Origin of the sequence: Actinomadura sp. 6K520, from assembly GCF_004349245.1 — a bacterium.
Lineage (GTDB): Bacteria > Actinomycetota > Actinomycetes > Streptosporangiales > Streptosporangiaceae > Spirillospora.
This window is the reverse complement of sequence record NZ_SMLC01000005.1, coordinates 1-114090: the sequence shown is the minus strand read 5'-3', so window position 1 is coordinate 114090 and position 114090 is coordinate 1. Positions and strand designations below refer to the sequence as shown.

The following is a 114090-nucleotide window of genomic DNA, read 5'->3' as shown; positions in this document are numbered from 1 at the left end:
GGTGAGCCGGAAGCTGTCACCCTGGGTGACCACGACGTGAGCGTGATGGAGAAGACGGTCGACGGTGGCGGTGGCCAGGGTCTTGGGCATGATCTCGTCGAAGCCCGACGGGTGCAGGTTGCTGGAGACCGCCAGCGAGCGCCGTTCGTAGGCGGCGTCGACCAGACGGTAGAAGCCCTCGGCGGCGTCGGGTGAGACCGGCAGCAGCCCGATGTCGTCGATGATGACGAGGTCGGAGCGGATCAGGCGGGCCAGGGCGCGGGCGATGGAGTCGTCGACGCGGTGGCGGCGGACCAGGGCGCCCAGGTCTTCGATGGTGAACCAGGCGACACTCATGCCGGCCTCGACGGCGGCTTGGCCGAGGGCTTCGCAGAAGTGGGATTTGCCGGTGCCCGACGGGCCGCAGACGCACAGGTTCTCGCGTCGCCCGACCCATTCCAGGCCCTTGAGGGCGTCCTGGGTGGGGCGCGGGATGGAGGAGGCGGTCTCGTCCCAGTCGCCGAAGGTCTTGCCGGCGGGGAACCCGGCGCGTTTGCGGCGTGTGTTGAGGTTGGCGCGGTCGCGTCCGGCGGCTTCCTCGGCGAGCAGCACGCGGACGACTTCGGCGGGGTCCCAGCGTTGGGCTTTGGCGGTGGGCACCAGGTCGGGCAGGGCCCGGCGGATGTGCGGCAGCTTGAGTCGGCGGGTCAGCTCGATCGCCTCGGCGAGCGGGTCGCCGCCTGAGCCGGGGACGGGGCCTGCGACGGTGCGCAGCGGGGTGGCCATCAGATCGGTTCCTTGCTCGTCGTGGTGCCGGGGACGGAAGTGGGTTCAACACCGCTGGCGGCCAGGCGGCAGCCCAGCAGTCCGGCGTGATAGCGCAGGTCGTCCAGGACGGTGCCGGTGCCGGGGTGGTGGCGCAGCAGGTAGTCGATTGTCGTGGTCAGGGTGCGGTGCAGGTCCTGGGCCACCCATGTCCGCATGCTGAGCGGGGCCCAGTCCGGGCCTGGCCCGGGCCTCACCGGTCACCATCGGCAGCGTCGTCGATGGTCGGGAGGTCGACGGTGTCGCCGGTGATGTCGTCGGCGAGAGCGGGAGGGGCCGGTGCGGTGGTGCCGAAGGTGGCCCAGGCCGAGGTGCCAGGTTGCAGGCTGTGGTCCTCGCCGGGACGGGTGGGCTCGGCGTCGGCTTGGCGGGCCTGGTAGTCCAGGATCGACAGCAGGTCCTTCTCGGTGAACCGGCCGGTGATCGCGGCCGTCCCGAGGGCGCGGTCGACGGCAGCGGGCGAGTGCAGCTTGGACAGGGCGACGGCCTCGGCCATCTTGGCGGTGATCCGGCGGGTGCCCGCGGCGGCGGCCTCGACCAGCCAGGATGCCGCCCCGGGGCCGAGCATCAGGAATGCCGCCTCCTGCGCCGAGGTGGCCTTCGGGGTCCGCTCGGCGTCCTTGTCCTCGCGGGGCGGGTAGTGCGACTGGTCGACAACGGGGGTTCCGGCCGTCCCGCGGCGGTGCCGGGCTGCCTCTGCCGCGGTGCCGTCGGCGGCGACCGAGGTGACGATCAGCTCATCGCCATGGAACCGTGCCCAGACCCGGGTGTCGACCAGCCGGTGCGGCACCGAGTACCGCACTCCCTCGACCGAGATGGTGCAGTCCCAGTTCACCCGGCGGGTGGTGCCGAACGCCGCAGTGAACGGCGCCTTGGGCAGCGGGTGCAGCCGCTGGCGTTCCTCGGCCAGCAGCTCGACCGGCTTGCGCTTGGTCTCGCGGTGGACACGGCCGTTCACCTCCTCGCAGAAGACCCGGCAGGCCGCCTCCAACTGCGAGAACGTCCGATACTCGGCCAGCAGGTTCACCTCGGTCGGGACCAGGTCGGCCTTGGCGATCCGCACCGTCGCCTCCGATCCGCCCTTGGACTCCGGATCGGCCGGGACACACGTGCGGATGGTCATGCCATAGTGCTTGGCGACCTCGACGATCTCGGCGTTGCGGACCGCGATCCCCGCGACATGGCCGGTGGTGACGGTCTTCTCGTTGTCGGTCAGCGCATAAGCCGGCACCCCGCCGATCCTGCGCAGCGTCGCGTCCAGGCACGCGGTGATGGTCGGCAGCGTCTTGTCCCAGACCGGGATCACCACCCGGAACCGCGACCAGGCCAGCCACGCGCACCACAAGATGGTCTGCCGTCCGCCGATCAGCGGGCCCCAGCCCCAATCCCACTGCAGCCACAGGCCCGGCTCGACCGTCCAGGGCCGGTAAACGCGGTGGCGGCCGAGCCGGTACTGGGCCTTGGCCTCGGCCACCGTGCGGCGGGTGGTGCGCTCCCCGCCGGTGAAGCCCATCGCGACGATCCGCTTATGCACCACATCGGCGCGAATCCTCCCGCGGGAACGGACCACCAGCTCCTCGATCTTGGGCAGGTAGGCGTCGATCGCCCGCTCCCGGTGCCGCCGCTGCTCGGGCGCCTGCCCCGCAGCGCGCATCTTCACATACCGGGCCACCGTGTGGTGGTCGCACCCGGCCAACTCGGCCGCAGCACGGTAACTGCCCGTGAGGTCGTACGCCTCAAGGATCTCCATGATCTCCCTGCTGTTCTTCACCCGCTCGACTCTCGCCGACCGGGAACGATCACGATCAAGCGGGGAGATATCTGGCCGTCCCTGGGGAACTTCGTGGCCATCAGTGGGGCGGTATCTGGCCGCCTACGGGGAGCTTTCCACGGCCGCCGTCACCTGGTGCACGCGCCGTCTAATGCTGCGAGGTCCGAGTGGGATGGTGTACCGCCTGGTCTGGCCGGTGGCACCTGTGAGACGCCGCCTAAAGGCGAGCCGGATCGGCGATCGGGGGTCGCGTCGGACCTGGTTGGTGGTGGAAGTCGGCGTTCTCAGGGTGCCTGAGTAACGCGAAGTCGAATGCCGGTGATGCGCCTGCGTCGATGAAACGCACCGTCAGTAGTGGTCGGAGCGGTATCGGGATAGGCGGAGTTCGTAGCCGGTCGATTCGCCGGCTCCGGTGAGCGCTTGGCCGGTGCTCGTCGCGGCGGTCCAGATCCAGGCCTGCACGAACCGGATGGCCTCTCCGGCGGGCGCGGCGCCAATCGTTTCCTTTACGGCGAGCCGTAGTCGCTGCAGTTCTTCCACGCTTGCGGCTGCATGGTCGAGCGCTCGCTGGTGGCCATCCTGGCCGGTCGCTTCCGCCAGCTGGACGGCCGAGCGGAGGGGGTCCGGGTCGGCCGGTCGGCCGGTCTTTGGAGGCTCGGGCGGACGGCCTTTTCCGATGCCCTCGATCGCCTCGGTCAGGAGGGTCAACGCCTGGAGTTCGCTTGAGTCGCCGTTGCTCCAGATCTTGGTGAGGAGCGGCACAACCTGTCGCCAGGTGATGTGGGCCAGGCGCGCGTCGGTCGGCTTCGGTGGCGTCCATGTCATTTCAGGCGTGAGGTAGGTGAGGTCGATACTGCGGGCTGGGTGGTGGTGGCGGGCGAGTCGGAGGTAGGTCGGAATCTGCGCTGGGCGATGGCTGGACGCTGCGGCTTTGAGTTCGATGATCCAGAGCCGGTCGGCGAACAGCACGGCGTAGTCCGGTGCCGCACCGGCCTCCCCGTCGTGGCGCCGCGGTAGGTCGAATTCGTCGACGAACGAGGGAAGCGTCGCCCATTCCTCGGTGCCGAAAGAGAGTCCGTCCAACGCGAGCAGGAAGTCGCGTCCCCGGGGGGCTCGGGGCGTTGCGGCTGTTCCACCGTGGATAGGGGCCGTTGAGGATCAGCATGGTCAGGAGGCGTTGGTAGTATTCCTCCCGGCCGAGTTCGAGATCTCGCAGCAGCCGTAGGGCAGACTCACCGATCACCATGTCTCGAAGCTACGCCGCTGAGATCCCGCGAACACCTGGTCCAGACGGGTCTGGTTCAGCGTGACCGATACAGGTCGTCGAGATGCCGCCGGCCGGTCAACGTTTGGAGGCAGCGAGAACTGTCGCGTTGACGTCCAGGGAAGGGGCGGGCCTTGCCCGCTGGGAAGGGCGGGCAAGGCCCATTGGGGGTTCAGGTCAGCATTTGATCCAGTGTCCGGGGTTGGTTTCCATGATGCTGCTGGTGGTGAAGACGTTCCACAGGCCCAGGTTCTGATTGGAGCCGTTCGCGTAGGTGGTGCCCATCGAATGGTGGGCTCTTCCGGCGGTGGTGTGGGCGTAGTTCGACGCGGTCACGCACTCGGGGGTCTCCGTGGGAGGAGTGGTCGGCGGGGTGGTCCCGCCGTCGGTGATGGCCGTGACCATGTTCACGACCGCTCTCATCTGCGGGCCGGTTTTGAGGGGGTACTGGGCGGACTGGTAGCCCCACCAGTCCCAGCAGCCGCGAGGGTTGCTCGCCGCCGTCAGCGTGGCCTGCGGGTAGAGGACGATCATGTCGTTGGTGTCGGCGTACTCGTTGAGGTACGCCTTGTCCATGAAGGTGTCGCCGATGTTGCCGTAGTACTGGTAGCAGCCGTGCAGCGCGACCATCAGCTTGCAGGAACCCTGCTCGCAGGACTGCGGGATGTAGGCGAATCCTTCGTCGCCCATGCTGATGGCGGTGGCGTCGCCGCCGGGGACGTAGGCGTTCTGGTCGAACCGGATCAGTTGTCCGGTCAGGGACGAGGCGGCGGGCCGCAGGGTGCCGTACAGGTGGGTCAGCATGTCCCCCACGGCGTCGCCGCCGCAGTCGTTGATCCAGGGCGACTGGGTGACCGAGCAGGCGCCGGGGCCGATGGGGCTGATCCAGGCGTGCCCGGCGGGGGAGTCGTGCTCGTAGACGACGTCGGCGCCGAAGTCGCGGTAGTAGGTGGCGAGGTCGTCATTGACCGCCTGGGCGACGGTGGTGTCGGACGTGCCGTGGTACAGCCACACGGGGTCGCCCGACAGGTTGCCCACAGGGTCGACCGTGCCGGCCGCGGCGCGGTCGCGGGTCAGCTGTTCGAGTTGGGCGGGGGTCTTGCGGGGCAGGTAGGTCGCCATGCACGCGTTGAGCGCGGTGCTCAGGCTGTTCTGCGCGCAGTCGTAAGCGCCGGCGGAGAAGACGCCGGCCCCCTGGAAGAGCTTGGAGTAGGCGACGTGGAGTTGGTTCGCCATGAACCCGCCGGACGACACTCCGCTGACATGGGTGGAGCTGATGTCGTACTCGGCGAGCGGGGCGGGCGTCGGTTCCGGGACGGCGGCGTGGACGATGGACAGTGAGGTCGTTGCCAGGGTGGCGGCCATGAGCGCGGCCCAGATTCCCTGTTTTGTCCTCAGTCGCATCTGACCTCCTAGGACGGGGTGGTGCCGTCATCGTCCGGAGATTCGTGTGCCGTCCACCAGATCGAGCGCGAACACAATCACCTAGATCAACATGGAGAGCACGGCCACGGCCGCGGCGGACGGCCGTAACGGTGCAGGGCAGGGCGCGTCGCTGAGGGGTGGGGGTTTTCCGGGAGTTGGGGGTGAAACTGCCGGACGGTCGCCGGGGACGCCGTAGGCTGCTCGGGTGACTGAGAAGCTGTGGCAGATCGAACCGTCGGGGCCGCTGCGCGGGGACGTCACCGTGCGGGGGGCGAAGAACGCGGTCAGCAAGCACATGGTCGCGGCGATGCTGGGGGACGGGCCGAGCACCATCGGCAACGCGCCGGACGTCGGCGAGGTCGGGATCACGGCGGGCATGCTGGAGCACGTCGGCATGACGGTGGAGCGGTCCGACGGCGACGTGACGGTCGCGCCGGGGCCGGTGGCGGACCCGAGCGTCGGCAAGGCTTTCACCGGGCTGAACCGCATTCCGATCCTGATGCTGGGGCCGCTGCTGCACCGGGCGGGTGAGGCGTTCGTGCCGATGGTCGGCGGCGACCCGATCGGCAGGCGCCCGGTCGACTTCCACGTGGAGGCCCTCCGGGCGTTCGGGGCCGAGGTGACGCACGAGGCCGACGGGATCCACGCGCGGGCGTCGCGGCTCGTGGGGGCGCGGATCGAGCTCCCGTACCCGAGCGTCGGCGCCACCGAGACGGTGCTGCTGGCGGCCGTGCGGGCGCAGGGCAAGACCGTCATCCGGAACGCGGCCACCGAGCCGGAGATCATCGAGCTGGCGCTGTTCCTGCAGCGGATGGGGGCGCGGATCTCGTTCGCGCCGGACCGGCGGATCGTGGTGGAGGGCGTGGAACGCCTGAACGGCGCGTTGACGCGGCTGGAGGGCGACCGGATCGAGGCGTTCTCGTACCTGGTGGCGGGCCTGGTCACCCGGGGAGAGGTACGGGTGCACGGGTGCCCGCAGGACCGGCTCGTCACCGCGATCACCACGCTGACCCGGATGGGCGCCGAGTTCGAGATCACCGACGACTGGATCATGGCGTCGGCGCCGAGCGGGCTGCGGCCCGCGGCCGTGCAGACCGACACGCATCCCGGGTTCGCGACCGACTGGCAGACGCCCCTGATGGTGTTGTTCACCCAGGCGGAGGGCATGTCGGTGCTGCACGAGACGGTGTACGAGAACAGGCTCGCGTACGTGCCGGCGCTGCAGAGCATGGGCGCCGAGATCGAGGTCTACGACACGTGCCTCGGCGGCCCGGCGTGCCGCTACCACGACACGGCGGCGCTGCATTCGGCCGTCGTGCGGGGCGTGAGCAAGCTCCGCGGCGGTGACGTGACCATGCCCGACATCCGGGCCGGGTTCTCGGCGGTGCTCGCGGCGGCGGTGGCGGAAGGACCGTCCACCCTGCGGGGCGTCCACCACATCGAGCGCGGCTACCACCGGCCGGTGGAGCAGTTCCGCGCGCTGGGCCTGGCCCTGCGGGCGGGCTAGCGGCCGACGGTCGCGGTGGTGTCCGGCTAGGTGAACGTCATTGCGCCGCCGATCGGGAGGTCGCGCCAGAGCGGCGCCGTCTCGTCCAGGCGGCTCAGGACGCGGTCGACGATGGGCGCGTCCTCGGCCGGGATCGAACTGCGTTCGGCCCACGCGGCGTCCAGGCTCCGCCCGGCGGCGCCAGGCGAGGTCGCACAGGCCCGCGAGGTGCTCCGACCTGGCCATGTCGCCGCGGTCGGTCCTGCTGAGGGACGCCCCGCGCTTCTTCAGCCTGCGCTGCTCGCGGGCCCGCCTGCGCGGGTCGCCAGGCGTGTCGGAGACCGCCATGAACTCGCCCCCACCCGCCGCGGCCCGCCCGTAGACGCCGTACGACAGCCCCAGCTCCGCCTCCACCAGGTAGTGGACGAGTTCGTGCGGGATCTCGTCGTCGTACGCGGGCGCGGGGTCCATCCGGCGGGGCCCGTGACCGGGGAGGGTGACGACGGTCGCGTACCGGCGCTCACCCGTGCGTTCGGCCTTGACCTCCATGTCGTCGGGCCAGGGCGGAGACCTGCCAGCACGCATTCCAATTTCTCCTACTACCGCGGGCGTGACTCGGCGTGCGGCACGCTGGCGCGCACGGCCGTCAGCCTGAAGGACGCGGAGGATCCACCGCATCTGCTCGCAGTTTCGAACGAGCCGCCCATCCCTCGTCGGTGAGCGTGACCACGTACTCGATCACCGATCTGGTCTTGCCTGTACGGCCGGGAACAGGTACCTCCACGGTGATCTCCTTGAGCACCCTCGCGCGCCCGGCGCGGACGAGGGCCTTGAGCGTGTTCAGATGAACTCGTCCGGAGCCGCGGTTGCTCATGCGACCGTCGTCGCCGACACTCCGCAAGGCATCGGCCTGTGCCGTGGTGCGCACCTCCGAGTCGTCGTAGCGACGCTGCCGGGATCCTTTGCCGGCCTTGTACAGGTCGTAAGCCACCTGCGAGCTTTCCATGCCGGCAAGCGCTGCGATCTCGGTGACGGAATACGGGCTGACGGTGCCGGGGCGCCCCGGCCGGGCGGACGCCAACTCCCTCACCGTCTGGACGCGGACGCCGACTGCGCCGTAACGGATCGCCTCGATATGGCGAATGTGGGCCTCCTCGATCTGCGCGACCCGGATCGGCGTGACCGAACGGCCGAACTCCTCGCCGTACCTTTCCCGGACCCGGGTCACGTCCGCGACCGACTCCAGGGCGGTGTGGCCGTAAGCCTCCCGATGGACGAAGCCTCGGGTGCGGGCCACGCGTCGGGCGGCGCGGGCCTTCTTCATGCCGTCACCGCCCTCGCTGACCGGCTTGCAGGCGATCGCGAGGGCGACGTTGCGGCGCGCAGTACGGGCTGAGACCTCCAAGGTCACCTGCCTGATCAGGGAGACGGCTCTGATGAGCCTCTGCTCGGGGTCCCTGCAACCGCGAAGACCGTCAATCGCCGGCTTGGCGAGCTTGGCGGCGTAGGCGTCGATCTCCTCACGCGCGGCCTTGTCTCTGCCGGGCGTATCCCCGCGGCCGTCACGGTTCCCGAGCTTTTCCAGCCGTGTCAGTAGTCTGCGTACGTTCTTGTTCACTGCATGCTCCGGTCCAGCATGAAGGGGCCACGGCGCGATACTGCCTCTCGGGAGCCAGGTGGCGGGCTCGCTCTCCGACGGGAAGGCACCAGGTCCGCGAGAGCGCGATCTCGTGACGGCGCCTCCTAGAACGGTTCGGGGCCGGGTCCCAATCGAGGCCCGGCCCTCCCTCACGCGGTTGCGAGACCGTCCATCCCGCCGGTGGACGGCACACACCGCTCACGGCACCAGTGCGGACGGCTGTGCCGGACACAACTCGATGCCCGGGGGCGGCTTGGGTCCCCTCTTGTGTTCGAGCGAAGTGAAGATGTCAGGCACCCAGCTGCCATTCGGCAGCTTGTCCCATACGGACACCGCGTAGAGCGGACGGCCGTCACCGGGCATCGAGATGGACTCCCCGTCACGGATCTGGCAGACGACCTCGATCGTGTCGCCCTCGCGATAAGTCGCCCTCTTCTTGGCGTGCTCACTGGCCAGGTTGGGCTGTTGGTACGCGTACGTGATCCCGTTGGGCGCGTTGACGATCGTCGTCATACGGTGATGAGGAACGTGGCCGCCCTGGCCCATGAGGTGCGTCCACAGGGCGGGTCCGACCACGGTTACCAGCGGCCCGCCGAGGGCGCCGGCAAATCCGATCCAGGCGACTACGACCGCGGTGTTGTGTCGGCGTTCGCCCCGCCGGAAGCACATGTGCCGGCGCCAGAATCCACGCTGTGCGGGGAGCGTCGGCGGATCGGCGCATGAGTCATCGTCGGCGGGCTCCTGGTCGGGAGTCGGCTCGGTGAGCACCCCCGGGTCCGAGTGGGGACGCGACCGGGTGCCGTCGGCCGGGGACGTGGTGGACGCAGGTGCCTGCCGGGCACGATCGGGCAGTCGGGGAGGCGGTATGCGGCGCTCATGACGCTGGTTCGGACTCGTCGCCGAGCCGTGGCGGATAACCGGCCTGCGCTGGCTGCCGTGGCGATCGCCCTGGTTAGAGGGTGCTTCGAACTCTTCGTCTGTCATCTGGTTCCTTTGGGGAACTCAACTGAAAGATGCACCCGGTCGGAAGCTCCGGAGGTCGGGGGATCCGGTGAGCCGCATCTGCTGGATTGGTTGCGCCGAACGGACATGAGAATGATCTAGGTCCGTTCAGTCCGCTGCGACGCGAGGGGGTGGAGAGGTTAGCGCTTGACCCGCTCCCCGCCATAGGGATCATGCCGTCGCAGGGATCCGCCGCCGGGGCGGGTGGGGCGGCTCGCACTTAAGCTGTGCCCGCTTCTCCGCCAAGCTGCAGTTCCCATGGGAACAGATCTTACGGCTCTTCCGGGAGTGGCGGGACGGGTCTGTGCGACAACTCGCTGGCCAGTGGCATCCATAGTTGGTTCGCGTCGTGCACTGGATAGCCCGGGGACGCTTCGGGAAACTCAATGAGAACAGGTTCTATTATTCCGGGAAACTGGTATAGGCCAGTCAGCTGATCTGCAAGAATGGTTGGCATTCTCCTAAATCGGTGTACGGTTTGCTCGGGCGAGTCGGTGGGAGGGGCGGGGTCGCCGGCGGCGACTGTGCCCTCCATGGCATGACGGAGGTGTTGGTTGACAGTCTCTCGTGACTGCCCGGCCACGTCTGCGGCGAAGTTCGCATCTGCGGGAGCGGGCGCTGTCGGCTATCTCCGAAACCGGACATCACACCCTCTCTTGCCGGGCGCGACGACCGGCTGGGGGCAGGCCGCCGGGCTTCTGGCTCCTTGGACGAAGCGCTTGCGCCTCTCGATGGGGTGACACACGGGCCGGCGTTCCGCGCAGCTGGGCGGTGGGCCCATAACACCGGCAGTCAGTGTCCGCGCCGAGGAGCTTCCACGCCCAGAGAGCCCGTCAACCTCCGGGAGAGGTGAGGGGCGGGAGTAGCGGCGGGCGGTACGCCAGATCGATAAGTCAGCATTGAGGCCATTTTGGATGGATTTAAGGAACTTCTGTGCCTCACATTTTGGTCACCCCAAAGGAGGGGGGAGGGTGGCCAGGCCCGGCCACCATCGGCTGGAAAGGGAAAGAACGGGAGGTCTTGTGTACAAGGCACGCCACAGCGAACTTCTACAAGTTCGTGAGGATGGTGCTGAGGGATGGGGTCGTTATGCTGACTCATCCCGAACAAAAGGATCTTTGCCACGAAGTGGAATCTCGCATGAAGACGTGATTCGGACGAATGTCGACGATGTCCTGATCCCCCTTGACGCCATGGCTGCGTATCCATTCCCGCGAACGGGTCGCGTGCAGCGCCGCAAGCGCGCACTCTTGTACGGATGTCACGCCACGTCCTGTCAGAGGAACTCACCGCAACTACTTCGCCCCCCCATGCCTTGATCGGAATCCTCATGCGCACACCTGTGCTTGCCAGACGCCCCGATGACGGAGAACCACCGCCGATGCCCGCGGAAGTCCGCGCACTCGTCGCGTTGCACACCGGCATCGTCGTCCTGGCCGCGTCCGGATACCTGCTCGCGGGAGCCATCACCGGTTCCTGGGTGCCCAACCCGTGGCCGGCCGGGCTCATGACCCTCTACGTGACCGGGGGGATCGCCCTCGTAGGCCATTCGGTGTGGCGGGGGGTGACGGGACGAGCCGCCATCGACACCGAGTCGCTGGACGCCATCAAAAGTCGCTGCATCCAAGAAGCGGCCCAGCGTCCTGGTCCCGCGTCCGCAGTGGCGCTGCGCCCGGTCCTTCCCCATCCATGCACGAGTTGGGTGTACACCACCATCACGGCGCAACGGCTCGGGTCCCATTCCTCGGGGGCGGTCGACGTCTCCTTGCGGACGACGCCGGGCTGGGCACTCACACGCCGAACCGCGTGGCAACGCGGCCTCGTACTCGTCGGCGGTGCGGACGCTCACACGGGCCAGGTCACGGGCGGGAACGTGGGGACGATGGAGGACGGTTCCGCGTCGCCTGGAGCATTGAGCACCAGCCGGCGTGGCGGCCGGTAGGCGGCGAGTCGGCTGCCGCGCCGACGGCCACTGAACGTCCGCAGGTAAGGGAGGCGGAGGCGGCGCGGCTCTCCGCCAAAGCCATGGTTCACCTCCCTGGCGACGCTAACGCTTGGGACGCCCGCGCCGTCGAGCGGGATGCCGACACACCTCGCATCCGCACGGAAGGATCACGCGTCCGTTAACAGGCGGGAATACATAGACTCTGCCCCGGCACATCTGATGCCGGCCTGTTCGGCACAGCTCTGAGACTGCTGACCGAGCGCTGGGTTCGCCCTCGTCCGGTGCGGGCGCTTCAGGACCTGGGATCGTCATGGTTGCAAGAGTGCGGTTGTGGACGCGTCTGTAGGCAGGAACTCTACGGCTCAGAGATGCAGCGAGTGAGTGACTGTTTACAGGAGCCAGAGGTACATAGGGCTCGATGCTTCCCGAGGAGCCGGCAACCGAAGGTCGCCGGCTCGCTCTCCGTCGGCGTGGGGATGGCCGGAAGATACAAGACGGGACGCGGAGGCGGTGGGCACGCTGGAGTCATGAATCTGGATAAGGCATCTGACTTCATGGCCATGCACGCGCGGACGCTCGACCGGCGCCGGTTCGAGGCGCTGACCGGTCGCGGCGACCCGGGAGCGCTGCTCGCCGCGCTGAACGCCTACCGGAACGCCGACGGCGGCTACGGCCACGGACTCGAACCCGACCTGCGGTCGCGGACCAGCCAGCCGGGGCCCGCACTGCACGCCTTCGAGGTCTTCGCCGAACTCGCGCCCGCCACGGCGCCCGAGGCCGTCGCGCTCTGCGACTGGCTGGAGTCGGTGACGCTGCCGGACGGCGGGCTGCCGTTCGCGCTGCCGATCCCGGACCCGGCGGGCTGCGCGCCGTTCTGGACGGGCGCCGATCCGGCGGCGTCCTCGCTGCAGATCACCGCGGTGGTGGCGGCGATGGCGCACCGCGTCGCCGTCCACGACAAGGCGGTCGCCGCGCATCCCTGGCTCGACCGTGTCACCCGCTACTGCCTCGACGGCGTCCGGGCGAGGGACGAACTGCACGCCCTGGAGCTGGCGTTCGCGGTGTGGCTGGCGGACGCGGTCGAGGACACCGAGGTCCTGGCGCTGCTCGGCGCGCACATTCCGGAGAACGGCCTCGTCCATGTCGAAGGCGGGCTGGAGGACGAGATGATGCGGCCCCTCGACTTCGCGCCCTATCCCGGCCGTCCCGCCCGGGCGCTTCTCGCGCCGGAGGTCGTGGCGGAAGAACTCCGGCGCCTGGACGGGCAGCAGCAGGACGACGGCGGGTGGACGGTCGACTTCGCCAGCTACTCGCCCGCCGCGGAACTCGAATGGCGCGGGTACACGACCGTCAAGGCGGTCGCCATCCTGACCGCCGACACCGCGCGGTAGAACGCGGCGCGTCCGGGGAGCCGTGACATGCTCGAGACGCAGGTCACATCCGACCCGACGGAGGCTCCCGATGGACAACGGCCCTGGCCACACGGCGCTGACCCCCCTCGCGTTCCTCAGACGGTCGGCGGAGGTCTTCCCCGGCAAGACCGCCTACGCCTACGGGGACCGCCGTGCCACGTACGGGGAGTTCGCCGCCGAGACGACGAGGCTCGCCAACGCGCTGCGGGCGTCGGGGATCGGGCCGGGGGACCGGGTCGCCTACCTGGCGCCGAACGTCCCGGAACTGCTGGTGGCGCATTTCGCCGTGCCGCTCGCCGGGGCCGTGCTCGTCGCGGTCAATACCCGGCTGGCGGCGGAGGAGATCCGCTACATCCTCCACCATTCGGGGGCGAAGGCGCTGGTCGTGGACGCGGGCCTGCATCCGTCGGTGGCGCCGCTCGCGGACGCGCTGCCGCAGGTCGTCACGGTCCCGGCCGCCGGCGCCGACCCCGACCCGGCGGTCCGCGGCATCTCCTATGCCGAGCTGCTGGCGCGCGGCTCGGACGACCCGCGGGCCTGGGACGTGGACGACGAGAACGCCGCCATCTCGATCAACTACACGTCCGGCACCACGGGACGGCCGAAGGGCGTCGTCTACACGCACCGCGGGGCGTACCTGAACGCGCTCGGCGAGGTGACGCACTCGCGCCATACCCCGGACAGCGTCTACCTGTGGACGCTGCCCATGTTCCACTGCAACGGGTGGTGCACGCCGTGGGCGCTCGCCGCGATCAGCGGGACGCAGGTGTGCCTGCGCGCCGTCGTGGCGGGGGAGGTGTGGCGCCTCATCGACACCGAGGGCGTCACGCACCTCAACGCCGCGCCGACCGTGCTGGTGGCGATCGCGAACGCGGCCGAGGCGCATCCGCTGGAGCGGCCGCTGACCGTCACGACCGCGGGCGCGCCGCCGAGCCCCACGATCATCGGGCAGATGGAGGAGCTCGGGGCCGGCATCGTCCACGTGTACGGGCTCACGGAGACCTACGGGCCGTACTCGGTGTGCGAGGCGCAGCCCGGATGGCCGGCGCTGCCCCCGCCCGACCGGGCGCGGCTGCTGGCCCGGCAGGGCGTCGGCATGATCCAGACGGACGGGCTGCGCGTCGTCGACGACCAGATGAACGACGTCCCGGCGGACGGCGAGACGCTCGGCGAGATCGTCATGCGCGGCAACAACGTCATGAAGGGGTACCACCGGGACGAGGAGGCCACCGCGAAGGCGTTCCGGGGAGGGTGGTTCCACTCCGGCGACCTCGGCGTCCGCCACCCGGACGGCTACGTCGAACTGCGCGACCGGTCCAAGGACATCATCATCTCCGGCGGCGAGAACATCTCCACGGTGGAGGTGGAGCGTGCGATCGACTCGCATCCGGCGGTCCTGGAGGTCGCCGTCGTCGCGGTGCCGGACGAGAAGTGGGGTGAGCGCCCGAAGGCGTTCGTGGTGCTCCGCGACGGGCACGCCGCCACGGAGGCCGAGCTGGTCGGGCACGTCCGGGAGAGCCTCGCCCGGTTCAAGGCGCCCGACTCGGTGGAGTTCGTGGCCGAGCTGCCGAAGACGTCCACCGGCAAGATCCAGAAGTTCCAGCTCCGGGAGCGGGAGTGGGCCGGCCTGGGCCGCCGCGTGCAGGGCTGACGGCGCCGCGCGCCGACGACGCGAGAACGCCCGCCGCCCGGGGCCTCCGGCAGGTGAGGACCGGCCGTTCGGGGGAAGTGTTCCCTGGGCGGAGGCCGGGGTCCGGCCGCCGAGCGCGTGAGAAGGGAACGGGATGGCGCCCACCGGGAAGCCGACGGGGAACGTGCTGATCGTGGGGGCGGGCCCGACCGGGCTCCTGCTCGCGGGCGACCTGGCCGCGGCCGGGATCGGCTGCACGGTGCTGGAGCGCCGCGACGAGGAGACGAGCAACCTGACGCGGGCGTTCGCCGTGCACGCCCGCACGCTGGAGATGCTGGACGTGCGGGGCGTGGCGAACGAGCTCACCTCGACGGGCCGGCGGGTGGGGGCGATCCAGGTGCTGCGGACCACGAGCCTCGACCTGTCGCGGCTGCCGGGCCGGTTCCCGTACGTGCTGGTCACACCGCAGTACGAGATCGAACGCGTGCTGCGGGAACGGGCGGTGGCCGAGGGCGCGGAGATCGTGCACGGCGCCGAGGTCGTGGGGCTGCAGCAGGACGCGGCGGGCGTCGACGTCGAGGTGCGGATGCCGGGAGGTGACACGCGGACCCGCCGCGCGTCCTACGTCGTCGGGGCCGACGGGGTGCGCAGCACCGTCCGGCGCCTGCTGGGCCTTCCGTTCCCCGGCCGGGCGGCCGTCCGGTCGGTGATGCTCGCCGACGTCCGGCTGGCGGATCCGCCCCCCGACGTCCTGACGGTCAACGCGGTGGGCGACGCGTTCGCGTTCCTGGCGCCGTTCGGGGACGGCTGGTACCGGGCGATCGCCTGGAACCGGCGCCACCAGCCGCCCGACTCCGAGCCCGTCGACCTGGCCGAGCTGCGGGACGTGACACGCCGCGCCCTCGGCACCGACCACGGCATGCACGACCCGCGGTGGACGTCCCGGTTCCACAGCGACGAGCGGCAGGTGCCCAAGTACCGGGTGGGCCGGGTGTTCCTCGCGGGCGACGCCGCGCACGTCCACTCGCCGGTCGGCGGGCAGGGCATGAACACCGGCATCCAGGACGCCGCGAACCTCGGCTGGAAACTGGCGGCGCAGCTCCGGGGCTGGGCTCCGTCGTGGCTGCTCGACAGCTACCACGAGGAACGGCACCCGGTCGGGCGGCTCGTCGTGCGCGGCAGTGGCGCGGCGCTGCGGTTCGTCCTTGCCGAGCCGCTCTGGGCGCGGCGGGCCCGCGTCGCCGCCGCATGGGCGGCGACGCACACCCGGCCGGTGGCGCGGCGGCTGGCGGGCGCCGTCTCCGGCATCGACCTCGCCTACCCGTCGCCGCGCGGCTCCCATCGGCTGGCCGGGAAGCGCGCGCCGGACGTCCCGCTGGCGGGAAGCACGGGACGGCTCTACCGGCTGCTGGGCAATGGCCTCTTCGTGCTGGTGGTCGCGGCGAACGATCCGGCGGTGACCTACCTGGCGGCCAAGCGCTGGGCGGGCCGTGTGCACTGCGTCGTCGCCGGCGGCGCGACCCGCACGACCGCGCTGGTGCGGCCGGACGGGTACATCGCGTGGGCGACCGACGAGACGTCGCCCGACCGGCGGGCCGCGGCGATCCGCGACGCCCTGAACCAGTGGTGCGGGCCGCCCGCGGACAGGCACGCCCACGAACCGCGGCCGGCGGGCGGTGACCCTCTTCGCTGATCCTCGCCGGTCTTCACCGGGGGCCGCTCAGTAGCGGCGTTCCTCGCGGCCGTAGCCGAGTTCCTCGGCCACGTCGGCGACGTTCTCGTACTCGCGCTTGGGCAGCGTCCGCAGCTCCTCGACGGCGGTGTCGGGGGCGCCGCCCTCGGCGGCGTGCCGGATCAGCTCGTTCGGCCGCGCCGGGTACCGCACGCCCGTCAGCATCCGGGCGAGGGCGCTGCGTCCCTCGACGTCCTGCGCGGACATCCCGGGCGGGGAGCCCTCCCGGGCCGCGGCCGCCGCCGCGGTCGGGTCATCGGGGTCGTCGTCGGAGAAGGGCTCGGTCTCCACGAACTCCTGGGCGTGGGTGGGATGACCGCCGCTGACCATGCCCTGCGTCTCGCGCTCGATCTCCTCGTCCAGCTTCGCACCGTGCTTGTCGCTCTTGTCTGGCATCGTGTAGTTCGTCCTCCCTACGCGCCTACCGGACGGATCGTTCCCGGGCGGGCGTGCCCAAACATGCGGCCGATCTCGCGGCCGGGGGCGGTACGGTGTGGCGCATGCTGCCGCGGGAGGGCGTGAACGCCGTCAGGGTCGTGGTCTCCCTGCTGGTGGGCGGGGAGTACGCGGAACTGGAGACGCTGACCGAGGGACGCCGGCTCAGCGCGTCCGACATGGCCGCTGCGATCGAGGGGCGCGGGCTCGACCTGATCAGCCCGCCGGAGGACGCCTTCGGCGCCGTCGAGGTGACCGGCGTCGAGGAGGCCCCCGGCGGGCGGCGCGGCCTCCGCGTGACGTTCCCGCTGTGGACGGCGCAGGAGGGCCGCTCCGCCCTGAACCTGTACCTCACCCTGTCCGAGGTCATGGACGGCGTGTGGACGGTGGAACTGGACCGGATCGGCGCCCCCTGAGACCGGGCCGTCAGGGCTGCGACAGCCGCATCATCCGCAGGACGCGCCGGACCAGCGACTTCTGCTCGGCCGCCGCCGGGGTGTCCGCCTCCGGCGCCGCGTCCCCGTCGGCGGAGGTCCCCGGCGGGCCGGCGGGCCGCCGCTGCGGGTCGTCGGCCAGCTCGTAGTTGACCGGCAGCGACCGCAGGCCGCGCATCATCGGCGACGACCGCCACGGAAGCTGGTCGGCGGGCAGCGCGAGCCGCACCCCGGAGAACCGCTCGAACAGCCGCTCCACCGCGATCGTGGTGATGGTCGTGGCGAGGTCGCGGCCGAGGCACGCGTGCGGCCCCGCGCCCCACGCCAGGTGCGCGCGGGAGCTGTAGATGGAGTCGGGCGTCATGGTGCCGGTGAACGCGGGGTCCAGGTGGGCGGCGGCGGGCGACAGCATCACCGGGTCGCCGGCGGCGATCAGGAACCGGCCGACGCGCACGTCCGTCTTCGGCCACCGGAACGTCAGGTTCGCCATGGGCGGGCTGGTGATCGCGGCGCGGTTGACCGCCTCCGGCAGCATCCCGGCGGAGATGCTGTCGCGTACCCCGGTGTCCCCGGCGATCACCTCGGCGATCGTGTTGCAGATCAGCGTTCCCGTGTAGTCCCCGATCAGGCCGATCACCATGATCATTTCGCGGGTGAGCTCGTCGACGGTCAGGTCGGGCACCGCGGCGATCATGTAGGACGGCAGGTCCTCGCCGGGGGAGCCCAGCTTGGCCTGGCAGATGGCGGCGACCTCGGCGGTCAGCCGCCCGGCCGCCTCGGCGGCGTCCGGCCCGGCGTCCAGCATCCGCCACATGTCCATGATGATGTCGTCGCCGCGGCCGGGCTCGGCGCCGAGCAGCCTGCCGACGATCATCAGCGGCAGCGGCCGGGCGTACTGCGCCGACAGATCGGTCCATCCGGTGCGGCCGCCGCTCTCCGACAGCACGTTGATCAGCTCGTCGGCGTACCGCCGGATGGCGCGCTCCAGGTCCTTCGCCTGCGTCCGCGTGCGGTCCTGGAAGGGGCGCAGGCCCTCGCTCCAGGCGCCGCGGAGCCGGGTGAGCTCGGGGCCGTCGCGGAACACCGAGTTGTCGATCTCGAAGGCCGGCAGCAGCGGCCAGTCGGCGGGGACGCGGCCCTCCCGGCGCGCCCGCCAGGAGTCGAGCCGCTTGCTCCAGATGCCCCGCGTGTCGCGCAGGATGTCGAGTGTCTGCGGGTAGCCGATCACGAGCCACGCCGGCACGCCGAGGACGTCCACCGGAGCGACCGGTCCGTACTCGGCGCGGAGGCGCTCGTAGAAGAGGGCGGGACGGGACTCGTAGTCCCGGTTGACCAGCGGCTGGACGGCGAGCGATTCCAGCGGCGGGTGTGCGGGCGCGGTCTCTGCATGCGACGTCTGGGGCTCCACGCGCACAAACCTAGGAGAGATCGTTCCGCGGTGACCGGTCGATGGCGAAATATGCCCGGGGTGATCTTCCGGTGGGGCGGCATGGCCGGTCCCGGCCGTTTATGTGAGGCTGGGGGTGTCCCTACAAGAGCTGGAGGTCCGCATGGCCGACTCGTCAGGAGCGCCGGAGGACGGCGAGGACGACGTGAAGCGCAGGTTCCGGGAGGCCCTGGAGCGCAAGCGCGGAACGGCGGGCAAGAACGCCGGCTCGGCGGGCAGGAACGGCCCCAAGGTGCGCGGCACGCACGACCGTGCCGACCATCAGCGGCAGTTCCGCCGCAAGAGCGGCTGACGGGGCCGCCCCGGTCCGTGGCCCCCGCGCGGAAGCGCGGGGGTCGATCCGTGTCTCCCGGCCGGGGCCCCCGCCCGGCGCGTGCGCCCCTTTTCAGCCCTTGTACAGCTTCTTCGCGTAGTTCTCCTCGGAGTAGTACCGCTCCAGTTCCTCCACGTTCTCCTTCGCGTACCGGAGGTCGGCGACGATGCGGGCGTGCGAGGGCAGCGCGTCCGGCTCCCAGGTTTCCGGCTTCCACAGCTTGGAGCGCATGAGCGCCTTCGCGCAGTGGAAGAAGATCTGCTCGATCTCCACGACCAGCGCGAGCGACGGGCGGTGCCCGCTGACGACCATCTCGTCGAAGAACGGCGCGTCGCGGACGAGCCTCGCCCGCCCGTTGACGCGCAGCGTCTCGCCGCGGCCGGGGACGAAGAAGATCAGCCCGGCGTGCGGGTTGCTCAGGACGTTCAGGTAGCCGTCGGCGCGGCGGTTGCCCGGCCGGTCCGGGACGGCGATCGTCGTGTCGTCGATGACGTGGACGAACCCGGGCGGGTCGCCCTTGGGGGAGACGTCGCAGTTGCCGTCCGCGTCGCTGGTGGCGATCAGGCAGAACGGCGAGCGGGCGAGCCAGTCGCGGTCCCGGGCGTGCAGCGTCACGCGCTCCTTGTCGACCGCCCGCGGCAGCGGCGCGCCGAGGATCTCGCGCAGCTCCTCAGGAGAGGTGATCGTGGCGGACTCGGGGGCGAGCGTCATCGCCGCTCCTTCCGGGAGGGAACCGGAAGACCAGCCTAACCGGCGGCATTTCCCCCGGACGGCCGCGCCCCGGTGACTCCGGCCCGCCACCCGGGCGCCGACGACCGTGTTGCGGCCTCCCCACGAAGGCCACAACACGGTCACGGGCCGCCGCGCCGGGCGCCCGGCCCGCCCCGCGGGCGGGGCGGGACGCCCATGGGGAAGGGGCGGCGTCTCAGGAGGAGTACTCGTCGTCGTACTCGTCGGGGTAGGGCAGCCTGCTGCCCGCCGGCATGCCGCCCGAGCCGCGGTCCTTCGGCTCCTCCCACTCCTCCTGCCGGCCCAGGGCCGTCAGGTCCAGGAAGTAGTAGGCGCCGCCGACCTGCTCCGCGCCGCGGGCGAACATCGAGTAGGTGTGGTAGACGGTGTCGCCGTCCCGCAGGAAGCAGCTCGTGCCGGGCAGCTCCATCGGGCGGTCGCCCTCCGGCGGCAGGGGCCGGTAGTTGTACTCCTCCGGCGCCACCGACCCGTCGATCGTGACGTGGTAGTCGTAGTTGAAGTCGCTGCCGTACGAGGAGTACCAGGGGAACACCCAGCCCATCTCCGCCCGGAACGGCGCGATCTTCGACTGCGGGGCCCGCGAGACCGCCACGTAGGTGGTGTCGCGCTCGTTCAGGTGCCGCAGATGGCCGACCGAGATCTCGGCCAGCCCGGACGAGCAGCTCCGGCAGGGGCGGTCCCACCCGGGGTCCCACATCGTGTGCCCGAGGATGAGCTGGCGGCGGCCGTGGAACAGGTCGAGCAGGCTCGCCCCGCCGTCCGGGCCCTCGAAGACGTAGTCCTTCTCGACCCGCACCATCGGCAGGCGGCGCCGCTCCGCGTTCAGCGCGTCGCGGGCGCGGGTGAGCTCCTTCTCCTTGGCGAGCAGCCTCTTGCGCGCGGCCGTCCACTCCTCACGAGAGACGACTTCGGGGAGCGCCATGGGCATGTCCTCCGTCCGGAACGGTGTCTGTAGCGGTTCATCCGAGGCAGACTCGCGGGGCCGCGGAAACTCATCGGTCCCGCCGCCCCCGTTCCGGACGGGCGGTCAGCGCCGCGCGGCGTAGCGGCGGACTCCCGCCTCGTCGTGGGCGTCCAGGAAGCCCCTGTCGGCCAGGACGTCCAGGTGGGCCTCGATCTCCAGGACGGCCAGCATGCGGCTGAAGGCGTCCAGGTCGTCCAGGGCGCGCCGCCTGCGTGTCCACGGCAGGGCGGCGGCGACCTCGAAGGCGGTCGTGTGACCCGCCCGGACCTCCGCGGCGGCGGCGTCGAGCCGCTCGGCGTGATGCTCCAGCAACTGGTCGATGCGGGTGTGCACGCTCGGCGTCACCGGGCCGTGCGCGGGCAGCAGCAGCGTGTCGGGCATGTCCCGGACGAGCCGCAGCGACTCCAGGTAGCTGCGCAGCGGCTTGCGCTCCGGCTCGGTCTCCAGCCCGATCGACGGGGTGATGTGCGGCAGGACGTGGTCGCCGGCGAACAGCAGCCCCGCGGCGGCGTCCCGCAGGACGACGTGGCCGCGCGTGTGGCCCGGCGTGGCGAAGACGTCCAGCCCGCGGGCGGTGAGCCCGATGCGCTCCCCGTCGTCCAGCCAAGCGTCGGGGAGGGTGTGCGGGACGTCCCGATCGGACCGCTCGACGGGCAGGTTCGCGATCTCGTCGGCGAGGCCGTGCGCGCCGCAGCGGCGCAGCATCGCCACCTGCCGGGGGTGCAGGCCCCGGCTGACGTCGAACGCCTCGATCGAGGCCCGCTCGCCGCGCCCGATCCGCACCCGCGTCCCGAACGACTCGCGGAGCGCGAGGGCCTGCGAGTAGTGGTCCCAGTGCGCGTGCGTGACGAGGAACTGCGCGACGTCGTCCAGCCCGTGGCCGAGCGTGCGGAGGGCGCGCTCCAGGGTCGTCCGCGTGTCGTCCATCGCCCAGCCGGAGTCCACGACGACGAGGCCGGCGGGGTCCTCGATGACGTACACGTTGACCGCGTGCAGCGACGGGATCGGCAGCGGCAGGGGGATGCGGTGCACCCCCGGCGCCACGGAATGCGCGCCCGGTTCCGTCCAGTCGGACTGCTGTTGCACGGCCGGTGCCGTCACCGCGCGCCCCCCGTAGTCAGCTCGGCCGCCCGTCCCGGCGGTTTTCGAATCTCGTTCCAGTCGAACGTACTCGATGTCGTACGTCCCTTTGGTCCTGGGGTGGTGGGTCAGCCGTGCCGCGCGTCCCGGTCGGCGGTGCGGCGCGCCTCCCGCGCGGCCTCGCGGGCCTGCCGCGCCTCCTCCTCGGCACGGGCGCGGTTCTGCGCGGCGCGCTCGGCCCGGCGCACCGCCGCGTCGCGCCCGGCGACGGCCCGCTCCAGCTCGTGGCGCAGCCGCCCGACCTCGGCGGACGCCTCCTCGGCCGCGCGGCCCGCCGCCTCGGCCCGGTCCCGCCGTTCGGCGAGCTTGCGTTCCGCGGCCTCGGCGCGCCTGCGCAGCGTCTCCGCCCGCCGCGCCCGCGCCGCGCTCGTCCGCGTGACGTTCGACCGGGCCCGCCCCTTCGTCCTGCCGGGCTCCTCCTCAGCGGGCTCCCTGCCGGGCTTCTTCCGGGCGGGCGCCTTGGCGGGCTTCTTCGGGGCGGGCGCTTTGGCGCGCGGCTTCTCCTCGGCCTCCGGCTTGGCGCCTTGCCCTCCGTTCTGGGGCGCCATGGGGAACCCGGCGGGGACGAAGCCCGTGTGGCTGCGCGGCTGGGAGAGCCGCCCCTCGCGGACCTCGCCGGCGATGTCCGCGTCCACGGTGGCGGCCTGGAGCGTGTCCTCCACCTCGCGGAGGGCCTGCTCGCGCAGCGGGTTGCCCGCCTCGGCGGCGAGATCGGCCGCGGCCCGCACCAGTGAACCCACGAGCCGGGCGCGCCGCTGCTCCAGGTCCCCGAGCCCGCCGCCGGAGGCCCAGGCCGAGCGGATCTCGGCGCCGACGTCCAGCAGGCGTTCCAGGTCGCCCGTCGCCGAGCGGGCGAGGAGGTTCACCGCCCACGCCGACAGCGTCGGACGGCGCAGCTCCCCGATCCGCGCGGCCAGCGCCCGGTCGCCCGCGTCCTTCGCCTCCCGGGCCAGCCGCTTCCTGGTCGCCACGAACTCGGCCGGCGGGACGCCGTACAGGTCGCCGGCCGCGCTGGAGAAGTCCACGCCTGATCCCTACCCGCTCGGTCCCGGCCGGCTTCAGCGGGTGTCGAGGAACCGGTCCAGCACCCGGGTGCCGAACGCGAGCCCGTCGAGCGGGACCCGCTCGTCCACGCCGTGGAACATGCCGAGGTAGTCCAGGCCCGGCCCGAGCCGCAGCGGCGCGAAGCCGTAGCCGGCGATGCCGATCCGGTGGAACGCCTTGGCGTCGGTGCCGCCCGCCATCACGTACGGGACGGGGCGGGCGGCCGGGTCCTCGGCGCGGAGCGCGTCCGCGAGCGCCGCGAACGTCGGCCCGGCCGGGTCGGCGGCCGGCGCCTCCTCGTGGTTGAGGAACTCCCGGGTGACCTTCGGGCCGAGCAGCCGGTCGACGGTGGCGAGGAACTCCGCACCGGTCCCCGGCAGGTAGCGCCCGTCGACCTGCGCGGTCGCCGTGCCCGGTACGACGTTGACCTTGTAGCCGGCGTCGAGCCGGGTCGGGTTGGCCGTGTTGCGGATCGTCCCGGCGAACAGGCGGCCGGCGCCCCCGAGGCGCAGCGCCTCCTCGTCCAGGCGGTCGTGGTCGATGGCGGTGCCGAGCGCGTCCGCGAGGCCGTCCAGCAGCGCCCGGACGCCCGGGGTCAGCCGGACGGGCCACTCGTGGGAGGCCAGCCGGGACACGGCGTGCGCGAGTTCGGCGACGGCGTTGTCGGGCGCGGGCTTGGACCCGTGCCCGGCGGTGCCGCGCGCCGTCAGCCGCAGCCACGCCGTGCCGCGCTCCCCGGTCGCGATGGGGTAGACGCGCGCCGCGCCCGCGTCCACGCTGAACCCGCCGGACTCGCTGATCGCCTCGGCGCATCCGGCGAAGAACCCGCGGTGCTCGCGCGCGACGTACCGGGAGCCGTACTCGCCGGTGCACTCCTCGTCCGCCAGGAACGCCAGGACGAGGTCGCCGCGCGTCCGCCGCACCTCGCGCAGCCGCCGCCGGACGACGGCGAGGGTCATCGCGAGGCTGCCCTTCATGTCGATGGCGCCGCGTCCCCACACGCACCCGTCGCGGACCTCCCCCGAGAAGGGGTGGACGGTCCACTCCGCCGGGTCGGCGGGCACCACGTCCAGATGACCGTGGACGAGGAACGCGGGATGGCCGGGATCGGTGCCGGGGAGGCGGGCCAGCACGCTGGCGCGGCCGGGCGCGGACTCCACGATCTTCGGCTCGGCGCCCGCCTCGTCCAGCAGCGCGGCGACGTGCTCGGCGGCCGGCCGTTCCGGACGGGCCACGCCCTCGCCCCGGTTGGTGGTGTCGAACCGGATGAGATCGGCGCAGATGGCCGCCGCGTCGGCGGCGGTCGGGTCGTCGCGCACCTTCACCCCCGGACGCCGCACCTGCAACGCGATCTCATTCTTCTCCCACACCCGCCCCTGTCAATGATGATCAAGTCGTCTCGATCCGGTCTCGACTCCGTGAGCCCCGTATCCAAAGCGTCACCGAGAGTACGACCCTGCGAGCAATCTAGGTGCGGCGGGTGGCCAAGCACCCGCGGCGCGAGGCAGCGACGGGTGGGAGGACGATGCGAAGCCAGAGGGGTGCCGGAAGGGGTGTGCGCGGAACGGCGGCCGGGATCGGCGCGGTGGTGCTGGCGGCCTCGCTCGGGCTGTCGGCCTGCGGCGGCGGCGACGCCGGGGCGAGTGACGGCACGTTCACCGCGGGCCATTCCGAACCCGACCACCTGATGCCCGCCAACACGACCAGCAGCTATTCGTTCGACGTGATCAGCGAGCTGTTCGACAACCTGATGACGCTGGACCGCGACGGCCGGGCCGTCCCGCTGGCCGCCGAGTCGGTGACCTCGGACGACCAGCGGGTCTGGACGATCAAGGTGAAGCCGGGGCGGAGGTTCCACAACGACGAGCCGGTGACCGCGCAGAGCTTCGCGGACGCGTGGAACCACGCCACCTACGGGCCGAACGGCATGGGCGCCAACGACTACTTCTCCCACATCGAGGGGTACGGGGCGATGAACCCCGAGGACGGGAACGCCGAACCGGAGGCCGACACACTGTCCGGGGTCGAGGTCGTCGACCAGAACACGCTCAAGGTGACGCTCAACGACCCGTTCAGCCAGTTCCCGCTGCTGCTCACCTACCCGGCCTACGCGCCGATGCCGAAGGCCGGGCTGAAGGACCCCAAGGCGTTCGACGAGCGCCCGATCGGCAACGGCCCGTACATGATGGACGGGGAGTGGGAGCGCAACAAGCAGATCAGGCTCGTCGCGTTCCCCGGCTACACCGGGCCGCGCAAACCCAGGAACAAGGGCGTGACCTGGAAGAGCTACTCCAGCGCCGACACCGCCTACACCGACCTGCGGGCGGGCGGCCTCGACGTGCTCCAGACCATCCCGTCCGGCAAGGTGCCCGAGGCGGAGAAGGTGCTCGGCGACCGGTTCATCACCGGCGAGATGGGCACGATCGACTACCTCGGCTTCCCGCTGTTCGACGAGCGGTTCGCCGAGCCGGACCTGCGCAGGGCCATCTCGATGGTGATCGACAGGGAGGGCATCAACAAGGCCGTCTACAACGGTGCCTACTTCCCGGCCGACTCGCTGCTCCCGTCCATCATCCCCGGCCACCGCGACAACGCCTGCGGCGAACTGTGCACCTACGACCCGGCCAAGGCCAAGGAGCTGTTCGACAAGGCCGGCGGGTTCGAGGGGACGCTGGAGCTGTACTTCTCCAACGCGCAGCCGACCTACGCCCAGTGGATGCGGATCGTCGCGAACTCCCTGCGCGACAACCTCGGCATCCAGAAGATCGAGTTCCGGCAGGTCCCCGCCTCCGACTACTTCTCCATGCTGCGGGCCCGCGAGGAGAAGGGCCCGTACCGGCAGAACTGGGAGGCCGACTACCCGAGCCCGCAGAACTACCTCGAGAACATGTGGGGCTCGGACAACAACCGCATGGGCTGGAAGAACGAGGAGTTCGACGACCTCATCGCCGAGGCGAACCGCACCGCCGACGAGCAGAAGGCCATCGGGCTCTACAACCGGGCGGAGGACATCGCCATCGGGGAGATGCCGATGATCCCGCTGTGGACGTGGGCCCGCCAGGGCGGGCACTCCGAGAACGTCGGCGACGTCACCGTCACGCCGTACGCGACGGGTCTGCTCGCCCACGAAGTGACGGTGAAGTAGGCCCGGATGTGGCGTTACGTCGTCCGGCGGCTCCTCCAGGCGGTCCCGGTCTTCTTCGGCACCACGCTCCTCATCTACGCGATGGTGTTCGCGCTGCCGGGGGACCCGATCCAGGCGCTCGCCGGGGACAAGCCGGTCCCGGAGAACGTCCTGCGGACGCTCCGGGACCGGTACAACCTGAACGACCCGCTGCTGGTGCAGTACGCGAAGTACATGTGGGGCCTCGTCCAGGGCGACCTGGGCGAGAACTACACCGGCCAGAGCGTGTCGGAGATGCTCGGCGGGCGCTGGGCGGTGACCGCGCGGCTTGCGCTCACCGCCTGGATCTTCGAGCTGGTCATCGGGATCGCGCTCGGCGTGTGGGCGGGACTGCGGCGCGGCCGGCTCGCCGACACCCTCGTCCTCGGCGGGACGACCCTGGTGATCGCGGTGCCGGTGTTCGTCCTCGGCTACATCGCGCAGATCGTGTTCGGCCTGCACTGGCAGATCTTCCCGACGGCCGGGACCGAGGACGGGTGGCCGATGAGCTACCTGCTGCCCGGCATCGTGCTCGGTTCGCTCGGCCTCTCGTACGTGGCGCGGCTGACCCGCACGAGCCTGGCGGAGAACCTCCGGGCCGACTACGTCCGGACCGCGCGGGCGAAGGGCCTGTCGAAGGCGCGGGTCATCGGGCGCCACACGCTGCGCAACTCGCTGATCCCCGTCGTGACCTACCTCGGCGTCGACTTCGGGAACCTGATGGGCGGCGCGATCGTGACCGAGGGGATCTTCAACCTGCCGGGCGTCGGGCAGCAGGTGTTCCAGTCGATCCAGCTCAAGGAGGGCCCGGTCGTGGTCGGCGCGGTCACCGTGCTGGTGCTGATCTTCCTGCTGGTCAACCTGGCCGTGGACCTGCTGTACGGGGTCCTGGACCCGCGGATCAGGTACGAGTAGGGAGGCCGGAGATGACGACGAAGGAGGCGCAGGCCGAGGTCACCGCGGCGGCGGGCGGCGAGGTCGGCAGGGCGTCGCTGTGGGGCGACGCATGGCGCGACCTGCGGCGCCGCTGGATCTTCTGGTGCTCGGTGTCGGTCCTCGCGGTGGTCGCGGTGATGGCCGCCCGCCCGGGCCTGTTCACCGGCACCGTGGCCAACGAGGGCTGCGACCCGAACCTGGCCAAGCTCGGCCCGTCCGGCGAGCACTGGTTCGGCACCGACCTCGCCGGCTGCGACTACTACGCGCACGTCGTGCACGGCGCCCGGCCCACACTGCTCATCGGCGTCGCGGTGACGCTGTTCGCGCTGCTGATCGCGGTGGTGTTCGGGATGCTGTCGGGCTACTACGGCGGCGTCGTCGACGCGGTGGTCTCGCGGCTGACCGACGTGTTCTTCGGGCTGCCGTTCGTGCTGGGCGGCACGGTGATCCTCGTCGCGTTCCCCGGGCACGGCATCGGCGCGATGACGCTGGTCCTGGTGCTGCTCGGCTGGACGACGATGATCCGCGTCATGCGGGGGCAGGTCATCTCCGTCCGCGACGCCGACTACGTGCAGGCCGCGCGGCTGCTCGGCGCGTCCGACCGCAGGGTCATGGCCCGGCACATCCTGCCGAACGCGATCGCCCCGGTGATCGTGGTCGCCACCCTCAACGTCGGCAACGTCATCGTGGGCGAGGCGACGCTGGACTTCCTCGGTGTCGGCCTGCAGTACCCGCAGGTCTCCTGGGGCCTCCAGCTCGGCCAGGCCAAGGACGCCTTCATGGCCCACCCGCATCTGCTGATCTTTCCCGCGGCGTTCCTGTCGGCCACGGTGCTGAGCTTCCTGCTGCTCGGCGACGCCGTCCGCGACGCCCTCGACCCGAAGCTGCGGTGAGCGATGACCGGAGAACGTGACACGGCCGCGGACCGGAAGGCCGAGGCGGTCCCGGCGCCGCGCCCGGCGGAGCCGCTGCTGGCCGTCGACGACCTGCACGTCCGCTTCCGGGTGCGGGGCCGGGACGTGCACGCCGTGAACGGGCTGTCCTACACGCTCGCGGAGGGGGAGACGGTCGCGGTCCTCGGCGAGTCGGGGTCGGGCAAGAGCGTCGCGGCGCAGGCCGTCATGGGCATCCTCGACGTCCCGCCCGCCCGGATCGAGCGGGGATCGGTGCGGCTGCGCGGCACGGAGCTGCTGGGGCTGCCCGAGCGGCGCCGCCGCGAGTACCGCGGCGAGCGCATCTCGATGATCTTCCAGGACGCGCTGACCGCGCTGAACCCGGTGTTCACCGTCGGCGACCAGATCCGCGAGATGTACCGGGTGCACCGCGGGCTCGGCCGCCGCGAGGCCCGGGACCGGGCGGTCGAGCTGATGGAGCGGGTGCGGATCCCGTCGGCGGCGCGGCGGTTCGGCGACCACCCGCACCAGTTCTCCGGCGGCATGCGCCAGCGCGCCATGATCGCGATGGCGCTGGCGCTGGAGCCGGACGTCCTGATCGCCGACGAGCCGACCACCGCCCTCGACGTGACCGTCCAGGCGCAGATCATGCGCCTGCTGGCCGGGCTCCAGGAGGAACTGGGCATGGGCATGGTGCTGATCACCCACGACCTCGGCGTCGTCGCCGGCGTCGCCGACCGGATCGTCGTCATGTACGCCGGGTCGGTCGCCGAGCAGGCGCCCGCCCGGGACCTGTACGCGCGGCCCGCCCACCCCTACACGCGCGGGCTGCTGGCGTCGGTGCCGCGGCTCGACCGGCGCGGCGGGCCGCTCGTCCCGGTCAAGGGGGCGCCGCCGGACCCGGCGGCGCTGCCGCCCGGCTGCCCGTTCCGGCCGCGCTGCCCGCGCGCGGAGGCGGTCTGCGCGGCGGAGCCGCCGCCGCTCGTCACCGTCGCGCCCGGCCACGCCGCCGCCTGCCACTTCGCCGAGGAGGTGCACGGTGCCGGATCCGGATGAGGCCCCGATCCTGCGGGTGGAGGGGCTCGCCAAGCACTACCCGGTGACCCGCGGGGTCGTGCTGAAACGCACGGTGGGCCAGGTCAAGGCCGTGGACGGCGTCGACCTGGAGCTGCGCCGGGGCGAGACCCTCGGCGTCGTCGGCGAGTCCGGTTGCGGGAAGTCGACGCTGGCCCGGCTGCTGCTCGCCGCGGAACGCCCCACGGCCGGGACGGTCCGCTTCGACGGGCGCGACATGTTCGCGCTGCCGAAACCCGAGCTGCGGGCGCTGCGCCGCCGCATCCAGATCGTCCTGCAGGACCCCTACTCGTCACTCAACCCCCGCATGACGGTCGGGGACATCGTGGGCGAGCCGTTCGCGATCCATCCGGAGGCCGCGCCGAAGGGCGAGCGCCGAGCCCGGGTCCGGGAACTGCTGGAGCTCGTCGGCCTGGATCCCGGCCACGTCGACCGGTACCCGCACCAGTTCTCCGGCGGGCAGCGCCAGCGGGTCGGGATCGCCCGCGCCCTCGCGCTGCGTCCCGACGTGCTCGTCTGCGACGAGCCGGTGTCGGCGCTGGACGTCTCCGTCCAGGCCCAGGTGATGAACCTGCTCGCCGGCCTGCGGCGGGAGCTGGGCCTGGCGCAGGTGTTCATCGCGCACGACCTCGCGGCCGTCCGGCACATCTCCGACCGCGTCGCCGTCATGTACCTGGGGAAGGTCGTGGAGACCGGCGACGCGACCCAGATCTACGAGCACCCGACCCACCCGTACACGCAGGCGCTGCTGTCGGCCGTCCCCGTGCCCGACCCGGACGCGCCCGGCTGGACGGGCCAGGTCCGGCTTGAGGGGGAGCCGCCGTCGCCGCTCGACCCGCCGTCCGGCTGCCGGTTCCGGACCCGCTGCTGGAAGGCCCGGGACGTGTGCGCCGAGCGGGAGCCCCCGCTGGAGGAACGGGACGGTTCCGCGCACCCCAGCGCCTGCCACTTCGCGGCCGAGGACGCGCTCACCGAGCGGACCTGACCGTCCGCCGGTCCTCCCTTGGTGTTTCCGTAGGGTGGGGGGCATGGCGCGTAAGGGCAGGCGCGAACCCAGGCCGAACGTCCACCGGGTCGACGGAGGGGAGGCGGAGCTGCTGCGGGACGCCGATCGGGACGGCGGCTGGATGCTCCTCGTCGGCGGCGTGCCCCAGTCGTACGTGAACCTGTCCGACCCGACCTACCTCGACTTCGAGTACATGCGGCTCATGGGCGACGTGGTCGACGCGCTCGGGCTGGACGGCGAGGCGTTCGACGCCGTCCACATCGGCGGCGCCGGCTGCACGCTGGCCCGCTACATCGCCGCGACCCGGCCGGGGTCCCGGCAGCTCGTCCTGGAGCCGGACGCGGAACTGGTGCGGCTCGTCCGCGAGCGGCTGCCGGTCAAGGGCGTCCCGGGCCTGCGGATCCGGATCACCGACGGGCGCTCGGGCATCGCGGCGCTCGCCGACGACGCCGACGACCTCGTCGTGATGGACGCGTTCGCCGAGGCGTCCATGCCGCCCGAGCTCGCGACCCGCGAGTTCGTGCTGGACGCCGCGCGCGTCCTGCGGCCCGGGGGCGTGTACATGGCCAACGTCGCCGACGGCTTCCGGCTGCCGTTCGCCCGCAGGGTCGCCGCCACCGTGCGGTCGGTGTTCTCCCACACGCTGCTCATGGCCGACCCGGGCGTGCTGCGGGGCCGCCGGTTCGGCAACCTCATCGTGGCCGGGTCCCCGGAGCCGCTGCCGGTGGCCGAGCTGACGCGCCGCGCGGCGGGCGGCATCGCCCGGGCCCGGCTGCTGGCGGGCGGTGACCTCGCCGCCTTCTGCGCGGGCGCGGCGCCGCTGCGCGACGGCGAGGAGATCATCGCGCCCGTCCCGCCGCCGCAGGTATTCGGAGGTTCCTGACCCGGGGAGATCCGGGGAACGGGTAATTTCCGGTCGGCCGCCGAGCTGGAACACGAACGACGGAATTCCCGGACGGTTTCCCCTGCCGTATCGGCCCTACGCGGGCCCTCCATGTCCCATAATCGAGCGATGGAGTCGTCCACCCGAATTCTGATTCTCGGCATGGATTCGTCGGGGAGAATACTCCAGTTCGACCGTAACGCCGCCGCAGTTCTCGCCCCGAACGGCGACGACCTGCGCGGTGCCGACCTGGACGAGTTGATCCCCGGCGCGCGGGATCCGCTGCTGGAGGCCGTCAAGGCCGGCCGGGAGCGGACCGCGATGCTCGCCGTGGACAACCCCGAGGGCGGCATGCTCGACGCGGTCGTCACCGTCCACCCGATGAGCGGCGGCGCGCCCGACGTCGTCGCGCTCGCCGTCGTCCGGGTGCCGGTGCCGCTCGCCGACCGGTTCGTCGACCCGGCCGTGATCCGCCGGGCCCTGCTGGACGACGCCCTCCCGCGGATCGGCTCCACCCTCGACCTGGAGATGCTGGCGCGCGGCCTGATGGACGTGCTCGTCCCGCACTTCTGCAACGCCGGCGCCCTGCTCCTGGTCGAGAGCCACATCGACGCCGACGAGCCGCCGGACGGCCCCGACGGCCCGCAGATGCGCCGGATGGCGATCGGGTTCGACGACGACGACCCGGCCTGGGACGCGACGTTCCCCACCGGCGAGTCCCTCGTCTACCCGGAGGGCACCCCGTACGCGCTGTGCATGGGGTCGGGCGAGCCGGTGCTGCGCGCCCTCGGCCGCGACGGCGCCGCCAGGCTCGCGGCGGCCTGGCGCCGGCCGCCGGTCGCCGACCTGCTCAAGGGCGCCTCGATGCTGCTGCTGCCGATCACCTCGGCCGCGGGTGTCCTGGGCTTCTTCGCCTGCACCCGCAACGCCGCGCACCGCCCGTTCGACGCCTACGACGTCGAAATCGGGATGGACTTCGCGAACCGGGCGTCCATCTTCATCGAGAGCGCGCGGCAGTACTCGCGGGAACGCGCCACCGCCCTCACCCTGCAGCGCAGCCTCCTGCCGACCGGGCTGTCCGCGCCGTCCCCGGTCGAGGTGCACCACCGCTACCTGCCCGGCAGCCGCCTGATCGAGGTGGGCGGCGACTGGTACGAGTCGATCGCGCTGCCCGGCGCGCGGGTCGCGCTGGTGGTCGGGGACGTCGCCGGGCACGGGGTGAAGGCCGCCGTCACGATGGGGCGGCTCCGCACCGCCATCCACACCCTCGCCGGGCTCGAACTGCCGCCCGCCGAGGCCCTGGAGCGGCTCGACTCGCTGATGCGGACGCTCGGCGAGCGGGAACCGCACTTCGCCACCTGCGCCTACGTCGTCTACGACGCGGTCAGCGGCCGGTGCGAGGTCGCCAGCGCCGGGCACCTGCCGCCGCTGCTCGCCCCGCCCGGGGCCGACTCGGAGTTCCTGCCGGTGCCGCCCGCGCCGCCGCTCGGCGTCGGCGGCGACGGCCCCATCGTCAGCCGCGAGTTCACCGTCGAGGACGGGACGCTCCTGTTCCTCTACACCGACGGGCTCGTGGAGAACCGGGCCCGCGACATCGACGACGGCCTCGCCCGCCTGCAGGAGACCTTCGGTCCGGGCGCCGCGGCCCGGCCGCTGGAGGACCTGTGCCAGGCGGCGCTCGACGGCGTCTACGACGACCAGCACCGCGACGACATCGCGATGCTGGTGGCCCGGCTGGCGCGCATCCCCGCCGACCACCACGCGACCTGGGAGCTGCCCGCCGAGCCCGCCGCGGTCCGCCGGGCCCGCGGCCTCGTCCGCGACCGGCTCGCCCGCTGGGACCTCGACGACATGGCCCACTCCACGATGCTGCTGGTGTCGGAGCTGGTCACCAACGCGATCCGGCACGCGGGCGGCAGGATCACGCTGCGGCTCGTGCTCGAGGGCGGCCTGGTCTGCGAGGTCTTCGACTCCGCCGACGGCCGGCCCCGCATCCGGCACCACGACGACGAGGACGAGATGACCGAGTCGGGCCGGGGCCTGCACGTCGTGGGCCGGCTGGCGCAGCGCTGGGGCGTGCGCCGCACCGCCGAGGGCAAGGTCGTCTGGTGCGAGCAGGAGCTGCCCCGTTGAGGATGTAGGTGGGCGGGTACGGCGGCCGGGTACGGCTAGCGCAGCACCGAGATGTGCACGTGGTCGTAGTGGTTCTGCGTGAGGCTCCCGCGGTCCGGCATCGGGCGCCAGCCACCGCCCCGCACGTTCCAGATGTGCTGCTTCCAGATGACGTAGGAGACCCCGAGCCGCCGCGCGTGCTGGACGGCGTACCGCGCGACCTGGTCGCCGTGCCGCATCGCGCCGGCGCTCGGCATGCGGCCGCCGGTGCTCTGCATGAAGTCGCAGGCGCGGCCGTGGCCGTGGTCCTGCGCGTCGGCGTTGGAGCGGTAGCAGCCGATCACCGGGAAGGGGCCGAACAGCCGGGCGATCTCCAGCACGAGGGCCCGCATTGTGGGCGTCATCCGGTTGCCGGTGATCGGGGTCGAGGCGCCCCTCACCCCGTCGGGCCGCCCGGTCAGCCGGACGCGGCCGTCCCGCGCGGCGGGCTGCTGCGCGGGCCGCGCCGGCGCGAGCGCCGCCACCTTCGTGCCGCGCGGGAGGATCTTCTTCAGCCGCGCGGTCAGCTTCCCGGTGTCGGCCTTCGGGGCGCTGATGATCAGGGCGTTGCCCTCGGGCAGGCCGAGTTCCCTGGCCCGCTCGCGGGAGACGACCGCGTCGACGTCGCCGATGCCCATCGAGGCGTAGGCGCCGACGCGCACGCGGCCGGCGCGCTCGCTGCTGCCGGCCGGGACGACCGCGCCCAGCGGCAGCGCCCCGTCCTGGCCGTGCTCGAACGACACGGCCAGGCCGCCGGCCGCGATCGTCCGCCACAGCTGGTCGGACTCGGCCGTCGCCTCCGGCGCGAACGCCCGGAACTTCGACGGGTCGACGCCCAGCAGCCCCATGCGGCGCCCGCCGACCCTGGCCCGTGCGGCGTCCACGACGGTGACCCCGGCGACGCCCTTGAGGCCCAGTGTGCGCTCGACGGCGCGGGGCGGCAGCGAGGACGCCCCGGCGACCAGGAGGTGCGGCGTGTGGCGACGGGTCAGCGGCGCGACCGATGGCGCCAGCGGGGCCGCCCCTTGGTCCACCGACACCAGGTCGTCCGCGCCGGAGTCCTCGTCCAGGTGACCCGAGACGAGAACGGTGACATCGGCCGCGAGCGTGAGCCCCACGGCCATCGCGATGACGGCGGGCAGCGCGCGCCCGCGGCTCCTCGGTATCACGGGCTCAATCCCACCAGAAGGACCAGTTGGTCTTGCCGCGGATCTCCTCCGCGTAGCCGGCGAGGGTGCCCGGGCCCTGGAACAGGATGTCGGGGCAGAAGGCCCAGTGCTCGGCCGCGACGTGGACGGCGTGCCGGACGGTGACCGGGGGAGCGGCGACGCTCAGCTCCAGCGTGTTGAAGCCGAGCCCGACGACGTGCGCGCCGAAGCGGTCCTCCCAGCTGCGCAGCACGGCGGCGAGCGGCGCCGTCCACTCGTTGTGGTTGAGGGCGCCCTGCCAGCCGGCGACGGCCGGCGCGTCGGCGCCGCGGTCCACCGCGACCAGGCCCAGCGGCAGGCCGCGGGCTGCGAGCACGCGGGCGTACCGGTCCGCCATGACGCCGGGGTCGTCGAGCGGGACGCCGGGCGGGGCGAGCCCGGGGCAGTGGCGGCCGAAGGGGGCGAGGTCGTCGTGGTCGCTCTCGTCCGCCTGCTCGGCCCAGTCGGCCCACACCTCGGACATGAAGGCGTGGGGGTGGTAGTTGCCGATCTCGGCCGCCGGTTCGGGCGCGATCTGCCCGGACGCCCAGGGCTGGTCGGTCTCGTCCATCAGCAGCGGCCACAGCCCCGACCGGGGGTGCTCGGCGCGGAGCCTGCACCACAGCTCGCCGCGGACGGGCTCGTCGCTCAGCCAGAACGCGGGACGCATGAGCAGCCGCCGCTGCGGATAGCCCGGGTCGGGCCAGACCAGGTCACCCTCGGGCAGCGGCACCGACAGCGTCCGCCCGGCGGCAGCGCCGTCGATGCCGCCGTCGAAGAGCTGCGGCAGGTCGCCCGGCAGGTGCCGGACCTCCACATCATCCATTTCACGCCGTTCCGGTACAGAGCATGCCAACAGGATCTTGGCACTGGTGATGGTAACGGCGCAGGGGCCGCCGAGGGGACGAGCCGTACGGTTCGGTCGTTCCCGGGCGGGCGTCCGCCCGGGAACGACCCGGCGGCGATCCGGGTGCGGGATGATGGCGGGGTCTTCGCCGCCCACCCGAATACGTGAGGGCCGAACCCGTGAGTGAGACTCCCCGGCTGCGGCGCGCCGTCCGGGCCCTCCTGCTGGACGGTGACGCGCTCGTGCTGATCCGGCGCACGAAGCCCGGCCGTCCCGTCTACTGGACGACCCCGGGCGGCGGGATCGAGCCCGGGGACGCCTCCCCGGAGGCGGCGCTGCGGCGGGAGTTGGACGAGGAGCTGGGCGCCACCGCGGGTGCCGTCCGGCAGGTCTTCGCGTGCGGTGAGCAAAGCCCCGGTCTGTACCGTCTGAACACCTTCTACGTGTGCCGCCTGGTCTCGATGGACCTGTCCCGCAGGCACGGCCCGGAGTTCGACGACCCGGGCAGCGGGCGCCACGACGTCGAGCGGGTGACCTGCACTCCGGCCGCGCTGGCGCCCATCGACCTCATCCCCGAGACACTCGCCGCCTACCTGGGCGACCACGCGGCCGACCTTCCCGGCCTGGCCCCCTGAACCCGGGGTCTTGTCAGATTCGTCGGTGTATGCGAATTTTGCGGAGCCTCTGTGATCAAGGAGCCGCAATGCCGCGCCATCTCCTGCGTGTGGCGGGAACCGCCGTCCTCGGCGTCGCCCTTTCGACCCCCGTACCCGCCTCCGCCGCCACCGAATTGCCCTCGGAACGCGGCATGGCGGCCACCATCCGCTACACCGGGTACGGCATTCCGCACATCACGGCGAAGGACTACGCCGGCCTGGGCTACGGCACCGGTTACGCGGCGGCGAAGGACAACATCTGCCTGATCGCGCAGGGCGTCGTCACCCTGAGCGGGGAACGCTCCAAGTACTTCGGAGTCGAGGCCGCCCCGGACGGCTCGCTCTCTTCGGCGTCGACCAACCTGGCCAGCGACGTGTTCTTCACGTCCGTCAACGACAGCGGCATCGTGGAGAAGCTGATCGCCGCGCCCGCGCCCTACGGCCCGGCCGCCGAGGTGCGCGCGGTCAGCCGCGGATGGGCGGCCGGGTACAACCGGTTCCTGCGCGAAGGCGAGATCACCGACCCCGCGTGCAAGGGCGCCGCGTGGCTGCGGCCCGTCACCGAGCTGGACGTCCACCGCCGCGGCTACGCGCTCGCCATGCTCGGCGCCTCCGGCAGGAGCACCGACCAGATCGTGGCGGCCGCCCCGCCGGGCGAGAACGCGGTCAGGCGCGCCACGCAGTCGCCACAGGAGGCCGCCGAGGCCGCCCGGAACCTGATGGCGGACGCCGCCATGGGCAGCAACGCGATCGCCGTCGGGAGCGAGGGCACCGCGAACGGCCACGGGCTCCTGCTGGGCAACCCGCACTACCCGTGGCACAACGGGCGGCGCTTCTGGCAGATGCACCAGACGATCCCCGGCGAGGTCGACGTGAGCGGCGCCGGCCTTCTCGGCTCGCCCGCGATCAACATCGGCCACACCGCCACGTTCGCGTGGAGCCACACGGTCGCCACCGGCGTGCCGTTCAGCCTGACGGAACTGCGCCTGGTGCCCGGCGACCCGACGTCGTACTTCGTGGACGGCAGGAAGGAGAAGATGACCAAGCGGCGGGTCACCGTCCAGGCCAAGCAGCAGGACGGCTCGCTCAAGCCGGTGACGAGGACGCTGTGGCGCAGCCGCTACGGCCCCATCGTCACGTCCGTCTCGTCCATCGACCTGCCGTGGACGACGTGGAACGCCTACGCGCTCACCGACCCGAACGCCACCAACGTCCGCCTCGCCAACACCTCGCTCGCCCTGAGCAGGGCCCGGACGACCGACGACGCCGTCCGCGCGCTGAAGCAGACCCAGGGCCTGCCCTGGGTCAACACGATCGCCGCCGACTCCCGGGGCGACGCCCTCTTCGCGCAGATCCAGGTGCTTCCCAACGTCACCGACGAGTTCGCGGACCGCTGCAACAGCCTTCTCGGCCACCTGACGTTCCGCCAGGCCGGGCTGGCGATCCTGGACGGCACCCGGTCGTCCTGCGCGCCGGGCCGGGCCCCCGGGACCGTCCAGCCGGGCATCCTCGACCCCGGCCGCTACCCGGTGCTGAACCGCGCCGACTACGTCACCAACTCCAACGACAGCCACTGGCTGTCCAACCCCCGGAAGCCGCTGACCGGGTACGACCGCATCATCGGTGACGAGAGAACGGAGCGCACCCTGCGCACGCGGAGCGGCCTCGTCGCCGTCCGGGACCGGCTCGGCCAGGGCCGGTTCACCCGCCCGGACATGCAGGACCTCGTCTTCGCCAACCGCAACATCGCGGGCGAACTCGCCGCCGAGGGCACCGTGCGGATGTGTCGCGAGATGCGGCTCGGCGCGCCCTGCGACGTCCTCGGCGAGTGGGACAGGACCGCCGACACCGGCAGCCGCGGCGCCCTCCTGTTCGACCGCTACTGGCGCAAGGCCACGGCCGCCTGGGACCTGTGGAAGACGCCGTTCGACGTCTCCGACCCGGTGAACACGCCGCGCGACTTCAACACCGCCTCCTGGGCGGCCCGCAAGGCACTGATCGACGCGGTCGCCGATCTGCGCACGTCGAAGATCCCCCTGGACGCGCCCCTCGGCGACCACCAGTACGTCACCCGCAACGGCGAGAAGATCCCGGTCGGGGGCGGCACCGAGGACCTCGGCATCCTCAACAAGATCGAGGCCAGATGGACACCGGGCCAGGGGTACACGGAGGTCGGGACCGGGTCCAGTTACGTCCAGGTGGTCTCCTTCGACGACGACCGCTGCCCCGACACCCGCACTCTCATGACCTACTCCCAGTCCGCCGACCCGACGTCCCCCCACTACGCCGACCAGACCCGCCTCTTCTCGAAGAAGGGCTGGGTCACCGGGCGCTTCTGCGCGGACGAGATCACCAGGGCTCCCGGCCTCAAGGTCGTCCGGCTCAACGGAGGCTGAAGCCTCCCCGGTGGGCCCGCGGGTCCACCGGGGAGCCGCCCGTCAGTTGCCCGCGCCCAGGTTGGCCATGAACGTCGAGGGGTACCGGTCGCCGCGCGCCGCGCCTCGCGGCACGGCCTTCTCGATCTCGGCCAGGTCGTCGGCGGTGAGGGTCACCTCCACCGCGGGCAGCGCCTCCGCCAGCCGTTTCCGGGTGCGGGCACCGACCAGCGGCACGATGTCCGCACCCTGCGCGGCGACCCAGGCGATGGCGAGCTGGGCGACGGTGCATCCCTTCGTTCCGGCGACCCCGCGGAGCGCGTCCACGAGGGCGAGGTTGTGTTCCACGTTCTCGCCGGAAAAGCGCGGCATCATCGCGGCACGGCCGTCGCCGGCGGCGCCGCGGTCGGCGGACCAGTGCCCGGAGATCAGCCCCCGGCCGAGGACGCCGTACGCGGTCATGCCGATGCCCAGCTCCCGCAGCGTGGGCAGGACGTCGTCCTCCACCGCGCGGGAGATCAGCGAGTACTCGATCTGGAGGTCGGCGACCGGATGCACGGCGTGCGCCCGCCGGACCGTCGCCGCGTCGACCTCCGAGAGCCCGAGGTGCCGCACGTACCCGGCGTCGATCATCTCCTTGATCGCGCCGACCGTCTCCTCGATCGGCACGCCGGGGTCCAGCCGCGCGGGGCGGTAGACGTCGACGTGGTCGGTGCCGAGCCGGGTCAGCGAGTAGGCCAGGAAGTTCTTGACCGCCTCGGGACGGCCGTCGTGCCCGCCGAAGCCGGGCCCCGGCCCCCGCAGCATTCCGAACTTCACGCTCAGCTGGTAGCCGTCGCGATCGCGCCCGCGCAGCGCCTCGGCCAGCAGCAGCTCGTTGTGCCCCATGGCGTAGAAGTCGCCGGTGTCGATCAGCGTGACGCCGGCGTCCAGCGCGGCGTGCACGGTGGCGATGCTCTCGGTGCGGTCGGCGGGGCCGTAGGCGTCCGACATCCCCATCGCGCCCAGCCCCAGCGCGGAAACGGCCGGGCCCGACCTGCCCAGGATTCTTGTCTGCATCATGTTCTCCCTAGCGTCACTGTCACCCCCGACCCTGCGCGCGAACCGAGAGGGGCGAAAGCGGAGCGCTCATCGTGGGAGAGCCGCTCCCTGGATAATGCGGCTCGCGGCGAGGTTCCATGGAGTCATGCAACGTGCAGAGCTCGCCGACTTCCTGCGCCGCCGACGCCAGGCCATCCGGCCCGCGGAGGCGGGGCTCACCGAGGGGCCGCGCCGCCGCACCTCGGGGCTTCGCCGTGAGGAGGTCGCGATGCTCGCCGGCATGTCCGTGGACTACGTCGTCCGCCTTGAGCAGGGCCGCGGCAGCCGGCCTTCGACGCAGCTGCTCGGCGCGCTGGCCCGGGCGCTCCGCCTGTCCGACGACGAGCGCGACCACCTGTTCCATCTCGCCGGCCACCAGCCGGCGCCCGCCGACGGGACGGCCCGCCTCGCCCGCGCCGGCCTGATCCGCATGCTCGACCTGCTCGACGGCACCCCGGCGCTGGTGGTGTCCGAACTGGGGGAGGTTCTCGCGCAGAACCGGACGTCCGTCCTGCTGGCGGGGGACCTCACGGGCCTCTCCGGAGACCGGCGCTACCTCCCGTACCGCTGGTTCACCGAGCCGGACATCCGCGCCGCCCACCCGCCCGGGGACCGGGAGCGCCACGCCCGCCAGATCGTGGCCGACCTGCGCGTGGTGGCGGGCCGCCGGCCGGGCGACCCGGAGGTGTCCCGGCTCGTCGACCGGCTGCGGGCCGCCAGCGGTGACTTCCGCCGCCTCTGGGACGAGCACGAGGTCGCGGTACGGCGCGCCGACCGCAAGACCGTCGTGAATCCGCGGGTGGGAAGCCTGCTGATGGACTGCGAGACCCTGGTCACCCCGGACCAGCGGCAGGAGCTGGTGGTCCTCACCCCGGCGGACGAAGAGTCCCGCGAGCGCCTTGAACTGCTGCGGGTACTCGGCACCGAGGAGTTCCCCGCCGGCACTCCCGCTCGTTAAGTTCCTGCGCGGGCCACCCCGTCCAGGAGGTAGCCCAGCCCCTGGCGGAAGGCGTCGTCCCACTCGCCGCCGCTGAGATGGCCGTGCGCGGCGAGATGCGGGTACCGGTCGCGGTGGCGGGCGAGATGCCCCTCGGCGGCCTTCTCCGCCTCGGGCCCGTCGTCGCGCCGGGCCCCGACCTCCATGAGCGCCGAGCCGATGACGTAGTTCGCGACCGCGTACGCGGCGCCCGCGAGCCGGGTGCCGGTCAGCCCGGTCGCGGCCAGGGCGGCGTACAGGAAGTCGGTCCGGGCCATCACCTCCGGGCCGAGGAGCGGGCGGCCTCCGAGGATCGACGCCGACCAGGGGTGGCGCAGCATCGCCGCCCGCCAGCCCGACATGAGCGCGATCACGTCGGCGCGCCAGTCCGTCCCGGCCCCGGGAACCGGGACGTCTCCGAAGACGGCGTCGAGCGCCAGCTCCAGGACGTCGTCCTTCGTCTTGACGTGCCAGTACAGGGTCGTGGCCCCGGTGTCGAGACGCTCGGCGAGCCGGCGCATCGTCAGCCGCCCGGCGCCCTCCTCGTCCAGCAGGGCCACGGCCTCGGCGACGATCCGCTCCCGCGTCAGGGGCGGCGCCTCCCGCCGGGGCCGGTTCCGGCGCAGCCATACGCTCTCGGTCATGCGTCCACTCTAGTACATTGAACCGGAACTCGACCGTTGATCCGGTCACTAGAACAACGTACGAGAGGGTGTATGGGCCATATCGAGGTGAGCCGGCTGACCTATGCGCTTCCCGACGGCCGGCCGCTCCTGGACGACGTCTCCTTCCGCGTCGGGGAGGGGGTGATCGCCGCGCTCGTCGGGCCCAACGGGGCCGGCAAGACGACGTTGCTGCGGCTGATCGCGGGGGACATCGAGCCGTCCGAGGGCGTGGTGACGAGCTCCGGCGGCCTCGGTGTCATGCGCCAGTTCATCGGCGGCGTCCGCGACGGGCGGACCGTCCGCGACCTGCTGCTCTCGGTGGCGCCGGACGGAGTCCGGGAGGCGGCGGAGCGGCTGGCCCGCGCCGAGCGGGAGCTGGACGACGGTGAACCCAGCCAGCTCGCCTACGCCGGGGCCATCACCGACTACACCGACGCGGGCGGCTACGACATGGAGGTCGTCTGGGACGCCTGCACCACGATGGCGCTGGGCCTGCCCTTCGACGCGGCGAAGACCCGCGGCGTCGCCACGCTGTCGGGCGGCGAGCAGAAGCGCCTCGTCCTGGAGGCCCTGCTGCGCGGCCCGGACGAGGTCCTCCTGCTGGACGAGCCCGACAACTACCTCGACATCCCCGGCAAGGAGTGGCTGGCCGGGAAGCTGCGTGCGACGAGCAAGACCGTCCTGCTGGTGTCCCACGACCGGCAGCTGCTCGCCGACGCGGCCGACCGCATCGTCACGGTGGAGTCGCGTGACGTGTGGGTCCACGGTGGCGGGTTCGCGGGTTATGCGCAGGCCCGCCGCGACCGTACCGAACGCCTCCATGAGCTGCGCCGCCGCTGGGACGAGGAGCACGCCCGCCTCAAACGGCTCGTCCACGTACTCCGCCAGCGCGCGGCGAACAACGACGCGGTCGCCTCCTCCTACCGGGCCGCCCGCACCCGCCTGCGGCGCTTCGAGGAGGCGGGGCCGCCGCAGAGCGCGCCTAAGGAGCAGAACGTGCGGATGCGCCTGCGCGGCGGCCGCACCGGCAAGCGCGCGCTCATCTGCGAGTCCCTTGAACTGACCGGCACCACGCGCCCGTTCGACACCGAGATCCGGTACGGCGAGCGCGTCGCGGTACTGGGGTCCAACGGCTCCGGCAAGTCGATGTTCCTGCGCCTGCTGGCAGGCGGCCGAATACCGCACAGCGGAGCGTTCCGCCTCGGCGCCCGGGTCGTCCCCGGCCACTTCGTCCAGACCCACGCCCGCCCGGACCTGCACGCCCGCACACCCGCGGAGATCGTCATGTCGGAGTACGCGCTCACCCGCAACGACGCCATGGCCGCGCTGGCCCGCTACGAACTCGCGCCCGCCGGCACCCGCCCGTTCGAGACCCTCTCGGGCGGCCAGCAGGCCCGCCTGCAGATCCTCCTCCTGGAACTGTCGGGCGCTACCCTGCTCCTTCTGGATGAGCCGACCGACAACCTGGACCTGGCCAGCGCCGAGGCCCTGCAGGAGGGCCTGGCCTCCTACTCGGGAACCGTCCTGGCCGTCACGCACGACCGCTGGTTCGCGGGCGACTTCGATCGCTACCTGATCTTCGGTTCCGACGGAGGCGTCCACGAGTCGGACGTCCCGGTCTGGACCGGCCGGCGCGGGTGACCCGCCGGTGTTCGACGAGCGCCGGTTCGCGGAGAGAGCTCAAGAGGAGGGCTGTGGTGGTGGCGGAATGGCCCGGGAGCGGGTTGAGCGACGAGGAGCTGGACGTGGCCTACAACGTGCGGCGGAAGGCGGGGGAGGAGCTCTTCGCGCGGTACATGGCGCGGTACCGGGACGAGTCGGCGCGTGCCGTCGACGGGCTTCCCGGGTATCCCGGGATCGTCTACGACGAGGCGAGCGGGGAGCGCCTGGACGTCTGGGGCACGGGCGAGGGGCTGCGGCCCGTGTTCGTCTTCCTGCACGGCGGCTACTGGATGGCGCTGTCGCGGGACGTGTCGTCGTTCATGGCCCGCGGGCTCCACGAGCAGGGCGTCGCGACCGTCGTGCCGGACTACACCCTGGCGCCGAAGGCTTCGCTGGAGGAGATCGTCCGGCAGGTGCGGGCGTCCATCGCGTGGATCTACCGGCACGGCCGTGCACACGGGCTCGATCCGGAGCGGATCGTGGTCGGCGGCAGTTCTGCCGGCGGGCACCTGACCGGCATGACGATGGTCGGCGGATGGCAGGAGCCGTTCGGGCTTCCCGAGGACGTGGTCAAGGCCGCCATGCCGATCAGCGGGCTCTTCGACATCCGTCCCATCACGCGCGTCTACGTGAACGAGGCCGTGCGGCTGGATCTCGCGCGGGCGGCCAGGCTGAGCCCCGCGCTGCTGCCCGCGGAGTACCGGTGCCCGGCGGTCTTCGTCGTCGCGGAGGACGACGGCGAAGGGTTCCTGGAGCAGTCCCGGTCGTTCCAGCCGACGTGGGGCGCCGGTGAGCTGATGGTCGTGCCCGGACGCGACCACTTCGACGTCGTCTTCGATCTGGCGGACCCGGGGTCGCGGGTCGGCGGGGCGCTGCTCGACCTGGTCAGGCGGTGAGCGCGGCGGCCTCGCGGCGCAGGTGGTCGAGCATGATGCGGGCGGACGGCGTCGGGGCGCGGTGCGCGGGCAGGGTGACGCCCACCTGGCGGCGGACGGTCTCCAGCGGCACGGGCAGGGGCGCGATGTCGGCGTCGGTGCGGCCGACGAGCTCGGGCAGGGCCGCGATCATGTCGGTGTCGCGGACGAGGGTGCGGACGGTCAGCACCGACGTGCACTCGACCAGGTTGCCCGGCAGGACGAGGCCCGCCGCGCGGAACACCTGCTCCAGTTCCGAGCGCAGCGCGGTCTGCTCCAGCGGCAGGACCCACGGGTAGTCCAGCAGGTCGGCCAGGCCGAGGTCCGGCCGCGAGCGGGCGGGGTGGCCGCGGCGGGCGACCAGGCGTACCGGTTCGCCGTAGAGGGTGATCTGGCGGAGGCCGCGCAGGTCGTCGATGGGGTTGAGGCGGCCGAGGATCAGGTCGATCTCGCCGTCCAGCAGGCGGGGGACCTGGGCGTCGAACGTGGCCTCCTGGACGATCACCGTGATGCCCGGCCGTTCCTCCTTCAGCGCGGCGATCGCGCGGGGGAGCAGGACGTTGGAGCCGGCGAGCAGGGTGCCGATCGTGACGGTGCCGACCTCGCCGTCCGCCAGGCCGGTGATCCGCTCGCCCGCGCGGCGCAGCTCGGCGAGGACGGCGCGGGCGTGCTCGGTGAACGCGTCCCCGAACAGGGTCGGCGTCACGCCGCGCGGGCCGCGGGTGAACAGCTCCACCCCGAGGATGCCCTCGACCTCCCGCAGGCTCCGCGTGACGGCGGGCTGCGCGAGGTGCAGGTGCTCGGCCGCCCGCAGGATGCTGCCGTGCTCGGCGACCGCGACGACGAGGACCAGGTGCCGGAGCTTCAGCCGTCCGTTGAGCAGGTCGAGCGGGCGCATGGCTCCTTGCTATCACAGGTTCGTGATACCTCCGGAGCCGATTGGTATTTGTCAGGCATAGCTCGCCGGGCGGAGGATCGGAGGTGCCGAGCCATGGGCGGGAGGACGGATGAAGGCTGAGCACTACGTCGGCGGGGTCTTCCGCACGGACGGGACGTCCTTCCCGCTCATCGCGCCCGCGGACGGCTCCGAGCTGGGCGCCGTCCCCGAGGCCACGCGGGAGGTCGTGGACGACGCGGTGACCGCGGCGAAGGCAGCGCTGAAGGGGCCGTGGGGCGCGCTGGGCGTCCAGGAGCGGGCCGCCGCGCTGCGGACGGTCGCCGACGGGATCCAGGCGCGGTTCGAGGAGTTCGTCGAGGCGGAGGTCGCCGACACCGGGAGGTCCCGGGAGTTCGCGTCCACCGTGGACGTCCCGAGGGCGGTCGGCAACTTCCGTGCATACGCGGACCTGCTGTACGGGCGTCCCGAGCGCGCCTACATGACCCGGGTGCCCGGGTGGAGCTCCGGCACGGGGGAGGCGCTCAACTACACGGTGCGCCGCCCGCTGGGCGTGGTGGCGGTCATCTCCCCGTGGAATCTGCCGCTGCTCCTGTCGACCTGGAAGATCGCCCCCGCGCTGGCGTGCGGCAACACCGTCGTGCTCAAGCCGTCCGAGGAGACGCCGTCCACCGCGACGCTGCTCGCCCGCGTGATCCACGACGCCGGGCTGCCGGACGGCGTGTTCAACATCGTGCACGGGCACGGCGCGGGCGCGGCGGGCGAGTTCCTCACCGGCCATCCGGGCGTGGACGCGATCGCGTTCACCGGCGAGTCCGCCACCGGCGCCGCGATCATGCGCAACGCCGCCGACCACGTCACGCCCCTGTCGTTCGAGCTGGGCGGCAAGAACCCGGCGCTCGTCTTCGCCGACGCCGACCTCGGCGCCGCCGTGGACGGCACGGCCCGCTCGACGTTCACCCACTCCGGGCAGATCTGCCTGTGCACCGAGCGCGTCTACGTGGAGCGGCCCGTCTTCGCGGAGTTCACCGCGCGGCTGGGCGAGCGCGCGGAGGCCCTCGGCGGCTACGGGCCCATGATCTCCGCCGAGCACCGCGACAAGGTTCTGTCGTACTACCGGCTCGCCCGCGACGAGGGCGCCGCGGTCGTCGCGGGCGGCGGCACGCCAGAGTTCGGTGACGAGCGCGACAGGGGCTTCTACGTGCAGCCGACCGTCCTGACGGGCCTGCCGGAAACGGCCCGGACGGTCAGGGAGGAGATCTTCGGGCCGGTCTGCCACGTCGCGCCGTTCGACACTGAGGACGAGGCCCTGGCACTCGCCAACGACAGCCCCTACGGACTCGCCTCGACGCTGTGGACGCGGGACCTGTCCAGGGCGCACCGCGTGGCACCCCGCATCGAAACGGGGATCGTCTGGGTGAACTGCTGGAATCTCCGCGACCTTCGCACACCGTTCGGCGGTGTGAAAGCGTCCGGCATCGGGCGGGAAGGGGGAGAGTACTCCTTGGACTTCTTCTCCGAGCCCGTCAACGTGTGCGTCCAGATCTGAGAGCGAGCCCAGTGACAACGAACATCGAAGCCGCCGCCGAGCGGCTCCTCGGCGCCTACGCCACCGGTACGCCGTGCGAACCCGTCCGCGACCTGATCGGCACGGCCGGCGACGCCTACGCCGTCCAGGAGCGGCTGACCGAGCGCTGGCTCACCGAGGGCCGCCGCCTCGCCGGGCGCAAGATCGGCCTGACGTCGCGGGCCGTGCAGGCGCAGATCGGCGTCGACAGCCCCGACTTCGGGATGCTGTTCGCCGACATGGCCGTCCCGGACGGGGACGAGATCCCCGCGGGCGCGGTGCTGCAGCCGCGCGCCGAGGCGGAGGTCGCGCTCGTCCTGGAGCACGACCTCACCCACGAGCGGCACACCGTCGCCGACGTGATCCGCGCGACCGCGTTCGCGCTGCCCGCCATCGAGGTCGTCGGCAGCCGGGTCCGCGACTGGGACATCACGCTCGCCGACACCGTCGCCGACAACGCCTCGTCCGGCATGTACGCGCTGGGCAGCCGTCCCGTCCCGCTCGCGGACGTCGACCTGCGCCTCTGCGGGATGGTGCTGGAGCGGCGCGGCGAGCAGGTCTCCACCGGCAACGGCGCCGCCTGCCTGGGACACCCGCTGAACGCGGCGCTGTGGCTAGCCGACACCCTCGTCCGCGTCGGGCGGCCCCTCCGCGCGGGCGACACCGTCCTGACCGGCGCGCTCGGCCCGGTCGTCCCCGCCGCGCCCGGCGACGTGTTCGAGGCCCGCGTCGACGGGCTGGGCGACGTGCGCGTCGCGTTCGGCAAGGAGGAGTCCTGATGGTGGACGTGCACGCCCTCGCGGAAAGGCTGGACGACGCCGCCCGGGACGTCCGGGCGATCCCGCGGCTCACCGACGAGGTGCCGCTCGACGAGGCGGCCGCCTACGCCGTGCAGCGCGCGGGGATCGAGCGGCGCCGCCGCAGGGGCGAGCGGCTCGCCGGGGTGAAGATGGGCTTCACCAGCCGGGCCAAGATGGTGCAGATGGGCGTGGACGACGTCATCTGGGGCCTGCTCACCGACCGCATGCTCGCCGAGTCGTCCGTGGACGTCTCCGGCCTCATCCACCCGCGGATCGAACCGGAGATCGCCTACCTGATCGGGCTGGAGGTCCGTTCCCCCGCCGAGGCCGAGTCGGCCGTGGCCGGCGTCGCGGTCGGGTTCGAGGTGCTCGACTCCCGGTACGCCGACTTCAGCTTCACCCTGCCCGACGTCATCGCCGACAACGCGTCCGCCGCGCGGTTCGGGTTCGGGGCCTGGCACCCGCCCCGCGACGTGTCGAACATCGGCCTGCTCGTGGAGATCGACGGGCGGCCCGTGCAGACCGGCTCGTCCGCCGCGATCCTCGGCGACCCGGCGCGGTCGCTGCGCGCGGCGGCGCGGCTCGCGCTCGGCGCCGGGATGACGCTCGAACCGGGCTGGATCGTGCTGGCGGGCGCCGCGACGGCGGCGGTCCCGCTGCCGAAGGACGCGCACGTCCGCGTCACCGGCGCCGGGCTGGGCTGCGTGGAGGTCACGACGTGATGGGCGACGCGATCCTCGTCGAGGGCAAGGCCGCGCCGCGCGGCCGCTTCCCGCACCTCAGGCGCGCCGGCGACCTCGTGTTCGTGTCCGGGACGAGTTCCCGCCGCCCCGACGGGACGTTCGCGGGCGCGACCGCCGACGCGCTGGGCGTCACCGACCTCGACATCCGCGCGCAGACCCGCGCCGTCATCGGCAACATCCGCGACCTGCTGGAGGCCGCGGGCGGAGGGCTGCCCGACATCGTCAACGTCACCACGTACCTGGTGAGCATGAACGACTTCGGCGGCTACAACGAGGTGTACGGGGAGTACTTCGACGAGACCGGACCGGCCCGCACGACCGTCGCCGTCCACCAGCTCCCGCACCCGCACCTGCTCATCGAGATCTCGTGCGTCGCGCACATCCCCCGGGACCGCGCGCCCGCCGACACAACCGCCGAGGAGGCCGGAACATGACCCTGCCCCAGCTGTCGTTCGGAACGCCGTTCAACTTCGAGACCTGGATCGACGAGCACCGCGACCTGCTCAAGCCGCCGGTCGGCAACGTGCAGGTGTTCGACGACGCCGGGCTGATCATCATGGTGGTCGGCGGCCCCAACCAGCGGACCGACTTCCACGACGACCCCACCGAGGAGTTCTTCTACCAGCTCAGGGGCAACATGGTCCTGCGCGTCATGGAGGAGGAGGGCCGCCCGCCGAGGGACGTGCAGATCAACGAGGGCGATGTCTTCCTATTGCCGCCGCACGTGCGGCACTCGCCGCAGCGGCCCGAGGCCGGCTCGATCGGCCTCGTCGTGGAGATCCCGCGGCCGGAGGGGCTCCGGGAGGCGTTCGAGTGGTACTGCACCGAGTGCCACCACCTCGTGCACCGCGCCGAGCTGCAGGTCCGCTCGATCGTGGACGACCTGCCGCCCGCCTTCCAGGGCTTCTACGACGGCGACCGCAAGTGCCCGAACTGCGGCGCCGTCCACCCGGGCAAGCAGTGGCCGCGGACGATGACCCCGACCACCGCGCCCCGGGTCTGACGGTGATCTCGTGACCGTCATCGACGTCCACACCCACGTCTTCCCGCGCCTCGGCCGGGACGAGGGCCGCGTGCTCACCGACGAGGGCGAGCCGTGGCTGCGCATCGACGGCGCCGGCACCGGCACGATGATGTGCGGCGACGAGGAGTACCGGCCGGTCGGGGAGGCGCTCTGGGAGCCCGCCCGGCGGCTGGCCGACATGGACGCCGCGGGCGTGGACGTCCAGGCGGTCTCGTCCACCCCGCTGATGTTCGGGTACGCGGCCGAGCCGTCCCGCGCCGCCGACTGGTGCGACCTGGTGAACGACCGCATCCTCGCCTTCTGCGCGGACGCTCCCGGCCGGCTGCTGCCGCTGTGCCAGGTCCCGCTGCAGGACCCGGCGCTGGCCTGCGAGGTCGCGTCCCGGGCGGCGGCGGCCGGGCACCGCGGCGTGCACATCGGCAACCATGTCGGCGACCGCAACCTCGACGACGAGGGGATCACCGCGTTCCTCGCGCACTGCGCCCGGATCGGGCTGCCGGTCCTGGCGCACCCGTGGGACATGCTCGGCGCGGGCCGGATGCGCGGCCACATGCTGCCGTGGCTGGCCGGGATGCCCGCCGAGACGCAGCTCAGCATCCTCGGGCTGATGCTGTCCGGCGCGTTCGAGCGCATTCCGGCGTCGCTGCGGCTGTGCTTCTGCCACGGCGGCGGCAGCTTCGCCTTCCTGCTCGGGCGCGCCGACAACGCCTGGCACCGGCGCGACATCGTCCGCGCCGACTCGCCCCGCCCCCCGTCGGAGTACGTCGACCGGTTCCACGTCGACTCCGCCGTGTTCGACCCCCGCGCGCTCCGCCTGCTCATCGACGTGATGGGCGTGGAGCGCGTGATGCTCGGCACCGACTATCCGTTCCCGCTGGGGGAGGAGGAGCCGGGCGCGACGATCCGGGCCTGCCCCGGGCTGGACGACGCCGAACGCGCGCGGCTCCTCGGCGGCAACGCGCGGGACTTCTTCGCGCGGGCCGAGGTCCCCGCCGCGACGACGCCGGCCCCCTCGGAAGCCGGCTCGCTGACGACGACACACTGAACCGACGACGCACTGAACCGACGGCACGCTGACGGCACCGCGATGACGAAGACGAACCGGGGAGGGACACCGTGACGGCCGAGGACGAGGCGCGGCGGCTCGACGACACCGATCCGCTGCCCACGCTGCGCGGTGAGTTCCTCGTCCCGCCCGCCCCCGGCGGGGCGTACGAGGAGGCCGCCTACTTCGCCGGCAACTCCCTCGGCCTCCAGCCGAGGGCGGTCGCGGGACGGCTCCGCGAGGAGCTCGACGACTGGGCGCGGCTCGCCGTGGAGGCGCACACGGAGGCCCGCCGGCCCTGGGTGGACTACCACGAGCTGCTGCGCGAGCCGGCGGCCCGCCTCGTCGGCGCACTGCCGCACGAGGTCGTCGCCATGAACTCGCTGACGGTCAACCTGCACCTGATGATGGCGAGCTTCTACCGGCCCGCCGGGAACCGCACCCGCATCGTCATCGAGGACTCGGCGTTCCCCTCCGACTCCTACGCCGTCGCCAGCCAGGCCGTCCACCACGGCCTCGACCCGGCCGCGACCGTCGTGCGGCTGAGGCCGCGTCCCGGCGAGGACGACCTGCGCACCGAGGACGTCGTGGCCTTCCTCGAACGCGAAGGCGACACGGTCGCGCTCGTCCTGCTCGGCGGCGTCAACTACCTCACCGGCCAGCTCATGGACATGCCCACGATCACCAAGGCGGGCCGCGCCGCCGGCGCCGCCGTCGGCTGGGACCTCGCGCACGCCGCCGGGAACGTTCCGCTGCGCCTGCACGACTGGGACGTCGACTTCGCCGCCTGGTGCACCTACAAGTACCTGAACGGCGGCCCCGGCGCGGTCGCCGGATGCTTCGTCCACGAGCGGCACGTCCGGGACGCGTCCGTGCCGAAGCTGGCGGGCTGGTGGGGCACCGACCCGGCCGTCCGGTTCCGGATGGACCCCGACATCGCGCCGCCCGCCTCCGCCGACGCGTGGCAGCTGTCCAACCCGCCGATCATGGCCCTCGCCCCGGTGCTGGCGTCCCTGGAGATCTTCGACCGGGTCGGGATGGCGGCGCTGCGCGCCAAGAGCGAACGGCTGACCGGCTACCTCGCGGCCCGCCTCGCGGAGACCGGCGCGCGGATCATCACCCCGGCCGGCCCGGCGGCCCGCGGCGCCCAGCTCTCGCTGCGGGTGGCCGGCGCGGGCGGGCTCGTCCGGCGGCTCGCCGCGGCCGGCGGAGTGGTCGCCGACGCCCGCGAGCCCGATGTCGTGCGCCTCGCCCCCGCCCCGCTGTACTGCACGTTCCACGATTGCCACCGCGCCGCCGAGGCCCTGCGGGATCTTGTTTAGGAGTGTCGGTGCATAGGGTGGCCCGGCATCGGGTAGGTTCGGTTGCGTTGCACGATGGCGCCCGGTCAGGCCGGCTGGGAGCCAGGCAGTCTCGAAGCGTTTTCTCCGGGTGACCGGCGGACGTGAGATGAGTCCGCTTGCAGCCCGGTCCGCCGCCCGGCGGGCCGGTGAGTTTCACCCGAAGGGAAAGACCATGGCCGAAGGCACCGTGAAGTGGTTCAACTCCGAGAAGGGCTTCGGGTTCATCGCGCCCGACGGCGGCGGCCCGGACGTGTTCGTCCACTACTCGGCGATCGCCACCAACGGCTACCGCAGCCTGGACGAGAACCAGCGTGTCTCGTTCGAGATCACGCAGGGCCAGAAGGGCCCGCAGGCCGAGGGCGTCTCCCCGCTCTAAGGCCCGCGCGAGCTTAGGAGGCCGGGGACGCACGCCGTCCCCGGCCTTTCGCGTGCCCGCCCCCCAGGGCTACTCCTTCGGGAGCCGCTCGCCGGTGCGCAGCCGGTCGAGGCCGAGCCAGATGAACTCGATCGCCATCTGCTCGGCGCGGTCGCGCGGGGTGTCGGGGTGCTCCAGCCACCACGACACCATCGACAGCATCGACCCGTACATCAGGGGGACGAGGAGCCGCGCGCGCCGCTCGTTCACCGCGAGCGCCGCCGGGGACAGCTTCGGGTCGGCGCGGCGGCGGCGCAGCAGCAGGTCGGCGAACGCGCCGCCGAGGCGGTCCCGGAGCTCGCGCAGCTCCACGCCGACGTCGTCGGGCTTGTCGAGGTGCCGGATCACCAGCGCCCACGCGTCCGGCTCGTCGGTGGCGTAGTCGAACAGGACCCGGATCATGGCCCGGATGCCGTCCGGAGAGCCGCGCTCGGCGAGCACGGCCTCGTTCAGCCGGGCCGTCAGCTCGGCGACGATCGCCTCGGTGACCTCGGCGAACAGCTCCTCCTTCGAGGTGAAGTGCTGGTACAGCAGCGCCTTGGACACCTGCGCGGCGGCGGCCACGTGCTCCATCTGCGTCAGGTGGTAGCCGCGGCGGCCGAACTCCTCCAGCGCCACCTGGAGCAGCTGCTCGCGCCGCCGGGCGTACGGCATCCGCCGCCGCACGCCCGGCACGCGCTCCCCCGTGCCGTCGGTCATGCGCCGGTGTACTTGCCCAGTTCGGCGCGGGCGACGGAGCGGACATGGACCTCGTCCGGGCCGTCGGCGAGGCGCAGCGTCCGCAGGCCGGCCCACATGGCGGCGAGCGGAGTGTCGCCGCTGACCCCGGCGCCGCCGTGCACCTGGATCGCCCGGTCGACGACCTCCAGCGCGACCCGCGGCGCGATCACCTTGATCGCCGCGACCTCGGACCGGGCGGCCTGCACACCGTGCTTGTCGATCAGCCAGGCGGTCTTGAGGGTGAGCAGCCTGGCCTGCTCGATCGCCATCCGCGACTCGGCGATCTGCTCGCGGACCACGCCCTGCCGGGCGATCGGCCCCCCGAACGCCTCGCGGGACAGGGCGCGCCGGCACATCAGCTCCAGCGCCCGCTCGGCGGCGCCGAGCGCGCGCATGCAGTGGTGGATACGGCCCGGGCCGAGGCGCGCCTGGGCGATGGCGAAGCCGCCGCCCTCCTCGCCGACGAGGTTCTCCACCGGGACGCGGACGTCGGTGAACGTGATCTCGCAGTGGCCGTGCTGGTCCTGGTAGCCGAACACGGGCAGCGGCCGGACGATCTCCACCCCGGGCGTGTCGACCGGGACCAGCACCATCGACTGCTGCCGGTACGGGTGCCCGTCCGGGTCGGTCTTGCCCATCACGATCATGATCTTGCAGCGCGGGTCGGCGCTGCCGGTGATCCACCACTTGCGGCCGTTGATGACGTAGTGGTCGCCGTCGCGCTCGATGCGGGTGGAGATGTTCTTGGCGTCGGAGCTGGCCACGTCCGGCTCCGTCATGGCGAAGGCGCTGCGGATCTCACCGTTCAGCAGCGGCTTGAGCCACCGCTCCTTCTGCTCGGGCGTGCCGAACAGGTGCAGCACCTCCATGTTGCCGGTGTCGGGCGCCGCGCAGTTGGTGGCCTCGGGCGCGAGTTCGAGGGACCGGCCCGTCACTTCGGCGAGCGACGCGTAGTCGGTCACGGTGAGGCCGTGCGCCGGGTCCTCGCTATCCGGAAGGAAGAGGTTCCAGAGGCCGCGCTTGCGGGCCTCGACCTTGAGGTCCTCCACGATCTGGGGCAGATGGTGCTCGCGTCCGGCGGCCCGCAGTTCCGCCCGCTGCGCCTCGTACACCGGCTCCGCCGGGTACACGTGCGAGTCCATGAATTCCTGGAGGCGGCCGAGGTGTTCCTGGGCGCGCTCGCTCAAACCGAAGTCCATTCCGCTAGAGTAACTGACGAGTCAGTTACTTTGTGAGGGGAGTCCCATGGCAGTCGACGACCGCGGCTTCGACGGCACCGGCAAGGTCGCGCTGATCACGGGCGGATCCAACGGCATCGGGGCCGCGGTGGCGCGCCGGCTGGCGGGCGGCGGCACCCGGGTCGTCCTGGCCGACGTCGACACGGCCGCCGGGACGGCGCTCGCGAAGGAGCTGGACGGCGCCTTCGTCCGCTGCGACGTCCGCGAGCCCGCCGAGAGCGAGGCCGCCGTCGCGGCCGCCGTCGAGCGCTTCGGCGGCCTGGACGTGGCGTTCCTCAACGCCGGCGTCGCCGGCGGGGGCGGGGTCGGCGACGACTTCGACCTCGCCGCCTACCGGCGGGCCATGGGCATCAACCTCGACGGCGTCTTCTTCGGCGTGCACGCCGCGCTGCCCGCGCTCCGCGCCCGCGGCGGCGGCGACATCGTCGCCACCGCCAGCATGGCCGCGCTCACCGCCACGCCCTTCGACCCCGTCTACGGGGCGAACAAGGCGGCCGTGGTCGGGCTCGTCCGCGCCCTCGGCCCGACGCTCGCGGAGGAGGGCGTCCGGGTGAACGCGCTGTGCCCCTCGTTCGCCGACACCGACATCCTCACCCCGATGAAGGGGCATCTCCAGGAGACCGGATTCCCCATCCTGGACGTGGACGACGTCGTGGAGGCGTTCATGCGCCTCCTCGCCGCGGACGGGACGGGGGAAGCCTGGTACGTGGTCCCGGGGCGCCCGTCCGAGCCGTTCAGGTTCCGCGGCGTCCCCGGCCCGCGCTGAACAACCGACCGGACAGGAGAACCATGCGCGCCATACAGATCACCGAGTTCGGCGGGCCCGAGGTGCTCACCGTCACCGAGCTGCCCGACCCCGAGGCGGGGCCGGGCCACCTGCTCATCGACGTCTCGCGGGCGGGGATCAACTACGCCGACACCCACCAGGCCGAGAACAGCTACCTCGCGGAGTCCACGCTGCCGATGGTCCCCGGCGGCGAGGTCGTCGGCACGACCGCGGACGGCCGCCGCGTCGTCGCGCTCGTCGGCACCGGCGGCTACGCCGAGAAGGCCGTCGCGCCCGAGGCGCTCGCGTGGGACGTCCCGGAGGGCATCGACGACCTCACCGCCCTCGCCATGGTCATCCAGGGGGCGTCGGCGTGGGTGCTGCTGCGCCGCAGCGTCCACCTGGCGCCGGGGGAGTCCGTCGTGGTGCACGCCGCCGCGGGCGGCGTCGGCAGCCTCGCCGTCCAGCTCGCCAAGGCATGGGGCGCGGGGCGCGTCATCGCCACCGCCTCGTCGCCCGACAAGCGCGACCTCGCCCTCGAACTCGGCGCCGACGCCGCGATCGACCCTGACGAGCCCGACCTCAAGGCCGCCCTCATCGAGGCCAACGGCGGGCGGCGCGTGGACACCGTCCTGGAGATGACGGGCGGCACCGTCACCGACCAGAGCCTGCGCGCCCTGGCCCCGTTCGGGCGCCTCGCCTTCTACGGCATGGCGTCGCGGAAGGAGCCGTCGCCGGTGCGTCCCGCCAAGCTGATGAGCCACTCCACGACGATCGCCGGCATGTGGCTGGCGCACGTCTTCCAGCTCCCCGGGGACGTCATGCGGACCGCCCTCGGCGAGTTGTTCGGCCTCGTCGCGGACGGACGCCTCCGCGCCGTCGGGGGCGGCGAGTACGGCCTCACCGAGGCCAGGCGCGCCCACGAGGACCTGCGCGCCCGCCGCACCACCGGGAAGCTCGTCCTCGATCCGGCCCGCTGAGCGGGCCTTCCGAGGTCAGCCCACGAGACCGTTCTCGTAGGCGTACACGACGGCCTGCGTGCGGTCGCGCAGCGCGAGCTTGGTCAGCACGTGCCCGACGTGCGTCTTGACCGTCTGCTCGGCCAGCACCAGCTCCGCGGCGATCTCGGCGTTGGACAGCCCGCGCGCGATGAGCCGCAGGACGTCCAGCTCGCGCGGCGTCAGGCCCGCGGTCGCGTTCGGGCTGGGCCGCTGGTGCCGCCGCCGGCGCGCGAAGTCGCCGATCAGCCGGCGGGTGATCGACGGGGCGAGCAGCGCGTCGCCGGACGCGACGACCCGCACGCCGTTCACCAGGTCGGCGGCGGAGGCGTCCTTCAGCAGGAATCCGCTGGCCCCGGCGCCGAGCGCCTCGTAGACGTACTCGTCCAGGTCGAACGTGGTCAGGACGAGGACCTTGGGCCGCACGTCGGCGGGTTCGGTGTCCGGAGCCGGGTCGCCGATCAGCTCGGCGGTGGCGGCGAGCCCGTCCATCTCCGGCATCCGGATGTCCATCACGACCACGTCCGGGTCGAGCCGGCGGGCCGTCTCCACCGCCTCGCGGCCGTTGCCCGCCTGCCCGATCACCTCGATCCCCGGGTCGGAGGACAGCAGCGCCGCGAGCCCGTCGCGGATCATGACCTGGTCGTCGGCGATCAGCACCCGAATCGTCACGGCAACACCCTACGGGCCCGAAGATCAGGCCGGGGCGCCGTAGGGCAGTTCGGCGACGACCGACCAGCCGCCGCCCTCCCGCGGGCCGGCGGTCAGCCCGCCGCCGAGCATCGTCACGCGCTCACGCATCCCCACGAGCCCGTGCCCGCCGCCCTGCGACTCCTCCGGCGTGCTGCGGGCACCGTCGTCGGCGACCGAGACCGCCAGCGTCCCGGGGCCGTACCTGACCTCGATGTGGACGCGGGACCCCGGCGCGTACCGGGACGCGTTGCTCAGCGACTCCTGGACGATCCGGTACGCCGACAGGTCGACGCCCGCGTCCAGCGGCCGCGGCACCCCGGTGATGACGACCGCGACCGACAGCCCGGACCGGCGGGCCGCGCCGACCAGGTCGTCCAGCCGCTCCAGGCCCGGCTGCGGGGTGCGCTCGGCGTCGTCGCCGTCGGAGCGCAGCAGGCCCACGACGCGGCGCGTCTCGGTGAGGGCCTCCCGCGCGGCGTCCCGCACCACCCCGAACGTCTGCCGCGCCGCGTCCGGCAGGTCCGGGATCTTGTAGGGAGCGGCCTCCGCCTGCATCGCGATCACCGACATGTGGTGCGCCACCACGTCGTGCAGCTCGCGGGCGATGCGGGCGCGCTCCTCCAGCACCGCCTGCCGCGCCAGGTCCTGCCGGTGCTGCTCCTCGCGCCTGCGCAGCTCCTCCACGGCCGAGTGCCGCCCGCCGACCGCGTCGCCGAAGGTCAGCGCGAGCGCCGCGAGCCCGGCGAGGATCATGGCGAACCAGCCGGGCATGCCGAACAGCACGGCGGGCAGCAGCACCCCGGTGATGGTCACGGCGCCGACGCCGAGGGTGGTCTGCCGGTCGGTGCCGACGCCGGTGAAGAACAGGATGACGACCAGGGCGAGGATCGCGGTGACCGGCCAGGGCATGAAGCCCTCCCCGTGCCGGACGAAGACCATCAGGAGCAGGCCCGCCGCGGCGGCCCGCCACGCGGCGAGCGGCCAGCGCGCCGCGAACATCAGCGGTGTCGCCTGCAGCACGCCCAGCGGCCAGGCGAGACTCGTGGCGACGCCGTCCTGCGTGATGGAGATCGCGATGGACCCGGCCGTGAAGCCGATCGTCAGCCCGAGCAGGAGCAGCAGGATCGGGATGCGCAGCGCCTTGTGCCCGGGCAGCAGGGTGACGGCCGGGTCGTCCCCGCCGGGCAGGAGAGCCGAGCGGACGCCGGCGAGCAGCCGGGGGCGGCCACCCGGCGCGAAGCGGTCTGGTTCGTTCATTTGACTCGGAGCCTAGAACCCGCCGGGGACGGACCGCCTGACCCCGGCGGGGGAGATTCGGCCCGGCCCGCTGGTATCAGCCCGGCGCCGCCCGCCGCGCGGCGATCTTGCGGTGATCGCCCGGGGCGACGGACACTGCGTTGATGACCGACCTGAGGCATCCGATCTTCGCCCGGCTCTACCCGCGGCTGGACGCCGCCACCGCCCGGGCCGGCGGGTCCGAGCACCGCGCCGAGCTGCTCGCCGGGACGTCCGGGCGCGTACTGGAGGTGGGCGCCGGATACGGGGCCAACTTCGCGCACTACCCGCCGGAGGTCACCGAGGTCGTCGCGGTCGAACCCGAGCCGCGGCTGCGCGCCAAGGCCGCCGCGCTCGCCGCCCGCGCGCCCGTCCCCGTCACCGTGCGGCCCGGCGTCGCCGAGGACCTCGACGCCGACGACGCGTCCTTCGACGTGGCGGTGGCCTCGCTCGTGCTGTGCTCGGTGCGCGACCCGGTCCGCGTCCTGGCCGAGCTGCGGCGCGTCCTGCGGCCCGGCGGCGAGCTGCGCTACTACGAGCACGTCCGCGGGAGCACGCCGGGGAAGGTGCGGTTCCAGCGCTGGACCGACGTGGTGTGGCCGTTCCTCGCCGGCGGGTGCCACGTGTCCCGCCGGACGGACGAGTGGATCGCCGGATCCGGCTTCACCGTACGGACCGAGCGGCGCTTCGAGTTCCCGGAGACCCGCGGCAACCCGGCGTCGCCGCACGTCATCGGCATCGCCGTCCGCGACTGATCCACTGCGCGGCCGCGGAACCGCATAAGCCCTTCCCTCCCGGGAAGCTGAGGGGCATGACCACATCCGGTGGGATCACGCACCCCCAGGGCGACCCGTCGGGGAACGGTCCCGCCGGCCCGACCGCCGTCGCCGTCCTCCTCGCGGCCGCCGCCGCCCTCGGCGGTTTCCTGTTCGGCTTCGACTCCTCGGTGATCAACGGAGCGGTCGACGCGATCGAGGGGGATTTCGGGCTCAGCGCCTTCGTCGTCGGGTTCGTCGTGTCGTCGGCGCTGCTCGGCTGCGCCGCCGGCGCGTGGTTCGCCGGGCCGCTCGGCGACCGCATCGGCCGCGTCCGGGTGATGCTGATCGCGTCGGCGCTGTTCGTGCTCAGCGGGCTCGGCTCCGCCCTCGCCTTCGGCGCGGTCGACCTCATCGTCTGGCGGCTGGTCGGCGGGCTGGCGATCGGCGCGGCGTCGGTGATCGCGCCCGCCTACATCGCCGAGATCGCCCCCGCCCGGATGCGCGGGCGGCTCGGGTCGCTGCAGCAGATGGCGATCGTCCTCGGCATCTTCGCGGCCCTGGTCGCCGACTACTTTATCGCCCGCGTGTCCGACGGCGGCGCCTCCGGTGAGTTCCCCCTGGGCGGCACCGCCTGGCGGTGGATGTTCGCCAGCGAGCTGGTCCCCGCCGCCCTGTACGGCGTGATCGCCCTGGTCATCCCCGAGTCGCCCCGCTACCTGGTGAAGAAGCGGCAGCCGGAGCGGGCCCGGGAAGTGCTGCGGCGGGTCATGGACCCCGCCGAGGTGGACGCCAAGGTCGAGGAGATCTCCCGCTCCCTCGCCGAGGACCGCCCGGTACGCCTGGGCGACCTGCGCGGCCCCCGGCTCGGCCTGCTGCCGATCGTCTGGGTCGGGCTCCTGCTGTCGGTGTTCCAGCAGTTCGTCGGCATCAACGTGATCTTCTACTACTCGACCTCGCTCTGGCAGTCGGTCGGGTTCTCCGAGGGCGACGCGATGCTCACCTCGGTGATCAACTCGCTGGTCAACGTCATGTTCACGCTGGTCGCGATCGCGCTCATCGACCGGATCGGGCGGCGCCCCCTGCTGCTCGGCGGCGCGGCCGGCATGGCGGTCTCCCTCGGCACCCTCGCCGTCTGCTTCGCCACGGCGCCCGTCGTGGACGGCGAGCCCGCCCTCGGCGACGTCGCCGGCCCGATCGCGCTGGTGGCCGCCAACACGTTCGTCGCCTCGTTCGCCGCGACGTGGGGACCGGTCGTGTGGGTGATGCTCGGCGAGATGTTCAACAACTTCATCCGCGCCTCCGCCCTCGCCGTCGCCGCCTCCGCGCAGTGGCTCGCCAACTTCGTGATCACCACCACGTTCCCCGCCGTCTCGGGCGTGTCCCTCGGCCTCGCCTACGGGATGTACACCGCGTTCTCCGTGCTGGCGATCATCTTCGTCCTCCGGGCCGTGCCCGAGACCAAGGGACGCGAACTGGAGGACATGGACGCGCTCACCGCGCCGAGGGCCCGCGCGTAAACCGTGCGAGACCCCGCGCCGGTCGAATAGCATGGTCGTATGCCGCACGTCTTCGAAACGACGACGCCGGGTCACTCCCGGCGCGATCGCGGCATGTCCTGAACATTGCACGCGGCAGGGCCCCGGGAGCGATCCCGGGGCCCTGCCGCATGTCAGGCCGCGTTCCGGGACCGGTCCGGGCCCTCCCTGACGAGAGGAGCGGCCGATGAAGCAGGATGCGTCCGGAGGACACCCCGAGTCGATAGCATCGGAAACCGCTGATCCCAGCCCATCGAGTCCTGACCGAATACTGCGAGGAGTACCCGTGTCCACCGTGTCGGAGCTGCGCATCACCCTCGACGGGAGCGAGCGGGCGGTGCCGGCGGGCACCACCGCGGGTCAGGCCCTCGCCGCCGACGGCCGCACCGTGATCGCGGCACGGGTGAACGGCGAGCTGCGCGACCTCGCCGGCGAGCTGCGCGAAGGGGACGCCGTCGAACCCGTCGAGATCGGCTCCGACGACGGCCGGGCGATCATGCGGCACTCCGCCGCGCACGTGCTGGCGCAGGCCGTCCAGGACCTGTTCCCCGAGGCGAAGCTCGGCATCGGCCCGCCGGTGGAGAACGGCTTCTACTACGACTTCGACGTCGCCGAGCCCTTCACCCCCGACGACCTCAAGCGCATCGAGAAGCGGATGCGGGAGATCGTCAAGCAGGGGCAGCGGTTCGCCCGGCGGCCCGTCTCCGACGACGACGCGCGCGCCGAACTGGCCGGCGAGCCGTACAAGCTGGAACTGATCGGCCTCAAGGGCGCCGGGTCCGCCGAGGAGGCGGCCGAGGGCGCGGACGTCGAGGTCGGCGGCGGCGAGCTGACCATCTACGACAACCTCGACGCCAAGTCCGGCGAGCTGCGCTGGAAGGACCTGTGCCGCGGCCCGCACCTGCCGTCCACCCGCGTCATCCCGGCGTTCAAGCTCATGCGCACCGGCGGCGCGTACTGGCGCGGCAGCGAACAGAACCCGCAGCTCCAGCGGATCTACGGCACCGCCTGGGAGTCCAGGGACAGGCAGGACGAGTACCTGAGGTTCCTGGAGGAGGCCGAGAAGCGCGACCACCGGCGGCTCGGCGCCGAGCTCGACCTGTTCTCGTTCCCGAGCGAGATCGGCAGCGGCCTCGCCGTCTTCCACCCCAAGGGCGGCGTCGTCCGCCGCGTGATGGAGGACTACTCCCGCAGGCGCCACGAGGAGGGCGGGTACGAGTTCGTCAACACCCCGCACATCACCAAGGGCGACTTGTTCGAGGTCTCCGGGCACCTCGGCTGGTACAAGGACGACATGTTCCCGCCGATGGAGGTCGACGGCGGCGACTACTACCTCAAGCCGATGAACTGCCCCATGCACAACCTGATCTTCGGGGCGCGCGGGCGGTCCTACCGGGAGCTGCCGCTGCGGCTGTTCGAGTTCGGCTCGGTGTACCGGTTCGAGAAGTCGGGCGTGGTGCACGGCCTCACCCGCGTCCGCGGGATGACCCAGGACGACGCGCACATCTACTGCACCAAGGAGCAGATGGGCGACGAGCTCAAGAACCTGCTCGGCTTCGTCCTCGACCTGCTGCGCGACTACGGGCTCAGCGAGTTCTACCTGGAGCTGTCCACCCGCGACGACTCGCCGAAGTTCATCGGGGACGCCGCCGACTGGGCGGAGGCGACCGAGGCGCTGCGCAGGGCCGCGGACGAGTCCGGGCTCGACCTCGTCGCCGACCCGGGCGGCGCGGCGTTCTACGGCCCGAAGATCTCCGTGCAGGCCAGGGACGCCATCGGCCGCACCTGGCAGCTGTCCACCATCCAGGTCGACTTCAACCAGCCCAAGCGCTTCGAGCTGGAGTACCAGGCCGCCGACGGGAGCCGGCAGCGCCCCGTCATGATCCACCGGGCGCTGTTCGGGTCGATCGAGCGGTTCTTCGGCGTGCTGCTGGAGCACTACGCGGGCGCGATGCCGCCGTGGCTGGCGCCGGTCCAGGCCGTCGGCATCCCCATCGCGGACGCGCACGTCCCGCACCTGGACAAGGTCGCCGCGCTGCTCCGCGAACGCGGCGTCCGCGTCGAGGTCGACACCTCCGCCGACCGGATGCAGAAGAAGATCCGCAACGCGCAGAAGCAGAAGATCCCCTACATGCTGCTCGCGGGGGACGACGACGTCGCCAAGGACGCGGTGTCGTTCCGGTACCGCGGCGGCGAGCAGAAGAACGGCATCCCGATCGCCGAGGCGGTCGAGGAGATCGTCAAGGCGATCGAGGCCCGCGTCCAGATCTGACCGGGAGCGGCGGAGATGAAGTCCAGGAGACCGGTGCGGCGGCCCAGGTCGATCATGGCCAGGCTCGTCGGCTACAGCGGCACCACGCTGCTGGTGGCCGCCGCCGTGGTGGTCCTGCTCATCCCGCTGGTCGACGACGGGAAGGACGCCGGCGGCGCCGGCGCCCAGGGCTCGCCGAGTCCGGCCGCCTCGCCCGGCGGGCCGGTCGGCGTCCCGGGGGACCCGGTCCTTCCCGGGGCGCCGACCGGTTCCGCGCCCCAGCAGGACGGGAGCGGCCGGCCGGCGCCGGGCGGGTCACCGGACGGCGGTGGCCCGGGCGGCGGGCCCCCGCTTCCCGGCCAGGGCGGCACGGGCGGCCTGACGTGGTGCCCGGACGGCACGGCCCACTACCGCGCCACGGGAACCGGCGTCGACGTCGTCATCACCGTGGCCTCCAGCGGAGCGATCCGGGCGGAGCTCGCGCTGCGCGGGCGGGCGCCGGAGTCCCAGCAGACCACCGTCCCGGGCGGCCGCCCGCACACGTTCCGCTTCCGGGGCGTCTCGCCGGCCCTCGTCGAGCGCGTCAAGGTCACCACCGTCTCCGTCGGGGTGTCCATGCAGACGTGCTACGCCCGCGCCGCGTGACGCGGACCGCCGGGGGCGGGAGCACGGCGGGACGCGGCGTTCACCGGTGCGGACCGGCGGGCCTGCGGACGTCGCCGACGGACACGTTGACCGCCGTGACCCGCGACCCCAGCATCAGGCCCGCGACCCTCGCCACGTTGGCCTTCACCGCGTCGGCCACATCGCGGATCACGCAGCCGTACTCGACGGCGATGGCGAGGTCGAGCGTCACCTCGTCCTCGTCCGGGTCGACGTGGACGCCCGTGGCGTCGCGCCCCGTGCCGTCGCGCCCTGCGCCGCCTTCGGCGGCCGGGCCGGGCCGGGCGATCAGGGCGGCGACGCCGGCCACCTCCAGCGCGGCCAGCGCGGCGATCTTCCCGATCACCTCGTCCGCGATCGTGACGCGTCCCTCCACCCCGGTGGTGATGTCGGAGGGCGATCCCCGCAGCGTCATCGGCACCGCGTTCGCCCCGGCGGCGGGCGGCGCGGGCAGCGGCGTCCCCAGCGGCGTCCCCAGCGGCGTCCCCGGCGGCGGCACCGCGGGCCGGTGGGCGGCCGAGTGCGCCGCGCGGCGGGCGGCCGGCCCGGGGAAGAACGGCGCGGATCCGGCCTCCGGCCCCGGCTCGCCGTTCCCGGTGCGGCCTTCGTCGAGCCCGGTCATGATCGCTCCCTGCGGTTCGGTTCGGGACCATGGTGTCGGAGGGACCCGCGGGACGTCACGCAAGGGGCCGCCTGCGGGCGCGTCCCGCGGGCCGCGCCGTCCGGCCGCGAGGCGGGATCCCGGCTGCGGGCCCCCGGGAAACTCTCTCTATGCTGCTGGTCAGGACGTGAACAAAAGGAGACCGCCGCCTTGAGCGCAGAGCCGGAGGAGTCCGTGGTGCAGCAGGGGCGCGACGAGGGCGCGTCCGGTACGGGGAACGAGCGCACGCCCCGCTACGAGGAGGAGAGGGGCGGTGCCGGCACGCCCGACAACTTCCAGCGGCTGTGGACCCCGCACCGGATGGCCTACATCAAGGGCGAGGGCAGGCCGAAGGGGGCGGGCGAGGACGACGGCTGCCCGTTCTGCGAGATTCCGCGCATGCCAGACGAGGAGGGGCTCGTCGTGTCCCGCGGCACGTCGGTGTTCACGGTGCTGAACCTCTACCCGTACAACTCCGGGCACCTGATGGTCGTCCCGTACCGGCACGTCGCCGACTACGGCGATCTGGACGAGGCGGAGTACCTGGAGCTGGCCACGTTCACCCAGCGCGCCCTCACGGCGCTGCGCAAGTGCAGCGGCGCGCAGGGCTTCAACGTCGGGATGAACCTCGGGCTGGTCGCCGGCGCCGGGATCGCGGCCCACCTGCACCAGCACGTCGTCCCCCGCTGGGGCGGCGACACCAACTTCATGCCGGTGGTCGGGCGCACCAAGGTGCTGCCGCAGTTGCTGCGCGACACCCGGCAGATGCTCGCCGACGCCTGGCCCGCCTCATGACCCGCCCCGCTGCGACGGGGGTGGCGCGGCGAGAGCGGCCGGTGCTCGTCTACGACGGCGACTGCGGCTTCTGCACGTCCTCGGTCCGTTTCATCGAGCGGTACGTGCCCGCCCGCGCCGAGATCGTCGCCTTCCAGTTCGCCGACCTCGGTGAGCTGGGCACCACGGTCGAGCGGGCCGAGCACGAGGTCCTGTGGATCGACCGCGCCGGGCGGGTCAGCGGCGGCGCGGAGGCCGTCGGGCGGCTGCTCACCGCAGCGGGCGGCCCCTGGCGGGCGCTGGGGGTGGTGATGCGGGTGGCGCCGGTCAGCTGGGCCGCGCACGCCGCCTACCGGCTCATCGCGCGGAACCGGCACCGGCTGCCGGGCGGGACGGCGGCGTGCGCGCTGCCGCCCTCCGGCCGCCCCGGGACCCGGGGCTGAGCGCGGGCCCCGCCCGGCGGCGGACGGGGCCCGGCACGCGCCGGAAGGAGCCGTCAGGTCTCCCTGGACTCGGCGGCGACCTTGTCGGCCAGATGCGTCGGGAGCGGCTCGTAGCGCAGGAAGGTGCGGCTGAACGTCCCCGTGCCCTGCGACATGGAGCGCAGGTCGATCGCGTAGCGGATGATCTCCAGCTGCGGAACCTCCGCCTTGATCATGGTGCGGCCGCCGGGCACCGCCTGGGAGCCCTGCACCCGGCCGCGCCGCGACGTCAGATCGGACATGATCGGGCCCACGTACTCGTCGGCGATCAGCACGTCCACCTCGTCGACCGGCTCCAGCAGCAGGATCGGCACCTGGCTCGCCGCGTCCTTGAGCGCGAGCGCGCCGGCCGCCTGGAACGCCATGTCGGACGAGTCGACCGAGTGGGCCTTGCCGTCGTGCAGGGTGACCTTGATGTCGACCAGCGGGTACCCGGCGGACACGCCGCGCGCCATCTGCTGCCGGACGCCCTTCTCGACCGACGGGATGAACTGCCGCGGCACCACCCCGCCGACGATCCTGTCGACGAACTCGAAGCCCCCGCCGGACGGCAGCGGCTCCACGTCGACGTGGCAGATGCCGTACTGGCCGTGGCCGCCGCTCTGCTTGACGTGCCGCCCGAGGCCCTTGGCCTTCCCGCCGAACGTCTCCCGCAGCGGGACCCGCATCTCGATCCGCTCGACCTCGACGCCGTACCGGGTCCGGAGCCGCTCGATCAGCACGTCGGCGTGGGCCTCGCCCATGCACCACAGCACCAGCTGCCGCGTCTCGGAGTTGTTCTCCAGCCGCAGCGTGGGGTCCTCGGCGACGAGCCGGCCGAGCGCCTGGCCGAGCTTGTCCTCGTCGGCCTTGGACCGGGCGCGGATCGCCACCGGTAGCAGCGGGTCCGGCATCGTCCAGGGCGTCATCACCACCGCCGCGGCGGGGTCGGACAGGGTGTCGCCGGTCTCGGCGCGGGTCAGCTTCGCCACCGCGCAGATGTCGCCCGCGACGCAGGACGACGCGGTGCGCTGCGTCTTGCCCAGCGGCGAGGTCAGCGCGCCGACCCGCTCGTCGACGTCGTGGTCCTCGTGCCCGCGGTCCTCCAGGCCGTGCCCGGAGACGTGCACCGTCATGTCCGGGCGCAGCGTCCCGGAGAACACCCGGACCAGCGAGATCCGCCCGACGTACGGGTCGGACATCGTTTTGATCACTTCGGCGACCAGCGGCCCGTCCGGGTCGCAGGCGACCTCCCTCGGGGGCCCGCCCTTGACCGGGGTCACGGTCGGGATGCCGTGTTCGAGGGGCGAGGGGAACGCCTGGGTGATGACCTCCAGGAGCTCCAGCATGCCGACGACCGGGCCGGGATGGTCGCCGTGCGGGACCGACGTCGCGAGGACGGGGTAGAAGCTGCCGCGCGCCACCGCGGTCTCCAGGTCCCCGATGAGGGCCTTGACGTCGAGGTCCTCGCCGGAGAGGTACCGCTCCATGAGGCTCTCGTCCTCGCTCTCCTGGATGATGCCCTCGATCAGCGTGGCGCGCTGATCGGCGATCTGCTCCAGGTACCGCGGGTCGGGGTCGCACTCGGTGCGCCGCCCGGTGGAGTAGTCGAAGCAGCGCTGGGTCAGCAGCCCGATGAGGCCCTGCAGCCCGTCCCCGCCCACGGCCGGGAAGTACAGCGGCGCGACGCCCTCGCCGAAGACGTCCTGGCAGGTCATGACCACGTCGTCGAAGTCGCCGCGCTGCTGGTCGATCTTGGTGATGACGACCGCGCGGGGCATCCGCACCGCGGCGCACTCGTCCCAGAGCATCCGGGTCAGGCCGTCGATGCCGTCCACCGCCGAGATGACGAACAGCGCCGCGTCGGCGCCGCGCAGCCCGGCGCGCAGGTCGCCGACGAAGTCGGCGTACCCCGGTGTGTCGATGAGGTTGATCTTCATGCCGTCGTAGCCGAACGGGGCGAGGGAGAGGTTCACCGAGCGCTGCTGGCGCACCTCGACCTCGTCGTAGTCGCTGACGGTCGTACCGTCCTCGACGCGTCCCGCCCGCTGCACCGTGCCGGTGGTGGCGAGCAGCGCCTCCACCAGCGTGGTCTTCCCGGCACCGGAATGGCCGACCAGCGCGACGTTGCGCACCCTGTCGCACCCGCCGGCCTCCGGTGCCCTGCCGTGGCCTCCCGGGTGGCCTCCCTTGTCCGCCATGACTACCTCCTCGGACGGGTCTCCGCGCGGAGGCCCGCGTGCGTGGGGGGCCCGGCCATGCGGGCGGCCCGGCCCTGCGTCCGAGTGCGGCGTCCGGCCTCGTCCAACGTGCGTGACCGACGTCACACCCGTATCACCACCTTTTCCCGTGATGGGCGGGATCACAAGGGGTGAAGGGCAAACAACGGCGATCCGTGCGCGGCGCACGGCCGCCGGACCGGCCCTGACCACGCCGGAGACCCTGCACGGGACGCCTCCGCACTACGATGGGCGCGCTGCGCGGCGGCCCGCGGAAGCCCACTCCCCGAAGATCCACGAGAACGGACGGCGATGCTCAACAGAATCAGGCCCGCGCTGGGGCGCGTCCTCACCCCGGTCGGACACGTGGTCGCGCGGACCAGGGTCTCGCCCAACGCCATCACGGTCATCGGGACGCTGGGCGTCGCCGCCGGCGCGCTCGTGCTGTTCCCCCGCGGCGAGTTCTTCTGGGGCACGCTGGTCATCACCGCGTTCGTGCTGTTCGACATGCTGGACGGCGCGGTCGCCCGGGTCACCGGGAAGATCTCGAAGTTCGGCGCGTTCCTGGACTCCACGATGGACCGGGTCGCCGATGCCGCGATCTTCGCCGGGCTGATGATCGGGCTGTCCCGGGACGGGCAGGAACCGCTCGCCGGCGTCGCCCTGTACTGCCTCGTCGCCGGGGTCGTGGTGTCCTACGCCAAGGCACGCGCCGAGGGGCTCGGCTACACCTGCGACGTGGGCATCGCCGAGCGCGCCGAACGGCTGATCGTCGCCCTGGTGGCCGCCGGGTTCCACGGGCTCGGCGTGCCCTACATCCTCGCCATCGCGCTGTGGGTCCTCGCCGCGCTGAGCACGGTCACGGTCGCGCAGCGGTTCGCCGCCGTGCACGCCCAGGCGAAGGACGGCGCCGAGGCCGCGCCGGAGCCGAGCCCATGAGCGACCCCGCCGAGCCCGGGCGCCGCGCCGCCGGGCGGTCCCCGCGCGGCGCGGACCGCACGGGCCTGCGGGACGAGGTGATGGACGCCGCGTACGCCGCGGGCTGGACGGTCGTCCGCAAGATGCCCGAGTCCGCCGCGCGGCTCGCGTTCACCGCCCTCGCCGACCGCACCTGGCACCGCCACGGCGCCGGGGTGCGGCAGCTGGAGAAGAACCTCTGCCGCGTCCTCGGCAAGGACGCCGTCGACGACGAGGTCCGCATCCTCAGCAAGAAGGTCCTGCGCTCCTACCTCCGCTACTGGCTGGAGGTGTTCCGGCTGCCCGAGTACAGCCGGGCGCGCATCCTCGGCCGGATGAGGATCACCGGCGATAAGAAGATCTTCACCAACCTCGACGCCGGGCGCGGCGTCATCCTGGCCCTGCCCCACATGGGCAACTACGAGCACGCGGGCGCATGGCTCGTCCACCGCGGGTACCCGTTCACCACGGTCGCCGAGCGGCTGAGGCCCGAGTCGCTGTTCGACCGGTTCGTCGAGTTCCGGGAAGGGCTCGGCATGGAGGTCCTCGCCCACAAGGGCGCCTCCGCGTACGGGCGGATGGCGCAGCGCCTCCGCGCCGGCCGGCCGGTGTGCCTCGTCGTCGACCGCGATCTGACCGAGAGCGGCATCGACGTGGAGTTCTTCGGGGCCACCGCCCGGATGCCCGCGGTGTCGGCCGCGCTTGCCATCCAGACCGGCGCCGCACTCATCCCCGTGACACTCTGGTACGAGGGGCAGTACTGGGCGGCGCGCGTCCACGAGGAGATACCCGTTCCTGGTGAGGGCGGCAGACAGGAGAAGATCCAGGCCATGACCCAGGAACTCGCACGCGTCTTCGAGGCGGGCATCGCCGCGCACCCGGAGGACTGGCACATGCTGCAGAAGGTCTGGGTGGACGACATCGCGGACGGCACCGGATGAGGATCGGCATCGTCTGCCCGTACACGTGGGACGTTCCCGGGGGCGTCCAGCAGCACATCTGCGACCTCGCCGAGGCGCTGATCGCCCTCGGCCACCACGTGTCGGTGATCACGCCCGCGGACGACGACGCGGAGCTGCCGCCCTACGTCGTGTCCGCCGGCCGCGCCGTCCCCGTCCCCTACAACGGCTCGGTGGCGCGGCTGGCGTTCGGGTTCCTGTCGGCCGGCCGCGTCCGCCGCTGGATCAACGACGGCCGCTTCGACGTGCTGCACGTCCACGAGCCCGCCGCGCCGTCGCTCGGGCTGCTGGCCTGCTGGGCGGCGGACGGCCCGATCGTCGGCACCTTCCACGCGTCCTACGAGAAGTCGCGGGTGGTGTCGGTGACCGCGCCGATCCTGCAGAGCGCGCTGGAGAAGATCACCGGCCGGATCGCGGTGTCGGAGGCGGCGCGCACCACCCTCGTCGAGCACCTCGGCGGCGACGCCGTGCTGATCCCCAACGGCGTCGCGACCGAGCGGTACGCGATGGCCGACCCGCTGCCGGGCTGGCCCGGCCGCGGCGCGCCGGCCGGGGGAGTCCCGCAGGGGACCGCCGGCGGGGGAGCGCTCGGCTTCCTCGGCCGGATGGACGAGCCCCGCAAGGGCCTGCACGTGCTGCTGCGCGCGTTCGAGATCCTCGGGCGGCGGCGCCCCGGCCTGCGGCTGCTGCTGGCCGGCCCCGGCGACGCCGACGACGCGGTGTCCCGCGTCTCCCCGGACCTGCGCGACCGGGTCGTCGTCCTCGGCATGGTCAGCGAGGCGGACAAGGTCCGCGCCTACCACTCGGTGGACGTGTTCGTCGCGCCCAACCTCGGCGGCGAGAGCTTCGGCATCGTGCTCGCCGAGGCCATGGCGGCGGGCGCCCCCATCCTGGCCAGCGACATCGAGGCGTTCGACCGGGTGCTGCGCGGGGGACGCGCCGGCGCGCTGTTCCCCGCCGGCGACCACGAGGCCCTCGCGGCGGCGGCCGGCGAGCTGCTCGACGACCCGGCACGCCGCAAGCAGCTGTCGGCCGAGGCCCGCGCCGCCGTCCGCGCCTACGACTGGTCGTCCGTGGCCCGCGACGTGCTCCGGGTGTACGAGACGGTCGCGTTCGAGAGCGCCGGCGTCGTCGAGTCCGGCCCGGCCGTGCTCCGTGACGGGGCCTAGGAGACCGCCGGATGTACGACTGGATCATCGACGTCCTGTTCTGGGTCGCCTTCGTCTTCCTGGTCGGCATGTACGTGTCGTGGCGCGCCACCAGGCTCGACCGGCTGCACGTCCGCGTCGAGACCGCCCGCGCGGCGCTGGACGCGGCGCTGGTCCGGCGGGCCGCGGCGACGCTGGAGCTCGCCGCCTCCCGCCTGCTGGACCCGGCCACCAGCCTGGTGCTCGCCACGGCCGCCCACGAGGCCCGCACCGCCGGCGCCGAGCACCGCGAGTTCGCCGAGAGCGACCTGTCGCGGGCGCTGCGCGCGGTCTTCGACCAGCCCGGCTTCGCGGCCGCGCTCGCCGACAGCGGAGCCGGTGAGGGGGTGCTGGACGAGCTGTCCGCCGCCGCGGCGAAGGTCGCCTACGCCCGCCGCTTCTACAACGACGCCGTGTCGCAGGCGCGGATCGCCCGCCGCAAGCTGCTCATCCGCGTCCTGCCGCTCGCCGGGCGCGCCCCGCTGCCCGACTTCTTCGAGATCGACGACGACCCGCCCGGGATCTGACCGGCCGGAAGCCGGCCGGCCGGCAGCGGGCCGGCCCGGATTGAGCACATCCGGGTCCGGCGGCCGTACCGCTGGACGGGCGGGCGCATCCGGTCGTGTTCGCTACCCTCGGGCAGAGCGGTCAAGGGAGGCTCATCGTGCGATCCGCCCGGGACACCGGCATCGGCGGCCGTGCGGCCGCGGTGCTCGGTGCCCTCGTCCTCGGCGCCGGCCTGGTGTCCTGCTCCGACGCGGACGAGCCGAGATCGGCGCCGCCGCCGCGCAGCACGGGCACGCCCCGGCCGAGCGGGACGCCGGCGCCCGCGACGCACCCGTTCACCGGCGAGCGGAAGGGGCTCGACAACCCCGTCCTCGCCGTCAAGATCGAGAACACCCGGCCCGCGCTGCCGCAGAGCGGGGTGAAGGCGGCCGACATCGTCTACGTCGAGCAGGTCGAGGGCGGCGAGACCCGGCTGATGGCGGTCTACTCCTCCGAGCTGCCGAAGCGGGTCGGGCCGGTCCGCAGCGCCCGCATCTCCGATCTGCACATCCTGCCGCAGTTCGGCAGGCCCGCCTTCGCGTTCTCCGGCGTCCAGAGCAAGATGAAGAAGCACGTCCGCAAGGCGCCGGTGTACGACCTCTCCCAGGAGAACGCCGGGGGCGCCTACTTCCGGTCCGGAAGCAAGCCGATCCCGTACAACCTCTACGCGGACCCGAGGGACCTGCTCAAGAGGGCGCCGAAGGCCGGCGAACCCCGCGACATCGGCTTCCGGTTCGGGGACGCCCCGGCGGGCGGCACGGCCACGAAGGGCTTCACCGCGCGGTGGCCGTCGGCCAGCATGGGGTTCACCTGGTCGAAGAAGCAGCAGCGGTGGCTCGCCAGCTTCGGCGGGCGGCCCGACCGCGCTGCCGAGGGCGGGCGCCTGGGCGGCCAGACGGTCGTCATCCAGTACGCCAAGACCACCCGCTCGAAGTTCCACGACTTCCTCGGCAACTACACGCCGCTGATCCACACCACCGGGACGGGCAGGGCCCTCGTCCTCCGCGACGGCAGGTCGTACAAGGCCAGGTGGTCGAGGTCGTCGGAGAAGAAGGGGACCACCTTCACGACCGCCGACGGCGAGCCGATGACGTTCGCGCGGGGCCAGGTCTGGGTGGTCCTCGTCAACGACGGCAAGCCCCACACGCCCTAGAGGCGGGGACGGCCCGGCGGCACGGCGCCCCGGCGCCGCGTCAACCACCACTCTGTAAACGATGGCCCGCCCGCGTTGACACTATGGCGTGTCTAGCGGTCGCCCTAGCAGGCAATACCATGGAACGGACTTGTCGTACTTCCATGTGAGGAAAACCCGTGTCCACTTCCAGTCCCGCCCCTGAGAACGCCACGCCCGAGACCGGGACCGCCCGCGTCAAGCGCGGCATGGCGGAGATGCTCAAGGGCGGCGTGATCATGGACGTCGTCACGCCCGAGCAGGCGAAGATCGCCGAAGACGCGGGCGCGGTCGCCGTCATGGCCCTGGAGCGGGTGCCCGCCGACATCCGCGCCGAGGGCGGCATCTCCCGGATGAGCGACCCCGACATGATCGACGGGATCATCAGCGCGGTGTCCATCCCGGTCATGGCCAAGGCCCGCATCGGCCACTTCGTCGAGGCGCAGGTGCTGCAGGCCCTGGGCGTCGACTACGTCGACGAGTCCGAGGTCCTCACCCCGGCCGACTACGACAACCACATCGACAAGTGGGCGTTCACCGTCCCGTTCGTCTGCGGCGCCACCAACCTCGGCGAGGCGCTGCGCCGCATCACCGAGGGCGCGGCCATGATCCGCTCCAAGGGCGAGGCCGGGACCGGCGACGTGTCCAACGCCACCACGCACATGCGCCAGATCCGGCAGCAGATCCGCCGCCTCCAGAACCTCCCGGAGGACGAGCTGTACGTCGCCGCCAAGGAGCTCCAGGCCCCCTACGAGCTCGTCAGGGAGGTCGCGGCCGCCGGGAAGCTGCCGGTCGTGCTGTTCACCGCGGGCGGCATCGCCACCCCCGCCGACGCGGCCATGATGATGCAGCTCGGCGCCGAGGGCGTCTTCGTCGGCTCCGGGATCTTCAAGTCCGGGAACCCGGCCCAGCGCGCCGAGGCCATCGTCAAGGCCACCACCTTCCACGACGACCCCGGGGTGATCGCCAAGGTCTCCCGCGGCCTCGGGGAGGCCATGGTCGGCATCAGCGCCGCCGGCCTCGGCGAGGACCAGAAGTTCGCGGGCCGCGGCTGGTGACGTGAACCCGGCGGGGTTACGCTGGCGGCGCGGCCGGGTGCGGAACGGCGGCCCCGGCGACGGGGAGGAGGCCCCGGGCGGCGCCCGGCGGCGGGAGGGGAAGAGCATGGCTTGGTCGGTCGCGCTGGCCTGCGCGAGCGCGGGTGAACCCACCGAGGTGTTCCGGCCGGGCCTGGTGCCCGATCCGGACGCCGCCGCGGCGATCGCGCGGGGTCTCTACCCGGCCGACACCCTGACCGAGACCGGTGACACGGTCCTGGACTTCGCGCTCTGGCCGTACGAGGACGAGCTGTTCGTCGGGGCGTTCGAGCGGGCCCTGCTGCTGTGCGACCGGCGGCTGTTCTGCCTAGACGACGACGCCCGCCGCATCGCCGACACCGCCGCGGCCGCGCTGCCCGGCTCGCACTGCGGCGTCCTCGTCCTGCACAACGTCATCCGCGGCTGCTGGTTCCGCTGGTACGAGTCCGGCGAGCTGCTGCGCGACGTGTTCGTCACCGCCGAGGACGGCGTCGTCGTCGACCAGGGCGAGCGGCTCCCCGCCGAGCGGCCGTTCTGGCGCGCCATCGACGCGGGTGCCCCCGACGTCCCGCTGCCGTTCGACCCGGAGGAGTTCGGGCTCGCGCTCGCCGAGGAGCACATGTTCGGCCGCGGCATCGCCGACCGGGGCAAGGACGGGTTCCTGCCGCTGGAGCTCCCGCTGCGCCGCTTCAAGCACGTCTGAGCCGCAGCCCCGGCCCCGGGGAAGACGTGCCGTGACGAGCGGCGTTGTAACGAACGTCTAGGGTTGAACGACCCCCCGAACCCCCGGAAGGTTTTCGCGTGACCGCTGTGCCGACGATCGGTGTCCTGGCCCTGCAGGGCGACGTGCGCGAGCACGCACGCGCGCTGGAGGCCGCCGGGGCCCGCACCCTGAACGTGCGCCGCCCCGACGAGCTGGAGCGCGTCGACGGCCTCGTGCTGCCCGGTGGCGAGTCCACCACCATGTGGCGGCTGGCGCGCTCGTTCGAGCTGCTGGAGCCGCTGCGCAAGCGGATCGAGGCGGGACTGCCCGCCTACGGCTCCTGCGCCGGCATGATCATGCTCGCGGACCGCATCGTGGACGGCGCGGCGGGTCAGGAGACGGTCGGCGGGATCGACATGACCGTCCGGCGCAACGCCTTCGGCCGGCAGGTCGACTCGTTCGAGTCCGACGTCCCGCTGACCGGCATGGGGGACACGCCGTACCACGCCGTTTTCATCCGCGCTCCCTGGGTGGAGTCCGTCGGGGACGGCGTCGAGATCATCGGACGCGCCGACGGCGGCCCGAACGCCGGTAGGATCGTCGCCGTCCGCCAGGGGCGCCTCATGGCGACCGCGTTCCATCCGGAGTTGACAGGCGATTTCCGCGTGCACCACTACTTCGCCGATCTGGTGCGCCGGACCACAGAGGAGGAGTGACAGATGTCCGGCCATTCCAAGTGGGCGACGACCAAGCACAAGAAGGCGGCCCTCGACGCCAAACGGGGCAAGCTCTTCGCCAAGCTGATCAAGAACATCGAGGTGGCGGCCCGTACGGGCGGCGGCGATCCGGACGCCAACCCGACCCTCTACGACGCCATCTACAAGGCGAAGAAGAACTCCGTCCCCAACGACAACATCGAGCGCGCGCGCAAGCGCGGCGCCGGTGAGGAGGCCGGGGGCGCCGACTGGCAGACCATCACCTACGAGGGCTACGCGCCCGGCGGGGTCGCCGTCCTGATCGAGTGCCTGACCGACAACCGCAACCGCGCGGCCTCCGAGGTCCGCGTCGCCCTCACCCGCAACGGCGGCTCCCTCGCCGACCCGGGCTCGGTGTCCTACATGTTCAACCGCAAGGGCGTCGTGATCGTCCCCAAGGCGGGCACCAGTGAGGACGACGTGATGCTCGCCGTCCTGGACGCCGGCGCCGAGGAGGTCAACGACCTCGACGACGACAGCTTCGAGGTCGTCAGCGAGGCGGGCGACCTGGTCGCGGTCCGCACCGCGCTGGTGGACGCCGGGATCGACTACGAGTCGGCCGAGAGCAAGTTCCTGCCGAGCGTCACGGTCCCCCTCGACGAGGACAACGCCAAAAAGGTCTTCCGCCTTCTGGACGCCCTGGAGGACTCCGACGACGTGCAGGACGTCTACGCCAACTTCGACGTCTCCGACGACGTCCTCGCCACCCTGGACTGAGCCCGGCCCGCCGCCCACCTCCCTGGACCACTTCGAGAACACGCCCCGCCGCGCCCTCCACGATCCGGCCCCGGGTTGGTAGCGTTGGCGGCCGAACAAGTGATCGAAGGAGTGGCCTTGCGGGTGATGGGGGTGGACCCCGGGCTCACCCGGTGCGGGGTGGGGGTCGTCGAGGGCGTCCCGGGCAAGCGGCTCCACCTGGTCCACGTGTCCGTCGTGCGGACCGACCCCGATGACGAGGTCGCGCTGCGGCTGCTGGGGATCGAGTCGGGCATCGAGGCGCTCATGGACGAGCTGCGCCCCGACGCCGTCGCCGTCGAGCGCGTGTTCTCGCAGCACAACGTCCGCACCGTGATGGGCACCGCGCAGGCCGCCGGTGTCGCGATGCTGTCGGCCGCCCGGCGCGGGCTGCCCGTCGCGCTGCACACCCCGAGCGAGGCCAAGGCCGCCGTCACCGGCAACGGGCGGGCCGACAAGGCCCAGGTGACCCGGATGGTGACCCGGCTCCTGTCCCTGGACACGGCCCCCAAGCCCGCGGACGCGGCCGACGCGCTCGCACTGGCCATCTGCCACGTGTGGCGCGGGGGAGCGCGGCAGCGGCTCGCCGCGGGGCAGCGGTCGCGGATCGAGGATGCGGCCAGGGCCGAGCGCGCGCGGCTCGCCGCCCGGAGCAGAGGAGGAAGCGTCAAGTGATCGCCTTCGTCAGCGGCCGGGTTGCCGCCGCCGGGCCCGACGGCGCGGTGATCGACGTGCACGGCGTCGGTCTCTCGGTGCAGTGCACCCCCGCCACCCTGGCCGGGCTGCGGGTCGGCGACGAGGCGACGGTGCCGACCTCGCTCGTCGTCCGCGAGGACTCGCTCACCCTGTTCGGGTTCGCCGACGACGACGAGCGCACGGTCTTCGAGCTGCTGCAGACGGCGAGCGGCATCGGGCCCCGGCTGGCGCTGGCGATGCTCGCCGTGCACACCCCGAACGCGCTGCGGCACGCGGTGGCGAGCGAGGACCTGACCGCCCTCACCAAGGTCCCCGGCATCGGCAAGAAGGGCGCCCAGCGCATCGTCCTGGAGCTCAGGGACCGGCTGGGCGGCCCGGTCGGCGACGGGCCCGGCGGCGTCCGCGCACCCGCTCGCGCCGAACCGTGGCGCGAGCAGGTCCAGTTGGGCCTGATCAACCTGGGCTGGTCCGCCAAGGACGCCGACGCGGCCGTCGACGCCGTCGCCGCCGACCTCGACGGGAGCGGCGAGACCCCGGCCGTCGCGGTGCTGCTGAAGTCGGCCTTGCGGAAGCTGAGCAAATAAATGGGTGATAGCGAACCGGGGCTTGAGCGGCTCGTGTCCGCGGACGCGGACGGGGCGGAGGAGCAGCGGATCGAGGCCGCGCTGCGGCCCCGCAAGCTCGGTGACTTCGTCGGGCAGGAGCGGGTGCGCGAGCAGCTCTCGCTGGTGCTGCAGAGCGCGCTGCGCCGCGGCCGCACACCCGACCACGTCCTGCTGTCGGGCGGGCCCGGCCTCGGCAAGACCACCCTCGCCATGATCATCGCGGCGGAGCTGGGGCAGCCGCTGCGCATCTCCTCCGGACCGGCGATCGAGCGGGCCGGCGACCTCGCGGCGGTGCTGTCCACGCTCGCCGAGGGCGAGGTGCTGTTCCTGGACGAGATCCACCGGCTGGCGCGGCCCGCCGAGGAGATGCTCTACATGGCGATGGAGGACTTCCGCGTCGACGTCGTGGTCGGCAAGGGCCCGGGGGCGACCGCGATCCCGCTGGACATCGCGCCGTTCACGCTGGTGGGCGCCACCACCCGCGCGGGGATGCTGCCCGGCCCGCTGCGCGACCGGTTCGGGTTCGTCGCCCACATGGACTTCTACGACGCGGCCGAACTGGAGATCATCGTCCGGCGGTCGGCGAAGCTGCTGGGCGTGGAGGTCGGCGACGACGCGGCCGCCGAGATCGCCGGGCGGTCCCGCGGCACGCCCCGTATCGCCAACCGGCTGCTGCGCCGCGTCCGCGACTACGCCGAGGTCCGCGCCGACGGGACCGTCACCCAGGAATCCGCGCGGGCCGCCCTCGCGTTGTACGAGGTGGACGAACGGGGCCTCGACCGGCTCGACCGTGCCGTGCTCGAATCGCTGATGCGCAAGTTCGGCGGCGGGCCGGTCGGGTTGTCGACCCTGGCCGTGTCGGTGGGTGAGGAACCCGAGACCGTGGAGGTCGTCGCGGAGCCGTTCCTGGTGCGCCAGGGGCTGCTGGCGAGGACGCCCCGCGGGCGGATCGCCACCGCGGCGGCGTGGGCCCACCTGGGGCTCGTGCAGCCGCCGACCGCGCCGATGGCGGGGACGCTGTTCGACGTCGACGGGGACGCCGGCCGGCCCGGCGAGTGATCATGTCGGTAACGGGTTGGGAACTTCCCGGCGTCACCGGACGTCACGTCGTTGCCGGGTTCTGGCGTACTCTCTAGACTCCGGGACTCGGTCCACCGCCTCCAGCCGGCGGTCCCGTTGCACATGACCGGTCCGGTCACCAGGCTGGGCCAACAACTTCGGAAGGATGCCCCAGTAATGGGCGGCGACATGATTATCGCGGCGGAGTCGGGCGGCAGCGGGGCCTTCAACCTGCTCCTCCTCCTCGCCATTCCCCTGGTCTTCTACTTCCTGCTCATCCGGCCGCAGAGCAAGCGCCGCAAGGAGCAGATGCAGCTGCAGAACTCCATCGAGCCCGGCTCGCGGGTGCTGACGACGAGCGGCATGCAGGCCACCGTCGTGGACGTCGACGACGACGGTCTCCTGCTGGAGATCGCGGACGGCGTCGAGGTCCGCTTCGTCAAGCAGGCCGTCATGCAGGTCCTCAAGGACGACGTGTCCGATGACCTCGACGAGGACGACGAGGACGAGGACGGCGACGGCGACGAGAGCGGCGACCGCGTCGACCTCGCCAAGGACGACGCCGGCGAGCACGAGGACGCCGGCGACGAGACCGAGGACGAGGACGGCAAGGCGGGCGAGACGGCCGCGGCGGACGAGCCCGACGCCGAGCCCAAGGGCCGGGCGAAGGTCAAGGCCACCGGCAAGTCCGGCGCCTGACGCCGTTACCGGTCGCGGCGCGACGCCGGCGGGTCCCCTCTCCGCCGGCGATGGCGGGCCGGTGAAGAAGAACGTACGAGACGAGAACGGCGGCGGAGCGAGTCCGCCGCCGTCTTCGTCTGCGGGCCCGGACGCCGAACCCGGCGGAAACGACGCGGAGGCAGGTAGGAGCACATGGTGGACCTCGGGAAGCTGATCCAGGAGCGGATCCGCGACGTGGACGACTACCCCAAGCCCGGGGTGGTCTTCAAGGACATCACCCCTCTGCTGGCCGACCACGTCGCGTTCGCCGGCGTGGTCGACGCGATCGTCAACCACCACGGCCGGGGCACCATCGACAAGATCGTCGGAATCGAGGCCCGCGGGTTCATCCTCGCCGCGCCCGTCGCCTACCACTTCGGCGCGGGATTCGTCCCCGTGCGGAAAAAGGGGAAACTGCCGTCGCGGACGGACGAGGAGACCTACGATCTCGAGTACGGGACCGAGACGATCGAGATCCACCTCGACGCCCTCGAACCCGGAGACCGTGTGCTGATCGTCGACGACGTCCTGGCCACGGGAGGGACGGCCAGGGCCGCCGCCGATCTCGTCCGCCGCAGCGGCGCCGAGGTGGCCGGCCTGTCGGTCCTCCTCGAACTGTCGTTCCTGCAGGGGCGCGACAAGCTGCGGAATTTGGACGTCCATTCGCTGGTTACGGTCTAGTACCAAAAGGTGCCGGATACACTGGCGCCATCAGGGACCGGTGGGGACGGGCGCATCCCGCGGACGCGGTGATCATGCGTGCGGATGGACCAAGGAGGCTGGGTGCCCGGTGAGGTGGTATCGACCGACGCGGTGAACGACGCCGTCAGGGCCGCCGAGACCGGCCCGGTGGCGGAGACCGCGGCCGAACCACCCACGGAACCGCCCCGGGGGTCCGCGAAGAAACCCGGGGCGCCTCGGCGCCGCCCCGCACCCGAAGCCCCAGGCCAGGCTCCCGCAGAGCAGGCCCCGGAAGCCCAGGCTTCCGAGCGGGCCTCCGAAGATCAGGCTTCCGGAGAGCAGGCCGCTGATGAGCCCGCCGTACCGTCCAGGCCCGCACAGGCCACGATTCCACCGTCTGCCGCCCGGGTGCGCCGAAGGCTCGCCAGGTTGGGCGCCCAGCGCGGCCCCGCTATGAACCCGGTACTCGAACCACTGATCAAGACGGTCCGCAACACCCATCCCAAGGCGGACCTCCGGCTCATCGAGCGCGCCTACGACGTCGCCGCCCACCACCACCGGCACCAGAAGCGCAAGAGCGGCGACCCGTACATCACGCACCCGCTCGCCGTCGCCACCATCCTCGCCGAGCTCGGCATGAACACCGAGACGCTGTGCGCGGCGCTGCTGCACGACACCGTCGAGGACACCCCCTACACGCTCGACCAGCTGCGCGCCGACTTCGGCGACGAGATCGCCGCCCTCGTCGACGGCGTCACCAAGCTCGACAAGGTCAAGTACGGGGAGGCCGCCGAGGCCGAGACCGTCCGCAAGATGGTCGTCGCGATGTCCCGCGACATCCGCGTGCTGGTGATCAAGCTCGGCGACCGGCTGCACAACATGCGCACGCTGCGCTACATGCCGCGGCACAAGCAGGAGAAGAAGGCCCGCGAGACCCTGGAGGTGTTCGCGCCGCTCGCGCACCGCCTCGGGATGAACACGCTGAAGTGGGAGCTGGAGGACCTCGCGTTCGCCACGATGTACCCCAAGCGGTTCGACGAGATCGCCCGCCTGGTGTCCGAGCGCGCCCCGCGCCGCGACGTCTACCTCCAGGAAGTGATCCAGTACGTCTCCGCCGACCTGCGCGACGCCCGGATCAAGGCGACCGTCACCGGGCGCCCGAAGCACTACTACTCGATCTACCAGAAGATGATCGCGCGGGACGTCAGCTTCGACGACATCTACGACCTGGTCGGCATCCGGGTCCTCGTCGACAGCGTCCGCGACTGCTACGCCGCCCTCGGCACCATCCACGCGCGGTGGAACCCGGTCCCCGGCCGGTTCAAGGACTACATCGCGATGCCGAAGTTCAACATGTACCAGTCGCTGCACACGACGGTGATCGGCCCCGGGGGCAAGCCGGTCGAACTGCAGATCCGCACCTGGGGCATGCACCGCCGCGCCGAGTACGGCGTCGCCGCGCACTGGAAGTACAAGGAGGAGACGGTCGCCGGGCGCAAGGCCGGTGACATGCAGTGGCTCCGCCAGCTCCTCGACTGGCAGAAGGAGACCGCCGACCCCGCCGAGTTCCTGGAGTCGCTGCGGTTCGACCTGTCGGTCTCCGAGGTGTTCGTGTTCACGCCGAAGGGCGACGTGATCGCGCTGCCGCAGGGCGCGACCCCCGTCGACTTCGCGTACGCGATCCACACCGAGGTCGGGCACCGATGTATCGGCGCCCGTGTCAACGGGCGGCTCGTCCCCCTCGAATCGACCCTCGACAACGGCGACACCGTCGAGGTCTTCACCTCCAAGTCGCCGGACGCGGGTCCGAGCCGCGACTGGCTCGGCTTCGTCAAGAGCGCCCGCGCCCGCAACAAGATCAAGCACTGGTTCTCCAAGGAGCGCCGCGACACCGCGATCGAGTCCGGCAAGGACGCCATCGCCCGCGCGATGCGCAAGCAGAACATGCCGCTGCAGCGGATGATGTCCGGGGAGGCGCTGCTCGCCCTCGCCCGCGACATGCGCTACCCGGACGTGTCGTCGCTGTACGCGGCGGTCGGGGAGAGCCAGATCTCCGCGCAGCACGTCGTCCAGCGGCTCGTGGACGCCCTCGGCGGGGTGGAGAGCGCCGAGGAGGACCTCGCGGAGCTCGCGCTGCCGACCCGCCGCAAGCGGACCCGTCCCGCGGGCGACCCGGGCGTCGTCGTGGCCGACGACCCCGACGTGTGGGTGCGGCTGTCGCGCTGCTGCACCCCGGTGCCGGGCGACGAGATCGTCGGGTTCGTCACGCGCGGGCACGGCGTCTCCGTCCACCGCGCCGACTGCGCGAACGTCGCGAGCCTGAGGTCGCAGCCCGACCGGCTCATCGACGTGAAATGGTCCCCGGGGGAGGACTCGGTCTTCCTGGTCGCGATCCAGGTCGAGGCCCTCGACCGTCCCCGGCTGCTGTCGGACGTGACCCGCGTGCTGTCCGACCAGCACGTCAACATCCTGTCGGCCTCGGTCACCACGACCCGCGACCGCGTCGCCGTCAGCCGCTTCACGTTCGAGATGGGCGACCCGAAGCACCTCGGCCACGTCCTGAAGGCCGTCCGCTCCATCGACGGCGTCTACGACGTCTACCGGACGCCGAGCGGCGCCGCCCGCTGAGGGACGGCGCCGCCTGCCACGGGGTCGTTCCCGCCGGTCAGCCCCCGGCGGTCTCGGTCTTCTCCGCGGGGTCCACGTCGACGCCGGCCTCGGCGCGCTGCCGCGGCGTGATCGGCGTCGGGGCGGCCGTCAGCGGGTCGTAGCCGGACGCCGCCTTCGGGAAGGCGATCACGTCGCGGATCGATTCCTGCCGGGACAGGAGCATGACCATCCGGTCCCAGCCGAACGCGATGCCGCCGTGCGGGGGCGGCCCGAACTTGAACGCCTCCAGCAGGAACCCGAACTTCGACTCGGCCTCCTCCTTCGACATGCCCAGCACGTCGAACACCCGCTGCTGCATCTCCGCGCGGTGGATGCGCAGGGACCCGCCGCCGATCTCGGTGCCGTTCAGGACGAGGTCGTAGGCATTCGCGAGCGCGCCGCCCGGGTCGTCCTGGAAGGTCGCGGCGAACTCCGCCTTCGGCGCGGTGAACGGATGGTGGACGGCCGTCCAGCCGATCTGCTCGCCCTTGTCGTCCTCGACCGGTTCGAAGACCGGCGCGTCGACCACCCACACGAACTTCCACGCCGACTCGTCGATCAGCTCGCGGCGGCGGCCGATCTCCAGCCGGGCGGCGCCCAGCAGTTCCTGCGTGGCGTGCCGCTTCCCGGCGCCGAAGAAGACCGCGTCGCCGATGCCGGCGCCGGTCTGCGCGGCGAGGCCCTCCTTCTCGGCGTCGGAGAGGTTCTTCGCGACGGGCCCGCCGAGCGTCCCGTCCTCCTGGACGAGCACGTACGCGAGGCCGCGGGCGCCGCGGGCCTTCGCCCAGTCCTGCCAGCCGTCCAGCTCCCTGCGGGTCTGGGACGCGCCGCCCGGCATGACCACCGCGCCGACGTACGGGGCCTGGAACACCCGGAACGACGTGCCCGCGAAGTACTCGGTCATGTCGGTCAGCTCCAGGCCGAACCGCAGGTCGGGCTTGTCGGAGCCGTACCGGGCCATCGCGTCGGCGTAGGTGATGTGGGGGATCGGCCGGGGGATCTCGTATCCGCCGATCTCCTTCCAGAGACGGGAGACGAGGTCCTCGGAGACCCGCAGGACGTCGTCCTGGTCCACGAACGACATCTCGATGTCGATCTGGGTGAACTCCGGCTGCCGGTCGGCGCGGAAGTCCTCGTCCCGATAGCAGCGGGCGATCTGGTAGTAGCGCTCCAGCCCGCCCACCATGAGCAGCTGCTTGAACAGCTGCGGCGACTGCGGCAGCGCGTACCAGTGGCCCGGCTGCAGCCGGACCGGCACCAGGAAGTCGCGGGCGCCCTCGGGCGTCGACCGGGTCAGCGTCGGGGTCTCGACGTTGACGAAGCCGTGCTCGCGCATCACCTCGTGCACCAGGAACGACGCCTCGGAGCGGACCTTCACCGCCCGCGCGACGGCGTCGCGGCGCAGGTCGAGGTACCGGTACTTGAGCCGGATCTCCTCGTTGACGTTGACGTCGCCCTCGATGGGGAACGGCAGCGGCGCCGCATCGGACAGCACCTCGATGTCGGCGGCGGCGACCTCGATGTCCCCGGTCGGCAGCTCGGGGTTCTCGTTGCCCGCCGGCCGGACGCGCACCTCCCCGACGACCTTCACGCAGAACTCCGAGCGCAGGTCGTGAGCGGCGTCCTCTTCGCGGAACACGACCTGCGCGGTGCCGGAGGCGTCGCGCAGGTCGATGAACGTGACACCGCCGTGGTCGCGGCGGCGGCCGACCCAGCCGGCCAGCGTGACCTGCTGCCCGGCGTGCTCCTTGCGGAGCGTCCCCGCCTCGTGGGTGCGGATCATGTGGAGAGCCTTTCCTTCAACGTCGTGACGATGCCGGTGAGCGGGACGGCGGTCTGCTCGCCCTCGGCGAGATCCTTGACCTGGGCGACGCCGTCGGCGATATCTCGCTCCCCGAGGATCACGGCGTAGCGGGCACCCGAGCGGTCCGCGTCCTTCATGGCGCCCTTCAGCTTCTTGCCGCCGAACGCCATGTCGGCGGCGATCCCGGCCCGGCGCAGCTCGTCGACCAGCGCGAACATTCGGCGCTCGGCGGCCTCGCCGAGCGCCACCCCGAACGCCTCGCAGCGCGGCCGGGCGGCGACCACGGCGTCCCCGGCCTCCGGCGCCTCGGCCTCCAGCGCGAGGACCGTGCGGTCCAGGCCGAGCCCGAACCCGATGCCGGGCAGCGGCGGGCCGCCGATGTCCTCCGACAGCCCGTCGTAGCGGCCCCCGCCGCCGATGCCGGACTGGGCGCCCAGCAGCGGGTGGTCGAACTCGTAGGTCGTCCGGGTGTAGTAGTCGAGCCCCCGGACGAGCGTGGGGGTGTCCTCCCACGTGATGCCGAGGTCGGCGAGCAGCTCGCGGACCTGGTCGTGGTACGCCTTGCACGCCGGGCACAGGTGGTCGGCCATCAGGGGCGCGCCCGTGAGCTGCGCCCGCACCTGGGGCCGCTTGTCGTCCAGCACCCGCAGCGGGTTGATCTCCACCCGGGCGCGGGTGTCGTCGTCCAGGTCCAGGCGGCGCAGGAAGTCCTGCAGCAGGGCCCGGTACGCGGGACGGCACTCCTTGCAGCCGAGCGAGTTCAGCAGCAGCCGCACCCGGGTCAGCCCGAGGGAGCGGTACCAGTGCCACGCGATCGCGATCGTCTCGGCGTCGACCCGCGGGTCCTCGCTGCCGATCGCCTCCAGGTCGAGCTGGTAGAACTGCCGGTAGCGGCCCTGCTGGGGCCGTTCGGCGCGGAACGCCGGCCCGGTCGTCCACACCTTCACCGGCAGTGCGCCCTTGTGGAGGTTGTTCTCCAGCACCGACCGCAGCACCGAGGCGGTGAACTCGGGACGCAGCGTCAGCGAGCGGCCGCCCCTGTCCTCGAAGGTGTACATCTCCTTGGAGACCACGTCGGTGGACTCCCCGACACCGCGCCTGAACAGGTTGGTGTCCTCGAAGACGGCCAGCTCCAGGTAGCCGTATCCGGCGAGCCTCGCCTGCTCGGCGAACGCCTCCCGGATGGCGTAGAAGAGGTCCGCCCGCGGCGGAACGTATTCACTGACCCCCTTGGGGGCCCGGAAACTCGAACTCATGGTCTTTTAGGCTCAGAATCCCTTGCCGGGGCCGTCCGCGGGAGCCAGTTCCGAAAGGAAAGGGTTTGTGGCGCGCTCGCGGCCGATTGTGGTCTGTGTCCCGTGGCCGGGCAGGACGGCCGTCTCGTCGGGCATGCCGAGGCACACCCGCGACAGGCTGGCGAGGATCTCCTCGTACGACCCGCCCGGCAGGTCGGTGCGTCCGATCGAGCCGGCGAACAGCAGGTCTCCCGTGAACATCACGTCGGGGAGTTCCCGCGTCCTCGGCGTCCGGAAGGTCACCGACCCGGGCGTATGGCCCGGCGCGTGGTCGACGGTGAAGCTCAGCCCCGCCAGCTCCAGCACCGCCCCGTCGGCCAGCTCCTGCACATCGTCGGGCTCCGCCAGCTCCAGGCCGCCGAACAGCTGCTGCCCGGCGCCGAGCGACAGCCCCTTCGCCGGATCGGTGAGCAGGTCGCGGTCGTCCGGGTGGATGTAGGCGGGGACGTCCTTCGCGCCGCAGACCGGCGCCACCGACCACACGTGGTCGAGATGGCCGTGCGTCAGCAGCACCGCGACCGGCTTCAGCCGGTGCTCGCGCAGGATCTCCTCGATCCCGCCCTCGGCGTCCTCGCCGGGGTCGATGATGACGCACTCCTCACCCGCGGCGGGCGCCACGACGTAGCAGTTCGCGGCGAAAGATCCGGCGGGGAACCCGGCGACGAGCACGGTCGTCCTTCCTTAGAACCATCTCGGGTGGCCTGTCCGAGGGTACCGGCGCGGCCGCGGCCACCGCGAACGAGATCGGCGGGTCGCCGTGTCGCGTCCCCCGGCGCCCGCCCCCGGGCGCCCCGCCACCTGAGCGCTCGCTGAAAGCCGGGACGCGTTCGCTTCCGGGGGCCGCTACTATGCGCTGCACGTTCACCTGATCACATCGGAGGAGCAGGCCGTGGCGGGGAAGGACCGCAAGAAGCAGCTCGCGCGTGCGCGTTACGAGCGGCAGGAACAGCGGCGGGCTCAGCAGGCGGCGCGGGCGCGCCGCCTCAAGGTCATGGGCTCGGCGGGCGCGGTGGCCGCGATCGTCGCCGGCGGCGCCGCGATCGTCGCGCTCACCGGCGGGGACGATGAGTCCGAGGCCGCCGCGAAGGCGTCCGCGACCCCGCAGGCCAAGCCGGGGGAGTGCACCTACAAGCCGGCGCAGGTGCCGGGCGCCCCCGAGGACCTCGGGACACCACCGGTCAAGCCGGTACACAAGGGAACGGTGAAGGCGACCGTCAAGACCAACCACGGCAACGTCGTGATGGAACTGGACGGTGAGAACGCACCCTGCACCGTCAACTCCTTCGCGTTCCTGGCCGACGCGAACTTCTACGACAAGACCGACTGCCACCGGCTGACCAGCGGCGGGCTCAACGTCCTGCAATGCGGTGACCCCACCGGCAAGGGCACCGGCGGGCCGGGCTACCAGTACGCCAACGAGAACACCGAAGGCGCCCAGTACAAGGCGGGCACCCTCGCCATGGCGCACAGTTCGCAGCCGGACTCCAACGGCAGCCAGTTCTTCATCGTCTACAAGGACTCGGAACTTCCCCCCGACTACACCGTCTTCGGGAAGGTCTCCAAGGGACTGGACGTCCTCCAGGAGATCGCGAAGGCCGGGTCGGAACCCGACGGAGACGGCGAACCCAAGAAGAAGGTCACGATCCGGGACGTCTCGATCGCCGGGAAATAGGCGAACGGGATACTAAGGTGTGGAGGGTCCGGTGGCTGGGAAAGCATCCGGACCCGCGATTCAGGAGGCAAGGGTGTCCAGCGCGACCGATCCCTGGGGCCGGGTGGACGAGGACGGCACCGTGTACGTCAGGACGTCCGACGGTGAGCGCGTCGTCGGGTCCTGGCAGGCGGGTGCGCCCGAAGAGGCCCTGGCCTACTTCAAGCGCAAGTACGACGCGCTCGTCACCGAGATCGGCCTGCTGGAGCAGCGGGTCCGCACCACCGACCTGCAGCCCGCGCAGGCGCAGCAGAGCATCGACCGGCTCCGCGAGGCCGTCGCCGACGCGCACGCCGTCGGGGACCTCGACGCCCTCGCACGGCGCCTGGACGCCCTCACCGAGCTGGTGGGGCGGCGCCGCGAGGAGGTCAAGGCCCAGCGCGAGCAGCACCGCCACGAGGCCCGCGAGATCAAGGAGCGGATCGTCGCCGAGGCGGAGCGGATCGCCGCCGAGGAGACCCACTGGAAGAACGGCGGCGAGCGGCTGCGCCAGCTCGTCGAGGAGTGGAAGGCCGCCGACCGCATCGACCGGCCCACCGAGACCGCGCTGTGGAAACGGCTGTCGTCCGCCCGCAACGCCTTCACCAAGCGCCGCAAGGCGTACTTCGCCACCCTCGACGACCAGCGCGAGGAGTCCCGCAGGGAGAAGGAACGCCTCGTCGCCGAGGCCGAGGCGATGTCCGGCTCGACCGACTGGGGCGAGACGGCCGCCGCCTACCGCGACCTGATGCGCCGCTGGAAGACGGCCGGCCGCGCCTCCAGGGACGCCGAAGAAGACCTCTGGGCCCGCTTCAAGGGCGCCCAGGACACCTTCTTCCAGGCCCGCAGCGCCGCCTTCGCCGAACGCGACGCCGAGTTCCGCGAGAACGCCGCCGCGAAGGAGAAGATCCTCGCCGAGGCGGAACGGCTGCTGCCCGTCAAGGACGTCCGCCAGGCCAGGCAGGCACTGCGCGGCATCCAGGAACGCTGGGAGGCTGCCGGCATGGTCCCCCGCGACCAGCGCGACCGCCTCGAAGGCCGGCTCCGCAAGATCGAGGAGACCGTCCGGGCCGCCGAAGAGAACGAATGGCGCCGTACCAACCCCGAGGCCCGCGCACGCGCCGAAGCCACCGTCACCCAGCTGCGCAACTCCATCGACCAGCTCGAGAAGCGCCTCGCCAAGGCCCGCGACGCCGGCCGCGAGAAGGACATCAAGGAAGCCGGAGAGGCCCTCACCGCCCGCCGGGCCTGGCTGGAAGAGGCCGAGAGGACCCTCGCAGAGTTCTCTTGATCTCCCAGGGGGGCGACCCCCTGGAACCCCCGTTGCGAGCCGGTCGATCCTCACGCCACCGTTGCGGTCCGGTGTGACCGTGCGGGACGCGCGGTGTCGCTGCGGTCGCCCGGCTCGGCGGGTCCTGCGACCTGCGCTCGCTGCACTCGCTCCGGCCGCACGACCCGTGACCTCGGCTGATGTTGGGGCTGCCAAGAGGCGAACCTCCCGCAGTCGCGCGGCCCTGTGGGGTCTACGGGCACGATCACGGGGCCACAAGTTGGGGGCTAGGGAGTTCTGCCTAGGAAGGCGAGCATGCGGGTTTGTTCGTCTGCGCCTTTCGGGGGGTGTCGTGGGGGTGCCAGATGGCCCGCGGCCCGTAGGTGGGCGGCGACCACCTGAGCCGTGGCGAAGGCGTGGTGGACCAGGTCTGGGTCCAGGCGGGACGGCTGGCCCGTGGCCTTCGCCAGGTCCCAGGCGTGCACCAGCGGCTCCAGGATGTACGCCTCCAGGTAGTCGGCCAGGGGCAGTTCGCCCAGCCCGTCGAACGGGATGGGGCGGGCCAGCGCGTCCGGGGTGAGGGCGGCGGCGCACTCCTTGCGGGCCGTCCGCCAGCTCATCAGGACGTCGCCCGGGACGAACCGCGCCGGGTCGCGGCCGATGTCGGGTTCGGGCTCTCCGCCGGCCAGCGCCATGATCAGGTACTGGCCGCCGGTCACATGGCCGGCGACGTCGCGGGCGGTCCAGTCCGCGCAGGGCGACGGCGCGTCCCAGCCGTCCCGGGGGACGCCGGCCACCAGGCCCTCGAAGAGATCGAGGGCCCGGTGGTAGCCGCTGAGGTTCGGAGCCATGGTGGCCAGTGACCCGCGATACGACCGGCCTGTCAAGCGCTATCGCGAAGGTCGCCCGGTGCCTCTCACGCCTCGGGGGCGCCCCGCTCGCGGAGCATCGCGTTCATCTGGCCGATCTCCGCTCGCTGGCCGTCCACCATCGTCTTGGCGAGCCGGTGCACCCGGTCGTGGCCGCTGCGGGCGAGTACCGCCTCCGCCATGTCCACGCCGCCGCGGTGGTGGGCGATCATCAGCCGCAGGTACCGCACCTCCGCGTCCTCGCCGGACGCCTTCTCCAGGTCGGCGAGCTGCTCGCGCGTCGCCATGCCCGGCATCGCGCCCGCCCCGCCGCCGTGGCCCGCGTGCCCGGACATCCAGCGCATGGCGCCTCCCGGGTCGGTCTTGGGCAGTTCCCACTCGTCCAGCCACGCGGTCATCATGCCGATCTGGGCCTGCTGGGTGTTGATGATGTCGTAGGCCAGCAGCCGGACGTCGCCGTCGTCCGTGCGGTCCCGGACGATGAACGACATCCGCACCGCCTGGGCGTGATGGGTGCTCATGTCGCGGGCGAATCCGGCTTCGGGGTCGTTCGTCCCTGGCGCGCCGGGACGGAGCGCGGTCAGTGCGATCAGCGTCAGCCCGGTCAGGAGGATGAGGACCGCCAGGACGACCGTGGGGCGCCGCCCCCGGGTCATGGTGTGTCCTTGGCGCCGTCGCAGGGGGCGCCGGGCTCCGGCGTCTGCGGGCCCTTCACGAAGGCGCGGAGGAACTCGTCCACGCGCGGGTCTGCGGCGTCCTGCAGCTTGATCTGCCTGCCCCAGGCGCTGAGCGCGATCGGGGCGTCCAGGGACGGGTACGGGCTCATGAACGTGTAGTCGGTGCCGGTGACCCTGGTCTGCAGCGCCTCCAGCTGGTCGGCGGGAACCCCGGGGCGGTAGGTGATCCAGACGGCGCCGTGCTCCAGGGAGTGCACCGCGTTCTCGTTGCGGAGCGGTGCGTCGTACACGCGGCCGTTGCAGTTCTGCCAGGCGCCGTCGTGCTCGCCGCCGACCGGCGGGTCGGTGTCGTAGTCGACGCTGCCGGTGACGTGGTCGCGGCTCAGGTCGTCCTTGGTCACCAGCCCGGCGATCGACGCGGACTCGTCGGCGGACGACCTGGACTGCAGGAACGCGTATCCGATGGCGGCGACCGCCATCACGCCGATCACGGTGAAGAAGGCGATGGTGCCCCAAGGCACCTGCGGCTGGGTGAGGACGTTCTTGGGGCGGGCGTTCTTGCTTCGGGCGTTTCTGTTGCGGGCGCTCTTGGACATGCGAGGGGCCTTTCGGGTGCTGTGGATGACTGTGCGGAACTGACCGCGGCGCCGGGGGACGCCGCGGTGGCCTTGCGGCCGGTCATCTACAGCCGGAGCACCTGGAGGGAGTGCCGGGGCACGGGGACACGCCTGCCCTCGGGACGCAGGACGACCGCCCAGCCGGCGCGGGCGGGCAACCGGAAGGCCGGACGGCCGGATCCGGCGGCGAGGCCCAGCAGGAGGAGGGTGAACAGGACCGCCAGGCACAGGCACGCGTTCAGCGGAACATCCGGTTGCCCCTGCTTCAGTGACGAGTGGTCCTGCAGGGGCGCGCTCACCGCTTGCTGGGTGCAGACGCGGGACACGGGCGCGTGGCCCAGGCCGTAGCTGAAGATCAGCCCGCCCACGACGAAGAGAATCACGAGCAGCCCGGCCGGCCCGTAGCGCCGCCGCGGGGTCGTACCGGACACCGTCACGCTCCTGTATCTGCCTTCCGGGCTATTCCAACGCCAGAGCCCCTTCGCGGGTTCCCGGGGCCGGGAGTGTCCGCACCGGAAGATACTGTCGGAGCGTGACCAGCAGGGCGGAATCGGGTGAGCCTGAGGGCCTTTTCGACGCGCCGGCGGAGGCGGGGACGGCCCCGGAGCCCGCCGCCGCGCCGGTGTCCCCGGCCCCGGCCGGAACGGGGGCCGGGCAGCCTCTCGCGGTGCGGATGCGACCGCGCGCGCTGGACGAGGTCGTCGGCCAGGGGCACCTGCTCGGCCCCGGCACCCCCATCCGGCAGCTCGTCGACCGGGACGTGCCGATGTCGCTCGTCCTGTGGGGGCCGCCGGGCACCGGCAAGACGACCCTCGCCACGGTCGTCAGCCACGTCACGTCCCGGCGGTTCGTGGAGATCTCCGCGGTCAGCGACGGCGTCAAGCGCGTCCGCGCGGAGATCGACCTGGCCAAGCGCGAGCTGGGCATGGCGGGGCGGCAGACCGTCCTGTTCGTGGACGAGGTCCACCGCTTCAACAAGGCGCAGCAGGACGCGCTGCTGCCCGCCGTCGAGAACCGCTGGGTCTCCTTCATCGGCGCCACCACCGAGAACCCGTTCTTCTCCGTCATCAGCCCGCTGCTGTCGCGGTCGCTGCTGCTCACCCTGGAACCGCTCGGCGAGGACGCGCTGCGCGAGGTCATCCACCGCGCCCTCACCGACGGGCGCGGCCTCGGCGGGGCGGTCACCCTCGACCCCGCGGCCGAGGACCATCTCGTCCGGCTCGCCGGCGGGGACGCCCGGCGCGCCCTCACCTACCTGGAGGCCGCCGCCCTGGTCGTCGAGGACGGCGCCGTGATCGACGCCGCCGTCCTGGAGAAGGCCGTCGACCGGGCCGCCGTCCGCTACGACCGCGAGGGCGACCAGCACTACGACGTCATCAGCGCGTTCATCAAGAGCATCCGCGGCAGCGACGTCGACGCCGCGCTGCACTACCTGGCCCGCATGATCGAGGCCGGGGAGGATCCGCGCTTCATCGCCCGGCGGCTGATCGTCCACGCCAGCGAGGACGTCGGCATGGCCGACCCGACCGCGCTGCAGACGGCGGTCGCCGCGGCGCAGGCGGTGGAGTTCGTCGGCCTGCCCGAGGCGCGCATCAACCTCGCCCAGGCGGTCATCCACCTGTCCCTGGCGCCCAAGTCCAACGCGGTGATCATGGCCGTGGACGGGGCGCTCGGCGACGTGCGCAAGGGCCTCGCCGGGCCCGTCCCCGGGCATCTGCGCGACGCGCACTACAAGGGCGCGGCGAAGATCGGGCACGGGCAGGGCTACAAGTACGCCCACGACCACCCCGGCGGGGTCGTCCGGCAGCAGTACGCGCCCGACACCGTGGACGGACGGGAGTACTATCGCCCGACCAAGTACGGTGCCGAGTCCAGGTTCACCGAAGTGCTCGCACGGATCCGCTCCGTCCTGCGCGGTACCGCGGACCGGCGCTGACCCGACCCTGACCCGGCCGGTGGTCCCGGCATGGGGGCCGGTCGACCGGTAAGGTCTGTCTCTGGCCACATGCCCGGCCCCGAGCCGAACTCACGCGAACGGAAAGCCCTGATGCTCACTGGTGGACAGTTGGCAGGTCTCATCGTGGCGGTGTTCTGGGCGGTGCTCGTCTCGTTCATCGCGCTCACCCTGCTGAAGCTCTCCCGCCTCCTCGGCGAGGCGACCAAGGTCGTCCACGACATCGGCGACCAGGCGGGCCCGCTGATGAACGACATGACCAGGACGGTCAAGCGCGCCAACGAGCAGCTCGGCCGCACCGACGTCATCACCAAGCAGGTGGCCGGTGTCACGCAGAACGTCTCCGCCGTCACCACCGTCATGACCTCGGTGGTGGGCGGCCCGCTGGTGAAGGCCGCCGCGTTCTCCTACGGGGTGCGCAAGGCCCTCGGCGGGCGGGACGGCGACACCGATCCGGGCAGGCCGCAGTTGCAGGCACGCTCCTCGGGCAGGGGACGCGGATGAGGCGGCTGTTCTGGCTCTCGGTCGGGGCGGGCGCGGGCGTCTACGTCTCGCACCGCGTCAAGCGCCGCGTCGTGCGGATCGCGCGGGCCTGGTCCCCCGAGGGGGTCGCGGCGCGGGCGGTGTCCACCGGGCAGGGCGCCGGCGAGCGGTTGAGGCATTTCGCCTCCGACGTGCGTACCGAGATGCGTGCCCGTGAAGAGGAGTTGCGCGAGGCCGTCCGCATGGACCAGGCTCCGCCGGACGCCGAGCTGCCCGGCCCGTGGGGTTCCGGCCCACGCCGGGTGCTCAAGGCGCGATACACGATCATCGAGAACGACAAGGATGGCCACTGATATGGAGTCGGCAGAGGTCGCACGCCGCTTCCTCACGTTCTTCGAGGAGCGCGGGCACCTGGTGGTGCCCTCGGCAAGCCTCGTCGCCGAGGACCCGACCCTGCTGCTGGTGAACGCCGGCATGGTCCCGTTCAAGCCGTACTTCCTCGGCCAGCGCACCCCGCCGTCCCAGCGGATGACCAGCGCGCAGAAGTGCGTGCGGACGCCGGACATCGAGGAGGTCGGCAAGACCACCCGGCACGCCACGTTCTTCCAGATGCTGGGCAACTTCTCCATCGGGGACTACTTCAAGGAGCAGGCGATCCCGTTCGCCTGGGAGCTGCTGACCCGGCCCCGCGAGGACGGCGGATTCGGGTTCCCCGAGGAGAAGCTGTGGGTCACCGTCTTCAACGACGACGACGAGGCCCGGAGCATCTGGCATGACAAGGTCGGCGTCCCCCTCGACCGCATCCAGCGGCGCGGCATGGAGGACAACTTCTGGTCGATGGGCGTCCCCGGCCCGTGCGGCCCCTGCTCCGAGATCTACTACGACCGCGGCCCCGCGTACGGGCGCGAGGGCGGGCCGGTCGCCGACGAGGACCGCTACCTCGAGGTGTGGAACCTCGTCTTCATGCAGTTCGAGCGGGGGCCGGGGGACAGCAAGACCGACTTCCCGATCCTCGGCGAACTGCCCGCCAAGAACATCGACACCGGCATGGGCCTGGAGCGCATGGCGGCGATCCTGCAGGGCGTCGACAACATCTACGAGACCGACACCCTGTGGCGCGTCCTGGACCGCGCGGCGGGGCTGACCGGCGCGCGGTACGGCCGCGACCGGCGCGCCGACGTGTCGCTGCGCGTGGTCGCCGACCACGTCCGCAGCGGGACGATGATGGTCGCCGACGGCATCCGCCCCGGAAACGAGGGCCGCGGGTACGTGCTGCGCCGCATCCTGCGCCGCTCCATCCGCAACCTGCGGCTGCTCGGCGGCCAGGACGCGGGCCTCATGCACGAGCTGACCGACGTCGCGATCAAGGCGATGGGCGAGCAGTACCCCGAGCTGGTGCGCACCGCCGCGAACATCCACACCGTCATCGACGCCGAGGAGGACTCGTTCCTCCAGACGCTGCGCACCGGCACCGCCATCTTCGACACCGCCGCCGAGGAGGCCAGGCGGTCCGGCGGCCGGACGCTCGCCGGCGACCAGGCGTTCAAGCTGCACGACACCTACGGCTTCCCGATCGACCTCACCCTGGAGATGGCGTCCGAACAGGGCCTCCAGGTGGACGAGGAGGGCTTCCGGCGCCTCATGCGCGAGCAGCGCGAGCGCGCCAAGAAGGACGCCCGCGACAAGCGGACCGGCAACCTGGACGTCTCCGTCCTCGACGAGCTGCTCACCGGCGCCGGCGGCGAGGTCGACTTCATCGGCTACGGCCACCTGCGCGGCGACGCCCGCCTCGTCGGACTGCTGGTCGGCGGCGCGAACGCGCCCGCGGCCGGGGAGGGCGCCGAGGTCGAGGTCGTCCTCGACCGCACCCCCTTCTACGCCGAGGGCGGCGGGCAGCTCGCCGACCACGGCGTGATCAGGCTCGGCAACGGCGCGGTCATCGAGGTGACCGACGTGCAGGCGCCCCTGCCCGGCCTCATCGTGCACCGGGGGCGCGTCCGCAGCGGTGAGGCCCAGGCGGGCGACTCGGCCCACGCCGAGGTCGACGTGGAACGGCGCCGGGCGATCTCCCGCTCGCACACCGCGACCCACATGGTGCACGCCGGATTCCGCCGCGCGCTCGGCGAGTCGGCGGCGCAGGCCGGGTCGGAGAACTCGCCGGGCCGGTTCCGGTTCGACTTCACCGCGTCCGGCGCCGTCCCCGCCGGCGTGCTGCGGGAGGTCGAGGACGAGGTCAACGAGGTCCTGGTCGGCGACCTGGACGTCCGCGCCTTCCACACCTCGATCGACGAGGCCCGCGCGATGGGGGCGCTCGCCCTGTTCGGCGAGAAGTACGGTGACGAGGTCCGCGTCGTCGAGGTCGGCGACTACTCCCGCGAGCTGTGCGGCGGCACCCACGTCGCCCGTTCCGGGCAGCTCGGCCTGGTCAAGGTGCTGGGCGAGTCCTCGATCGGCGCCGGGGTCCGCCGCGTCGAGGCCCTCGTCGGCATCGACGCGTTCCGCTTCCTCGCCCGGGAGAGCGTGCTGGTCGCGCAGCTCGCCGAGCAGCTGAAGGCGCGCAAGGAAGAGCTGCCCGAGCGGATCTCCGGCGTCGTCACCCGGCTCCGCGACGCCGAGAAGGAACTGGAGAAGCTCCGTTCCCAGCAGGTCCTCGCCATCGCGGGCTCCCTCGCCGACACCGCCAAGGACGTGGGCGGCATCGCGTTCGTGGGGCACCGCGCCCCCGACGGCACGGGGGCCGACGACCTGCGCAAGCTCGCCGTCGACGTCCGGGGCCGGCTCGTCTCACGGGCGGCGGTCGTCATGGTCACGGGAGTGCCGAAGGACCGTCCGGTCGTGGTGGTCGCCGTCACCGAGGGCGCACGCGAACGCGGCCTCAAGGCGGGCGCGCTCGTCGGCGTGGCCGCCAAGGCCCTCGGCGGGGGAGGCGGCGGCAAGGACGACCTGGCCCAGGGCGGCGGCGCGAACGCCGCCGCGATCGGCGAGGCCCTCGACGCGGTCGGACGCGCAGTAGGGGCCGCGTGATCCCCGCAGATCGGGGTAGAGCGACCGGGGGCGAAGCGACCAGGCCCGCAACGGGCGCGCCGGGGAGGCGCCCGGAGCCGCTGAGCGGAGCGAAGCCATGAGGCGCGCGGAGGGCGCGGCGCCGGCTGGACTGAGGAGCGCGCGGAGCGACGGAGGAGTGAGCACGCGACGAGGGAAGCCGGTGCCGGGGAGGCGCCCGGAGCCGCTGAGCGGAGCGAAGCCATGAGACAGGGCGTCCGGTTGGGGGTTGATGTGGGGAGCGTGCGGGTCGGGGTCGCGCGGTGCGATCCCGGCGGCGTGCTCGCCACGCCCCTGGAGACCGTGAAGAGCGGCAAAGGGGACGTCGACCGGCTGGTGGAGCTGGTCGCCGAGTACGAGGCGGTCGAGGTCGTCGTGGGCTTGCCGACGTCGCTGTCGGGCCGGGAGGGCCCTGCGGCGGAGGCGGCGCGCAGGTTCGCGGCCCGGCTCGCGGACCGGCTTCCCCCCGAGACGGTCAGGCTGCACGACGAGAGGCTCACCACCGTCACGGCCGAGAGCGGCCTGCGGGCGGGGGGAGTGCACGGCAGGGCCCGCCGCAAGGTCGTCGACCAGGCCGCCGCGGCGGTGCTGCTCCAGGCGGCACTTGACGCGGAACGATTGACGGGAAGCCCCCCAGGAGAGATCGTCCGGGGGAGCTCATGAACGACTTGGACCTTTTCCCGGACCCGTACGGCGACCCGTACGGCGACGGGCGACCCCCGCCGCCGGAGGGCCGGCCCAGCAGGAAGGACCAGGGGCGCACCCGCAAGCGGCAGAAGCGCCGCAGGCGCAACGGCCGGGCCGCGGCGCTGTTCGCGATGGCGTTCCTGGTGGCGGTGTTCGGCACCGGCGGCGTGCTGGGCTACGCGTGGCTCGACGACAAGTGGAACCCCCCCGACTACACCGGTCAGGGCACGGGGAGTGTCACGGTCCAGATCAAGGACGGCGCCAGCGGCGCGGTGATCGGCAAGGCGCTGGAGGAGCACGAGGTCGTCAAGAGCTCCCGCGCGTTCGTCAAGGTGTTCAGTGCGGAGACGCGCGCGTCCAGCATCCAGCCGGGCTTCTACCAGATGCGGCAGAAGATGTCGTCCGCGGCGGCGATGGCGCTGCTGCTGGACCCGAAATCGCGGGCCGACACCCAGATCACGATCCCGGAGGGCCGGCGGGCCGTCGAGGTGTTCGAGCTCCTGGCCAAGAAGACCGGGATCCCGGTGAAGGAGTTCCAGGCGGCGGCGAAGAAGCCGGAGGGGCTGGGCCTGCCGCCGTACGCGGGGAACCGGGTGGAGGGCTACCTGTTCCCGGGGCGCTACGACCTCGACCCGAACGGCTCGGCGGCGCAGATCCTCAAGCAGATGGTGGACCGCTTCAACGAGGAGGCGACGAGCGGCGACCTCGTCGGCAAGGCGCGCGAGGCGGGGATGAAACCGGGGACGGTCATCACGCTGGCCAGCCTCATCCAGGCGGAGGGCGCCCGGCCCAGCGACCTGCCGAAGGTCTCCCGGGTCATCTACAACCGGGTCGAGAAGGACATGCCGCTGCAGTTCGACAGCACGGTCGTGTACGCGCTCGGCAAGCGGACGCTCACGGTGACCACCGAGGACCTCAAGTACGACTCGCCGTACAACACCTACAAGTACAAGGGGCTGCCGCCGGGGCCGATCGGCAATCCGGGGAGCGCGGCGATCGAGGCGGCGCTGAAGCCGAAGGACGGGACGTGGCTGTTCTTCGTCACCACCGACCCGGACCGCGGGATCACCAAGTTCGCCACCACCTACGAGCAGCAGCTCGAGCTGGAGAAGGAGTTCCGGGCCTGGCAGCGGGAGAACCCGGGCAACTGAGCCGAGGGAGTGGCGGTGGGGGAGACGGCCCGGCGGGCCGCGGTGCTGGGCGCGCCGATCGCGCATTCGCTGTCGCCGGTGCTGCACCGGGCGGCGTACGCGGCGATGGGACTGGCCGGCTGGTCCTACGAGGCGATCGAGTGCCGTGAGGACGGCCTGGCGGGGCTGCTGGACGGCCTCGGGCCCGAATGGGCGGGCCTGTCGCTGACCATGCCGCTGAAACGCGTCGCGCTGGACCTGGTGGACGCGGTGTCGGACCTGGCGGTGAAGGTGGGCGGCGTCAACACGATCGTGCTGCGGGACGGGCGGCGCCACGGCGACAACACCGACGTGCACGGCATGGTGACGGCGCTGACGGAGGCCGGTGTCACGATCGGCGGGCCGGGCGGCAGAGCGCTGGTGCTGGGCGGTGGCGCCACCGCCGCGTCCGCGCTCGCCGCGCTCGCGGCGCTCGGCGCGGCCGAGGCGGTGCTCGCGGTGCGCACGCCGGAGCGCGCCGCCGGGACCGCCCGGGTGGGCGAGCGGTTCGGGCTCGCGGTCCGGGTCGTCCCGCTCGACCGGGTGACCGCCGAACTCCCGGCCGAGCTGGTGGTGTCGACGCTGCCGGGACGGGCCGCCGACGCGTTCGCCGCTCCGGTCGCCGGGTCGGGCGCCGCCCTGTTCGACGTCGTGTACGCGCCGTGGCCCACGGCCCTGGCGGTGGCGGTCGAGAAGGCCGGCGGGACCGTCGTGGGCGGCTTCCCGATGCTGCTGCACCAGGCCGTCCGGCAGGTGGCGCTGATGACCGGCCGCGACGACGTGCCCGTGGCGGCGATGCGCGCCGCCGGGGAGGCGGAGCTGGCCCGCCGGGCGCGCCTGGCGTGAGCCCGCTCAGGGCGCGGCGGGCGGCGGTCCGCGCTGGGTGCGGCGGCGCCGCATCGACTCGTCGACGGCGGTGAGGACGATCGGCAGGATCACGCTCAGCCAGAAGTCCTTCCACCCCCACAGTCCGGCCGCGACGCCGAACGCGCTGCCCGCGCACACCAGGGCGAGCAGGAACGCCGCCCAGTGCCGCCGCGCGAGCGCCACCGGGTCGACGAGCCGGCTGCGCGGCAGCAGCTCGCCCAGGGGGATTTCCCGGGCGTGGGCGCGCTGCACGACCGTGGCGTCCGGCAGCCAGTGCAGCACGTCGGCGTTCCCGGCGAGGGGGAGCCGGGCGAGCGCGATCAGGGTCTCCAGCCGCCACCACAGCGTCCACAGCGACGTCCGGCCGCTGCCGGGGTAACCGTTCCGGTGCGGGTCGGCGACCTCGCCGCGGACCAGTGCCCGGAACGCGCGGGCGACGGCCGGCCCGTGCGGGCCGCGCGGGTCCCGCAGCAGGGCGTTGAGCGCGATGGGCGGGCCGTAGTGCCACAGCGCGAGCCGCCACACCGGCTTGGACCCGGTGCCCTGCGGGGAGACGTCGTAGGTCTCGATCCAGGTGCCGTCGTCGGTGTCGAGGTGCTCCAGCAGCCAGTCGTAGGCGTCCAGCAGCCGTTCCGTCCTCAGGTCCGGCCGCGCTTCGGCCAGTGTGACCAGTACGAACGCGGTGTGGGTGACGGTGGGCCGGGACGCCTGGGTCGGTCCCCAGCCGGGGCGGTGCGCGGTCCGGTCCGCGGTGAGCCACTCCACGCCCCGGTCGACGGCCGGGTCGTAGGGGTTGAGCTGGCTGAGCGCGCGGAGCGCCAGGCAGGTCGGCCACACCCTGGACCGGCAGCCGTGCAGCGACCCCCAGCCGCCGTCCGGGTTCTGGTTCAGCACGAGCCAGCGGTAGGCGCGTTCGAGGTCGGGCGCGTCGTCGCGCAGGTCGCAGCGGGCGCGGGCGAGGAACCGCGCGATCCAGCCGGTCGCCTCCACGACCGGCATGCCCAGGCTGGTCCTGGTGGCCCAGCCGCCGTCCCGCAGCGCGTCGCCGGAGGTGGTCTGCCGGGCGGCGAGGAAGGCGAGCCCGTCGTCGAAGTACTCGAAGGGGCGGCCCGCCTCCACGAACGCCAGGAGCCCGAGAGCCGTCGCGGTGCTGCCCGGCTCCGGCCGCGTGAGCTCGTGGTACCAGCCGCCGCCGTCGCCGGGCGCGGGCGCGTAGGTGTCGCGGAGGACGTCCAGGGACTCGTCCAGCCGGGCGTGCAGGACGGCCATGTCGACGACGGGGGCGCCGGGCCGCCGGTGCGGGCCGCGACCGCGCGGTGTGCGGGGGGCGGGGAGGGGAGGTCGCAGATTCACAATGTTGCCTTCTGACCTCTTTTATACCCATATCGCCATGATTTGTATCTTGTGGGTTCTATGTCGGTATCCCCGCCAGTACAGCCCGCCGGTACGGGGCACCGGGACCTTGGAGGCGGAACGGTTCCCCGTCCGTGGCGCTGGAGGCGGCCTTGGCCGAGCCGACGATGTGGAACGACCCCGGTCACGATTGCGTCCTCTGCCCGCCCCTGCGGTTCAGGTTCAACGACATGGCGGACCTGCCGGGAGAGTCGGGGGTCATCGCGCGTGACGCGGACTTCCTCCTGATCCCCGACGTGGCGCCGCTCGCCGACGGGCACGTGCTGCTGGTGACCCGCGAACACCACCGGTGCGCCGGGGCTTTCGGACGGCACATGTGGGAACGGGCCCTGGCCTGGCGGGACCGCGTCGCCGGGCTCTACCGCGAGGCGTACGGGAGCCGCGAACTGGTCCTCTTCGAGCACGGCCCGGCCACCCCCCAGGGCGGAGGCGCCTGCGTCGACCACGCGCACTGGCACCTCCTGCCCGGGACGCACGGCCTGCGGCCGGCCGTGGAAGCCCACGGGCTGCCGGGTGCGCCCGCCGACCATGCCGCCCTGCGCGCGTACCTCCGCGCCGGCCGCTCCTACCTCCTGGTGGAGGAGGACGGCGTCGCGACCGTCCACGCCGGCGACGGCGTGCGCAGCCAGTTCCTGCGCTGGGCCGTCACCTCCCCCGGGCACGGCGGGACATGGCGCTGGCAGGAGACGTTCGGGCTGCCGGGCAGCAGGCGCCGCTTCCTCCGGACCCTCCAGGCCATGCGTACGGCGGCCGGGCGCCTGGAGGACGTTCAGGCCCCCGACAGCCACCAGTAGAGCTCGGACGCCGCCAGCCGGTCGCCGAAGCCCGCGCGCTCGACCCCGTCCCCGTAACCGGTGGCGTACTCCAGCGGCGGCCCCTCCCGCCGGTAGGCGATCGCCCGCTCCAGGGACGTCGCGCCGAACCGCAGCAGCCACAGCGGGCACCCCGCCACCGCGCGGTCCAGGGCCGGCAGCAGCTCCCGCACCTCGTGCGCGGCGACCGGCACCGGACGGCCGAGCAGCCGCGCGAGCGTCGGGGCCTCGGAGATGACGAGGTCGGCCAGGCCCAGCATCGGCAGCACGGCGCCCGGCGGGAGCCGCGCGTCGATGTCGTGCGGGACGAGGTCGAACGCGACCGGCGTCCCCGCGTCCCGGGCCGTAAGGGCCGCCGCGTGCAGCGCCGCCCGCGAGACCGGCGACAGCAGCGAGTACCCGTCGGTGGCCAGGACGTCCGCGCCGCCGATCAGGCCCGCGGCCGCGCGGACCTCCGGCTCGGCGAGGCGGCGGCCCGGCGGCTCGTCCTGGACGACGAGGAGCCGGTTGCCCGGCCCGCCGCCGGACGGCCGGTCCCGCAGCATCACCGCGACGCCGTTCGGCGCGCCCGCCTCGACGCGCAGATGGTCGGCCACGCCGATCCGCCGCAGCTCCCCGCGGATCACCGGCGTGAAGTCGTCGTCGCCGACCTTGGCCAGCACGCCGACCCGGCGGAAGTGGCGCGTCGCGCACCGGGCGAGGTTGACAGCCGTCCCGGCGACCATGGCCCGGGCCGGGGCATAGCAGAGGTGATCCGTGCGCAGGTCCGCGAAACGGACGTCGGGGAGGGACGCGCGGACCTCGATCCCCACGTCTCCGACGATCAGCAGGCTGAACCGGCGCTCGCCCGCGCCCGCCAGGCCCGGCCACTCGACCGGCGGTCGGGACGGGGCCATGTCGCGGCGACTCAGCGGGGCGGGAGCAGGAACGCCCGCATCACCGGACGCAGGCTCGGGATGAGGTCGTAGGCGCCGACCGCCTCCAGCGGCACCCAGGCGCAGTCGTCGAGATGGTCGCCGGAGTCCTGGTTCTCCAGGCCGGCGTCCAGCGTCAGCGGCCGGCAGCGGCGGGCCGCCGCCACGACGCGTATCCGACCGCCCGGGAAGGACGCCGCGCGGTCGGGCATGTACCACTGCCAGAGGTGGAACGGCGGCCCCGGCTCGACCTTGATGCCGACCTCCTCCCAGACCTCCCGGCGGATGTGGTCGTCGAGGTCCAGGTCGTCCGCCACCTCCAGGCGCCCGCCCGGCACCTCCCAGCGGCCCGGATGGAACGGGTCGGACGCGGCCTTGCGGACGAGCAGCAGCCGTCCGCCGGAGACGATGAAAGCCTTCTGGGCGAACTCCAGCCTGACCGGTGCGAAAGCGCTGAGGGGGCCGGGCGCGCCGACCTCGACCGGGGGCATGGCGGGGACCACCTCCCTGGTGCCGGCCCCACCGGGCCGTCCTCGCCTCAAGGTAACAGCCGGGGAGCGGAACGCCGAGAGGCCGATCCGCCATCACCTCATCACCCGGCTCGGGAATGGGCTTGCGTCCCGGCATGTTGAGGAGGGTGGCGTACCTCACGCGGACCGACCGCGAATCTGCAGAATCGCAGGCCATCGACCGGGGCACGCGGTGCCCGCAGATGGTAATGTGGTTGGCCGACCGGCCCTGTGCGCGCGACTGACAGCGGTTGCGCGGACCGGGCGCTCCAAGCGGAGGCCACCTCCCACCTGACCGGCCGGCAGGCCGGTGGGTCCTCGGTCCGGCGAACGGGCTCCGTGCCCGTAGCGCCGTCGTCCTCGGACGGCTCCGCCGTCCAGGGAGACCGAAGGTGGCCCCGTGCGTGAGTCGTGCGGGGCTTTTCCTGTGGAAGCCTCGGGGTACGACCGGTCCAACGAACTTGAGAACGGCCCCAAGGAGGTCCCATCAGCGCCGAACCGCGTATCAATGACCGCATTCGCGTGCCCGAGGTCCGGCTCGTCGGCCCGAACGGCGAACAGGTGGGCATCGTGCCCATCGCCAAGGCCCTTGAGATCGCGCGTGAGTCGGACCTCGACCTGGTCGAGGTGGCGCCCACCGCGCGTCCGCCCGTCGCCCGGCTCATGGACTACGGCAAGTTCAAGTACGAGTCCGCGATGAAGGCACGTGAGGCGCGGAAGAACCAGGCGCACACGGTCATCAAGGAGATCAAGCTCCGCCCGAAGATCGACCCGCACGACTACGAGACCAAGAAGGGTCACGTGGTGCGGTTCCTGAAGGCCGGGGACAAGGTGAAGGTCACGATCATGTTCCGTGGTCGCGAGCAGTCCCGTCCCGAGCTTGGTTACCGGCTGCTGCAGCGGCTCGCCGACGATGTCGAGGATCTCGGCTTCGTCGAGTCGCGGCCCAAGCAGGACGGCCGGAACATGATCATGGTGATCGGTCCGCACAAGAAGAAGACGGCCCGCGGGCAGGAGGCCGAGAGCACCGCCTGACGGCCGTTCGGGACCGGCCACGCGGCGGCCCCGGACTCCGCGACCTCGCACGGAGCGGGGTCGCGGCGCACGTACATTGATGCCTGACCTGGCGCGTCCACGGACCATCGTGCGATGCGCCGATCAGGCGCGCTCCCATGCGTTCCGCACGGGAGCCGGGAAAGAAGGAGACGACGGCGACCATGCCGAAGACCAAGACGCACAGCGGCGCCAAGAAGCGCTTCAAGGTGACCGGCTCCGGCAAGGTGATGCGCCGCCGCGCCAACAAGAACCACCTGCTCGAGCACAAGCCGTCCAAGCGGACCCGGCGGCTCGACGGCCCGGCCGTGGTGGCCGACGCCGACGCCAAGAACATCAAGAAGCTGCTGCGCAAGTAGCCCTCGATCTGCAACATCAGCGACCGGCCGAGGCTGGCATGGCCCCGGCCCCCACGAAGGAGTTCAGCACGTGGCACGCGTGAAGCGGGCGGTCAACGCCGCCAAGAAGCGTCGGGTCGTCCTGGAGCGGTCGAGCGGCTACCGCGGTCAGCGTTCGCGCCTGTACCGCAAGGCCAAGGAGCAGCAGCTCCACTCGATGACCTACGCGTTCCGGGACCGCAAGGACCGCAAGGGCCAGTTCCGCCGGCTGTGGATCCAGCGGATCAACGCCGCGGCCCGCGCCAACGGCATCACCTACAACCGGTTCATCCAGGGCCTCAAGGCCGCGGAGATCGAGGTCGACCGCCGCATGCTCGCCGAGCTGGCCGTCAACGACCCGGCGGCGTTCACCGCCCTGGTCAAGGTCGCCAAGGACGCGCTTCCGGCCGAGGGCTCGGAGGCCGCCTGACCCCGGGCCCCCGGCGACAGGCGAGCACAGCGATATGGCGGGCCGCGAGCTGACCTCCCTCCGATCACCACGGGTGAAGGCCGCTCGCCGGCTCGCCAAACGCGCCTTCCGGCGCCGCGAGAACCGGTTCCTCGCCGAGGGGCCGCAGGCGGTGCGCGAGGCGCTGGAGATCCCCGGCGGGCTCGCCGAGCTGTTCACCACGGCCGAGGCCGAGGCCCGCCATCCCGATCTGGTCCTCGCCGCGGAGCGCGCCGGCGCGCCGGTCCTGCGCGTCAGCGGCGAGATCATGGCCGAACTCGCCCAGACCGTCACCCCGCAGGGGCTGCTGGCGGTCTGCGGGTTCGTCGACGTCCCGCTGGACGAGGCGCTGAAGGCGGGGCCCCGGCTGGTGACCGTCCTCGCGCACGTCCGCGACCCCGGCAACGCGGGCACCGTCCTGCGCACCGCCGACGCCGCCGGTTCGGAGACGGTCGTGTTCACCGACGCGTCCGTCGACCCGTACAACGGCAAGTGCGTGCGGGCCTCGGCGGGCAGCCTGTTCCACCTGCCGGTCGTCGTCGGCCCGCGGTTCGGCGCGCTCGCCGCCGAGCTGAAGGGCGCCGGGCTCACCGTCCTGGCCGCCGACGGCGCGGGCGACCGCACCCTGGACGAGGCCATCGACCAGGGCCTGCTCGCGCGGCCGACCGCCTGGGTGTTCGGCAACGAGGCGTGGGGGCTCCCCGAGGAGATCCTCGCCCATGCCGACGAGGTCGTGCGGGTCCCCATCTACGGGCGCGCGGAGAGCCTGAACCTGGCGACGGCCGCGGCCGTATGCCTGTACGCCTCGGCACGCGCCCAGCGGGGTGCGGGCGCGGCGGGCGAGGCGGTTCCGCCGAGATGAGAGGGACCGGGCGGGACGACCGTACGTGAGGGCGGTCGCGGCGATCCGATGCGATGCGTGATCGGATGGCCGCAATCGGTCGCCACCGGCGTCGTTTTCCGACCGGTGAACTGCGAAGATGTTCTGCGCACGGGCGGAGGGCAGGGGGCCCGCCGCGATGCGGTGCTCATTCGCAGGTAGGACGGGGAAACGGGTCCGGCGAGGGAGCTCGCCGGCCGGTTCCGCGGCCTACGGTGTTGATCAGTGCGTTGACCAGGGGCGGCGACGGCGCCGTGCAGAGTTGGGGGCGAAAGGTGATGACCGACGAGTTCAGGCCGTCCAGGAGGACGGCGGGCCGGCGCGTGCCGGAGGTGAGGTGCCGCACGGCCGCTCCGCCCGGAGCCGCCGCGCCCGCCGGGCCGGCCGTGGCCTCCGGCATCCGGGCCATCGGCGAGCCCGAGGCCGGGCTGGACGTCGCCACCGCCCGCGTCAGCGGCGACACCGCCGTCGTCGTGGTGAACGGCGAGATCGACCTGCGCACGGCCGACATCCTGCGGGCGAGGCTCGTCGAACTGCACGCGGCGGGGCCGCGCCGGCTGGTGGCCGACTTCACCGCCGTGCCGTTCTGCGACGCGGCCGGGCTCGGCGCGCTGGTCGCCGCGCACAACCAGATCGCCGCGACCGGCGGCGAGATCGTGCTCGCCGGGGTGCGTCCCGCCCAGCTGCGCCTGCTGCGCATCACCGGGCTGCAGCGGCTGTTCGCCGTCCACGCGGACGTGCCCGGTGCGCTCACCGCGCTCGACTCGCCCACCGCGTCCGGTTAGGTCCCCGGCGTCCCGGTGACGTCCCGTCCCGTCCCCGCCGGAACGCCGCCCGAGGGCTACACATGCCTTTCCGCGGGGCGGTTTCCGGCTCCCGTCAGGTGCCCGACTGCGGCTAGAGTCTCTTCTCGACAGGCCGCGTTCTCTTCGGTGTTGTGGAGGCCGCTGTGGGCGGAGAGGAACCCCCTCGCGTGGCCGCGCGCGCGCCCGCTGCCGGGCCCGGGCCGGGCTCCGCGGGGGTGTCGCCGGACGACCTTCCCGACGGGATGCTGGTCGCCGACGGCGACGGCCGGGTCGTCGTCTTCAACGCCGCCGCGGCCCGGATGACCGGGATCGCCGCCGCGTCCGCCCTGGGCCGCGACTTCCGCGACGTCCTGCCGCTGCACGACGCGGAGGGCCGCGACTGGTGGAAGTGCCTGGCTCCCTACGACGGACTCCGCACCCGCACCCGCCACCCCGAGCGCGTGCTGTTCCTGCCCGGCGGCACGGAGCTGCTGGTGACGGCCGCGTACCGGCGGGACGCCGAAGGCGATGTGGAACGGTTCACCGTGTGCCTGCGCGACGCGCTGCACCGGGCCCGCCAGGAACGCGACCGCGCCGACCTCGTGTCCACCGTGGCGCACGAGCTGCGGTCCCCGCTGACGAGCGTCAAGGGCTTCACCGCCACGCTGCTGGCCAAGTGGCACCGCTTCAACGACGACCAGAAGCGCGTGATGCTGGAGACCGTCAACGCCGACGCCGACCGGGTCACCCGCCTGATCACCGAGCTGCTGGACGTGTCCCGCATCGAGGCCGGCCGGCTGGAGATGCACCGCCAGGTCGTCGACCTGCCCGAGGAGGTCCGCAAGGTCATCGCGGGCCGCGTCGCCGCCGGGGAGCCGGAGGACCGGTTCCGCTTCGAGTCCCGCGGCGTCCTGCCGGAGATGTGGCTCGATCCCGACAAAATGGGCCAGATCCTGGGTAACCTCGTGGAAAACGCGGTGCGCCACGGAGCCGGCACTGTCACCATCGTGGTGGAGCCGGATGCGCACAAGGAGGGAGCGGCCGTGTCGGTGCGCGACGAGGGCGAGGGCATTCCGCCCGAGGCCGCCCAGCGCGTCTTCCGGCAGTTCTGGCGCGGCCCCGGCGGCAACCGCCGCGGCGGCACCGGCCTCGGGCTCTACATCGTCAAGGGCCTGGTCGAGGCGCACGGCGGCGTGATCACCGTGCGGCGGGCGCCCGGCGGCGGCGCCGAGTTCCGATTTACCGTGCCCGCAGGGGCCCCCGACTACGCCACCTGAGCGCGGCGCACGCCGCGCGCCCGCTGCGACGCGGGCGGAGGCGCTACCGGGCCCCGCCAGGGCCAGCGCGTCACGCGCACGTTTTCCGGATCCTCATCGCCCGCGCACTAGACTGCGGGCGTCCCACGCCGACCGGAGTCGATCACACCACCATGTCTGCACCCAACAAGTCCTATGACCCCGTCGAGGTGTCCGCGCTGCAGCCGGAGGAGCTGGAGCGGGCCCGCGAGGAGGCGCTCGCGGCCATCGCCGCGGCGGCCGACCTCGACGAGCTGAAGCGGGTCCGCCTGGCCCACGCCGGGGACCGCTCGCCGCTGGCGCTCGCCAACCGCGAGATCGGCGCGCTGCCGCCCGCGGCCCGCGCCGACGCCGGCAAACGCATCGGCGCCGCACGCGGCGCGGTGTCCAAGGCGCTGAAGGAGCGCCAGGCCGAACTGGAGGAGGAGCGCGACCAGCGCGTCCTCATCGAGGAGACCGTCGACGTCACACTCCCGTGGGATCGTGCCCCCCTGGGCGCCCGCCACCCGCTGACCACCATGCAGGAGCGGATGGCCGACGTCTTCGTCTCGATGGGTTTCGAGGTCGCCGAGGGGCCGGAGGTCGAGGCCGAGTGGTTCAACTTCGACGCGCTGAACTTCAAGCCCGACCACCCCGCCCGCACCATGCAGGACACGTTCTTCGTCGGCTCGGAGGAGACCGGGCTGGTGCTGCGGACGCACACCTCGCCGGTGCAGATCCGGGCGCTGCTGTCGCGTGACCTGCCGGTGTACGTGGTGGTGCCGGGACGCACGTTCCGCACCGACGAGCTGGACGCCACGCACAGCCCCGTCTTCCACCAGCTGGAGGGTCTCGCGGTGGACGAGGGCCTCACGATGGCCGACCTTCGCGGCGGCATCGACGCGTTCGTGGGCGGCATGTTCGGCGCGGGCCTGAAGACGCGGTTCCGCCCGTCGTACTTCCCGTTCACCGAGCCGTCGGCCGAGGTCGACATGCAGTGCTTCGTGTGCCGGGGCGCGTCCGCCGAGCCGGGCGGCGACCCGTGCCGCACCTGCAGCTCGGAGGGCTGGATCGAGCTGGGCGGCTGCGGCATGGTCAACCCGCGGGTGCTGGTGGCCTGCGGCGTCGACCCGGACCGCTACAGCGGCTGGGCGTTCGGGGTCGGCGTCGAGCGGACGCTGATGTTCCGCCACGGCGTGGAGGACATGTACGACATGGTGGAGGGCGACGTGCGGTTCACCCTCCCGTTCGGGATGGAGATCTGATGCGGGCCCCGCTTTCCTGGCTGCGCGAGTACGTGGAGCTCCCGGCCGGCGTCGACGGCCGCGCGCTGGCCGCCGAGCTGATCGCGGCGGGCCTGGAGGTCGAGACCGTCGAGCGGGCCGGTGCCGACATCACCGGCCCCCTCGTCGTCGGCGAGGTCCTGGCGGTGGAGGAGCTGACCGGCTTCAAGAAGCCGATCCGCTACTGCCAGGTCGACGTCGGCCAGGCCAACGGCACCGGCGAGCCGCAGAACATCGTGTGCGGCGCCACCAACTTCGCCGCCGGCGACCATGTCGTGGTGATCCTGCCGGGCGGCGTGCTGCCCGGCGGCTTCGAGATCGGTGCCCGCAAGACCTACGGCCGGGTGTCCGAGGGCATGATCTGCTCGGTCAGCGAGCTGGGCATCGGGGAGGACCACAGCGGCATCCTCGTCCTGCCGCGGGACACGCCCGTCGGCACGGACGCCATCGAGCTGCTCGGCCTGCGCGACGACGTCCTGGACATCGCGGTCACCCCCGACCGCGGCTACGCCCTGTCGATCCGCGGCATCGCCCGCGAGGCCGCGACCGCCTACGGCGTGCCGTTCCGGGACCCCGCCGACGTGGAGCTGCCGCGGGGGCCGGAGGACGGCCGGGGGGCCTACCCGGCGAGCATCGCCGACCCGTCCGCGTGCGACCGGTTCGTGCTGCGCGAGGTGCGCGGCTTCGACCCGGACGCGGCGACCCCGATGTGGATGCGGGTCCGCCTGCACCGCGCGGGGATGCGCCCGGTGTCCCTGGCCGTCGACATCACCAACTACCTGATGCTGGAGCTCGGCCAGCCGCTGCACGCCTTCGACCGCGACAAGCTGACCGGCCCGATCGTGGTGCGGCGCGCCGCGTCCGGCGAGAAGCTGGAGACGCTCGACCACGTCACGCGGGACCTGGACCCCGAGGACATCCTCATCACCGACGAGTCGGGCCCGATCTCGATGGCGGGCACGATGGGCGGCCTCGCCACCGAGATCGACGACCGCTCGTCCGACATGGTCATCGAGGCGGCGCACTTCGACGACATCGGCACCGCCCGGATGAGCCGCCGCCACCGGCTGCACAGCGAGGCGTCCTACCGGTTCGAGCGCGGCGTCGACCGCGAGCTGCCGCTGTACGCGTCCTACCGCGCGGTCCGCCTGCTGGCGGAGCTGGGCGGCGCGGAGGTCGTGCCGGGCGTCACCCACGCCGAGGCGCCCGTCGAGCCGGTCACCGTCACGATGGACGCCGGCCACCCCGACCGGGTCGCGGGAGTGACCTACGGGCGGGACGCGGTCGTCCGCCGCCTGGAGCAGGTCGGCTGCACGGTCGGGGGGGACGGGACGCTGGCGGTGACGCCGCCGTCCTGGCGGCCCGACCTCACCGACCCCAACGACCTCGCCGAGGAGGTCATCCGGCTGGAGGGCTACGAGGACATCCCGGCCCGCGCCCCGCGCCCGGTCGCGGGGAAGGGGCTGACCGTCCAGCAGCGGCTGCGCCGCCGCGTGGGCCGCGCCCTCGCGGGCGCCGGCTACGTCGAGGCGCTGACCTTCCCGTTCGTCGCCGACAAGGACCTGGACGGCCTCCAGCTTCCCGGGGACGACGCCCGCCGCCGGACGCTGCGCCTCGCGAACCCGATGTCGGAGCAGGAGCCGCTGCTGCGGACCACGCTGCTGCCCGGCCTGCTCAAGGTGCTGGCGCTCAACGTGGGACGCGGCTTCGGCGACACCGCCCTTTACGAGCTGGGCGTGGTGTTCCGGCCGCGCCCGGGCGCGGCCGGCCGGGCGCCGCGCCTGGCGGTCGACCGGGGTCCGACGCCGGAGGAGCTGGCGGCTCTCGAGGCGGTGCTGCCGGACCAGCCGTACCGGGTGGCCGTCGTCCTGGCGGGCGACCGGGAGCCGTCCGGCTGGTGGGGCGGGGGCCGCCCGGCGCTGTGGGCGGACGCGATCGAGGCGGCCCGCACGGTGGCCCGCGAGGTCGGCGTCGAGCTGACGGCCGGGGCCGACCAGCACGCCCCCTGGCACCCGGGCCGCTGCGCGGCGCTCTACGCCGGCGACACCCTCGTCGGCCACGCCGGGGAGCTGCACCCGCGCACCATCAAGGCGTACGGGCTGCCCGCGCGGTCCTGCGCGATGGAGCTGGAACTGCGCCGCCTGGGCGAGCCCGCGACGGTCCGCGCGCCGCACGTGTCGAGCTACCCGGTCGCCACCCAGGACGTGGCGCTGGTCGTCGACTCCTCGGTGCCGGCCGCCGCGGTGGAGACGGCGCTGCGCGCCGGCGCCGGCGAGCTGCTGGAGGCGATCCGGCTGTTCGACGTCTACACCGGCGAGCAGGTGGGCGAGGGCCGCAAGTCCCTCGCCTACGCCCTCCGGTTCCGCGCGCCCGACCGCACCCTCACCGCCGAGGAGGCGTCGCGGGCCCGCGACGCCGCCGTGGCGTCCGCGTCCGACCGCACCGGCGCGGTCCTGCGCGGCGCCTGACACACCGGCACGGACGTGCCCCGGCCCGGTCTCCGGGCCGGGGCATCTCCATGTCCGGGGTGCTTCTTAACGCTACTTGTGTAGCGATTAGTGGTGAGGTAGTCTCGACCACGTCACATTGCCGCCCGGCAGGGGAGTCCATTGAGGATCTGAGGTCCGACACCGCGCGTCCGGCCGCCATCGGCCCACGCGCACGTGACCTCAGAGCGGACTCCGTCCCGCCGGGCTTTCTCATGCCCGCCGGCACGTCGCGTGACCCGCGGTGTCTCCATGCGTCCAGCACCAACCTGCTCACCACCCATGGAGGCCACCCATGTCATTCGCCATCGTGTGCTCGGGCCTGTCGTTCGCCTGGGCGGACGGCACCGTCGTCCTCGACGGTCTCGACGCCGCGTTCGGCACCCGCCGGACGGGCCTGACCGGCGTCAACGGCTCCGGCAAGTCCACCCTGCTGAAGATCATCGCGGGGGAGCTGCGACCCCGGTCGGGGACCGTGTCCGTCGAGGGGGAGATCGGCTACCTGCCGCAGAACCTCGTCCTGGACGACACCGCCACGGTCTCGGACCTGCTCGGGATCAGCGCGACGCGCGCCGCCCTGCACGCCATCGAGCGCGGCGAGGCCACCGAGGAGAACTTCACCGCCGTCGGGGACGGCTGGGACGTCGAGGAACGCGCCCGCGCCGAGCTCGACCGGCTCGGCCTCGCCCACCTCGGCCTGGACCGGACCGTCCGCACGCTGTCGGGCGGCGAGGCGGTGATGGTCGCGCTCGCGGCGCTGTTCCTCGCCCGCCCCGGCGTCCTGCTGCTGGACGAGCCGACCAACAACCTCGACCTGGACGCCCGGCACCGCCTGTACGACGCCGTCGGGTCCTGGACGGGCGTCCTCGTCGTCGTCAGCCACGACCGGGAACTGCTCGACCGCGTCGACGAGATCGCCGACCTGCGCGACGGCGCGATCCGGTCGTTCGGCGGGAACCTGTCCGCCTACGAGGAACTGCTCGCCGTGGAGAGGGAGGCGGCGGAGCGGGCGGTCCGGGCCGCCGGGACCGACCTGCGCCGCCAGAAACGCGAGCTGGAGGACGCCCACGTCAAGCTGGCGAGACGGCAGCGCTACGGCAAGAAGATGTACGAGAGCAAACGCGAGCCGAAGATCATCATGGGCGCGCGCAAGCGGCAGGCGCAGGAGTCGGCCGGCAAGCACCGCATCATGCACGAGGAACGGCTCGCCGACGCCCGCACGCGGCTCACCGAGGCGGAGGAGGCGGTCCGGGAGGACGCGGAGATCCGGATCGAGCTGCCCGCCACCCGCGTCCCGGCCGGCCGGACGGTCCTCACCGTGACGGGCCTTTCGGCGCCCGAGCCGGCGGCCGGCACGCTGTCCGAGCTGATCGTCCGGGGTCCGGAGCGGATCGCGCTGGAGGGTGCGAACGGCTCGGGGAAGACCACGTTGCTGCGGACGATCGTCGGCGACCGCGTCCAGGAGGGGGTGGCGGTCAGGATCGGGGTGGACGGTGTCCGGTACCTGCCGCAGCGGCTCGACGTCCTCGACGAGGAGCTGAGCGTGCTGGACAACGTCCGCGCGCAGGCGCCGTCGGTGCCGCAGGCGCGGATCAGGGCCGGGCTGGCGCGCTTCCTGTTCCGCGGCGCGCGGGCCGAGCAGCGGGCGGGCACGCTGTCGGGCGGCGAGCGGTTCCGCGCCGTGCTGGCGTCCCTGCTGCTCGCCGAACCGGCCCCGAAGCTGCTGCTCCTGGACGAGCCGACCAACAACCTCGACCTGGCGAGCGCCGCGCAGCTCGCGCAGGCCCTCGCGGCCTACGAGGGCGCGCTCATCGTGGCCAGTCACGACGTGCCGTTCCTGCGCACCCTGGGCATCACCCGCCGGCTGCACATGGACCGCACGGCGGGCCTCACCGAAGCAGGACCCATGTAGAAAAACGCGGTGATATGGCGATCAGGGGCTGTTAGCGTCATCGTGCATCGAGGGGAGTGACGGGGTGCCGACGAAGCTGAACCAGATCATCGCGGTCGAGAAGGGCGTCAAGAGCAAGTCCTTCCAGGACCTGACCGCCGCGCACCATTCGGTCCAGAAGGCCCCGCTGCTGTCGGGCATCTCACGGACCTACCAGCCCAAGGACGAGGAGGGCGAGCAACTGCCGGCCGAGTCGACCCGCGTCCAGGTGAAGGTCGACGACGTCCTGCGCGACGTGACGGCCTCGCTGACGCGGCTGTTCGACGTCACCGCCACCAAGGACTGGGCGAACTGCGTCGCCCGCGCCGACGTGACTGTCGACGGCACGACGCTCCTGCGCGACGTCCCGGTCTCCTACCTGCTCTTCCTGGAGAAGCAGCTCAAGGACCTGCACACGTTCGTCAAGAAGCTGCCGGTGCTGGACGCCGCGGAGACGTGGACGTTCGACCCGTCCACCGACGTGTGGCGCACCGAGGCGGTCCGGACGGTGAAGACCAAGAAGGTGCCCCGCAACCATGTCAAGGCGGAGGCGACCGAGAACCATCCGGCCCAGGTGGAGGTGTACTACGAGGACGTGAGCGTCGGCCACTGGACGACGGTGAAGTTCTCGGGCGCGCTTCCGGCCAGGCGGGTGAACGAGCTGCTCGGCCGCGTCGAGCGGCTGCAGGACGCGGTCAAGTTCGCCCGCGAGGAGGCCAACGGGACCGAGGTCACCGACCAGCGCGTCGGTGAGGCGGTCTTCGGCTACCTGTTCGGGTGACCGGCCGCCCGCGGTTCCACCCGGAGCCCGCGGACGGCCCGAGCGGACAACTCAATAGGATCCCCCCGCCGCTGCGCGGGGGGTGCGCGAGGAGCGCAAGCTGAAGCTGAAGCCGAAGCTGACCAGGGTGCGCGACACAGTGCGGGTTCGAGTCCCGCCCCCGGCACCCGCGCCGGGGTAGCCCAACAGGTAGAGGCGGCCGCCCGCTCAACCTCAGATTCTCGCTCCAGACTCAGCATTCGCCGCCGATCGCCGGATCGCGCGGACGTGGACGGAAACCGTCGAGATGCCGGTTCGAATCCGGCTCGCTCTGCTCGGAGGGCGATGGCGTAACGGAAACGCGCGACGGTCTGAGGCTGATCCGCGTCCATCCATGTGCCGGCGTGCGAATTGGGCGGCAACCACAGGGGCCCGGGGGCGGCAAGACCCCCGGGCCCCGCTCGCGCCCGCCGGGCCGCGCCCGCCGAACCGGCCGCGCCCTCCGAACCGACCGGGCCCTCCGGGTTGACCTGCGCCGCCGGGATGGGCATCGTCGCCTGGATGATGCGGATCTCGACACGGCGGTCCGGCGTCCTGGCCGCCGCGGCGGTGCTGGCGGTGGCCGGCTGCGGCGGCGGAGGGGACGGCGAGCGCGAGCGGGCGCCCACGCCGCGGGCGGCGTCGTCCTCGGCCGCACCGGCGGCGACACCCCTGCCGGAGCCCAACGGCGAGCTGGCGAAGGACGCCGGGGGACTGGCCCAGGACCTGGAGCGGACCCACCGGGCCATGATGCTCGCGGTGGACGAGTGGGTGCGCGGTGACCCGTCCCGGACCGGGCCGCCCGACGCGGTCGTCCACCTGGCCCTGCGGGAGCAGCGGATCTACCGGGTGCTGGCGAAGGACGGCGGGCTCGAAAAGCGTACGCGGGAGCTGCTCCCGGATGGGGTCGCCGGCCCGGCGCGCGACAACGTGGTCGCCGTCCGCAAGCTGCTCAAGCTGGCGAAGCCGGCGGACGACCTCGGCAAGTTCCGCACCCGGGAGCCGCGCCCGGCGGGCGTGCTGCTGAAGCACTTCCAGGACGCCGGGAAGCGCTTCGGCATCGACTGGCAGGTGCTCGCCGCCATCATGCTCGTGGAGACGAAGTACGGCCGGATCAAGTCGCCGAGCTGGGCCGGGGCGAAGGGCCCCATGCAGTTCCTGCCCGCGACCTGGCGGCAGTACGGGATGGGCGGGGACATCGACGACCCGCGCGACGCGGTCATGGGCGCCGCCAACTACCTCAGGGCCTCCGGGGCGCCGGACGACTACCGGCGTGCGCTGCACGCCTACAACCCGACGCCGCTGTACGTCGACGCGGTGCAGCGGCACGCGAGGCGCATGAAGAGCGACCCGCGTGCCTACTACGCCTACTACAACTGGCAGGTCTTCGTGGTGACCACCCGCGGCGACGTCCGCATCACCGGCCCCGGCGCGCGCCGCTGACGCCGTCCGTCAGGTCAGCACGCGCCTGGTGAAGGTGCGGGTCGCGGCCCATGTCACCAGGACCGTCCCGCCGACGAGGGCCAGCAGGAACGCCCACGCCGGCATGTGCGGGACGTCCGGTGTGAGGGCGCTGCGCAGCCCCTCGCTGATGTACACCAGCGGGTTGAACAGGCTGAGGATCTGCAGCCAGCGGATGTCGTCCAGCGCCGACCACGGGTAGTAGACGCAGCCGAGCATCGTCATCGGCAGCAGCACCATCCCGAACAGCACCTGGACCTTCTGCGGGTTCATCAGCGTGCCGAGCAGCAGCCCGCCCGCGGCCGACAGCAGCGACCCGGCCACCATGACCAGGGCCAGCACCGGCCAGTTCGCCACGTGCACGCTGGGCGCCTCGCCCTCGGCGTGGATGAGCAGCACCGCGGGGAACACCAGCAGGCCGCCGATCAGCCCCTGGACCGCCGCCGCGACGATCTTCTGGGCGGCCAGCAGCGGGATCGGCACCGGGGCCAGCGCCCGGTCGGTGATCGACTTCTGCCAGTTCAGCTCCATCATCAGCGGGAAGATCACCGCCATCATCGCCTGCATGATGATGGACGACCCCACCAGGCCCGGCAGCAGGATCGTGGAGAACGTCGGCCCGCCGGGGACCGCCATCGCGCCGCCGCCGAGCTTCGGCAGCACGTAGGCGAACACGAAGACGAACATGACCGGCTGCACCAGCACCCGGACGAACGTGGACAGGAAGTTCTTGCGCATCACGCGCGCCTCGCGCGCCATCATCGCGGCGAACGTGCGGGGGAGCGTCGCCCGCACCGGCGGCGGCGGGGCTGGGG

The 114090-nt window shown here is 72.6% G+C and carries 108 protein-coding genes (1 of these 108 only partly in view); 72 read left to right on the top strand and 36 right to left on the bottom strand.

The window, feature by feature from the left end; translation table 11 throughout:
- From istB to E1289_RS03165, 5 genes are all read right to left on the bottom strand, one after another.
- A protein-coding gene (gene istB / locus E1289_RS03185; RefSeq protein WP_131975069.1) for an IS21-like element helper ATPase IstB crosses the window boundary here: on the bottom strand, positions 1–765 show its 5' portion. The gene continues 39 nt to the left of window position 1, outside the view; the window shows 765 of its 804 coding nt (coding positions 1–765); its start codon is at positions 763–765; its stop codon lies off the left edge, out of view.
- A complete protein-coding gene (locus E1289_RS03180) occupies positions 765–1001 on the bottom strand; it encodes a hypothetical protein (protein ID WP_131975067.1) in 237 nt (78 codons plus the stop codon). Before E1289_RS03180 ends, istB begins: the two co-directional genes overlap by 1 nt.
- A complete protein-coding gene (gene istA / locus E1289_RS03175) occupies positions 998–2575 on the bottom strand; it encodes an IS21 family transposase (protein ID WP_131975065.1) in 1578 nt (525 codons plus the stop codon). The genes E1289_RS03180 and istA overlap by 4 nt, the downstream gene beginning before the upstream one ends.
- Positions 2576–2923: 348 nt before the next feature.
- Complete coding sequence (locus tag E1289_RS03170) at positions 2924–3658, bottom strand: hypothetical protein (protein ID WP_131975063.1); 735 nt, start codon at positions 3656–3658, stop codon at positions 2924–2926.
- Positions 3659–4016: 358 nt separating this feature from the next.
- Positions 4017–5243, bottom strand: coding sequence for a PHB depolymerase family esterase (locus E1289_RS03165; protein WP_131975061.1), 1227 nt, complete (start codon positions 5241–5243; stop codon positions 4017–4019).
- Between the two features lie 226 nt (positions 5244–5469).
- Between E1289_RS03165 and murA the strand changes: the two genes are divergently transcribed.
- Together murA and E1289_RS37935 are read left to right on the top strand one after the other, a co-directional pair.
- Positions 5470–6771, top strand: coding sequence for a UDP-N-acetylglucosamine 1-carboxyvinyltransferase (gene murA, locus E1289_RS03160; protein ID WP_131975059.1), 1302 nt, complete (start codon positions 5470–5472; stop codon positions 6769–6771).
- 223 nt (positions 6772–6994) lie between these two features.
- Complete coding sequence (locus tag E1289_RS37935; RefSeq protein ID WP_165970308.1) at positions 6995–7132, top strand: hypothetical protein; 138 nt, start codon at positions 6995–6997, stop codon at positions 7130–7132.
- Between the two features lie 264 nt (positions 7133–7396).
- On the opposite strand, the gene E1289_RS03150 is transcribed toward E1289_RS37935, so the two are convergent.
- Both E1289_RS03150 and E1289_RS03145 read right to left on the bottom strand, forming a co-directional pair.
- Positions 7397–8368, bottom strand: a complete 972-nt coding sequence (locus tag E1289_RS03150; protein ID WP_131975057.1) for a hypothetical protein — start codon at positions 8366–8368, stop codon at positions 7397–7399.
- Between the two features lie 219 nt (positions 8369–8587).
- Positions 8588–9373, bottom strand: coding sequence for a hypothetical protein (locus tag E1289_RS03145; protein ID WP_131975055.1), 786 nt, complete (start codon positions 9371–9373; stop codon positions 8588–8590).
- A 1399-nt stretch (positions 9374–10772) separates the two neighbouring features.
- Here E1289_RS03145 and E1289_RS03140 point away from each other — a divergent pair.
- The 4 genes from E1289_RS03140 to E1289_RS03125 all read left to right on the top strand — a co-directional run bounded on the left by E1289_RS03140 (position 10773) and on the right by E1289_RS03125 (position 16071).
- Positions 10773–11333: a hypothetical protein gene (locus E1289_RS03140; protein ID WP_131975053.1), complete on the top strand. Its 561-nt coding sequence runs from the start codon at positions 10773–10775 to the stop codon at positions 11331–11333.
- Between the two features lie 530 nt (positions 11334–11863).
- The gene (locus E1289_RS03135; protein WP_131975051.1) at positions 11864–12727 is read left to right on the top strand and encodes a hypothetical protein; all 864 of its coding nucleotides are present in this window, start codon (positions 11864–11866) and stop codon (positions 12725–12727) included.
- Between the two features lie 70 nt (positions 12728–12797).
- The gene (locus tag E1289_RS03130; RefSeq protein ID WP_131975049.1) at positions 12798–14399 is read left to right on the top strand and encodes an acyl--CoA ligase family protein; all 1602 of its coding nucleotides are present in this window, start codon (positions 12798–12800) and stop codon (positions 14397–14399) included.
- A 133-nt stretch (positions 14400–14532) separates the two neighbouring features.
- Complete coding sequence (locus E1289_RS03125; RefSeq protein WP_131975047.1) at positions 14533–16071, top strand: FAD-dependent monooxygenase; 1539 nt, start codon at positions 14533–14535, stop codon at positions 16069–16071.
- A gap of 27 nt (positions 16072–16098) precedes the next feature.
- Here the strand turns inward: E1289_RS03125 and E1289_RS03120 are convergent, their stop codons facing one another.
- A complete protein-coding gene (locus E1289_RS03120) occupies positions 16099–16506 on the bottom strand; it encodes a DUF2795 domain-containing protein (RefSeq protein ID WP_131975045.1) in 408 nt (135 codons plus the stop codon).
- A gap of 104 nt (positions 16507–16610) precedes the next feature.
- Between E1289_RS03120 and E1289_RS03115 the strand changes: the two genes are divergently transcribed.
- Positions 16611–16961 (top strand): hypothetical protein, encoded by a 351-nt coding sequence (locus E1289_RS03115; RefSeq protein WP_131975043.1) that lies wholly within the window; start codon positions 16611–16613, stop codon positions 16959–16961.
- Positions 16962–16971: 10 nt separating this feature from the next.
- On the opposite strand, the gene E1289_RS03110 is transcribed toward E1289_RS03115, so the two are convergent.
- The gene (locus tag E1289_RS03110) at positions 16972–18387 is read right to left on the bottom strand and encodes a cytochrome P450 (RefSeq protein ID WP_131975041.1); all 1416 of its coding nucleotides are present in this window, start codon (positions 18385–18387) and stop codon (positions 16972–16974) included.
- 142 nt (positions 18388–18529) lie between these two features.
- On the opposite strand from E1289_RS03110, the gene E1289_RS03105 reads away from it, so the two are divergent.
- Positions 18530–18718, top strand: coding sequence for a DUF5302 domain-containing protein (locus E1289_RS03105; protein WP_131975039.1), 189 nt, complete (start codon positions 18530–18532; stop codon positions 18716–18718).
- Between the two features lie 93 nt (positions 18719–18811).
- Here E1289_RS03105 and E1289_RS03100 read toward each other — a convergent pair whose 3' ends face one another.
- From E1289_RS03100 to E1289_RS03080, 5 genes are all read right to left on the bottom strand, one after another.
- A complete protein-coding gene (locus E1289_RS03100; protein WP_131975037.1) occupies positions 18812–19450 on the bottom strand; it encodes a pyridoxamine 5'-phosphate oxidase family protein in 639 nt (212 codons plus the stop codon).
- Positions 19451–19664: 214 nt separating this feature from the next.
- Positions 19665–20411: a DUF899 domain-containing protein gene (locus tag E1289_RS03095; RefSeq protein WP_131975035.1), complete on the bottom strand. Its 747-nt coding sequence runs from the start codon at positions 20409–20411 to the stop codon at positions 19665–19667.
- A gap of 105 nt (positions 20412–20516) precedes the next feature.
- The gene (locus tag E1289_RS03090) at positions 20517–21554 is read right to left on the bottom strand and encodes an MBL fold metallo-hydrolase (protein WP_131975033.1); all 1038 of its coding nucleotides are present in this window, start codon (positions 21552–21554) and stop codon (positions 20517–20519) included.
- 107 nt (positions 21555–21661) lie between these two features.
- Positions 21662–22618: a hypothetical protein gene (locus E1289_RS03085; RefSeq protein WP_131975031.1), complete on the bottom strand. Its 957-nt coding sequence runs from the start codon at positions 22616–22618 to the stop codon at positions 21662–21664.
- A 33-nt stretch (positions 22619–22651) separates the two neighbouring features.
- Positions 22652–23956, bottom strand: coding sequence for a M20/M25/M40 family metallo-hydrolase (locus E1289_RS03080; protein WP_207928748.1), 1305 nt, complete (start codon positions 23954–23956; stop codon positions 22652–22654).
- Between the two features lie 236 nt (positions 23957–24192).
- Here E1289_RS03080 and E1289_RS03075 point away from each other — a divergent pair, with 236 nt between their 5' ends.
- The 7 genes from E1289_RS03075 to E1289_RS03045 all read left to right on the top strand — a co-directional run bounded on the left by E1289_RS03075 (position 24193) and on the right by E1289_RS03045 (position 32725).
- Entirely contained in the window at positions 24193–25782 is a 1590-nt protein-coding gene (locus tag E1289_RS03075; protein ID WP_165970307.1) for an ABC transporter substrate-binding protein, read from the top strand.
- 6 nt (positions 25783–25788) lie between these two features.
- Positions 25789–26715 carry an ABC transporter permease gene (locus tag E1289_RS03070; RefSeq protein WP_131975027.1) on the top strand — a complete coding sequence of 309 codons (927 nt, stop codon included), beginning with the start codon at positions 25789–25791 and terminating at the stop codon, positions 26713–26715.
- Between the two features lie 11 nt (positions 26716–26726).
- A complete protein-coding gene (locus E1289_RS03065) occupies positions 26727–27629 on the top strand; it encodes an ABC transporter permease (RefSeq protein WP_131975025.1) in 903 nt (300 codons plus the stop codon).
- Positions 27630–27632: 3 nt separating this feature from the next.
- The gene (locus E1289_RS03060; protein ID WP_131975023.1) at positions 27633–28685 is read left to right on the top strand and encodes an ABC transporter ATP-binding protein; all 1053 of its coding nucleotides are present in this window, start codon (positions 27633–27635) and stop codon (positions 28683–28685) included.
- Positions 28669–29688 carry a dipeptide ABC transporter ATP-binding protein gene (locus E1289_RS03055; protein WP_131975021.1) on the top strand — a complete coding sequence of 340 codons (1020 nt, stop codon included), beginning with the start codon at positions 28669–28671 and terminating at the stop codon, positions 29686–29688. Before E1289_RS03060 ends, E1289_RS03055 begins: the two co-directional genes overlap by 17 nt.
- Before the next feature lie 43 nt (positions 29689–29731).
- Complete coding sequence (locus E1289_RS03050; protein ID WP_131975019.1) at positions 29732–30592, top strand: fused MFS/spermidine synthase; 861 nt, start codon at positions 29732–29734, stop codon at positions 30590–30592.
- A gap of 129 nt (positions 30593–30721) precedes the next feature.
- Entirely contained in the window at positions 30722–32725 is a 2004-nt protein-coding gene (locus E1289_RS03045; protein ID WP_243712575.1) for an ATP-binding SpoIIE family protein phosphatase, read from the top strand.
- A 35-nt stretch (positions 32726–32760) separates the two neighbouring features.
- On the opposite strand, the gene E1289_RS03040 is transcribed toward E1289_RS03045, so the two are convergent.
- Positions 32761–33912 carry a hypothetical protein gene (locus tag E1289_RS03040; RefSeq protein ID WP_243712574.1) on the bottom strand — a complete coding sequence of 384 codons (1152 nt, stop codon included), beginning with the start codon at positions 33910–33912 and terminating at the stop codon, positions 32761–32763.
- Between the two features lie 4 nt (positions 33913–33916).
- Entirely contained in the window at positions 33917–34756 is an 840-nt protein-coding gene (locus E1289_RS03035; protein ID WP_131975017.1) for a DUF4253 domain-containing protein, read from the bottom strand.
- Between the two features lie 200 nt (positions 34757–34956).
- Between E1289_RS03035 and E1289_RS03030 the strand changes: the two genes are divergently transcribed.
- Together E1289_RS03030 and E1289_RS03025 are read left to right on the top strand one after the other, a co-directional pair.
- The gene (locus tag E1289_RS03030; protein ID WP_131975015.1) at positions 34957–35412 is read left to right on the top strand and encodes an NUDIX domain-containing protein; all 456 of its coding nucleotides are present in this window, start codon (positions 34957–34959) and stop codon (positions 35410–35412) included.
- Positions 35413–35480: 68 nt separating this feature from the next.
- Positions 35481–37829 carry a penicillin acylase family protein gene (locus tag E1289_RS03025; RefSeq protein WP_131975013.1) on the top strand — a complete coding sequence of 783 codons (2349 nt, stop codon included), beginning with the start codon at positions 35481–35483 and terminating at the stop codon, positions 37827–37829.
- 42 nt (positions 37830–37871) lie between these two features.
- Here E1289_RS03025 and E1289_RS03020 read toward each other — a convergent pair whose 3' ends face one another.
- Positions 37872–38870, bottom strand: coding sequence for an aldo/keto reductase (locus tag E1289_RS03020; protein ID WP_207928741.1), 999 nt, complete (start codon positions 38868–38870; stop codon positions 37872–37874).
- Positions 38871–38994: 124 nt separating this feature from the next.
- Between E1289_RS03020 and E1289_RS03015 the strand changes: the two genes are divergently transcribed.
- On the top strand, positions 38995–39846 hold the full coding sequence (locus E1289_RS03015) for a helix-turn-helix transcriptional regulator (protein ID WP_131975011.1): 852 nt from the start codon (positions 38995–38997) through the stop codon (positions 39844–39846).
- Here the strand turns inward: E1289_RS03015 and E1289_RS03010 are convergent.
- A complete protein-coding gene (locus E1289_RS03010) occupies positions 39843–40508 on the bottom strand; it encodes a TetR/AcrR family transcriptional regulator (protein ID WP_131975009.1) in 666 nt (221 codons plus the stop codon). The genes E1289_RS03015 and E1289_RS03010 overlap by 4 nt on opposite strands.
- 72 nt (positions 40509–40580) lie before the next feature.
- On the opposite strand from E1289_RS03010, the gene E1289_RS03005 reads away from it, so the two are divergent.
- Both E1289_RS03005 and E1289_RS03000 read left to right on the top strand, forming a co-directional pair.
- Positions 40581–42170 carry an ATP-binding cassette domain-containing protein gene (locus E1289_RS03005; RefSeq protein ID WP_131975007.1) on the top strand — a complete coding sequence of 530 codons (1590 nt, stop codon included), beginning with the start codon at positions 40581–40583 and terminating at the stop codon, positions 42168–42170.
- Between the two features lie 56 nt (positions 42171–42226).
- Complete coding sequence (locus E1289_RS03000; protein ID WP_243712572.1) at positions 42227–43087, top strand: alpha/beta hydrolase; 861 nt, start codon at positions 42227–42229, stop codon at positions 43085–43087.
- Here the strand turns inward: E1289_RS03000 and E1289_RS02995 are convergent.
- Positions 43077–44003, bottom strand: a complete 927-nt coding sequence (locus E1289_RS02995) for a LysR substrate-binding domain-containing protein (RefSeq protein WP_131975005.1) — start codon at positions 44001–44003, stop codon at positions 43077–43079. The two genes, E1289_RS03000 and E1289_RS02995, sit on opposite strands and share 11 nt — an antisense overlap.
- A gap of 109 nt (positions 44004–44112) precedes the next feature.
- On the opposite strand from E1289_RS02995, the gene E1289_RS02990 reads away from it, so the two are divergent.
- The 8 genes from E1289_RS02990 to E1289_RS02955 all read left to right on the top strand — a co-directional run bounded on the left by E1289_RS02990 (position 44113) and on the right by E1289_RS02955 (position 50898).
- A complete protein-coding gene (locus tag E1289_RS02990) occupies positions 44113–45549 on the top strand; it encodes a 2-hydroxymuconic semialdehyde dehydrogenase (RefSeq protein WP_131975003.1) in 1437 nt (478 codons plus the stop codon).
- An 11-nt stretch (positions 45550–45560) separates the two neighbouring features.
- Positions 45561–46346 (top strand): fumarylacetoacetate hydrolase family protein, encoded by a 786-nt coding sequence (locus tag E1289_RS02985; RefSeq protein ID WP_279486649.1) that lies wholly within the window; start codon positions 45561–45563, stop codon positions 46344–46346.
- On the top strand, positions 46346–47089 hold the full coding sequence (locus tag E1289_RS02980; protein ID WP_131975001.1) for a fumarylacetoacetate hydrolase family protein: 744 nt from the start codon (positions 46346–46348) through the stop codon (positions 47087–47089). Before E1289_RS02985 ends, E1289_RS02980 begins: the two co-directional genes overlap by 1 nt.
- Positions 47089–47544, top strand: coding sequence for a RidA family protein (locus tag E1289_RS02975; RefSeq protein WP_131974999.1), 456 nt, complete (start codon positions 47089–47091; stop codon positions 47542–47544). Before E1289_RS02980 ends, E1289_RS02975 begins: the two co-directional genes overlap by 1 nt.
- Positions 47541–48113, top strand: a complete 573-nt coding sequence (locus E1289_RS02970) for a 3-hydroxyanthranilate 3,4-dioxygenase (protein ID WP_131974997.1) — start codon at positions 47541–47543, stop codon at positions 48111–48113. The genes E1289_RS02975 and E1289_RS02970 overlap by 4 nt, the downstream gene beginning before the upstream one ends.
- A 10-nt stretch (positions 48114–48123) precedes the next feature.
- On the top strand, positions 48124–49179 hold the full coding sequence (locus tag E1289_RS02965; protein ID WP_131974995.1) for an amidohydrolase family protein: 1056 nt from the start codon (positions 48124–48126) through the stop codon (positions 49177–49179).
- A gap of 71 nt (positions 49180–49250) precedes the next feature.
- A complete protein-coding gene (gene kynU, locus E1289_RS02960) occupies positions 49251–50501 on the top strand; it encodes a kynureninase (protein ID WP_131974993.1) in 1251 nt (416 codons plus the stop codon).
- A gap of 193 nt (positions 50502–50694) precedes the next feature.
- Positions 50695–50898: a cold-shock protein gene (locus E1289_RS02955; RefSeq protein ID WP_131974991.1), complete on the top strand. Its 204-nt coding sequence runs from the start codon at positions 50695–50697 to the stop codon at positions 50896–50898.
- Positions 50899–50967: 69 nt separating this feature from the next.
- On the opposite strand, the gene E1289_RS02950 is transcribed toward E1289_RS02955, so the two are convergent.
- Together E1289_RS02950 and E1289_RS02945 are read right to left on the bottom strand one after the other, a co-directional pair.
- Entirely contained in the window at positions 50968–51636 is a 669-nt protein-coding gene (locus E1289_RS02950) for a TetR/AcrR family transcriptional regulator (protein ID WP_131974989.1), read from the bottom strand.
- Positions 51633–52856 (bottom strand): acyl-CoA dehydrogenase family protein, encoded by a 1224-nt coding sequence (locus tag E1289_RS02945; protein WP_131974987.1) that lies wholly within the window; start codon positions 52854–52856, stop codon positions 51633–51635. Before E1289_RS02945 ends, E1289_RS02950 begins: the two co-directional genes overlap by 4 nt.
- Positions 52857–52902: 46 nt before the next feature.
- Between E1289_RS02945 and E1289_RS02940 the strand changes: the two genes are divergently transcribed.
- Entirely contained in the window at positions 52903–53661 is a 759-nt protein-coding gene (locus E1289_RS02940) for an SDR family NAD(P)-dependent oxidoreductase (RefSeq protein ID WP_131974985.1), read from the top strand.
- 23 nt (positions 53662–53684) lie between these two features.
- Positions 53685–54641, top strand: a complete 957-nt coding sequence (locus E1289_RS02935; protein WP_131974983.1) for an NADPH:quinone oxidoreductase family protein — start codon at positions 53685–53687, stop codon at positions 54639–54641.
- Positions 54642–54656: 15 nt separating this feature from the next.
- On the opposite strand, the gene E1289_RS02930 is transcribed toward E1289_RS02935, so the two are convergent.
- Entirely contained in the window at positions 54657–55331 is a 675-nt protein-coding gene (locus E1289_RS02930) for a response regulator transcription factor (RefSeq protein ID WP_131974981.1), read from the bottom strand.
- Between the two features lie 24 nt (positions 55332–55355).
- Entirely contained in the window at positions 55356–56609 is a 1254-nt protein-coding gene (locus E1289_RS02925; RefSeq protein WP_131974979.1) for a sensor histidine kinase, read from the bottom strand.
- A gap of 143 nt (positions 56610–56752) precedes the next feature.
- Between E1289_RS02925 and E1289_RS02920 the strand changes: the two genes are divergently transcribed.
- The 4 genes from E1289_RS02920 to E1289_RS02905 all read left to right on the top strand — a co-directional run bounded on the left by E1289_RS02920 (position 56753) and on the right by E1289_RS02905 (position 61816).
- A complete protein-coding gene (locus tag E1289_RS02920; RefSeq protein WP_131974977.1) occupies positions 56753–57382 on the top strand; it encodes a class I SAM-dependent methyltransferase in 630 nt (209 codons plus the stop codon).
- A 56-nt stretch (positions 57383–57438) separates the two neighbouring features.
- Entirely contained in the window at positions 57439–58902 is a 1464-nt protein-coding gene (locus E1289_RS02915) for a sugar porter family MFS transporter (RefSeq protein WP_131974975.1), read from the top strand.
- A 304-nt stretch (positions 58903–59206) separates the two neighbouring features.
- On the top strand, positions 59207–61192 hold the full coding sequence (thrS, locus tag E1289_RS02910) for a threonine--tRNA ligase (RefSeq protein WP_131974973.1): 1986 nt from the start codon (positions 59207–59209) through the stop codon (positions 61190–61192).
- A gap of 15 nt (positions 61193–61207) precedes the next feature.
- Entirely contained in the window at positions 61208–61816 is a 609-nt protein-coding gene (locus E1289_RS02905; RefSeq protein ID WP_131974971.1) for a hypothetical protein, read from the top strand.
- Between the two features lie 40 nt (positions 61817–61856).
- Here E1289_RS02905 and E1289_RS02900 read toward each other — a convergent pair whose 3' ends face one another.
- The gene (locus E1289_RS02900; RefSeq protein WP_131974969.1) at positions 61857–62456 is read right to left on the bottom strand and encodes an Asp23/Gls24 family envelope stress response protein; all 600 of its coding nucleotides are present in this window, start codon (positions 62454–62456) and stop codon (positions 61857–61859) included.
- A gap of 321 nt (positions 62457–62777) precedes the next feature.
- On the opposite strand from E1289_RS02900, the gene E1289_RS02895 reads away from it, so the two are divergent.
- Together E1289_RS02895 and E1289_RS02890 are read left to right on the top strand one after the other, a co-directional pair.
- Complete coding sequence (locus tag E1289_RS02895) at positions 62778–63269, top strand: HIT domain-containing protein (protein WP_243712578.1); 492 nt, start codon at positions 62778–62780, stop codon at positions 63267–63269.
- A complete protein-coding gene (locus E1289_RS02890; RefSeq protein ID WP_131974967.1) occupies positions 63266–63691 on the top strand; it encodes a DUF393 domain-containing protein in 426 nt (141 codons plus the stop codon). The genes E1289_RS02895 and E1289_RS02890 overlap by 4 nt, the downstream gene beginning before the upstream one ends.
- Before the next feature lie 53 nt (positions 63692–63744).
- Here E1289_RS02890 and E1289_RS02885 read toward each other — a convergent pair whose 3' ends face one another.
- On the bottom strand, positions 63745–65910 hold the full coding sequence (locus E1289_RS02885; protein ID WP_131974965.1) for an elongation factor G-like protein EF-G2: 2166 nt from the start codon (positions 65908–65910) through the stop codon (positions 63745–63747).
- Between the two features lie 330 nt (positions 65911–66240).
- Between E1289_RS02885 and pgsA the strand changes: the two genes are divergently transcribed.
- The 15 genes from pgsA (at position 66241) to E1289_RS02810 (ending at position 80406) form a co-directional block, all read left to right on the top strand.
- Positions 66241–66867: a phosphatidylinositol phosphate synthase gene (gene pgsA, locus E1289_RS02880; RefSeq protein ID WP_131974963.1), complete on the top strand. Its 627-nt coding sequence runs from the start codon at positions 66241–66243 to the stop codon at positions 66865–66867.
- Positions 66864–67826 (top strand): phosphatidylinositol mannoside acyltransferase, encoded by a 963-nt coding sequence (locus E1289_RS02875; protein ID WP_131974961.1) that lies wholly within the window; start codon positions 66864–66866, stop codon positions 67824–67826. Before pgsA ends, E1289_RS02875 begins: the two co-directional genes overlap by 4 nt.
- Entirely contained in the window at positions 67823–69013 is a 1191-nt protein-coding gene (locus E1289_RS02870) for a glycosyltransferase family 4 protein (RefSeq protein WP_131974959.1), read from the top strand. Before E1289_RS02875 ends, E1289_RS02870 begins: the two co-directional genes overlap by 4 nt.
- An 11-nt stretch (positions 69014–69024) precedes the next feature.
- Positions 69025–69558, top strand: coding sequence for a hypothetical protein (locus tag E1289_RS02865; RefSeq protein WP_131974957.1), 534 nt, complete (start codon positions 69025–69027; stop codon positions 69556–69558).
- Positions 69559–69695: 137 nt separating this feature from the next.
- Positions 69696–70730 carry a DUF3048 domain-containing protein gene (locus tag E1289_RS02860; RefSeq protein WP_243712571.1) on the top strand — a complete coding sequence of 345 codons (1035 nt, stop codon included), beginning with the start codon at positions 69696–69698 and terminating at the stop codon, positions 70728–70730.
- 158 nt (positions 70731–70888) lie between these two features.
- Complete coding sequence (pdxS, locus tag E1289_RS02855) at positions 70889–71806, top strand: pyridoxal 5'-phosphate synthase lyase subunit PdxS (RefSeq protein WP_131974955.1); 918 nt, start codon at positions 70889–70891, stop codon at positions 71804–71806.
- Positions 71807–71912: 106 nt separating this feature from the next.
- Positions 71913–72527, top strand: coding sequence for a hypothetical protein (locus tag E1289_RS02850; RefSeq protein ID WP_131974953.1), 615 nt, complete (start codon positions 71913–71915; stop codon positions 72525–72527).
- A 98-nt stretch (positions 72528–72625) separates the two neighbouring features.
- Positions 72626–73243, top strand: a complete 618-nt coding sequence (gene pdxT, locus E1289_RS02845) for a pyridoxal 5'-phosphate synthase glutaminase subunit PdxT (RefSeq protein WP_131974951.1) — start codon at positions 72626–72628, stop codon at positions 73241–73243.
- 3 nt (positions 73244–73246) lie between these two features.
- Positions 73247–73999: a YebC/PmpR family DNA-binding transcriptional regulator gene (locus E1289_RS02840; RefSeq protein WP_131974949.1), complete on the top strand. Its 753-nt coding sequence runs from the start codon at positions 73247–73249 to the stop codon at positions 73997–73999.
- Positions 74000–74116: 117 nt separating this feature from the next.
- The gene (ruvC, locus tag E1289_RS02835; protein WP_131974947.1) at positions 74117–74692 is read left to right on the top strand and encodes a crossover junction endodeoxyribonuclease RuvC; all 576 of its coding nucleotides are present in this window, start codon (positions 74117–74119) and stop codon (positions 74690–74692) included.
- Positions 74689–75297, top strand: a complete 609-nt coding sequence (gene ruvA, locus E1289_RS02830) for a Holliday junction branch migration protein RuvA (RefSeq protein ID WP_131974945.1) — start codon at positions 74689–74691, stop codon at positions 75295–75297. The genes ruvC and ruvA overlap by 4 nt, the downstream gene beginning before the upstream one ends.
- A complete protein-coding gene (gene ruvB / locus E1289_RS02825; RefSeq protein WP_131974943.1) occupies positions 75298–76377 on the top strand; it encodes a Holliday junction branch migration DNA helicase RuvB in 1080 nt (359 codons plus the stop codon).
- 177 nt (positions 76378–76554) lie between these two features.
- Entirely contained in the window at positions 76555–77076 is a 522-nt protein-coding gene (gene yajC, locus E1289_RS02820) for a preprotein translocase subunit YajC (protein WP_243712570.1), read from the top strand.
- Positions 77077–77250: 174 nt separating this feature from the next.
- A complete protein-coding gene (locus tag E1289_RS02815; RefSeq protein ID WP_207928739.1) occupies positions 77251–77778 on the top strand; it encodes an adenine phosphoribosyltransferase in 528 nt (175 codons plus the stop codon).
- Between the two features lie 453 nt (positions 77779–78231).
- Positions 78232–80406, top strand: coding sequence for a bifunctional (p)ppGpp synthetase/guanosine-3',5'-bis(diphosphate) 3'-pyrophosphohydrolase (locus E1289_RS02810; protein WP_165970310.1), 2175 nt, complete (start codon positions 78232–78234; stop codon positions 80404–80406).
- 37 nt (positions 80407–80443) lie between these two features.
- On the opposite strand, the gene aspS is transcribed toward E1289_RS02810, so the two are convergent.
- The 3 genes from aspS to E1289_RS02795 are packed head-to-tail and all read right to left on the bottom strand — an operon-like array spanning position 80444 to position 84195.
- The gene (gene aspS / locus E1289_RS02805) at positions 80444–82210 is read right to left on the bottom strand and encodes an aspartate--tRNA ligase (RefSeq protein WP_131974939.1); all 1767 of its coding nucleotides are present in this window, start codon (positions 82208–82210) and stop codon (positions 80444–80446) included.
- Entirely contained in the window at positions 82207–83487 is a 1281-nt protein-coding gene (gene hisS / locus E1289_RS02800; RefSeq protein WP_131974937.1) for a histidine--tRNA ligase, read from the bottom strand. Before hisS ends, aspS begins: the two co-directional genes overlap by 4 nt.
- A 12-nt stretch (positions 83488–83499) precedes the next feature.
- Entirely contained in the window at positions 83500–84195 is a 696-nt protein-coding gene (locus E1289_RS02795) for an MBL fold metallo-hydrolase (RefSeq protein ID WP_131974935.1), read from the bottom strand.
- Positions 84196–84415: 220 nt separating this feature from the next.
- Between E1289_RS02795 and E1289_RS02790 the strand changes: the two genes are divergently transcribed.
- Together E1289_RS02790 and E1289_RS02785 are read left to right on the top strand one after the other, a co-directional pair.
- Positions 84416–85198 (top strand): peptidylprolyl isomerase, encoded by a 783-nt coding sequence (locus E1289_RS02790; RefSeq protein ID WP_131974932.1) that lies wholly within the window; start codon positions 84416–84418, stop codon positions 85196–85198.
- A gap of 73 nt (positions 85199–85271) precedes the next feature.
- Complete coding sequence (locus tag E1289_RS02785) at positions 85272–86507, top strand: DUF349 domain-containing protein (RefSeq protein WP_131974930.1); 1236 nt, start codon at positions 85272–85274, stop codon at positions 86505–86507.
- 266 nt (positions 86508–86773) lie between these two features.
- On the opposite strand, the gene E1289_RS02780 is transcribed toward E1289_RS02785, so the two are convergent.
- The 4 genes from E1289_RS02780 to E1289_RS02765 all read right to left on the bottom strand — a co-directional run bounded on the left by E1289_RS02780 (position 86774) and on the right by E1289_RS02765 (position 89080).
- Positions 86774–87337 (bottom strand): TIGR03086 family metal-binding protein, encoded by a 564-nt coding sequence (locus E1289_RS02780; protein ID WP_131974928.1) that lies wholly within the window; start codon positions 87335–87337, stop codon positions 86774–86776.
- A gap of 65 nt (positions 87338–87402) precedes the next feature.
- Positions 87403–88011 carry a DUF305 domain-containing protein gene (locus E1289_RS02775; protein WP_131974926.1) on the bottom strand — a complete coding sequence of 203 codons (609 nt, stop codon included), beginning with the start codon at positions 88009–88011 and terminating at the stop codon, positions 87403–87405.
- Positions 88008–88628, bottom strand: coding sequence for a DUF3105 domain-containing protein (locus E1289_RS02770; protein WP_131974924.1), 621 nt, complete (start codon positions 88626–88628; stop codon positions 88008–88010). Before E1289_RS02770 ends, E1289_RS02775 begins: the two co-directional genes overlap by 4 nt.
- A gap of 86 nt (positions 88629–88714) precedes the next feature.
- Positions 88715–89080, bottom strand: coding sequence for a hypothetical protein (locus E1289_RS02765; RefSeq protein WP_131974922.1), 366 nt, complete (start codon positions 89078–89080; stop codon positions 88715–88717).
- A gap of 242 nt (positions 89081–89322) precedes the next feature.
- On the opposite strand from E1289_RS02765, the gene E1289_RS02760 reads away from it, so the two are divergent.
- From E1289_RS02760 to E1289_RS02730, 7 genes are all read left to right on the top strand, one after another.
- Positions 89323–90585 (top strand): replication-associated recombination protein A, encoded by a 1263-nt coding sequence (locus E1289_RS02760; RefSeq protein WP_131975077.1) that lies wholly within the window; start codon positions 89323–89325, stop codon positions 90583–90585.
- A 111-nt stretch (positions 90586–90696) separates the two neighbouring features.
- Positions 90697–91107, top strand: a complete 411-nt coding sequence (locus tag E1289_RS02755) for a DUF948 domain-containing protein (RefSeq protein WP_131974920.1) — start codon at positions 90697–90699, stop codon at positions 91105–91107.
- On the top strand, positions 91104–91439 hold the full coding sequence (locus tag E1289_RS02750; RefSeq protein ID WP_131974918.1) for a hypothetical protein: 336 nt from the start codon (positions 91104–91106) through the stop codon (positions 91437–91439). The genes E1289_RS02755 and E1289_RS02750 overlap by 4 nt, the downstream gene beginning before the upstream one ends.
- Position 91440: 1 nt before the next feature.
- Complete coding sequence (alaS, locus tag E1289_RS02745) at positions 91441–94110, top strand: alanine--tRNA ligase (RefSeq protein WP_131974916.1); 2670 nt, start codon at positions 91441–91443, stop codon at positions 94108–94110.
- 222 nt (positions 94111–94332) lie between these two features.
- On the top strand, positions 94333–94791 hold the full coding sequence (ruvX, locus tag E1289_RS02740) for a Holliday junction resolvase RuvX (protein WP_131974914.1): 459 nt from the start codon (positions 94333–94335) through the stop codon (positions 94789–94791).
- Entirely contained in the window at positions 94788–95966 is a 1179-nt protein-coding gene (gene mltG / locus E1289_RS02735) for an endolytic transglycosylase MltG (protein WP_131974912.1), read from the top strand. Before ruvX ends, mltG begins: the two co-directional genes overlap by 4 nt.
- A 15-nt stretch (positions 95967–95981) precedes the next feature.
- On the top strand, positions 95982–96830 hold the full coding sequence (locus tag E1289_RS02730) for a shikimate dehydrogenase (RefSeq protein ID WP_131974910.1): 849 nt from the start codon (positions 95982–95984) through the stop codon (positions 96828–96830).
- A gap of 6 nt (positions 96831–96836) precedes the next feature.
- Here E1289_RS02730 and E1289_RS02725 read toward each other — a convergent pair whose 3' ends face one another.
- A complete protein-coding gene (locus tag E1289_RS02725) occupies positions 96837–98204 on the bottom strand; it encodes a prenyltransferase/squalene oxidase repeat-containing protein (RefSeq protein WP_131974908.1) in 1368 nt (455 codons plus the stop codon).
- 134 nt (positions 98205–98338) lie between these two features.
- Between E1289_RS02725 and E1289_RS02720 the strand changes: the two genes are divergently transcribed.
- Complete coding sequence (locus tag E1289_RS02720) at positions 98339–99058, top strand: hypothetical protein (protein ID WP_131974906.1); 720 nt, start codon at positions 98339–98341, stop codon at positions 99056–99058.
- Here the strand turns inward: E1289_RS02720 and E1289_RS02715 are convergent.
- Entirely contained in the window at positions 99034–99972 is a 939-nt protein-coding gene (locus tag E1289_RS02715) for a carbohydrate kinase family protein (protein WP_131974904.1), read from the bottom strand. The genes E1289_RS02720 and E1289_RS02715 overlap by 25 nt on opposite strands.
- Before the next feature lie 11 nt (positions 99973–99983).
- On the bottom strand, positions 99984–100481 hold the full coding sequence (locus tag E1289_RS02710) for an NUDIX hydrolase (protein WP_131974902.1): 498 nt from the start codon (positions 100479–100481) through the stop codon (positions 99984–99986).
- 504 nt (positions 100482–100985) lie between these two features.
- Between E1289_RS02710 and infC the strand changes: the two genes are divergently transcribed.
- From infC to E1289_RS02655, 11 genes are all read left to right on the top strand, one after another.
- The gene (infC, locus tag E1289_RS02705; protein ID WP_207928743.1) at positions 100986–101534 is read left to right on the top strand and encodes a translation initiation factor IF-3; all 549 of its coding nucleotides are present in this window, start codon (positions 100986–100988) and stop codon (positions 101532–101534) included.
- 182 nt (positions 101535–101716) lie between these two features.
- Positions 101717–101911: a 50S ribosomal protein L35 gene (rpmI, locus tag E1289_RS02700; RefSeq protein ID WP_131975075.1), complete on the top strand. Its 195-nt coding sequence runs from the start codon at positions 101717–101719 to the stop codon at positions 101909–101911.
- A gap of 70 nt (positions 101912–101981) precedes the next feature.
- Positions 101982–102359, top strand: a complete 378-nt coding sequence (gene rplT, locus E1289_RS02695; RefSeq protein WP_131974900.1) for a 50S ribosomal protein L20 — start codon at positions 101982–101984, stop codon at positions 102357–102359.
- 34 nt (positions 102360–102393) lie between these two features.
- Positions 102394–103239 (top strand): RNA methyltransferase, encoded by an 846-nt coding sequence (locus E1289_RS02690; protein WP_131974898.1) that lies wholly within the window; start codon positions 102394–102396, stop codon positions 103237–103239.
- 296 nt (positions 103240–103535) lie between these two features.
- On the top strand, positions 103536–104042 hold the full coding sequence (locus tag E1289_RS02685; RefSeq protein WP_131974896.1) for an STAS domain-containing protein: 507 nt from the start codon (positions 103536–103538) through the stop codon (positions 104040–104042).
- 188 nt (positions 104043–104230) lie between these two features.
- Positions 104231–105319, top strand: coding sequence for an ATP-binding protein (locus E1289_RS02680; RefSeq protein ID WP_279486636.1), 1089 nt, complete (start codon positions 104231–104233; stop codon positions 105317–105319).
- Between the two features lie 152 nt (positions 105320–105471).
- Positions 105472–106581: a phenylalanine--tRNA ligase subunit alpha gene (pheS, locus tag E1289_RS02675; RefSeq protein WP_131974892.1), complete on the top strand. Its 1110-nt coding sequence runs from the start codon at positions 105472–105474 to the stop codon at positions 106579–106581.
- Positions 106581–109067, top strand: coding sequence for a phenylalanine--tRNA ligase subunit beta (gene pheT, locus E1289_RS02670; RefSeq protein WP_131974890.1), 2487 nt, complete (start codon positions 106581–106583; stop codon positions 109065–109067). Before pheS ends, pheT begins: the two co-directional genes overlap by 1 nt.
- A gap of 313 nt (positions 109068–109380) precedes the next feature.
- Positions 109381–110997: an ABC-F family ATP-binding cassette domain-containing protein gene (locus tag E1289_RS02665; RefSeq protein WP_131974888.1), complete on the top strand. Its 1617-nt coding sequence runs from the start codon at positions 109381–109383 to the stop codon at positions 110995–110997.
- 64 nt (positions 110998–111061) lie between these two features.
- Positions 111062–111796 carry a hypothetical protein gene (locus tag E1289_RS02660; RefSeq protein ID WP_131974886.1) on the top strand — a complete coding sequence of 245 codons (735 nt, stop codon included), beginning with the start codon at positions 111062–111064 and terminating at the stop codon, positions 111794–111796.
- Positions 111797–112336: 540 nt separating this feature from the next.
- The gene (locus E1289_RS02655) at positions 112337–113257 is read left to right on the top strand and encodes a lytic transglycosylase domain-containing protein (RefSeq protein WP_165970306.1); all 921 of its coding nucleotides are present in this window, start codon (positions 112337–112339) and stop codon (positions 113255–113257) included.
- A gap of 9 nt (positions 113258–113266) precedes the next feature.
- Here E1289_RS02655 and E1289_RS02650 read toward each other — a convergent pair.
- Positions 113267–114090: ABC transporter permease (locus E1289_RS02650; RefSeq protein ID WP_347813562.1), on the bottom strand; the 824-nt coding region annotated here is incomplete at its 5' end.

Bases quoted from the DNA above. Each gene is read 5' to 3' on its own strand.
- E1289_RS02815 (WP_207928739.1), top strand. From the start codon at position 77,251: ATGGTGGACCTCGGGAAGCTGATCCAGGAGCGGATCCGCGACGTGGAC.
- E1289_RS02950 (WP_131974989.1), bottom strand. From the start codon at position 51,636: ATGACCGACGGCACGGGGGAGCGCGTGCCGGGCGTGCGGCGGCGGATG.
- E1289_RS03065 (WP_131975025.1), top strand. From the start codon at position 26,727: ATGACGACGAAGGAGGCGCAGGCCGAGGTCACCGCGGCGGCGGGCGGC.
- E1289_RS03020 (WP_207928741.1), bottom strand. From the start codon at position 38,870: ATGATGCAGACAAGAATCCTGGGCAGGTCGGGCCCGGCCGTTTCCGCG.
- E1289_RS02770 (WP_131974924.1), bottom strand. From the start codon at position 88,628: ATGTCCAAGAGCGCCCGCAACAGAAACGCCCGAAGCAAGAACGCCCGC.
- E1289_RS03120 (WP_131975045.1), bottom strand. From the start codon at position 16,506: ATGCCAGACAAGAGCGACAAGCACGGTGCGAAGCTGGACGAGGAGATC.
- E1289_RS03115 (WP_131975043.1), top strand. From the start codon at position 16,611: ATGCTGCCGCGGGAGGGCGTGAACGCCGTCAGGGTCGTGGTCTCCCTG.
- ruvB (WP_131974943.1), top strand. From the start codon at position 75,298: ATGGGTGATAGCGAACCGGGGCTTGAGCGGCTCGTGTCCGCGGACGCG.
- E1289_RS02810 (WP_165970310.1), top strand. From the start codon at position 78,232: ATGAACCCGGTACTCGAACCACTGATCAAGACGGTCCGCAACACCCAT.
- hisS (WP_131974937.1), bottom strand. From the start codon at position 83,487: ATGAGTTCGAGTTTCCGGGCCCCCAAGGGGGTCAGTGAATACGTTCCG.
- E1289_RS02890 (WP_131974967.1), top strand. From the start codon at position 63,266: ATGACCCGCCCCGCTGCGACGGGGGTGGCGCGGCGAGAGCGGCCGGTG.
- E1289_RS02665 (WP_131974888.1), top strand. From the start codon at position 109,381: ATGTCATTCGCCATCGTGTGCTCGGGCCTGTCGTTCGCCTGGGCGGAC.
- E1289_RS02755 (WP_131974920.1), top strand. From the start codon at position 90,697: ATGCTCACTGGTGGACAGTTGGCAGGTCTCATCGTGGCGGTGTTCTGG.
- E1289_RS02655 (WP_165970306.1), top strand. From the start codon at position 112,337: ATGATGCGGATCTCGACACGGCGGTCCGGCGTCCTGGCCGCCGCGGCG.
- E1289_RS02840 (WP_131974949.1), top strand. From the start codon at position 73,247: ATGTCCGGCCATTCCAAGTGGGCGACGACCAAGCACAAGAAGGCGGCC.
- E1289_RS02935 (WP_131974983.1), top strand. From the start codon at position 53,685: ATGCGCGCCATACAGATCACCGAGTTCGGCGGGCCCGAGGTGCTCACC.
- E1289_RS02865 (WP_131974957.1), top strand. From the start codon at position 69,025: ATGTACGACTGGATCATCGACGTCCTGTTCTGGGTCGCCTTCGTCTTC.
- E1289_RS02685 (WP_131974896.1), top strand. From the start codon at position 103,536: ATGACCGACGAGTTCAGGCCGTCCAGGAGGACGGCGGGCCGGCGCGTG.
- E1289_RS03095 (WP_131975035.1), bottom strand. From the start codon at position 20,411: ATGGCGCTCCCCGAAGTCGTCTCTCGTGAGGAGTGGACGGCCGCGCGC.
- rpmI (WP_131975075.1), top strand. From the start codon at position 101,717: ATGCCGAAGACCAAGACGCACAGCGGCGCCAAGAAGCGCTTCAAGGTG.
- pheS (WP_131974892.1), top strand. From the start codon at position 105,472: ATGTCTGCACCCAACAAGTCCTATGACCCCGTCGAGGTGTCCGCGCTG.
- E1289_RS02905 (WP_131974971.1), top strand. From the start codon at position 61,208: ATGAAGTCCAGGAGACCGGTGCGGCGGCCCAGGTCGATCATGGCCAGG.
- E1289_RS02775 (WP_131974926.1), bottom strand. From the start codon at position 88,011: ATGACCCGGGGGCGGCGCCCCACGGTCGTCCTGGCGGTCCTCATCCTC.
- E1289_RS02780 (WP_131974928.1), bottom strand. From the start codon at position 87,337: ATGGCTCCGAACCTCAGCGGCTACCACCGGGCCCTCGATCTCTTCGAG.
- E1289_RS02975 (WP_131974999.1), top strand. From the start codon at position 47,089: ATGGGCGACGCGATCCTCGTCGAGGGCAAGGCCGCGCCGCGCGGCCGC.
- E1289_RS03145 (WP_131975055.1), bottom strand. From the start codon at position 9,373: ATGACAGACGAAGAGTTCGAAGCACCCTCTAACCAGGGCGATCGCCAC.
- E1289_RS03135 (WP_131975051.1), top strand. From the start codon at position 11,864: ATGAATCTGGATAAGGCATCTGACTTCATGGCCATGCACGCGCGGACG.
- mltG (WP_131974912.1), top strand. From the start codon at position 94,788: ATGAACGACTTGGACCTTTTCCCGGACCCGTACGGCGACCCGTACGGC.
- E1289_RS02940 (WP_131974985.1), top strand. From the start codon at position 52,903: ATGGCAGTCGACGACCGCGGCTTCGACGGCACCGGCAAGGTCGCGCTG.
- E1289_RS03045 (WP_243712575.1), top strand. From the start codon at position 30,722: ATGGAGTCGTCCACCCGAATTCTGATTCTCGGCATGGATTCGTCGGGG.
- E1289_RS02690 (WP_131974898.1), top strand. From the start codon at position 102,394: ATGGCGGGCCGCGAGCTGACCTCCCTCCGATCACCACGGGTGAAGGCC.
- E1289_RS02885 (WP_131974965.1), bottom strand. From the start codon at position 65,910: ATGGCGGACAAGGGAGGCCACCCGGGAGGCCACGGCAGGGCACCGGAG.
- E1289_RS02980 (WP_131975001.1), top strand. From the start codon at position 46,346: ATGGTGGACGTGCACGCCCTCGCGGAAAGGCTGGACGACGCCGCCCGG.
- E1289_RS03105 (WP_131975039.1), top strand. From the start codon at position 18,530: ATGGCCGACTCGTCAGGAGCGCCGGAGGACGGCGAGGACGACGTGAAG.
- E1289_RS03070 (WP_131975027.1), top strand. From the start codon at position 25,789: ATGTGGCGTTACGTCGTCCGGCGGCTCCTCCAGGCGGTCCCGGTCTTC.
- E1289_RS02715 (WP_131974904.1), bottom strand. From the start codon at position 99,972: ATGGCCCCGTCCCGACCGCCGGTCGAGTGGCCGGGCCTGGCGGGCGCG.
- yajC (WP_243712570.1), top strand. From the start codon at position 76,555: ATGGGCGGCGACATGATTATCGCGGCGGAGTCGGGCGGCAGCGGGGCC.
- E1289_RS03005 (WP_131975007.1), top strand. From the start codon at position 40,581: ATGGGCCATATCGAGGTGAGCCGGCTGACCTATGCGCTTCCCGACGGC.
- E1289_RS02995 (WP_131975005.1), bottom strand. From the start codon at position 44,003: ATGCGCCCGCTCGACCTGCTCAACGGACGGCTGAAGCTCCGGCACCTG.
- E1289_RS03130 (WP_131975049.1), top strand. From the start codon at position 12,798: ATGGACAACGGCCCTGGCCACACGGCGCTGACCCCCCTCGCGTTCCTC.
- E1289_RS03165 (WP_131975061.1), bottom strand. From the start codon at position 5,243: ATGCGACTGAGGACAAAACAGGGAATCTGGGCCGCGCTCATGGCCGCC.
- pheT (WP_131974890.1), top strand. From the start codon at position 106,581: ATGCGGGCCCCGCTTTCCTGGCTGCGCGAGTACGTGGAGCTCCCGGCC.
- pgsA (WP_131974963.1), top strand. From the start codon at position 66,241: ATGCTCAACAGAATCAGGCCCGCGCTGGGGCGCGTCCTCACCCCGGTC.
- E1289_RS02915 (WP_131974975.1), top strand. From the start codon at position 57,439: ATGACCACATCCGGTGGGATCACGCACCCCCAGGGCGACCCGTCGGGG.
- E1289_RS02920 (WP_131974977.1), top strand. From the start codon at position 56,753: ATGACCGACCTGAGGCATCCGATCTTCGCCCGGCTCTACCCGCGGCTG.
- aspS (WP_131974939.1), bottom strand. From the start codon at position 82,210: ATGATCCGCACCCACGAGGCGGGGACGCTCCGCAAGGAGCACGCCGGG.
- E1289_RS03050 (WP_131975019.1), top strand. From the start codon at position 29,732: ATGGCGCGTAAGGGCAGGCGCGAACCCAGGCCGAACGTCCACCGGGTC.
- E1289_RS02750 (WP_131974918.1), top strand. From the start codon at position 91,104: ATGAGGCGGCTGTTCTGGCTCTCGGTCGGGGCGGGCGCGGGCGTCTAC.
- E1289_RS03025 (WP_131975013.1), top strand. From the start codon at position 35,481: ATGCCGCGCCATCTCCTGCGTGTGGCGGGAACCGCCGTCCTCGGCGTC.
- E1289_RS03015 (WP_131975011.1), top strand. From the start codon at position 38,995: ATGCAACGTGCAGAGCTCGCCGACTTCCTGCGCCGCCGACGCCAGGCC.
- E1289_RS37935 (WP_165970308.1), top strand. From the start codon at position 6,995: ATGTCGCCGCGGTCGGTCCTGCTGAGGGACGCCCCGCGCTTCTTCAGC.
- E1289_RS02925 (WP_131974979.1), bottom strand. From the start codon at position 56,609: ATGAACGAACCAGACCGCTTCGCGCCGGGTGGCCGCCCCCGGCTGCTC.
- E1289_RS03010 (WP_131975009.1), bottom strand. From the start codon at position 40,508: ATGACCGAGAGCGTATGGCTGCGCCGGAACCGGCCCCGGCGGGAGGCG.
- E1289_RS03140 (WP_131975053.1), top strand. From the start codon at position 10,773: ATGCCCGCGGAAGTCCGCGCACTCGTCGCGTTGCACACCGGCATCGTC.
- E1289_RS02990 (WP_131975003.1), top strand. From the start codon at position 44,113: ATGAAGGCTGAGCACTACGTCGGCGGGGTCTTCCGCACGGACGGGACG.
- alaS (WP_131974916.1), top strand. From the start codon at position 91,441: ATGGAGTCGGCAGAGGTCGCACGCCGCTTCCTCACGTTCTTCGAGGAG.
- E1289_RS02710 (WP_131974902.1), bottom strand. From the start codon at position 100,481: ATGCCCCCGGTCGAGGTCGGCGCGCCCGGCCCCCTCAGCGCTTTCGCA.
- E1289_RS03060 (WP_131975023.1), top strand. From the start codon at position 27,633: ATGACCGGAGAACGTGACACGGCCGCGGACCGGAAGGCCGAGGCGGTC.
- E1289_RS02900 (WP_131974969.1), bottom strand. From the start codon at position 62,456: ATGACCGGGCTCGACGAAGGCCGCACCGGGAACGGCGAGCCGGGGCCG.
- E1289_RS02970 (WP_131974997.1), top strand. From the start codon at position 47,541: ATGACCCTGCCCCAGCTGTCGTTCGGAACGCCGTTCAACTTCGAGACC.
- E1289_RS02850 (WP_131974953.1), top strand. From the start codon at position 71,913: ATGGCTTGGTCGGTCGCGCTGGCCTGCGCGAGCGCGGGTGAACCCACC.
- ruvX (WP_131974914.1), top strand. From the start codon at position 94,333: ATGAGACAGGGCGTCCGGTTGGGGGTTGATGTGGGGAGCGTGCGGGTC.
- E1289_RS02945 (WP_131974987.1), bottom strand. From the start codon at position 52,856: ATGGACTTCGGTTTGAGCGAGCGCGCCCAGGAACACCTCGGCCGCCTC.
- E1289_RS02760 (WP_131975077.1), top strand. From the start codon at position 89,323: ATGCGACCGCGCGCGCTGGACGAGGTCGTCGGCCAGGGGCACCTGCTC.
- E1289_RS02870 (WP_131974959.1), top strand. From the start codon at position 67,823: ATGAGGATCGGCATCGTCTGCCCGTACACGTGGGACGTTCCCGGGGGC.
- E1289_RS03125 (WP_131975047.1), top strand. From the start codon at position 14,533: ATGGCGCCCACCGGGAAGCCGACGGGGAACGTGCTGATCGTGGGGGCG.
- E1289_RS02875 (WP_131974961.1), top strand. From the start codon at position 66,864: ATGAGCGACCCCGCCGAGCCCGGGCGCCGCGCCGCCGGGCGGTCCCCG.
- E1289_RS03035 (WP_131975017.1), bottom strand. From the start codon at position 34,756: ATGGATGATGTGGAGGTCCGGCACCTGCCGGGCGACCTGCCGCAGCTC.
- E1289_RS02955 (WP_131974991.1), top strand. From the start codon at position 50,695: ATGGCCGAAGGCACCGTGAAGTGGTTCAACTCCGAGAAGGGCTTCGGG.
- E1289_RS03100 (WP_131975037.1), bottom strand. From the start codon at position 19,450: ATGACGCTCGCCCCCGAGTCCGCCACGATCACCTCTCCTGAGGAGCTG.